This window comes from Prevotella sp. (assembly GCF_036570325.1).
In the GTDB taxonomy this organism is placed as follows: Bacteria; Bacteroidota; Bacteroidia; order Bacteroidales; family Bacteroidaceae; genus Prevotella.
The window spans coordinates 173015-288357 of the sequence record NZ_DATCYK010000056.1 but is presented as its reverse complement, the minus strand read 5'-3'; the positions used below and the strand labels follow the sequence as shown (position 1 = coordinate 288357).

The window sequence follows — 115343 nt, the reverse complement described above, 5'->3', positions numbered from 1 at the left end:
GGACACAACGATCACAAGGCGATAAAACTCTAATTGATATAGCAGACAACAGCAAGGAAAAGGTAATGAAAAAATCGGATATAATAAAAGGTGCAAATCACGTAACTCGTTGATTTACAACCTTGTTTGCGGAGAGAGAGAGAGAGGCTCTTTCTCTTGAACCTTCATACTGCATCATACTCACTCAAACTATTGTATAATAGTAATTTACACAGAATTTTAATAAAATAAGATTTCATAGAAAATCTTTGGTAATATCGAAATTTGGGTGTAATTTTGGGTGCAGAAATCTATACACCCAAAAGCATGAATATCAAACGAAACATTATCTTCACGCTGGAGAGTAGAAAAAAGGATGGTGTTCTCATTGTTGAGAACGTACCTATCCGTATGCGTGTCAATTTCGCTTCCAAACGGATTGAGTTCACGACAGGCTATCGCATCGATGCAGTCAAGTGGGATTCGGATAAGCAGCGCGTAAAGAATGGTTGTAGTAACAAGCTGAAACAACCGGCTTCTGAAATCAATGCTTCACTCTTGAGCTATTACACTGAGGTACAGGAAATCTTTAAGAAGTTTGAAGTGGAAGAGATAATGCCGACACAGGAACAAATAAAAGAGGCATTCAACGCTCTGCATAAACCCATTGAGGAAGAAGTCAAACCAAAGAAATCAACGCCTAATGCGTTCTATAAGGTGTTCGATGAGTTCGTGCGTGATTGCGGACGGCAGAATGACTGGACAGATTCTACTTACGAAAAATTTGCGGCAGTGAAAAACCACCTGATGAACTTCCGTGACGGACTTACGTTTGATATCTTTGACGAGAAGGGGCTGAACGATTATGTTACTTATCTCCGGGACGTAAAGGAAATGCGCAATTCGACCATTGGCAAGCAACTTAGTTTCTTGAAATGGTTCTTACGTTGGGCTTTCAAGAAAGGTGTGCATCAGAACAATGCTTACGATAGTTATAAGCCCAAACTCAAAAGTACCCAGAAGAAAGTTATCTTTCTTACATGGGAAGAGCTAAACAAACTCCGAGAGTTCGAAATACCTACTTCCAAACAAGCCTTAGACCGAGTACGTGATGTTTTTCTTTTTCAATGTTTCACGGGCTTGCGTTATTCAGACGTGTTTAATCTCCGTAGAAGCGATATAAAGGGCGACCATATAGAAGTGACAACGGTCAAGACTTCCGATAGTTTGATTATCGAATTGAACAACCACAGCAAGGCGATTCTTGATAAATACAAGGATGTAGCGTTTGAACATAATAAGGTGCTACCTGTGATTACCAACCAGAAGATGAACGATTATCTTAAAGAATTGGCAGAACTAGCAGGTATTGACGAACCTGTGCGCCAAACTTATTATAGGGGTAATGAGCGCATTGATGAGGTTACACCAAAGTATGCCCTACTTGGCACACATGCTGGTCGTAGAACATTCATCTGTAATGCGCTCGCATTGGGCATTCCGCCTCAAGTTGTGATGAAATGGACAGGGCATAGTGATTACAAGGCTATGAAACCATACATAGACATTGCGGACGACATCAAAGCGAATGCCATGAGTAAATTCAATCAATTATAACACCGAAACCATATGAGTCAAGAAATAAATAAAACAGAGCACCAAGATTTATCTCTCGTTGTACGAGCTATTGGTACTGACCTCGAGCATACACAAGTGCGCGTGATTGCTTCGGCTAATGCAGATATGCTTTTCCACTATTGGAAAGTGGGACATTTTATCCTCTACCTCCAAAAGAAAGATGGTTGGGGAAGCAAAGTCATTGACAATCTTTCTAAGGCGATACGTTCTAAATATCCGAATAAGAAAGGGTATTCCACTCGCAATCTTATCTATATGTGCCAATTCGCAAAGACTTATCCTATGGAGGTTCTAACAGAAATGGGTAAGGTTGAAAAGTTGCTTATTAGTCCTTCGGTTGATAATGTATTACAACTCACAAACGAGCTCAATCAATTTACGCAAGAGCCTCTTGCGCAAATACAAGCAGCAGGTATTCGGGGAGATATAATTACGCAAGAACCTCTTGCACAATTAGGAGATGTTTCTGAAACGCTGTCTGCTATCTATCACAGCGATATCAGTCAGATAGAGGAAATCTTCAAGCACTCAGCCATAGTTCGGACCAACTGGGCAAGCCATGTAATTTTGCTTAATAGCAAGTTGCCTTTGGGTGAACGCTTTTGGTATATTACGCAAGCGGTTGCCAATGGTTGGAGCAGCAATGTTCTGCAAATGCAGATTGAGACTAATCTTTTCGCTCGGCAGATTGCAGCAAAAAAAGTGAGTAACTTCTCGGCACGATTGCCCAAGCCGCAAAGCGACCTCGCCAACTATTTGATGAAAGATCCCTACATTTTCGATATGATGGGGCAGACAGATAAGATGGCAGAAAAGGACATCGAACGGCAGCTGGTTTCGCACATCACGAAGTACCTACTCGAAATGGGCAGTGGCTTTGCCTTTGTGGCACAGCAGAAGCATTTTGAAGTGGGTGATTCTAATTTTTATGCCGACCTTATCCTCTATAATATCCAACTACACGCATACGTAGTTATCGAACTTAAAGCCACACCATTTAAGCCCGAATATATGGGCCAACTTAACTTCTACATCAATGTAGTGGATGATACCCTCCGTGGCGAACACGACAACAAGACCATCGGCTTGCTCCTCTGCAATGGTGGTGACAAAGTGGTAGCGCAATATGCCCTTTCGGGCTACGACCAGCCAATCGGTGTCAGCGATTATCAACTAACAAAGGCTATTCCAGACAATTTGAAGTCTGCCTTACCTACAATTGAAGAAGTCGAGGAAGAACTAACTAAGATTGTAGAGCAAGATAAATAACGGATTAATATGATTGGATATAAATATAGAGCTAATGCTATTGAAGGCAAAGATAGTACTCGCGACATTGAATCGCTCTTAAACGATGAAATATGGGCTTCATCATTTCGTAATTTGAATGATCCATTTGAAGCAACTTATACAGATGAGATCAGTAAAGTTTTGCCTATATTCAACCAAGTTTTCAATGTTAACATTGGTGATATACAAAAGAATTGGAAAGAACTGATGGCATTTAAAGATAAGTTGGGAATATATTCTCTATCAACATCTGACAAAGATTTCCCTGATAATGAATTAATGTGGGCTCACTATGCTAATTCTCATAAGGGCTTTTGTATCGCTTATGATGTTGAGAAATTAGAGGATAGTGAGAAATTTTCATTAGATGTTAATCGTATGACAATAAACTACTCTGAAAAACCTCCACAAATAGAGATAACCGATATAAAAAGCCCAAACTTCATTATTAAATTGTTTGGCACCAAGTCGCCAGTATGGCAATACGAGAAAGAGATAAGACTTCTATACACAAACTACGGAATGAAGAAGTATAATCCATTTGCTCTAAAAGCTATCTATTTCGGTTTGGACATGGATAAACAATATCAAGCACAAATTATAGAAAATTTAGAAAATAGAGATGTAAAATTCTATAAAATGGAGCGAAAGGACAAGTCATATAATCTTGTACCAACATTGATTTATGAAAATCAAAGAAAAATTGAAAATAAGTTATCCTCTGACCAATACGAGATATTAAAAATAGATCACAATCATATAGTTGAGAATTTTCATGTTTTGTATAAAGGAATTAAAAAAGGCAAGGAATCCTTGATAAATTTCTCTTCTAAATTCAGAGAACAGTATGCGACAAAACCTTCAAATATAAATATCTATGACAGTAAGGCTTGTATTGATTTAATTGGAAAGTATCCTCTATATGGTAAAGAAAAAACTTTATTTGCTAATCATTTAATCGCACTATCTATGTTTGACACTCCGGATGACATTTGGTTATACCCAGACAAATACTAGAGATTAAACAATAGAATTTTAGGTAACAGTCTATGACTAATGATTATACAAAATAAAAATCCTGCAACAAACTTATTTACTTTGCAGGATTTTATCTTTTATGACTATTGATGAAGTCGTTTTTTAAGTTGCACTTGCTCACCTTTGATACGCTCTTGCTGTTCTATTAGTTCTGCTTGCCGTTGCAGGGCTTGCTCGTAATCAATAACCTTTTGTTGCATCTGCAGAATCGCGTTGGGATTGCGATTTGTGATAAAGACGCTGTCAAGATGCACGAAGTCAGTGGTGGTTGCTTTGCCTTGCATACGTAGATAGCGGTAGCGGAGGTCGTAATCGGAGGCGGTTTGCAGTTGGTTGGCTCCCATACCGAAGAACCAGCAACTAACCATGACCAGTCCGCAGACTAATAAAAGCAACATGCGCTCGGCTAATTGTACGCTGGCAAAGAGAGAGAGAAGTTCTTATACTCTACGGGCTTTTGTTGCTCGCTGATGAGTTGCTGTAAGGCTTCAAACTTTGGGTCAAGTTTCTTGTTCGACTGCGTGAGCGCTTCCAAAACAAAAAGTTGGTGCTCTTTGATTTTGGCTTGCGTCTCTTTGGAAAGATGGATTTGTACGGTCTCTTGCGTTGTGGTGCGCTCTGCGTTTGTGCAGGTAGGCTGTTTTGCAAGCGTGGTGCGCAGTTCTGTTTGAGCCTTGCTGATGGCATTGCATTCTTGTTTGAGTTCTTCGAGAATATCGAGAACGGGGGCTATTTCGTTGTTCATACGATTGTAATTTTGAAGTGATTAAATTCTACGTTTACGATTAGCTCTGCTGCGGAGCTTCTTTTGAAAGCGAAGTTCATCAACATCTATACCTCCACTTGGTATCGGCATCGTAAATATTTCGTCAAGTGCCTCGGATAAATCGGAAGTATATACGCTTTCATCTGTCGAATGTGCCATTGGCTCTTTTGATAGATGCTGTTGCGCTTGCTGGATGTTTCGCTCTATCTCTGCATTGAGGCGCGAGAAAGAGCAGGAACGGTCTATCTTTGAACCACAGAAACTGCAACCATCCTTTTCAAAGATGATTCCTTGCACTACATCTGTATTGCCTTTCGTCTTGAAACGAGTGGCAACATCCTGTTGTTCTAAACCTGAAACAAAATCTTTCCAGTTCTGCGATTGAGGTAATATAGCTTTGATGGCATCGAATATCTCATAGCGTAATTTATCTTCTCCTCGCAGTCGGTAGCGGTTTACCGCCTTCTTCCCCTCTCCAATGTTCAAACCATAACGCTCGGTTAGTTCTCGGCAAACTTTCGTAGAGCGGTATTTCTCGTTGCGGTCGCTGATGGTCTTGCCATCGTTGCCGATACGATTGATACAAATGTGAAGGTGCGGATGCTGGCGGTCGCTGTGCCTTACGATAAGGCTCTGCGTATTGCCATAGCCCATCTTTCGTAAGTATTCATTGGCAATCTCCACCATCACATCGTCTGTCAGTTGCTCGGCATCGTTAGCTGAGAATGAAAGTATTGTGTGGCATACGGGCTTGTGGACGTTCGGATGCATGGAGGCTTGCAGAGCGAACTCGTGAGCGCATAGGTTTTGGTCGGTAAAACCTATGTTATTACTCGCCAAAACCATAGCTTTTCCTTCCTGTTTGCTGAGCATATAGTTGATGACACCTCCGAAGTCTGCTCCTTTAATAATCTTGGCTATCATGGTTTCAAGCGTTTGATGAGTTCATAAATGAGTACTTTCAGTGCATTCAAGTCTTCATTGAGTACAGAGATGCCAAAGGCATTGAGCCGATGAGCTATCTGATTGAGATTGTTTGCCATGCCCGAAACCGTACGGATGAGTTGCATTTCTTCGGGTTTGATTCGGCTCTTTACTTCTGCTTTTGCAATGAGCCGACGTAAAAATTCAGTACGAGTGATAGAAGCTTCTCGTGCTTTTCCCAGCAGAGTATAGTACTCCATCGTATTAAGCCGAAGAAGCACTTGGTATTTCCGTTTCTCTGATAAAGTCTTGGTGGGTCGCCCTCCTTTATTCTTCTGTTCCATAATCGTTCTTTCTGTTGATGAGACCAGCGGGATTTGTCCTCCCAACGATGGGAGCAAGTAGGTTTTGAGATACTCAAAACACAAACTTGCTTCCCAAATACACACTATCTTCTAATGCCACGCTTCGTGGTCGATAATAACGGCTGGTTTTCTTTGAGTTGGGACTTAGAAACGAGCCATTCGTTGAGGTCTTTGTAATTTCGATAACGAGCAGAACCATCAACGATTTGCGGAAATATTTGCTTCAAAAAGGCAAAAGATTTGCGCCCAGCATCGTCATTATCCAGAAAACTTTCTACTTCTTGATAGCCCGCAATCTCTTCTTTGATGCGTGGCAAAAGTACCAAAGAGTTGAGAACAATAGCATCGCTCTTTGAAGATGGATTAAGCGTTTGCCACGAGAGAAAGTCCATGAAACCCTCAAAGATTTGTAGGCGGTCGAAGCATTTTCTAATCGTTGTAATAGCCTTTGGTGCAATACATCCTTTGAAATACGAGTTGCGGATTTCCCATCCGCCAGCATCGTTTGCAAATCCGATGGCATAGTATGTCCGCTTCATATTGCGGAATAGAACTTCCGAGCAATAGGCTTTGGCTACGGAAAGAGGAATGGCACGCACTGCGAGGTAACGAAGCAGACTGGGACTGGAGAGTGGTTGCGCTGAGAGGATTTCCAATTTGCGTTCGAAGTTTTTTCTTTCACCGCCAAAAGAAAATCCTTGATGCGTTACTTGTTTTGCACCACTAAGTCGGTCGATGGCTTCGCTGATAGAACAGCGATGCAAAGCGCATACAAGGTCAATGATGTCGCTATGCTCGCCATTGCCAAAGTCGTACCACTGGTTGCGCTCGGTATTGACTTTGAAGGATGGGGTGCGCTCGTTGCGGAGTGGAGAGCAATACCAATAGTGAATTCCATGTACTCGTGCAGGCGCATAGCCCTGTTGTTGCAAATAATCTGTAATTGCAATTTGCTTGATATGTTGTATATCCATTGTGATTTTGTTTTGATGTTTGAAATGAATAACAGTCAGCCTTTTTCTTTTGGAGGCTGGTTGTTGTTTGTTTGGTCGGAAGGTCGTACACTATAGGCACTACTTTGCGACCGACCAAACTTATTTCTCTTTGGTCGGGTTGGTTCAGGTATATATAGCCTGTGTCCGACCGACCAATGGTTTTAGGGCTGATAATCTTTGTTGAGCCGATATTTTCCTCGTTCCTCCTTGACCACTATGCCTTTGTTGAGCAGAAATTGCAAGAGTTCTTTGAGTTTGGTTTGCCCATAGGATTGTCCCACTATTTCTGCATAAGCCTTTTTGAGTTCCATGATGAGTTCGCCATAGGGCAAGACTTTGCGCAAAGAAAAGGCTTGTACCAATGCTTTTCGATGTTCCATGTCGCTTAGTTCGTGGTAGGAGTAGCGATGGAACTTGCATTCGTTGTTCGTGTAGGTCGAATCGATTTCGGGAACGCACACCTCATCTTCCATTTCCTTGAGCCGAAAAGCGAATTTGTCAAAGGGGTTGGAGCGAATGATGGCAGGGGCTACAATGCTTCGCTCGGGCAGCGTGTTGTCTTTCGTGATTTGTAAGACTGTCTCTGCCTTGTTGTTGAGTTCCGTTCCTATATGCCCTCGTGCATTGTCGTCACCTTTATTGAGGTGTAAGACGGTTTGAATGTGGATATTCTGTTCGCTCGACCACTGCATCAGTTCACCCACCAATTTAGTCGCCTCCGTTGAGTTATTGATGTCAAGCATCAAATCACGAATGCCGTCAATGACCACCAAGCCCACGTTAGGAGTATTGTAAATGGCGTAACGAATGATTTCTCTACGCTCATTGGGATTGACAATAGCTCTGAGATGGCTAAACTTCAAATGCTCCGGCTCTCTATCAATCGGTAGTCCTGCCAATCGCATGCGCTGCATCACGAGTTGGCAATGGTAAGGACTTTGTTCTGTATCAAAGTAAAGGATATTGCGTTTACATTCGTGAAAGGAAGCCTTATACTCCAACACCTGCCCATTGATAAGGGCTGCAGCAACAATGGCACTCACGTTGAAGGTCTTCTTTGCTTTCGCCTTGCCTGTTGATACACTGAAATTGCCCAGCGTGCCAATGATGGCTTCGCCTGCTTGTAGCACAACGGGTGGAAGCGAGAACTCGTCCGTAACATGGATAAGCGATGCTTGCCAAATATTTTCATAGTCAGTTGTATTCATCCTCGCCCTCCCGTCTTTCGTCCTGCCAATTCCAGCGCAAGTTCAGCATCAACAATAATCTTGCGACCTACTTGCGTAATGGCACGGTTGATTTTACCACTCTGTTTGATACGATTAGCCGTAGGCAGACTGCACCCAAAGAGGCGTGCAATGCCAGCCAATCCATACACATATCACTTTTCTTCTTTGGAGGCTGATGCCTTTGCCGTTTCTCCACTCATAGACATATTGCTATGCTGTGCGAGGAAGAGCAATTCTTCGCCCGTCATCTGCCACACAGGTTTGCCCAATAATTCGTTTATCGTCATAATTCCTTGTGTCTTGAAGTTAATAACTCACCCTTGCGCATAGGGTATTTGTCAGTTCTGACGATGCAAAAGTAAAGGGCTTTTGATGTTATTCCAAGAGGTAGGGATATAGCAGGAAGAATAGGGAAATGCAAGGAAATCAAAGACTATCAAAAAAAGCTCAATATACATTCAAAAAGTGGACTATTTCGGGCTAACGCACATTGTTTCTCAATCATCATTGATTGGTTAAGAGATTACTTTTGGTGTCCTCTCACTGGAAAAATTATTTCCAGTAGCGTGAAAGTTCCGTTTTTCTTCGTTTTATTCATTATAAGTTCATAACTTTGTAATCAATATCAAGATAAACAGTCATCTAATGGGACAGAAGAAAGAGCATAGCAATCTCATCAAGGAGCATTTGAAGAAGCGAGGCATCACTCAAACATGGCTCGCCAAAGAGTTGGGCATGAGTTTCAGCATTACCAACGCCTACGTTTGCAATCGCAAGCAACCTAATCTTGCTACCATCTTCAAAGTAGCGGACTTGTTTGGTGTGTCACCAAAAGAATTAATAAAATAGAAAAGTTATGTATCTAAGTAAGATCTATATAAAGAACTTTCGGGGAATCAAGGAACTATTGGTGGAACTCGATAAGAATTTGAACGTAATTATCGGAGCTAATGGGCAGTTGAAAACATCTTTGATGGACGCGATTCGCCTTTTCTATTCATGGGGTGAGCCTAATCGGGATATAGAAATAACAAAAGAGGATTTCTATGTTGAGATTACACAAAACACAAATGGTACTAAAACGGTAAATCCTTCGACGAGGATTGACATATGTTATTTATTTGAAGGATTATCATCACAACAAGAAGGTGCATTTTATCAATATTTGGATAGAAAAGATGATGGTACTATGGTTGCCAGAGTCCATTTGAGTTTTGAAATAAAAGAACAAGGTAGAATTTATTCATCCTATATCACAGGAAAAGAAGAGAATGACTTCCGTGCTGATTGGGATACTTTCCATTATTTTCATCCTTATTATTTGGGGGCATTACGTGACAGCACTCGTGACTTGATGAGCACTCGAAATAACTTGCTGGGAAGAGTGATTAAAAGAAAGATAGACAGGGCAGGTTCGGAAGAAGACGTAAAAGGAATAGTAAATACAGCAAATGACCAGCTGTTGCAAAGACAAGAGGTTAAAGCAACTCAAACTGGTATAAACGATAACCTGAGCCAAATAAACAGGTCAAACCTTCAGGATGTTGAGTTGCATATAGAGCAGAATCGAATAGAGTATATCGTTAATATCATAAAACCTTTCTTGCCATTTTCTAAAGATGACAAGAATGGATTTGTGCTGACTCAAAATAGCCTTGGATACAACAACTTGATATATATAGCTTCGGTATTGAGTGACATTAAAGATTGTCATACGGATGATAATGTGAGTGTCTATGCATTACTGATTGAAGAACCAGAAGCTCACCTTCACCCACAATTGCAGGTAAATCTATATAACTTTCTTAAGAATGCAGATACCAGTGAGAATAGCCAAACATTTATCACTACCCATTCGCCGACTTTAACATCAAAGATACCATTGGAGAATCTCATTCTGCTGAAAAATAATGCTGCATATCATGTTGGGAAGTGCTTTGAAGATAGACATTCAGAGAATATTGTTCGCGACGTTACAGCTAATAACAGACTGTTGAAGAATAATGAGGTAAAAAGCTACCGTAATATGATAGCACGGTATTTTGATGTGACTCGCTCACAATTGCTTTTTTCTAATGGATGCCTGTTTATTGAAGGCATATCAGAATGCCAATTGGTTGAAACATTTTCTAAATTGATAGGCAAATCACTCATTGACCATCAGATAGAAATTGTTGATACAGATGGAACGGCATTCTACCAATTCCTGATGCTGTTCAATTCATCTGATGATAAGAAAAGGTTGCCAATTCATGCGGCTTTTGTGACAGACGAAGACCAATTTACAGAATCTAAGGATAAAGAGTTTAATCTTGACGCTCTCATAGCAGACAATTATGCACAACTGAATGTCTTAAGAGATGGTATTAACAACGGGCATAAAACTGGCAGGGTCAACAATATGACAGCAATGGCTAACGGGCAAGCAGGAATAAAGATATGTTCAGGAAAGAAAACTCTGGAATATCAAATATGTAAAGCTAACGTAACAGGAAATAAAGATGCCATCAAAGGTAATTGGCTTTACGAACTTATTAAACGAGAGAATACAGATGGTATTGATAGGGTTGAAGCCTATATTGATAGTATAGGTGAGCGTGATTTGAATGATGTGGAACAGCAGAATGTTGCGTTACTCATGTGGAAATGTTTACCGGGAAAGGCAAGGTTTGCCCAAACATTGAATTCATTCTTGATAGATAAGATTGAGGCAAGTGGTGATGTGAAGTTTACAGTGCCTACATATATTCAAGAAGCAATATCTCATCTGGTTCTGTAAATCATGGAATACGATTTAACACCACAACGACAGGCATATCTTGACGCAAGAGGGCATACAATATTAACGGCTTGCCCTGGAAGCGGAAAGACTACAAGTATTGTAAAGAAACTACGTGCGGTGTCGCAATATTGTGCAGAGCGTTATGGAAAACATACTGGTTTTGCTTGCCTTTCGTTTACTAATAAAGCCTGTGCTGAGTTAAAGCAGAAATATAGGGAAATGCATGATGAAAGGTTGACTTTTCCCAATGAAGTGCTGACTATTGATAGTTTTATCATGCAATATGTAGTACTTCCATTTTGGTATCTTTGCGATGCTTGTAAGAAGAAACCAATAGTCGTGAATGAGGAAGAGATACTTAATCCAATTTATTTCAACAATGTGTTTAGGAATGGGAAATGGACTTCTTATCCAATACAACCTTTGAGTAAATTTGGTAAAAGGCAATATGACAAGGTACTTTATAAGAAAAGCCCCGCCTTGGTTTCTCGAGAAAAGAACGGGTATAGATGGAATCATAATACAATAAACAAAGTAAAAGAAGTTGAATACTGCGAGACCGTATTTACTTATCGATTAAGTAAAGGCTTTATTACAAGTGGCGATGCTTTATGGATGGCCTGTGATATATTAAAAAATCATCAGGAAATAGCAAGAGCTCTTGTCGCTCGTTTCCCATACATTATTGTTGATGAGGCGCAGGATAATTCTGAATTGCATTTTGATTTCTTCAAACTGTTAAAGAGATCTGGCTTACAAAACCTTGAGTTTGTGGGAGATATTTGCCAGTCCATTTATGGGTTCAATAATGCCAAGCCTGAGTTGCTGCAAAGTATGATGGAAGAAAGGGGCTGGAATGTTTTGCCACTATCTGAATGTAGACGTTCTAACCAACGTATAATAGACTTGTATAGCAAACTGAAATCAAATAATGTGCCTGCTATTACTTCACATGGAGTGGAGGATAAAGGAATTCCGATTGTAGTGTATAAGTATGATGATGGTAATATTAAGGATATTATTCGAGCTTTCTACCAAGTTTGTGAGGATAATAATTTGCTGAGTAGAATCATATTGGCACGTGGTGTGGATAAATGTAAAAAACTGTCTGGTGTTAAGGATGTAAATTTCAAATATTGGAAATCCGATTTGCCATATTTTCTGATTGATGCCGTATTTGCATCGGAGGCTGGTGATATGGATTATGCCTTCCGAAAAATACGTTTGGTCTTGTCTGGATTAATGGCAGAAGATAGCCCTGATACAAAACGGCAGTTTATCCATAAAATAGAACATAATATAGACTGGAATGCAAGGATATTTGGATTTCTGAAACAAATTCCTTCTTTCTCCTTAAGCTTTAAGGAGTGGTCTGAACAAACATGTGTGTTATTGCATGATTTCTGGGAACTTGATGAGCAACCTATGTTTGTGCCATATCAGAGACAGGTGGGCTACAAGATGAAAGAAATGAGAAATATGCCAGTCGAGCGGTTTCATCAGTCAAGGGATAAAAGCAGCGACTATCATAAGAACATTGACACAATACATGCTGTTAAGGGTGCTACATTAGATGCAGTACTATTGTTCTTATCTTCAAATAGTCAAGGACAAGGTATTTCGCTAAATGATTTCCCACGAAGAACTGTAAGAAATATGACTGAAAGCCAGCGCATGATATATGTAGCTTGTTCCAGAGCTACGCAATTTCTAGCATTGGCAGTACCGAAGTCTATCTCAGATGAAACTATTAGGAGAACCATGACTGGGGTGGAGATAGATATACGTTATATCAACCTACAAGGCGAATTAGATTTTACAGATTAATGCTTAGAACTTGAGTGAAAACAAGTATTCTTTGTGAATCGCTCGATTAACTTATGCAAAATGCGCGCTTTACACACCTTTTCCGATGAATTTGTCTCAAAGGATTCTTAAACAGCGACATTTTTGGGTGTAATAAAGGGTGTAAATCACGTAACTTATTGATTTACACCCTTATTTGCGGAGAGAGAGGGTGTGCGACCCTTGACACTCAAAAGGTTCTTGAAGTTGCAGTTCAAGCCTTTCCAGCAATACCCGACTTTTCGGCGATACCATAATATATTATATAATATCATAATTCTTTCTTAAAAACGTGGTCAAATTCGTGGTCGTGGTCAATCACGAATCATTCGTGGTCATTGCCCGATTGAATCAAATTTTGTCATTGATATACGTTTTAATTCATCTACAATCGCAATGTAAGGCTTCATTGCTTCAAATCTTGAATGTCCCGTCCAACGCATTATCACTTCTGCGGGAATGCCTAATTGCAAGGCGGTAACAACAAACGTGCGCCGGGCAACGTGTGTTGTCAGAAGTTGCCATTTCGGTAAGACTTCTTCAAACCGTTGGTTGCCTTGAAAGTAAACAATCCGGGTCGGGTCGTCTATTTCACACAATTTACCCAAGTCTTTCAAGTGCGCATTCATCTTTTCATTGCTGATTATCGGCAACGCCAAATCACGCGGAAAACGTGAATAAGCGTATTTGTCAAGAATCGCTTTTGAATGTCGGTTCAATTCGATTTTCAAGCCGTCCACCGTCTTTTTCGTTACGACTTCGATATGGTCGTTTTTGATGTCGGTTCGTTTCAGTTTTGCAACGTCCGAATATCGAAGCCCAGTAAAGCAGCAGAACAAGAACACGTCCCGGACACGTTCAAGGGCGGCTTGCGACCGCGTGAATGTTTGTTCTTGCAACCGTCCGATTTCTTCTTGGGTCAAATAGATAATTTCTTTGTCGCCCGACACGCCTTTTAATTTCGGCTTGAATGTTTCGTGTAAGTGTCCGGAGTAATATTCAGACGTTGAAGCCCAGCGCAAGAACCACCGCAAGAATGAAAGGTGTTTCGCAATGGTCGTGTTGCGCATTTCTTGGCGTGTCAGATAATCGACATATTCTTGCATTTTCGGTTCGTTCAACGTATAAAAGGACAACAACGGGTCGAATGTCTGCAAATGTCGTTTGAGGGCGGCGAATTTCTCAAAGGTCGATTTCGTCCATTGATTCTTCTTGCCCATTGTTTCGGTGAACAAATCGAAGCAAGGGAAAAATTCGATTCCGTCGTGGTCGCCGATGTCGTTTTTTGTTGGTGTTTCACGTCCGATTAAGTCATTGAACAAGTCTTTCACTTCACCCCTTGATGGAATCCGCTTTTCTATCAATTCATATCGGGACATTACTTCACTAATTGTCGCGCGCCACAAATTGATTGTTCGGTTGATTTCGTCCGCTTGCGGTGAATCCTCAAAGGCTTGTTGCTTTTCGGTGTCCCATTCGGCAATGTCGATGATGAACCCCGTTGCGATGTCCACCGGGGCTTCACCTCGCAACGTGAACCGCATTCGGATTGACACGCCTTTTTCAAAGTGGTTGCGTCTTTTGTACGGAAAGAACTTGACCGACCAATTTATTTTCATTTCCCTTTCGTTTTAAGCATTTCCCCACGCCCAAGCAACAACCATTCAGTCGACACCCCGAAATCGGAAGAGAGAGCCGCCAAAGCGTCCAAATCAATCATTTTATAAGTTGATTCATCAAGGGGCTTGTTCAAGGTGTTCTTAATCCTTGAATATTTTGTTCGATTCAAGTTATTATCGTCGCAAAAGACTTTCAAGCCGGACAATTTCTTTTCGGCAATAAGCAATTCCAACGCTTCAAAGAATCGGCGTTGAATATTGATTGCACGGGGATTTATACTTTTCTTCATTGTGGTTTCCTTGTACGTTCAACCTTGATTGTTCGTTTCAGTGTTACGGTTGCCCCCTTTGTTTGGATTCCAAATGTTGCGTGTTCGGTGTCTGCAAATTCAACGTCAATTTCAAGGTAATTGCCGTTTTCCTTGCACAACAACACAGAAGATTCCGGGGCAAAGGAATATTCGCCCTTTGTCGTTGTTCCGTTATTGTCGTGAACAAAGGTGTTGTCCGATGAAAATTCAAAGGATTCTTTGATGTCAGACGGCACGAAATAACCGCCGCTTGTCAAATACGATGTCGATTCCCAACGTCCAAGCACTGGGGCGAATGTGTAACAGTCTTGCGGCTCGTCGTCTGATGATTGTGTGGAGCAAGAAGCGAACAGGACGCAAAGCAACGCCAATAACAAACATTTACAATGTTTCATTTCATCTTGTCTTTATAATCCGTAATCATTTTATCAAACGCCGGCTTATCAACGGCGGTAAATTCTTCACCATTCAACGCGGCAATTTCCAAAGCGTCGAATATCACGCGTGGCATAACCGAATAATAAGACGGATTGCCATAATACTTTTTGACTTCAATTTGAATCGTAGGCATAACCAATTTATCTTTTATCATTTCATATTCTGATGTTGTCAATTCGATGTAAGGCGGAACACGCTTCAACGACCGCTTCAAATCGAATGATTCAACCTTATTATATATTGAATCGGGCAAATCGGGTCGGGAAAACACCGTTGCGCATCTTAATATTCGTATCATTGTGTTGTTAAGCGGTCAATAATGGTCAATAACTTGTCGATTTGTTCTTGCGCCCGGACAAGGCTTTGTTCCTTGCTTTGCAGCAAGTCCAAAAGTTTGTCCGTGTCGGACTTATTCACGGTTACATTGTTGCCATTGATATTGTCGCCGTTAATGTTGCTTTGTTCGCCCCCAGCATATTGTTGGGGCGCAAGTGTCGGCACACAATCGGGGTAAACCTCAAACAACCTTTCCTTGAACTTGTCGGAAAAAGGCACACGCCCGTTTATCATATCCGAAAGATAGGTGGTTTTCACGCCTAATTGTTCCGCAATGTCGGCTTGCTTCAATCGGTGCGAATATTTTATGCTTTCGATAATCCTTTTAAGTTGTTGATTTACAGCCATATACCTAAAACTTCATATTTTTATTTGAAAATAGTTCTTATTTTATTTGCGTGATATGAATTTATTTCATATCTTTGCAAGCGTATTCCAACACAATACAAAGTTAAAGCATTGCAATATGAATACAAATAGCAAATTTAAGTCATTTTCGCGAGAATCCGCACGGAAATCCGAAAAAAGTACTTTTTTTTAATTCATAAATGATATGAGTAAAGAACATTTTTCATTCAACAAGGGATGGTCGCAAGTGAAGAACGGCGACATTCCACGATGTCGCGAGGAACTGATGGCGGCGTTAAACGTAAAGACAAGGGCGGCTTTTCTTAACCGTATGAAAGGCGAGGTCGAACCCAAGATTTCGGAAGCAAAGGCAATCGAAGATGTTTTTGCAAAGTATGGAATTAAAGAAGTTTGGGGGATTAACTGATGAATGAAACGGTAAAACTTACCAAACGTGAATCCGAAATTGCGGAATTGTTCGCGTGGGGCGCAAGCAAAAAGGATATTGCCAACCGCCTTTTCATTTCGGAAAGAACCGTTGAGAATCACGCCCGGAATATCTATGAAAAGACGGATTGCACAAAGGTTAATGAATTGTCCGCGTGGTGGTTTTGCGTTAATTTCCATATTCCTTTCGACTTGTCGCCGTTGAAACGCAAGGTGATTGCAATATGTCTTTTGATTCTGATTGTTCCGCAAATATTCGACACAAGCAACGTGATTGTGGCACGAACCCGGACAGCAAGAACAACAAGAACTTGCCGCACACGTTCACGCTGGAAAACGGACAACGAGTTGTTCGATTGTTAAAATAAAAATTTCGCAACAATGAAAAATTCAAATGGGATTATGAAAGAGTTTTGGAATGCCTTTATCGTCAAGGGTGGAACATGGAAACAACGCATTGCGGTATGGTGGTTTTCTTTATCATTGTGCTTGTTGTGTTGCACGGAAGATGCGCCGTTGTGGTTCTTGGGGCTTGAAGCCTTGAACTTCTTTTTCGCCGCTCGCTATCTGAAAAAACACGATGTACCCGAATACTTCAAGGAATGTGAATAAAGTTCAGATAAAGAATGATAAAGATTGACCCAAATACAAGAATAATCGACCTAACGGTGGGACAACTTATGGAGTTGTTGGAAAGCGTACAAGGCACGACCGAACACGCCCCCGAACAGGAACGCCGCTTGGTTTACGGTATTGCCGGAATCGCGCAAATATTTAATTGCAGTATCGCAACGGCAAACCGAATCAAGAAAAGCGGAAAAATCAACAAGGCGATTTCACAACGTGGTCGGTTAATTGTGGTCGATGCAAACAAGGCTTTGGAACTATTTAATAACAAATAAATTCGCAACAATGAAAAAAGTAACATTAAAATCCTTAACCCTTGTAAACTTCAAAGGAGAAAAGGAAAGAACAACGGTGTTCAATGCCGATGTTACGACCATTTCGGGCGGAAACGGACTTGGCAAGTCAAGACATTTTGACGCTTTCATTTGGTTGTTGTTCGGCAAGGATTCTCAAGACCGTAAAGATTATGAGGTGAAAACCCGTGTCAATGGTGAAGAATTACACAAGGTAGAATGTAGCGTTACCGGGATTCTTGATGTGGACGGACAAGAATTGACCTTGAAACGTGCCTTTGTCGAAGATTGGGTGAAGCCACGCGGACAGGTTGAACAGCGTTACAAAGGCAACCACACCGAATGTTGGTGGAATGAAACCCCGGTGAATGTGTCAGAGTTCGACAAGCGAGTTCACGAAATTGTCGATTCAAACGTGTTCAAGATGATAACCAACCCGGCATTCTTTGTCGGAATGAATTGGAAACTTCAACGTGAACAACTTTTCCAACTTGCCGGAACAATCACCGATGTTGAGATTGCTTCAAGCAACCCCGATTTTGCCCTTTTGCTTGACAAGATAAGTGGCAAATCACTTGCCGACTTCAAAGCCGAAATCGCGGCACGGAAGAAGCGTTTGAAAAACGAACTTAACCAAGTGCAACCGCGTATCGACCAAACCTACAAGATGATACCGGAAACGGAAGATTTCGCCGCCCTTGAATCCAAACTTGCCGACATTGACAAGGAGATTGCAAGCATTGACGAAATGATTGCCGATGCAAACGCCGCAATCCGTAAGTCATACGAAGCCGAACAAGAAAAACAAGGCAAGATGAACGCCCTTAAAGCCGAATGCCAACAAATCATTTTTGACGCGCAAACCGCCGCCAAAGACAAGGCATTTGAAGCCAATGCAAACCGCCGTGAATTGGAAAGCCAAATTAAGGTCAAGAAATCCGAAATCGAAGCGGTCAAACGTGAAATGCAGCTTGGCAAATCCGAAATCGACCGACACAATGCCGAAATCGAAAAGTTGGTTGCAGAACAAAAACGCTTGCGCGATGAATGGTATAACGAAAATGCCAAACGGTATCAAGGTGAAACCATTTGCCCACATTGTGGTCAAGAATTGCCCCAATCAATGATTGACGAAGCACAAAGCATATTCACCAAAGCACAAGCCGAGAAATGCAACGGAATCACCGCAAAAGGCAAGGAAGTCGGCGAAAAGATTGCCACGCAGCACGGATGTATCAATCAAGTTGAAAACGGCTACAATGAAGCCGAAACGCGCTTAAATGCCTTGCAATCGGAGCTTGACGGACTGAAAACCGACTTGGATTCAACGACCGTTGCAGAAGTCGCAACAGTTACACCCGAAACAATCCCGGCGTGGGTTGAAAAGCAAAAGCAGATTTCGGAAATCCAAAGCACCATTTCAACCGACAATTCGGGTATTGATACATCCGAAATGCAGACCAAGAAAAAGGGCTTGAATGAAATACGTTCCGAAATCGTCGCACGTCTTGGCAAGCGTGATACAATCGAGCGCGGCAAAAGGGAAATCGCACGTCTTGAATCCGACGGCAAAAACCTTGCCCAGCAAATCGCCGACATTGAGCGTGAAGAATATACTATTCAAGAGTTTAACAAGACCAAGATTGGCGAATGCGAAAAGCGTATCAATTCATTGTTCAAGGTGGTTTCATTCCGCTTATTTGAATATACGCTTGACGGCAACCCGAATGAAGTATGCGTGCCGTTGGTTGGTGGAGTTCCTTATGGTAGCACAAACACCGCCGGGAAAGTCAATGCAGGGCTTGACATTATCAACGCACTTTGCCGCTTTTACGGCATTTGTGCCCCGATATTTATTGACAACCGCGAAAGCGTCAATGAGATAATCGAAACTGAAAGTCAGATAATAAACCTTGTCGTTACCAACGACAATAAATTAACAATCAAATAAAAGCAACAATGGAACAAAAAGTTGAAAAGAGCGAATTTCTTTCACAAGTGGAAGCATTCGCAAAGAAAGTGTCAGAAATGACAACCGAACAAAGCGGAATCAATCGTGCAATCGTGATTCTTGCAAGTGAGAAAATCGAGGGTTCAGACGAAACAGCGCAAGCCATTTCGGTGGCGGGCAATGGCTTTGAAGCTGTAAAGGCAATCGCCGAATTTGCAACCCGACCCGAAACCCGAAACCTTGTGAAAAAGGGGTTGAAACTTGCCACAATCAAGGAAATTTCCGAAAAGTTCAGGGGGGGGGGATTTTTGAATGTCCTTGTAAAAACTAACATTAAAGATTCAGAAAATGAGTAACGAAAATAAACTTCAAGTGGTTGCAAGTCAGCAAATGCAGCTTCAACCCGCGTCATCGTTCAACTTCTTTGACCCGGTGCAGTTCGACACAATGCAACGTGTGTGCAAGTTGTTTGCAAATTCCGAACTTGTGCCGGATATGTACAAAGTCAGTGAAAAGAACCCGATTGAAAAGGCGATGGCAAATTGTATGATTGCAATCGAGATTTCGCAACGTATCGGTGCAAGCCCATTGATGGTGATGCAAAACATGGTTCCGATTTACGGCAAGCCGTCGTGGTCGTCGAAATTCCTTGTCGCAACCGTAAACACTTGCGGTCGCTTCACCCCCTTGCAATTTCGATTCACCGAAAAAGGAATGCTTGGAATGGTCGATTACACCGACTATGTATGGGACAATGCTTCACGTTCAAAAAGAGCCGTAGCAAAGCAGTTTGACGGCAAAAAGATGATGGACGTTGAATGCGTTGCGTTCACGACCGCGAAAGGGTCGGACAAGGTGTTGGAAAGTTCGCCAATATCAATCCGCCTTGCAATCCAAGAGGGTTGGTTCACAAAAAACGGGTCGAAATGGCAGACAATGACAAAACAAATGCTTATGTATCGCGCCGCGTCTTTTTGGACAAGCGTTTACGCCCCGGAACTTTCAATGGGTATGCGTACCGTCGAGGAAAACCAAGACATTATCGACACCCAATTTGAAGAAGTCGAGGAAGTCGAACAAGAAAAGGCAAACAATGCCAATAAAGTGCAAATCGGCATGGACTTGGCGAGCGGTGAAGACAAGACAGGGAAAGTGGTTGTTTCTACCGAAACGGGCAAAATAGTAAACGAAACGGAAGCCCATGCGGCGAATGAACAAGCAGCGTCGCCCGGCTTCTAAAAAAACAAAATCCGAAAGGCTATGCAACTGAAAATATTGGGTTCAAGTTCAAAGGGGAATTGCTACCTACTTGACAACGGAAAGGAAGCGTTGGCAATCGAATGTGGCGTTGCTTTCAAGGACGTGCAAAAGGCGGTCAATTTCGACATTTCACGCATAAAAGGCGCGATTGTATCACACGAACACGGCGACCACGCACAATACGTTGAAAAATTCATTGAATCACGTGTTCCCGTATATATGTCCACCGGGACATTTCACGAGGTTACAAAGAAGTTCAAAAGCCGCTTTTTGTCGCCGCTATTGATGGAAGTTGGAAACATTGTTAAAATCGGCAATTTCAAGATTCAGCCTTTCGACACCCAACACGATTCGGTCGAACCTTTCGGATTTCTGATTTTTCACCCCGAATGCGGAATGGTATTATTTGCGACTGATACTTATTACTTGCATTACACCTTTGCCGGGCTGAATAACATTCTTATCGAATGCAATTACCGTCAAGACATTTTGCAAGAAAACATTGAAGCCGGGTTGTTGCCGAAAGTGCTTGCACGGCGCACGATGAAAAGCCACATGGAGTTTGAAACGTGCAAACAAACCTTGCTTGTCAATGACTTGTCGGCGGTGAATCACATTGTCTTGATTCACCTTTCGGACGGCAACGCCAATGCAAGCGAGTTTCAACAAGACATTCAGACAGCAACAGGCAAGACCGTTCACATCGCACGAAAGGGAATGACAATCGAAAATTTCAATAAATCACCATTTTAACAATAAAAGTAATGAAAGAATACATTGTAACAAGAACAAAAGACGAAAAAACAGTTATTGGCAAGTTTGCCGATAAGGCGGAAGCGGTGGACGTGATGAATGATTATATCGACGAGTTCAACAACGAAAATGATTTGGATTCAAGCGATGATGATTTCTTGACCCCGTTTGACTTCACGTTGGAAATCGTGGAAACAAAAGAAGTGAACGAACTTATCACCAACTTTGAAGAAGCCCGAAAAATCTTGGGGGGTAAGCCCAATGCAGACTTCACCGTGTCCAAAAAGATTCTTTCCGGCAATACCGTGAATTTGCAAGACGTTACCCGCTTGGTGAATGATACTAACCCCCAGCACGTTAAAGCCCTTATTTCCTTGAATGAGTTGTTTACAATCGCGGAAGCGTGGAACAAGAAAGATGGCTTTGTGCCTGATTACTCAAACAGCAATCAATACAAGTATTTTCCGTGGTTTGTATATGACAAAGACGCTGCGGGCTTCGTGTTTGCGTATACGTATTATACGTCGTCGTCTACTGCGAATGCGCTTGTCGGTTCTCGGCTTTGCTTCAAAACCGCAAATCGCGCCCGCCAATTCGGCAAGCAATTCATTGACTTGTGGAATGATGTTTTGTTGTTCAGGTAATCAAATGTTTCACTATAAAACAAAATGTTATGGAAAAAGAACTTGGCAAAGAGTACAAAAACAAGGTTCAGCGGGTCGCGTTTCTGAAAGATAATTGCGACGGTTGCGAGAACAAGGGCTATATGAAAGCATACAGCCCGGAAGAATTGCAAGGACACAAAGAAAAACTTGCGAATGTGTCAATCGAAATCGCCGAAATCGAAGCCGAAATGAAGCGTATTCAAGCCGAATATAAAGGACGTTTGAAACCGCTTAAAGAAGAAAGAACAATCATGGTCGGCAATATCAAGTCAAAGGCAGAATATGTAACGGAAGTATGTTACAGATTCACCGACCAAGAATGCAAGGAAACCGGATTCTACAACGAGGACGGCGACTTGGTAGAATGCCGCCCGGCAACCGCCGATGAGCTGCAACCCACCATCTTTGCGGTGGTTCGCGACAACAATAAGACAGGAACAAATGATTAACAAAAAAACAAATTAAGTATGGAAGCAGAAAAATTGCAAGTCAATCTTGCACCCGGAATGACAACCGCCGAAGTAATCTTGCGTGAGGGTGCAGCCGTGAAACAGCTTGAACCAAAAGCACCCGTAAAAACCGACCTGCAAGGCGTTATCGGTTGCGTGGTTGAGTACCTAACAAAGCGAATCAATGTTGGTCAGTTCGCCCAAAAGGATTGCCACATTCTTATAGACCGCGACAACGTGGAAATCACCTTGATAACCAACGAAGCGGACGAATACATACGCGGAAAGATTGTCGGCAAATTGAGTTACAACCCGAAGTTCATTGAGTTTGGAATCAACCGCAACAAGGTGTGGACACCGACCGAACTTGGTTTGTTTATCAAGATGAACCGTGCATTCTTTGCAGACCGCCAAACCAATATGGCGTTGGTTTCAACACTGATGAACTTTACCGCCACCGTGAACAACAAGATTGAACGTGCAGTTGCCGAAAATGGCAATCGTACCGACAATTTTGCCCAAGTGGTCAATTCCAACTTGCCGGATTCGTTCACCATTCAAATGCCGATTTTCAAGGGAATGCCCGCCGAAACAATCGAGGTCGAAACCTTTGCACAGGTGAACGGACGTGAAGTTGCATTCGTGCTTCTTTCACCGGGCGCACAAGCAACGCTTGAAGATTTACGCGACAAGGTGATTGATGATGAAATTGCAAAAATCAAAGAGATTGCACCTGAAATCGCAATCATTGAAATTTAGTAACAACCGCCCCGGCTTGACCTTGTGCCGGGTCGGGGCTTAATAATCGCAACAATGAATGAAGTAAAAAACAAGTTGGATTCCCTTGTGGAGCAATACAACACGCCGGGTTTCATCAACAACGACCCGGTGCAATTTCCACGGCAATACATCAAATTGCAAGACATTGAGGTTGCCGCGTTCCTTGCTTCAACAATCGCTTGGGGCAATCGGAAGCAGATTTTAACCGGGTGCAAGCGTATGTTGCACGACATAATGAAAAACCGTCCCTTTGACTTCGTAATGAACGATGATTGGAAAAGCATTGACCCAGCACAAAATATTCACCGCACGTTCTTTGGACGTGATTTGGCGTATATGTGCAAGGGGTTGAAATTCGCGTACATTATAAGTGGCAGTTGGGATTCATTAGAGGGATTTTTTGTTGAATCCGGCGACGTGTGGCAAGGCTTCAATGTTATTCGCGACCTTTTCGCCGATGCAAACGACGGCATTTATTCACGGCACTTTTCAAACCCCAACGGCAATAGGCATAAAGGCGGTTCAGCTTGCAAACGCTTGAATCTTATGTTGCGTTGGTTGTGCCGGCAAGACGACATTGTTGATTTAGGCGTGTGGCACGATTTAAAGCCCAGACAACTAATGATACCACTTGATACGCACGTTGCCCGTATGGGGCGCGAAATGGGCTTGATTGAACGCAAAAGCAACGACCGCATTACGGTTGAGGAATTGACCGACAAATTGCGTGATTTCGATATTAACGACCCTTGCAAGTACGACTTTGCATTGTTCGGGCTTGGTGAATCCCAAAAGTACAAATGAAATGAAAGAGGTTTTCTATTTTCAACACGATTATAACGCCCGTAACGACCCCAAATTACAGGACGTACTAATTGAACACGGCGTTGGCGGAATTGGTGTCTTTTGGTGCATAATTGAACAGATGTACGAACAAGATGGCTTCTTGCCCTTGAAGTCGTGCAAAAGCATTGCATTTGCATTGCATATTGATTGCAATTTGGTGGAAAGTGTGGTTCTTGACTTCGGATTGTTCCAAAACGACGGCACAAACTTTTGGTCAAATTCGGTAAAATCACGCCTTGACAAAAGAAAGGAAGTCAAAGAAGCCCGAAAAAATGCCGCGTTAAAGCGTTGGGAATCAATACGCAAAATGCAAATGCAAAGCAAAGGTGATGCAAATGCAATACAAGATATATCCAAAGAAAAGGAAAGGAAAGGAAAAGAAAGTAAAGTAAATAATACTATATCTAACGATATAGAGATGGAAAAAGCAAAAAGCGCAAAGCGTTTTCGCTCCCCTACTCTGCAAGAAGTTCAAAATTATATTTCCGAAAAAGGATATTCGATTGACGCGGAAGCATTCATTGCCTTTTATGAAAGCAAGGGTTGGATGGTCGGCAAAAACAAGATGAAAGATTGGCGCATGGCAATCGTTACTTGGTCGAAACGAGATAATGAACGCCGCCCGGCAAGAAAAAGTGTAACTAAAAATTGCAATGACGAATGGACATAAAAAAGACAATTACGGGGCAAGACGGCAAGGAAAAGACCGTGAAAGTTCAAATGCCAAGTATTCAACAAATCTTGAATGCTATTGACCAGCGCGGAATGTTTGCCGGAATCACTCGTTATCAATACTTGCATTATGATGTTGCGGAAGCCTTGAAAATCGTTGAAGCAATCGGCAAAAGCAGAAATCCAAAGTTTGTGATTGATGATGAAAACCGCTTCACTTATGAAAATTTCATCAAGTGGTGTCATTGCGACCCGACGATGAAAGCTATTAACCCGGAAACGGGGGCAGTCGTTGATGGTCGGTTGAAACGCGGGATTTACATTGCCGGAAACACCGGGTCAGGCAAATCATGGTGTCTTGAAATTATGCTTGCTTATTGCACCGCATGGGGGTTCCGCATTAAGTTCCGAGACGATACGACACACCGCCCCTTGTTTTGGAGAATCACCCGCGCCGATGCGATTTGTGATTGCTTTACCGAAACCGGGTCAATTCAAGCATACAAGCAACAACCGATGTTGGGGATTCAAGATTTCGGCAACGAGCCGGAAGAATCGCTTTACATGGGCAACCGCGTTGATGTTATCCGGCAGCTTGTCGAATACAGGGGCGACCAAATGGAAGAATTAACCCTTATCACCTCAAATCTTAAAATCAAGGGGAATAATGAAATCTTGTTGTCCCGATACGGCGACCGCGTGAAAAGCCGTCTTATCGAAATGTGCAATTATTTTGAGATTAAGGGCAAAGACCGCCGAAAATTATAATAAATCATACATAACAATGGAATTAAAAAATTTAATATTCACAACGGAACAAGGCAACACCGCGACCGATTCGATGCGCGTTGCTTTGTACACAGGGCGGCAACACAAGAACATTCGTAAATCGGTAATGCGCCTTATCAAGCAAGGCTTCAAATCTTGTTTCTATGAAATCAAGGATGGCACACGCTTGTTGTTCGTGATGAATCGAAAGGGCTTTGAATTGGTAACAAAGACGTTGCCGGGCATTGAAGAATTGCGCGATGCAGCTTTGCGAGCATTCGACAATAACACCTTTGTTCCGGCACACAACGAGAAAGAAACAAAAGTTGCCATTTCTGATACACCCAAGCCGGAAAAGGCTTTGGCGGTTATCAAGCAACCCAACGGGCAATTTATAAATGCACGGACACTTTACGCATTCTTGAATGTCGGACGTGATTTTTCAACGTGGTTTGCCGACAAGGTTAATCGTTACGGCTTTGAAAAGGGCATTGATTTCGATGTGCTAACAGTTATCCCCCAAAAAGGGGAAAAGGTAGGTCGCCCGGCTATCGACTATATTTTGACGCTTGACGTGGCAAAGGAACTTTGCATGGTCGAGGGTAACGAGCGCGGAAGAATCGCCCGGAAATACTTTATCGAGGTTGAAAAGAAGTTTCGGGCAATGGTCGCTTCGACCACCCCGGCGATACCCCAAACTTTCGCGGAAGCCTTGCGCCTTGCAGCTTCACAAGCGGAACAAATCGAGCGGCAACAAAAGCAAATTGAAGCGGAACGACCAAAAGTAAATTTCGCGACCGCCGTTGAAACTTCAAATTGTTCTTGCCTTATCGGCGAACTTGCAAAGATGATGTGCCAAAATGGTATTCCGACCGGGGAAAAACGGCTTTTTCAATGGATGCGCGACAACGGTTATTTGTGCCAATTCGGTGAAAGGTACAATCAACCGACACAAAAGGCAATCGAAATGGGCTTGTTTGAGGTCAAGAAGCAGACGTGGACGAAACCGAGTGGCGAAGTGATGACTTCAACGACCACGAAAGTAACGGGCAAAGGGCAAATCTATTTTATCAACAAATTCTTGTATAAATCACAGAACAACCAACAAATCTATATCAACGAATGAAAGTCTATATTTCCGGCAAGATTTCGGGCTTGCCGATTCAAGAAGCAAAGGAACGGTTCGACAATGCACAAGCGTTGCTTGAATCGTGTGGGCTTGACCCGGTTAATCCGATGTCAAAAGAAATGCCCGAAAATGCAACGTGGGAGCAACACATGGTCAAGGATATTGAATTGTTGCTTCGTTGTGATGCAATCTACCTGATGGATAATTGGGCGGATTCACGCGGCGCGCAAATCGAATATGACATTGCCAACCGTATGAAGTTGGAATTTATTTTTGAATCCGACTATATTTATCGCAATAAGGAAGTTTTTAAGATTCAAAGCGCGATTCACGAAGTTATGGGGATTCGCCTTTGTGAGTACAACACCAAATCACGCAATCGGGACTTCGTGTTTGCACGAATGATTTTTGTGTACCAATGTCGCCGAAAGAAAATGAAATTGACACAAATTGCAAAATACGTTCATCGCGACCATTCTTCAATGCTTCACTTGTTGAACAAATACAATGATGAAGTAAGGTACAACCCCCAATTCCGTAATATGGCGGCAAGGGTTGATAATATATTAAATAAAACAACCAAATAAATATGAAACACAAGTTCGATTATCATTGGACATTGAAAGATGCGAACTTCACAAAGGATAAAGGCACGGTGTTTTCGTGTTTTGCTTGTGGGGGGGCAGTTCAATGGGTTACAAACTTGCCGGGTTTGATGTTATCGGCTGCAACGAGATAGACCACCGTATGATGTATGCTTATTGCCAAAATCACAATCCGCGCTTTCCTTTCCTTGAACCGATACAAACATTTAAGGAAAAACAGGACTTGCCGCCTGAATTGTTCAATCTTGACATTTTGGACGGGTCGCCCCCTTGTTCGACATTCTCAATGGCAGGAAGCCGCGAGAATGCGTGGGGAAAGATGAAACACTTTCGCGAGGGACAAGCCGAACAAGTCCTTGACACGTTGTTTTTCGACTTTATCGACCTTGCAAAGAGATTGCAACCGAAAGTCGTTGTTGCCGAAAACGTGAAAGGCTTGTTGCTTGGTGAAGCGAAAGACTATGTGCGACGGATTGTTGAAGCATTCGAGGAAGCCGGGTATTATTGCCAATTTTGGCTTCTTGATGCGCAAAAAATGGGCGTTCCCCAACGCCGTGAACGTGTGTTCTTTGTGTGCTTGCGGAAAGACCTTGCACAACCGTTCCTTGTCGCAAAAAGTCTTTTTGAAGAAGTGCCAAGAATCAACATGGAGTTTAACGAACCCCCGATTTTATTTGGTGAAGTTGCCGACTTCAAGGGGCGTGAAGCGAAATCAAAGGTTATCCGCTTGTTGTGGGAGAATCGCCAACCGGGCGACATAAACCAAGGCAATGCGAATGAAAGGTTGTACGGCAAAGGAAGCAACTTTAATCAAACGTATGTTTACGCCGACCGAATTTGCCCGACACTTGCGAGCAAAGAAAGCTGTTTGATTCACTTTGAACAACCGCGCTTTTTGAGCGCAAGCGAGGTTTGCAACATTTCAAGTTTTCCGCAAGACTATGACTTTGCTGGGCAACCACCACACTACGTTTGCGGAATGTCAGTGCCACCCGTGATGATGGCGAATGTCGCCGCAAGGATTTGGGAACAATGGTTATCGAAGATAAAAAAATAATATGAACGCAAGACAATTTTTTGACAAGGTTGTGGAAATGCGCCTATTGCAAAAGGAATACTTCAAAAGCAGAAGTGCGCGAGTTCTTGAACAGTCCAAACGAGTTGAAAGAGAAATCGACAACGAGATTAAGAGAGTGCAAGACATTCAGTATCCACAAAAGGATTTATTTAATCAATAAATGTTTCACTATAAAACAAATATCAATGAAGTTATTATTTTTCGACCTTGAAACGACCGGGACGAACCCCGCAAGAAACGGGATTCACCAAATAAGCGGTCAAATCGTGATTGACGGAAAGAAAGTTGAAGATTTCGACTTTCACGTTCAGCCGAACCCGAAAGCACAAATCGAAGAAGCAGCCTTGCAAGTTGCCGGGGTAACACGCGAACAAGTGCTTTCATATCCGGCAATGGGTGAAGTTTACGCCCAGTTTGTCGCAATGCTTGGAAAACACGTTGATAAGTTCAACAAAAAAGACAAGTTCTTTTTGGTCGGTTACAACAACGCGGCTTTCGACAATCAATTTTTGCGCGGATTCTTCTTACAGAACGGCGACAATTACTTTGGAAGTTGGTTTTGGGCAAACACAATCGACGTGATGGTTCTTGCAACCGCATATCTTGCGGAACGCCGCCCGGAAATGGAGAATTTCAAGTTGTCCACAGTCGCAAAGTTCTTGGGCGTTGCCGTGTCTGATGATTCCTTGCATAATGCCTTTTACGACATTGAATTGACAAAGGCGATTTATGAAATTGTGAAATGATGGACGTTGAAACATTGGGGGGCATTCAGCTTGTGAACGGTGATTGCATGGATGTGATGCGAGAATTGCCCGACAATGCCTTTGACCTTGCGATTTGCGACCCGCCTTATGGCATTGGCATTGACGGACAAAAGCAATGTATTTGCAAGAATCCGAAACACAACCGAAAGCAACACGCGCAAAAGGATTGGGATAAATTACCCCCCCCAGAAGCGTATTTCAGAGAATTGGAACGGGTATCGCGAAATCAAATCATTTGGGGTGCGAATTACTTCGTTCCGTGCTTGAATAAAGGGACGAAAGGTTGGATTGTATGGTTCAAAGGACAAACCGGGCTTACAATGTCAGATTGCGAACTTGCATACTCCACCTTTGATTGCCCGACGCGGGTTATTACAATAAACCGTTGCGAATTGGCAAAGCAAAACACGATTCACCCGACCGAAAAGCCGATTAAACTTTATAAGTGGTTGTTGATGAATTATGCGAAACCGGGTCAAAGAATCCTTGACACACACTTGGGTTCGGGGTCAATATGTATTGCCGCGCATGATTTGGGTTTTGAAATGATGGGGATTGAGCTTGACCCCGATTATTACAATGCCGCAAAGCAACGATTGTTGTATGAGCAAGCGCAATTAAAATTATTCTAAATTCAACAAAATGGAAAAATTGAATTACAATAAATTGGCAGTAAAAGCCCACCAAAACGCCGTCAATCACGGCTTTTGGGAAGAAAAGAACAGCACCGAACATTGTTTGATGTTGATAGTAACCGAAATATCGGAAGCGGTCGAGGCACACCGAAATGGAAAAATCCACGACTTTGAAGCATTCGACAAGTACAACGGCGGCATTTCTGATGAAGAATGCTTTGAAAGATTCATCAAAGATTCGGTTGCCGATGAAATGGCGGACGTTGCGATTCGTCTTTTCGACCTTGCCGGGGCTTGGGGAATCGATTTTGACAAGATGCAGCCTTGCCGATATTTCCGGGCTTTTGACAAGTTCAGCTTCACCGAAAACGCCTTTGGGCTTGTCAAGGGACTTTCACGCACTCAAATCGCGATTGAAAAGCGTGTTCAATTCGGCATTGCGTATGTTTTTGAATGGGCAAAGTCGTTACACGTCAATTTGCCTTGGCATATCAATGCCAAAATGAAGTACAACGAGAACCGACCGCCGAAACACGGCAAGTTGTATTGATTCAAATGCAATGCAAATGCACTAAAATTGTAATGCAATGAAACGTGTTAAGATATGCGAGGACGGATTTGTTTGGCACGTCCTTACGGAATCGGAAGCCAAACGCGCAATGCAATATGTCGAGGTTTACAAGTTGTATGACGACGATTCGGAAGCCTTGATTGAAAGCGAAAGTGAGATTGAAACCCATATTCGACGCGGTGGTTACGTCGGCGTTGAAGTGGGATATATTAACGACAAACAAAATTAAAGATTATGTTACAATGTGAAGTTATCGGCAACATTGGAAGTGATGCCGAAATTAAAGAGTTCGGAGGCAAAAAATACGTTTCTTTCAACGTCGCCCATTCTGAACGTCGCAAAGACGCAAACGGGACAACCATTGAATCGACAACGTGGGTGTCCGTGTTGTGGTACGGCGACGGTGGCGGATTAACTCAATACCTCAAAAAAGGGTGTAAAGTGTTCGTCCGGGGTCGCTTGTCAGTTAAGACGTACCAAGATAAGAACGGTTATACACAAGTTGCCGTGAACGTCAATGCCAACGAAGTGAACCTTTGCGGAATCAAGGGCGAAACGCAACAGGGCGCACCGAGCCAAGCAACCGCACTGACCGCACCGCAAGCAAGCCCAAACGAAGATGATTTACCCTTTTGATTATGAAAGCGGATTGTATCATTGGAATTGACCCGGACGTTGAAAAATCGGGTGTAGCATTCCTCAATGTAAAGAATCGGGCATTGGAAGTTTCAACATTGACATTCGCACAGTTGGTCGATTATTTCGACCATGTTGTTGAACGACAACAAAAGACCGGGCAAAGCGTGATTGTGGTTGTTGAAGCGTCTTGGATGATAAAATGTAATTGGCATTTGAAGTTCGGTTCACGCAAGGAATATGCCGCCGCAACGGGTTACAAGGTCGGGCAAAACCACCAAACGGGCAAGTTGATTTGTGAAATGGCACGTTCAAAAGGGCTTGTTGTCTTGGAACACGCACCATTGCGCAAATGTTGGAAAGGCAAAGACGGCAAAATTACCGCCGATGAGCTGCAACAAATAACCGGGTTGATTGGCAGAACAAACCAAGAATCGAGGGACGCGGCTTTACTTGCATGGTGTGTCGCAAACTTGCCAATTCGTGCGAAGTGTTTATAACTAAGGCTTAACTTTTTCGGCCAAAGGGTGTATTATAGTGATACACTATTTAACTTTGCATTGCAACTTCATTGCATACTAAAAAAGTTAAGAAGATGAAACCAATTCAATTTAAGCAGTCCACAAAGGTGCTGCAAAAGCCGTCCATGATGTCGGACGATGAATGCGCGTCGTTGCCCGTTTGGTGCGATGGGGCGCAATGTGTGTCTTGTTGGAAACCAACATTCAAAGAGCGCTTGAATATCTTATTCGGCGGAAAGGTTTGGTTGGGTGTGCTTTCGGGCAAGTCGCAACCGCCCGTTTTTGTTTCGGGGGAATGTGTTTTTCAGAAAACGCCCATAAAAGCCGAAATCAAGGCATTTTTTGTTCAAATGGTAGAATGGTTCACCGAGGGGGCGAAACGCATTGCAGAAGCCGCCACGATGTCTGACAAACGCTTTCATTTCGTTGCTGGCTTCTTGATTTCTTTGTTGCTCGGAATAATCCTTGTCCCGTGGGGTGGTTTGTCGGTCGGAATTGCGGCGGGCGCAATCAAGGAATGGTGGGATTCAAAAGGACACGGCATGGTTGAACTTTTGGATTTCGTGTTTACTTGTTTTGGGGCTTTGTCGGCTTTCCTTGTCGCCCTAATTATTCACCATTTGCCCGGATTCTGATATGGCAAGGATAATTGAAACAACGATTGAAAACCTTGTGCCAGACAACAAGAACTTCAACAAAGGAACGCAATTTGGCGACCATCTTATGGACAAATCATTGCGTGAATTTGGTTTGGGACGTTCAATCCTGATTGACAAGAACGACCGAATTATTGCCGGCAACAAGACGTTTGAAAAGGCGGGTGAAATCGGCTTTGAAAACCTTGTGGTCGTGGAAACGGACGGAAACACACTTGTCGCCGTAAAGCGAAAGGATATTGACCTTGATTCCCCCAAAGGTCGCGAAATGGCATTTGCAGACAACGCAACGAGTGAAGCGAACCTTGCATGGGATAACGATTTGATTTTTGAACAAGCCGAAAAGTTCGACTTCAACCCGGAAGATTGGGGAATTTCCCTTGATTCCGATTCGGAAAAAGAGGAAGAACAAAAGGACGGCAAAAAGGAAATCGACACCCGGTTAATTGTCGAATGTGGCGATGTAACGAAATTATCATTGTTATTCAGTGAGTTACAAGACCGAGGGTTTAAGTGTGAATTGAAAGAATAAGTGATAAATGTAACAAAATCAACGTAAAAAAGGATGTTATAAGATGGCAAAGTTCAGTAAAAAAACGGTGGACAAGATTGTTGGGCTTGTGAAGTCCGACACATACACCATTGCCGAAATTTGCCGCCAAGTGGGAATCACCCCAAAAACATACCATCAATGGGTGAATGATTACCCGGATTTTGCCGATGCAATCGAAATGGCAAGGCAAGAACGGATGCAATTCTTTGTTCAGGAAGCGAAGAAAAGTCTTTTGAAGAAGATACAAGGCTATGAAGTAACCGAAACAAAGGTTGTAACCGTCCCTACAAAGGGCGACCCGTCAAAGCCTACTATCAAGGAGCAAATGACACAGAAGAAACACATTCAGGCAGATACGGCGGCAATCATATTCACATTGACCAATGGCGACCCCGACCATTGGAGAAACCGACAATCTACGGAAGTAACAGGCAAGGACGGCAAAGACTTGTTCAAGACGCTTTCAGATGAAGAGTTGGATAAACAGATTGCCGACCTTGAAAAGAAATTGAAGTAATAACAAATGACGCACGAACACTTTGCAAAATACAAGTATCGACATAGTGAAGTTATCATATTTCATCAAAAGCACCCAAAGATGGACGTTGAAATGATGTTGTTAGGGGTAGATTTTGAAAATGAAGTGTTTAAGCTCGCCCCTTTTGATACGGACTATTACGAGGACAATGCAATTTGGGTAAACTATGAACTTTGCGACAAACCAAGAGCGGTAAAAATGAAAGTAATAAAAGGAAGTAAGAAATGAAAATTATAAGAAACAGCCTAATCCCTTTCAAGGGCTTTGTGGCAATCAATCTGTTTGGGGTTGTATTTGTCAGAAAGGAAGTACAACCACCTTACAATTTCAGTCTGCGAGAATGGGACAAGGTGCTTAATCACGAACTAATACACACAAAGCAGATGCAAGAACTATTGTTCGTGACTTTTTATGTGTGGTATCTTCTTGAATGGCTCGTTCGGCTCGTGATGTATAGAGATAGGCACAAGGCTTATAGAAACATTAGCTTTGAGCGTGAAGCCTATGCAAACCAGTGTAATTGGGACTACAACAAGGAGCGTAAACGATACGCCTTTATTCGATACATCAAGCAGTAATGAATAGAAACGAAAGGGTTAGATATATGCACGCATTAAGGGAACGTTTGGTTCGAGAGAGCCGAACGGACTTGTTGCGTTTTACCCTTTCAACAATGCCGACATTTGAACCGGCAGACTTTCACCGTCGATATTACAACGTATTGACAGACTTTGCGCATGGCAAGATTCGCAAACTTATGGTGTTTATGCCGCCCCAGCACGGCAAAAGCGAGGGTTCGACAAGGCGATTGCCCGCATTCATTCTTGGTGGCGACCCCGACAAAAAAGTGGCGATTGTGTCCTACAACGCACCGAAAGCGCGAAAGTTCAACCGAGAGATACAAAGAATCATTGATTCAGAAGAATACCACGATATTTTTCCGGAAACATCTTTGAATGCAAGCAATGTTACGACCGTTGCTGGGTCTTGGTTGCGCAACGCTGATGAATGCGAGATTGTCGGACACCGTGGCGGCTTCAAGACCGTTGGTGTCGGTGGTGCTTTGACGGGTGAACCCGTGGACGTGCTGATTATGGACGATATTTATAAAGACGCGAAAACGGCATGGTCGCCGATTGTCCGTGAAGCCGTGTCCGATTGGTACGATACAGTTGCCGAAACACGTTTGCACAATGATTCTCAACAACTGATTGTCTTTACACGTTGGCACGAAGACGATTTGGCAGGAACATTATTGCGACAACAAGGCGTTTACAACGCAGAAACCAACCCCGACGGGTGGGTTGTCGTGATTTACAAGGCAATCAAAGAGGGCGCACCGACAGAGTATGACCCACGCCAAGAGGGTGAACCCCTTTGGGCGGAACGCCATAACCTTGACAAGCTGCAATCAATCCGCAATCGCAATCCGCAAGTCTTTGAATCACTCTATCAACAAGACCCGCAACCGTCCGAGGGCTTAATGTATGAATCCGGCTTTTCGGAATATATCACACGCCCGGCAACGATGCAATGCAAGCGCAAAGCGTATGTGGACACCGCCGACACAGGTACGGACTATTTGTGTGCAATCATATACGACGAAACGGAAGTTGCAAACTACGTTGTCGATGTGCTTTACACGGCAAGGTCAATGGAATACACCGAACCGACCCTTGCAAAGATGTTGTCGAAACACAATGTTGTCGAATGTGTCGTTGAATCAAACAATGGCGGTCGAGGCTTCGCCCGGAATGTCGAAAAGCAATGTCGATTGATTGGCAACAACAAAACAAAGTTCACTTGGTTTGCCCAAACTGACAACAAGGATGTCCGAATTTTTAGCAATTCGGCAACTGTGCAAAATCTAACTATAATGCCGCAAGGTTGGAAACGCTTATTTCCCGAATTTGCCAATGCAATTTGCGGTTATCTGAAAGCCGGAAAGAACGCCCACGATGATGCACCGGACGCATTGACCGGGACGATTGAACGGCGACAGAAACGGCGCAAATCAAATGTTGCCGACCTTTTTGGATTTTAAGTGTATCACAATAAAATTAGAACAATATGAAGATTAACGAAGTTATCACGTTGGCGAAAAACAATGCGAGTGATGCGGTTTCCGAATTGAAGTCGCACCGATACATTAAGCAACCCGACACGGAAGCAGCCAACAAGGCATTGAACCCCAAGAACCATGACATTAACAACGAGGTCTTGCGCCCCAACAAACGTGTGAAAGTAACCGACGACACGCAAGGAGAATCGGCACAAAAGGTTATAAGCGCGGATGGTGAACAAACCAATTACCGCACGGAAAAAGTTGCAAGAATCGCCCTTGCCATTCAACGCCTTATCATTAACCGTGCCGTGTCGTTTTGTTTCGGCAACCCCCCGTTGTATAATGCAACACCGACCAACGACCAACAAGCGGTTATCGTGAAAGCCTTGCAACGCATTTTATACGACGTCAAAAGCAATTCTTTGAACCGCAAAATCGGACGTTCAATATTCGGCTTCAAGGAATGTGCCGAATATTGGTACACGGTGGACAAGCCAAATACGAAATACGGCTTCAAGTCGAAACACAAATTGCGTTGCGCAATCTTTTCACCAGAGAACGGCGACACGCTTTATCCCTATTTTGACGAAACGGGCGACATGGTGGCGTTTTCACGTTCTTTCAGCCGCAATGACAACAAGGGCAATGCGGTTGATTACTTTGAAACATTCACCGATACCGAACATTGGCTTTGGGTGAGCGGTGCAAAGGGGTATGAGTGCGTCCCCGATTATCCTAAACCCGTTGCAATCGGCAAAATTCCAATCGTATTTGGACACCAAGAAAAGTTTGAAACCGAGGACGTGGATACGCTGATTGACCGTTTAGAAACCTTGTTGTCTAACTTTGCCGATACAAACGATTATCACGCAAGCCCGAAAATCTTTGTTACCGGGCAAATCAATGGATGGTCGAAAAAAGGTGAATCCGGGTCGGTTATCGAGGGCGAGGACGGCGCAACGATGCAATATGTGTCTTGGCAGTCAGCCCCGGAAGCGGTCAAATTGGAGATTGAAACGCTTTTGAAGATGATTTATACAATCACGCAAACACCGGACATTTCCTTTGATTCGGTCAAAGGACTTGGGGCGATTTCGGGCGTTGCCTTGAAGCTGCTTTTTATGGACGCACATTTGAAAGTCCAAGACAAGCGCGAAATTTTCGACGATTACTTGCAACGCCGTATCAATGTCATTCTTGCCTATATCGGCAAAATGAATGCTTCATTGGAAAGCGAGTGTGAGCAAATCGAGATTGAACCCGAAATTGTGCCGTATATGATAACAAGCGATATTGACGACTTGAATTATTGGCTTACAGCCAACGGCAACAAGCCCGTTATATCGCAAGAAGAATCGGTTGAACGTGCCGGGATTTCAAAGAACGTTGAACGCACGATGCAGAAGTTAAGCGAGCAGTCGCAAGCCGACAATTCGTTTATGATTGGCGAACCCGTAATTGATGCGTGATGGCAAAGAAATTAGAAAACAAACATTCAGGCAATGGGCATTTCTGCAAAGAATGTGCGCACCATTACGATGAACATTCAAAGGCAATGGACGGACATTTGATTTTGTGCCGTTGCCCTTTCAAAATGGAGAATGGAAAGTTCTGTATTTTTATGAATGATAAGGCGTGTGAGCGTTTCAAATTAAAGTGATATGGCAAAGCGACAAAAGGCAACAAGGTTTTCGATTCAGTCGCTCGACAACAAGCATTATCGGACAACGGAACAATACGCGCTTGCGGTTGATGCGTTGTTTGATGCGGCGACAAAGGCAATATCCAAAGCCGCCGCAAAGGGTAAATTTGACCCCGACAAGCCCTTTTCTTTCGATGATTACCCAAGTGTCAAGGCGGTTATGCAAGATGTGTCAAAGCAGCTTGCAAGCCGTCTTACAACCGTTATCGAAACAGGGTCAAGGAAGCAATGGTTGTTCGCTTGCGAAAAGAACGACGGCTTCATTGATTCGATAATAGACACGTCAATGTTAAGCCGGGCGCGGTTGAAGAAGATGCAAGACCGTAACTTGGATGCGTTAAGTGCTTTTCAAGGGCGCAAGGTCGATGGAATGAATCTTTCGCAACGTGTGTGGCGTTATGTCAGGCAATATCGCGAACAAATGGAATCCGCCCTTGATGTCGGCTTGGGAGAGGGACGGGACGCACAACAGTTGGCAAGGGACGTGAAGCAGAATTTGAAAGACCCGAACCGATTGTTCCGCCGTGTTCGTGATAAACGCGGAAACCTTGTATTGTCGAAAGCCGCGAAAGCCTTTCACCCCGGACGCGGTGTTTATCGGTCAAGTGTCAAGAACGCACAACGATTGACACGTTCCGAAATCAACATGGCTTATCGTGAAAGTGATTGGCAGCGGTGGCAATCGCTTGACTTCGTTGTTGGCTTTGAAATTGTCCGTTCAAATCACGAACCTTTGTGCAAATGTGAAGTGTGCGAGAAATTGAAAGGGCGTTATCCTAAGACGTTCAAGTTCAAAGGCTGGCACCCACAATGTATGTGTTACGCAATCCCGATTTTGATGAATGAAGAAACTTTCGACGATAATGAATTGGGCGACCTCAAAGCGGCATTGCGCGGCACGACATACAAGCACAAGGTGGCAAACACCGTCGTTGATGTGCCGGACGGCTTCAAAGAATGGGTGCAAGACCATATCAAGGCGCAAGAACGATGGGCGACAACCCCTTATTTCATTAAAGACAACTTCAAGAATGGCAATCTTGCGGACGGCTTGAAGATTGCATTGCCGACAATCCCGGCAACACCCAAGATTGACCCAGTGCAACAACAACTTAATGCGCTGCAACCTCAAATCGCAAGCATTCGGCAAATGTGTTCCGAATGGGGACTTAACACATACCCCCTTGACACGGCATTGGCGGCACGAAGTCCGAAAGAAGTTGTCTTTGCCATTTCGACACTTAAAGACCGCGTGAACGATGCAATGAATGAATTAAAGTTATTTGTTACAGATGCAGCCAAAACAATCAAGGAAGCAAGGACAAACAAGGTCGATTCAAACGATGTCTTTGCAGACTTGCAAGCAGTCAATGCAGACAAGAGCGATTGGTTAATGGGCAAAGCCACGATGAAGCAACGGTTGGAAGATTTGAAAGCAAAGATAAAGGCTTTGTTAAGTCCGGCGCACCCGGCAATTTTATCAAAATACGATACCGATGCGCAAGTTGATACGACTTTCAAAAAAATAAATTCGGAATTTACGACCGAAAAATGGTTTGAACACGGTGATTTGGCATTGACACCAACAAGAAAAAGCGGTGTAAACGGTTTCACTTATATGGACGGGCGTATTTCCTTGACACCCGACAGATTGGAACGTGTTAAATCCGCCCTTTCAAAAATCGGAAGTGGAAAACCGAAAGACATTACGTTTGAAGAAGCGGACGCGATGGCAACTTTTTGGCACGAAATCACGCACAATCGAAATATTCCGGGCAATATGCGCACAACTTCAACCCAAACCGATGTAATGGAAATGATGAACGAATTTGTTGCCCGAAAGACCTTGCCTGAATTTTACGCAAAATTAGGTTGCAAGGATGTTCCACACCCGGAGTTTATAACCAACCGTGCTTCAACCGGGTACAATCGGCGTGTTTTGGGATATGATTTTGTTATTCAAAAACTTGGGCTTGATGCTAAAAAAGTGCTGGATTCTGCAAAGAAGAATCTTTTTACATTGAAGTATTCAGAACAAGATACAACAGCAACACAAGCCCTTATAGATGGCGGACTTGACACGTTCAAAGGTGCGAATGGCAAGAAAATCGGCAAAGCGCAACTTAACAAGATTGTCGCGATGTGTCGAAAGGGATATTCCACGGTAACCATTGAAAACTACTTGAAAGACCAAGGCATTATTTAAAAAAAAGGGGGCTTTGTTGCCCCCTTTCCTTATTCGTTGTTTTCGGCTTCAAGTTCCTTTTTGTATTGTTGCTTAACAGCATTCAACAAGGCTTTGTCATTGATTCTTTCGGCGTACTCAATCAATGTGTGTGCGTTCAACAATGGGTAAGATTCCAATTCACTCAAATACGCTTCTTTTGAAACAATGATGATGTCGGAAATCAACTTTTCGTCCTTGCATAAATCAAAGATTGTCTTTTTCTTCAAATCCATAATCATACATTTTTAGGTAAAGACCGATTCGTTTTCTTTCGATGAATCGTGCCTTTGTAGATGATACATTTTTTGTTCTTGTAAGGCTTACTTTCGGTGATACCATACGACCAAAGCCGTGATTTCGACACTCCAAGTTCTTTCGGGGTGAAACTGTCAAAGATTGCGGTTATCGACCCGAAATAATAATTCAAGTCGTCGCCAAAACAAACGTGATATATTGTTGCACCGTTATTCATTCTTTATTTCAAAATTAAACCATTCGCGGGGCGAATTGAACGCCGCCTTTTTCACTTGACGATAAAACGCCTTTTTCAGCTTGCGAAGCCTTGCCAATGCTTGTTTTGGATTCCAATGGAAGTTCGGCATAACTTCGTTGTTCGCCATATATATGCCGCCTTGTTTCGGCTCGTAATGCGCAAAGGCAACCAAGTGTCCGTCTTTGACAAAAACAACGTCCGAAACGGCTTTATTTGCCTTGTTGCAAAGCGTGAATCGGCGACACCCTGAATAATATTCTACAATACAGCGTTGTTGTTCCATTGCCACCTTGATTTTTTCTTGCTGATTGCAACGGAAGTCCCACATATTTTTTGCGACCTTTCCGCGCAATTCTGCGATGTTGATTGCTTCTTGCCCGGTTGCCATATCATACGGCAATAAACCGTCGGCAAACATTTTGACCGCGCGGGCAAAGTTTTCTTTGTCCACAACCTTTGCTTCAAGTTCGGTTAAGAACTCAACCGACAAGCCGAATTTGCTTGCAAGTTCTTGAATCTGATTTTTCATTTGCAAAATTAGTTATTTTATTTAATATAACACACACATTAAAACAATGTTCTTTGACGTTGCTTGTCAAGCCACGCTTGCGCATTGTCGTTGCTTATCCACCATTGAAAGCATTGTTCTGGGGAATTAAAGTTGTTGTAATATCCTTGTTCCATAAGTTCGCGGATTGCCCGAATGTAGATGCGTTCAGCCAAAAGGGGGAACAATTCAAGTTCACGGCGTTTTTCTTTCGGTGAAGCCATTGGGCAAAACAAACAGCCGATGCGATGAAAGCCGATGTCGTACAAGTCGCAATAAGGCATATTGTTTCCCTTGATGAAGTCCCAAACGTCCATGTCCGACCAATGGAATATCGGAGAAATAACAACCTTGTCTTTGCCCTTGACACAATAAATTTGCGTTTCTTTTTCAAGGTCGAATAATTGCCCACCCCAAGAGCGTTCAAGGGCTAATTTGTCATTGATGATTTCAAAGCCGACGCCGCGTTGTCCGATAACCTCAATCGGGTTGCGCTTGGCACGTCTTGCACTTTCAGCAGCGCGGACACCGATACAAGTACAACAACCCGCCCCGGCTTGTTCTTTCAAAATGGCGCAACAATAACGCGCTTGACGTGTCGGCAACAATTTCTTTTGAAGAATGAGTTGCCGCATATTCTTTTGGGGCAAATTCAACTTGACTTGCGGATAATTTGCCCGGACAAAGCGCATAAGGTTGGGAGAATCAACCGATGTAACTTGCATTTCCGCATGGAACTTGCACCCAGACAATTCCATTAAGGCAAGCAGCACTTGGGAATCTTTGCCGCCGGAAAAGGCAACGTGAAAGCCCTTGTCAGACATTCGCATTGCCAAAGATTCCGCGTTTCTGATAAATTCGACGGCTTCTTTTTCCTTGTTAAGAAGTGATTGCTTCATTTTTCCTTGTCGATTTTGCGCATTCATTGATGAATGGCGGTGTTTTCGATGTCTTTGCACAAACCCCAAATGTGGTTTTCGATACCCTCGCGATTGATTGCGTCTAAAAGGTTGAATGTTGTTGTTGTCATTGTTGCGAAATTTAATTGTTATTATCAGAATGTTTTATAGTAACACACAGCAAAGATAATTGTTTTATTTAATATAACAAGCATTTTTGAAGAAAATTTTTATCTGAAAGCATAAAATGTTGATAAGTGAAGCATAACTATTGCCGGAACACGACATGTTTTATAGTGATACACAATAACTTTGCTTGTGATTTGTAACACAACAAAAAATATCGAAAAATGAAAGAAAAAATTTTGGCATTACTGATTGCAAAGTTTTCAGGCGTGCGAAAAGATGTCTTAAACCACATGGCACGCGCTTTCGCGTTACAGGTGGCGACGGATGAAGAAGCGAAAAACCTTGTCGAGAAAATCACCGATGCGCAAGTGAATGAGTACGTCAAGGAAGTTCGCGCCGATGTGGACAAGGAAGTGTCCGAAAGCAACAAAACCTTTGAAACAAACTTGAAAAAGAAGTTTGACTTCGTGGCAAAAAGGGACACCGAACCCGGCGGCGACCCCAAGCCCGACCCAAACGACCTTGCGGCGACAATTAAAGCAGCCGTGGCGGAAGCCGTCAAGCCGTTTCAAGACAAGTTGGCGGGTTTTGAATCCGACAACGTGGCAAAGTCAAGGCTTCAAGCATTGAACGAGAAATTGAACAGATGTAAGGACGAAACTTTCAAGAAGCAAACCTTGAAAGACTTTGCCCGTATGACGTTCGACACTGACGATGCGTTTAACGAATACTTGACCGAAAAAGCGGTGGACATTGAAAGTGCAAATCAAAACATGGCGGATGCGGCATTGAGCAACGGCGCGGGAAGCCCCCTTTTCTCGCAGAAAGAGGAAAGCGGTATTTCCAAAGGTGTTGCCGATTTCGTGGAAAGCCAAAAGCCTGAAAAAAATCAATTTACGGGCAAAGATGTGTAATTTCTAAACTCACAAACAATGTCATTAACGATTAAACGAAAGAAAGACAATCGCGTTGTGAAGTGTATTCTTCACCGCGTCGCCGACATTCCCGGTGGCGTTACCGTTTCGGTCGCAAACTTGGGTGGGTCGGCTTTGTTCGAGGGAACACCCCTTGGCGTTGGCACTGATGGTTTGTTTGTCGTGTGCAAAACCGCGCAAGTTGTTACAAAAGCGGATGCAAATGCAGTAACCTATGAAGTGGCGAAAGGACACCATTTCAAGGTTGGTGATAGATTCGCAACTGATGCTTGCGATGGTCAGACCATTACGGCAATCGACAAGACCGACCCGGCAAAAGATGTCATAACCGTTGAAACAACCCTTGGCGCAGTAGTGAAGCCCGGAACTTGTGCGTTTGAATCGAGTGGAGCGAACAAGACATTAAAGAACACCCCGGTTGCCATTGCCGGGTCAAATCACGATGTCGAGAACGGCGACAACTTGTTTACAGACGCATGGGTTATCGGTGTGGTTCGCAAGTCGAATGCGCCGATTCTCAACGACACCGCCGAAAAGGCATTAAAAGGTATCGTTTATGTTTAACCCCCTTAAAAAGAAACCGAAATGCAGAAATCACTAATGGTAGGGTTGAATGAAAAGGATATGGAAGCCGTAATTCACACTTACGACCTCAAAGATTACTATTATCCAACCCTTTTCCCGCTGAAAGAAACTAAATTCTTGACGTGGAAAATGCTTGAAGCGCAATCCGGCTTGAAGATTGCCGCCGACCTTGTTTCAAGGGGCGCGACAATTCCAAGAAAGACCCGTGAAGCGATTTCAAGGATTCAAGGCGATATTCCCAAAATCACCATTTCGCGCGAAAAGAACGAGGACGAATTGACCGAATACGACATAATGGTTGCAATGTCGAGCAACAACCCCGACTTGAAAGCCCTTGTCGAATTTTGGGCAGAAGATACCAAGTTCTGTTGGGATGGTGTTGCAGCGCGTGCCGAATGGATTGCGTTACGTCAAATCTCGCTTGGTAAGGTCAAGTTCACCAATTCAAACAACGCGGCGGTAGTTACCGAATACGATGTTGATTATCTGATTCCGAAAGAACAGAAAATCGGCGTTACGACTTCTTACACCTCCGGAACAACGGCAAAGCCACTCACAAAGGACATTCCCGCCGCCCTTAAACTGGGCAAGAAGTTGTTTGGTGCAACGTACAAGTTCGCATTTATGAATGTGGACACTTTCGAGAAGTTCGCCGCACAGGAAGAAATATTGAAAAAGTGTTCGTCTTACATTCAGAATGTTTCCGGTACACAGGACGCGCCCGACCTTGCAACGGTCAATGGGTATCTTGCCAAAAAGAAAGAATTGTTCCGTGGCTTGCAGATTATCGTAATTGACCAAGACATTACGATTGAACTTGCCGACGGTTCGCGCGTTACTTCAAATCCGTTTGAAGATGATGTGATTCTTTTCTCTGAAAGTAAGGTACTTGGAAACACCTATTGGAAAGCACCTATTGACGCAAAGAAAATGCCCGGAAGCGTTGCTGAAAAGGTAATGCACGGACACACCCTTGTCAAGAAGTATTCCAATGAATCGCCCGTTCAGGAAATAACCGAGGGAATCGCAAACCTTTTCCCAGCTTGGAATCTTGCCGGACGTTCCGTACTGATGCAGACCAATGCGACAACTTGGAACAAGAACTAACATTTGACCAATGGGGCGTGAAATATCGCCCCAGCGGTCGTTTTTGCAAGAATTGACAATGACAAACAAAGAATACATAACCAAGTCGTTAAACGGCTTGAATATTTCGGAAGATGACATTGATATTATCTTGTTGAAAGGTTCGGTCAATGCAGACGCGCCCGCAGATTCACGCGCTTGCGACATGGCGGTTTATCACCGAATGTCAGCAGTCGTTAAAAGCGTGATGCAAAACGTATCGGAAGGCGGTTATTCTATTTCGTGGAATATGGAAGCCGTCAAGTTGTTTTATGCGGCGTTGTGCAATGAATTGGGCGTTGAAAACGTCCTTGTCAATCGTCCTAAAATTCGCAACCGTTCAAACCTTTGGTGATTATGGCAATCGTGATTCAATACCCGCATTACCTTTTCATTGAGGTTGCCACCGATTCGGTGCAAAACGCCGATGGTAGTTGGACGGAGTACGAACCGACGCGCAAATTCATTTCGATATGCCGTGAAGAATCGGACGGACGCGGAACGGAATTTCAAGTTGCCGGTGGTGAATACCACAAGGCAACGTCCGTTATACAATGTCCGAAAGGTTGCCCCAAAGTGGACAAAGGCACAAAGATTTTTGTTGCAAACGACCGTGAATGTGGCGATGTGCGGATTTCGGGAATATGCTTGAATTTTGACCAAGCACAACTTCATTCAAGGCTATGGGTATAAAGGCGAATTTCAGCAAAGACGATTTAAGGGCGCGTTTCGATGCGTTCCTTGATGAAATCGAACGAAAGCAGATTGCCCGGTTACAACGACTTGGCGAAATGTGCTTGATTGAAGCACGAACCAATAAGGGGTATATGATGCAGACGGGCGCATTGCTTTCATCAACGGGTTATCAAGTCTTTGTTGATGGTGTCGCGATTCACACCCAATTCGATGCGGCAAGCGGAGCGGAAAGCAACGCCGCCGAAATTGGAATCAAGGCGGGACAAACCATTGCCGACAAAATTGGCAAGGAAACAAAGGGCGTTTGCCTTGTTGTCGTTGCCGGGATGAATTATGCCACATACGTTGAAGCGAGAGGACGAAACGTGCTATCAAGCGCGGAACACCTTGCAGAAAGAGAATTGCCCAAGATGTTGGAAAAACTGATTAACAATGTAAAACGAGCCGCCGAATGAAAACAGCGTTTGACACTGATTCGATTTTGTTTGCTTTGCTTGACGGTAAAATGTCAAACAAAGGCGGGGTATATGTCGGCGACGACCGCCCCGAAGATTCCACCGATGAAGATGTGGTTGTGAACACGATTGATTTGCCCCAAGATTGCTTGCCGCAAAACGGAACGTCCAACATAAACATTTACACGGCGGACACAACAAAGAAAATCAAAGGAAAGATGCAAGTTTCGGCTAATCGTTCACGCTTGAAAGTCTTGGCAGATGAAGCCTTGACAATTATACGAAACGCGAATATCAAGGGGTTGAAAATGATTCCCGGCAATATGTCGATAATGTACGAGCCGATGACGAAACAACACTTTGTAAACATTCGCATTGATTGGAACATACAAATAAATTGATTAAATCATGGCAACAAGAACTTCTTTAATTACAATCGGACTTGCCGAAATCCAAGTTGGCACGGCTTCAAAAGCCGGAACAATGCCAAATTCCTTGTCCAAAATCGGCAAGACTTACAAGGACACTTGCAAAATTGCACAAGATGCGGCGGACGTTACCGAGCATTACGAAGAGGGTATGGCAGCTCCGGAAGTGCGCAAGAAATCGCGTAAAATTCCCCATCTGACATTCTCAATTATGGATGCGAATGTTCAAGACCTTGTGGATTATGTCGGTGGTGCTAACGTCGGCTCGTCAAGCGAACCCAAGTGGGGATATGACGGCAACGAGGTTGTCGCGAACCGTGCAATTTTCGTCAAGTCCGAACAAGGCTTGGATTTTGAGATTCCAAACGCCGACATTGAAGCGGTTATTAATGCGGATATGTCGGCAAAGGGAATTTTCCTTGTCGATTTCACTGTTACCCCAATGGCGGTGGATGCGGGAAAAGCCTTGCGTGGTGTACCCAAGAAAGGATAAAATCGGGGTACTTGGTTTAACCCGAAGCCCCCGGAAGAATGAATTTCGGGGGCTTCTTTAATATTCGGACAATGGAAATTGAGAAAAGCAAACTTGAAAAGGAACGCGCAGAATTGAACACCCTTATCAACAAGGGCGTGTCGTTTGAGGTGAAAGACGTTGAGTTTGAAACCCACAAACGCTTTTTCGGCTTGTTCCGTAAGCATACCCCCAAAGAGGTAACACGCAAGTTCACCATTGAGGAAATGACACTTGCAACCCTTGACCGCCTTTCGGCTGAATGGATTGAATTTGTCATTGATGAATCGGTGATGAAGTCGGCGGACGGAATGCAACGCGCCCGAACGTTATCGCACGAACACGCCTTGCGATGTGCAAAGGTTGTCGCGATTGCCGTATTAGGTGAAAAACGTTTGATTCCTTGCCCATACAAGGGTGGAACACGTTGGGTTGAGGACACGAAATCCATTGAAGATTTGACGGCGTTATTCGCAAGGAGAATCCGACCGTCAAAGTTATATCAACTTTATGTCCTTATCAACGCAATGTGCAACTTGGGGGATTTTTTGAACTCTATTCGATTGATGCAAACCGAAAGAACCACAATGCCGATTCGGATAGAGGAAAACAACGAGGGTTAAACAGTCCATACGGACGGCGTGGCGCAATTTGCGAGCATTTCGGGTGGACTTATGACTACTTGTTACACGGCATTGCATGGTCGATTGTTCAACGAATGATGATTGATGCACCAAGTTACGACATTTCAGACGGCAACGAGGTTGAAGAAATCGTTTTGACCGAGGACAACAACGAACAAATTATGAACTATGTAAATAGTATGATGTAAATGGCAGAAATTGACGGTGGTGCATTGTCTTTCAAGTCCGTTATGGACAATGCACAATTAGACACGGCGATTGAAGAAACCTTGCGACGTGTGCAAGGCTTTTCCGATGCGGTCGTGGGTTCGGGCGACACGATGGATTCGACAACAAAAGAAATGGTCGAATGTATCGAGATGCAAAAGAAAGTCATTCAAGAGTTGGAAGCGACCGTTTCCGACTTGAACGCCCGTATTGATTCAATCGAACCGGGCGATGCGCAAAATGTATTGATTGAGCAAGCAAACGCGGCACGACAAGAACTTGAAGCCGAAAAGCAAGGCTTGGTTGAATTGGTCGGACAATTAGACGCAATGCAACAATCAAATGCAGCCGCCGCAAGTTCTTTTGAACAAATCCGGGCAACGCTGGGCCAACTCGGCGCGGCTTGTGAAACACACGAACAAGCCATTGCGAGCCTTGAAGCCAAATACGACCGATTGGGCAAGGAAATGGGCAAGGCTTATTCAGAGGGGCGCGATAAAGAATATATCGCCTTAAAGCAACAGCAACAAGCCTTGATGGGTGAAATCCGTGTTCGCAAAAACGTGCTTAAAGAGTTGCGCGAACAATCCAATGCCCTTGAAGAAGAAGCAAGCAAAATAGAGCAAGCGAACAAAGAAACACAAAAAGCCGCGTCCGCCCACGCAACCTTGCGCCAACAAATAAAGGCAGTCAAGGAAGAAATGGCGAATTTGCAAGCAAACGGCATTGATGAAAATTCGGCAGCTTACAAACGGTTGGTGAATGAGTTGGGACGACTGCAAGACATTCAAGGCGATATTGCCGCACAAGGCAAGATAATGTCTAATGATGAAAACCAATTCGCGGGTATGTTGTCCGGCTTGCAAGGCGTTGTCGGCGGATTCACGGCGGCACAAGGTGCAGTTGCCTTGTTCGGTGCGGAAAATGAGAACTTACAACGTATTATGTTGAAAGTTCAAGCCTTGATGTCAATTACAATGGGATTGCAACAAGTCGCACAAACCTTGAACAAAGATTCGGCGTTTTCGCTTGTTACATTGAACGGCTTGCGTGAATGGTGGAACAACCTTTTGGATGTCGGACGTGGCAAGCAGGAAGCCGAAATTATCGCCATTAAAGCAAACACGGCGGCAGAAATCGAAAATGCGGTTGCGGTGGAAGCAAACGCCGGGGTAAAGGCGACGCAAGAAGCCGTAACGAGTGCCGGGGCAAAAGCACAAGTCGCAAGCACGGCTTCAACAAAAGCCAACACCGCAAGTCAAATCGGCAATACCATTGCAACAGGCGGTCAAGCAGCGGCGGCAAAAGCCGGAACGGTGGCAAATATCGGACTTGCCGGAGCTTTCCGAATGGTCGGGGCGGCGATAAAGTCAATCCCGGTTATCGGTTGGGTTCTTGCTGGAATTTCGGCTTTGGTCGGGATTCTTTCACACTTTATCGGCAAGGCGAATGAATCAAAGGAAGCAGCAAAAGAGTTCGGAAATAATGTCATTGAAGCGTGTTACAAGCCGATTGGCACAGTTGAAATGTTGTCGGCGCAATGGAAATCACTTGGTGACAATTTGGAAGCCAAAAAGAAATTTATTGACAATAACAAAAAAGCATTTGATGAATTGGGCGTGTCCGTGTCGGGTGTTACTGATGCGGAAAACCTACTTGTTGCCAACAAAGATGCGTTTATTGAAGCGCAGATTGCGAAAGCGAAAGCAACCGTTCTTATCAACCAAGCAATGGACTTGATGAAAAAGAAAATGGAAACGCAAAACCGCATTGACACGGGCGATTATTGGGACACTTTCGCATATTCTTGGAAACGCGGCTTACATAATGAATTGTACGATTTGCAAGACGATATAAGAAGTTATGATGCACAAATGCAGAATCTTTTTACACAGGCTTACAACACACAAGTTCAAGGGTGGACTTTGCTTCAAAAAACGGGTGTTCAAGCAACGCAGACATACGCGGAAGGCACTTTGGGCGCAATCGAACAAGCGATTCGCCTTAAACAAGAAGCATTAAAGAATTTGACGAATAATGATGATTACAAAAAGGGCTTGAAAGAAATTGAGGCTTTGCAAAAGCAAGCCAACAAAATAACCGGGACAACGAGAAAAAAAAGTGGCGGTGGTAGTGCCAAAAGTGGCGCGAAAAAAGACCAGTTCTTGGAGAAATTGAGCAAACGCAAAACCGAATATGCCCGATTTATGAAATGGATAAATTCGGGTGATGCGATATTGGTAAAATCCGCAAATAAAGAGTTCGCTGGGCTTCTTAAAGAGGGTGCGACATACATTGATTACCTGAAAAACCAACGCGAAATCATTTTGCAAGTTGGTGTCGCCAACCGCACGAAAGCGCAAAACAAACAGTTGCGCCAACTCAATGATGCAATCGCGGAAGAAACAAAGAAAACCGTTCTTGAAGCATTCAACGCCGAATTGTCCGAGCAACTCACAAATGCCCAAACGGTGCTTGAAATGCTTAGTATCATTGAAAAGAAACGCAAGGAGTTAAGCAACGACGGAACGGAACTTGACAATGCAAAGTCGCAAGCCCTTGACGATGCACAAAGGCAAGCGGAAGAACAAGCCAAGAGCGAAACCGAAACTTTGCTTGAAAATTACGCTTCTTATGCAGAAAGGAAACGCCGGATTGAAGAACAATTCAATGCCGATATTGCCTTGTTGCAGCGCAAACGCGCGCAAGCAACAAGCGATTCGGAACGTGCCGAAATTGATGCGACGATAAGAAACCGACAAAGGCAGTATGAAACCGATTCGCAAACGTCCGGCAATGCCGATTATGATGCGATGTTGGCAGATTACGGCACGTTTGAGCAGCGCAAACAAGCAATCATTGACGAATACGAAAAGAAGCGCAGAACCGCGCAAGAGATGGGCAACACTGAAATGGTCGAGCAAATCGACAAGGCACAAGCGCAAGCCCTTTCAAAATTCGCCCTTGATGAATTACAGGCACACCCGGATTGGGCGTTGATGTTTGGCGACCTTGACGAAATCACGACTGCGAAACTTGAAGAACTGATTGCCAAAATCAACAATCTTGACGGCGCGTTTCTTGGTGTTGAGTTCGACCCGAAAGACCTTGAAACCTTGAAGAAGAAAATTCAAGAAATGAAAGATGAAATCCAAGAACGCAACCCATTCAAGGCTTTAATTTCAGGAATCAAGGATTATTCAAAGGCAGCCGACAGCGAAAGCAAGAAGAAAGCCTTGAAAAATATGTTTGAAAGCGCAAGCGGTTCAATCGACCTTGCGAAAGGTTCGCTTGATGCGGTCGTTTCCGGTATGGACAAGATGGGTGTTGCGATGGACGATAACACGCAAGCGATTCTTGGTGATATTGGCGGAATCCTTGACGGTGCAAGTCAGATTGCACAAGGTATCGCGACGGGCAACCCCTTGTCGGTCATTCAAGGTTCAATCGGTTTTCTTTCATCGGCATTCGATTTGTTCAATTCGCGCGACCGCAAGGCGGAAAAGCAAATCAAGAAGCACCAAAGCGCATTGAAAGACCTTGAAAACGCTTACAACCAACTATCTTGGGCAATCGACAAGGCGTTGGGCGCAAAAGTTTATGATGGACAAATGCAAGCGATTCACAACATGGAGCAGCAACGCGAACACCTCAAAGGAATTTGGGAAGCGGAGCAAAGCAAGAAAAAAACCGACAAAGACAAGGTGCGTGATTGGCAAGAACAATATGCGGAACTTGGGCGGCAAATACAAGATATGTACGAGTCAATCGCCAAAGACATATTGCAGACCGATGCGAAAGACTTTGCCGGGACGTTGGGCGATGCGCTTGTTGAAGCATTCAAAAAGGGTGAAGATGCGTCAAAGGCTTTTGAACAAACAGTGAATGAAGTTCTACAAAATGCCATTGTAAACCAACTGAAAAAACGATTCCTTGAACAACAGCTTCAAGGCGCGTTGGACAATCTGATGGGGTCAATGGGTTATTGGAACGGCGACGACTTCATTTTTGACGGCTTGACCGACACGGAGATTGAACAATTCAAAGCAAAGGTTCAAGCCGCGTCAAACAATTTCAATCAAGCCTTGTCGATTTATAAGGACTTGTTCAAGGATATAACCGAGGACAACACCGATGAATCATTGACGGGTGCGGTCAAGGGCGTAACAGAAGAAACGGCAAGCATTGTCGCCGGGCAAATCAACGCGGTTCGCATTAACCAACTTGAAGCCACAGCGATATTACGGCAACAGCTTCAAGCCTTGAACACGATTGCGGCGAACACCGCGTTCAACCGCTACTTGGTCAAATTAGACCGCATTGTGGCGTTGTTGGAAAAGTCCGACAATTCCTTGCGTTCACAAGGTTTGTCCTAATATGTATCACTATAATACAAATTAACATGGATATTACAAAGTATCTTGCAAGACAAGCCAAGAAAAACGGCATTTGCAAAGCATGGCACAAGGAATTATTGACCTTGACCGATAAAGATGCGTTGTGCGAAATGTACTTGCGCGGAATTGACTTTTGTTTGTCGAATGATTACCCGGACAACGACTTCATACGAAGTCATTTCAAGGGCGTAATGGAGAAACACGGTGTTTTCCTTGACGACAAAGTTTCCGTTGAAAATACCCCCAAATGCGTGTGTTTGGGGGCGTGTTCCGGACAAATCACCATTGACGGCTTCAATGTGTGTGAAGTGTTCGTGAAACACGATTCGGCATTAACCATTTCCGCAAGGGGTAACGCCTTTGTGATGGTAGATGTGTTCGACAATTCGACAATCATTGTTCAGGCATACGACCGGGCGAAAGTGTGCGTGAACCGATACGGTGGAACAATCCACGATTGCGCTATTGATGATGCGACAATAAAAATCCGGGAGAAAAACAAAAAAACATATTGATATTGATATGGATGCAAACAATATAATTATTCAAATGCCTTTCGATGAAAGTGATGGTGCGTTGATTGCATACGATTACGGCCAAAACCGCGCCGATGGTTCGGTTGTCGGTGCGCATTTCGTCACCGGAAAGAACGGCAACGCAATTTCATTTAGTGGTGATGATTATTGCGAGGTGTCGAAAAGCATTTTGCCGAATATGAACACCGAATTTTCAATTCTTGCTTGGGTTCAAGGTCGGGAAACCGAATGCGGTTCACCCCAAAAGATGATTTGGGTGTTGAGTTTTTCGGGGCTTAACAACTTTGTAGAAGTTCCGATTCAAGCAAAGCCCGGTTCGTGGTTTTCGCTTGCCGTTACAAGGCGCGGAAGCACGTTCAATTTCTATGTCAATTCACAGTTGATTAAGACCGTGAACAATTCCGGTGCATTGCAAGGCATTTCGCTTAACCAAGATTATTACGGCGGTGAATACGGTTTTGGTTTGCTTGACGATGTGAAGATTTACAAGGTTGCCTTGCTTCAAGCCGACCTTATCAATGAGTTGTCAAACGTGAAACAACAAGCATACTTGTTGGATGGTGTGGACTTCAAGGATTACGGCGTTTATGTATCCGGGTCGGACGGTATCTTGAACCGCCCTAAACTCAAAGCCCCGGCAAGTCTTTCTTGGGACAATTACCACGGTGAAAGCGTTGATTTGATGCACAAGTTCTTTGAATCACGCGAAATCACCTTGTCTTGCTTTGTCAAGGCAGAATCTAAGATGGACTTTATCAAGCGCGTTTCCGATTTTGAAGCCTTATTCGACACGCAGGGAACAAACCGCCTTGTCATTGACGTTCACCCGATAAAACCTTTGATTTACGAGGTCTATTGCAAAGATGCAATCGAAATCCAAAAGACGTGGGACGATGATTTAATGGTTGGCACGTTCAAGTTGAAATTGATTGAACCCGAACCCGTGAAGCGTGTGTTGAAACATATTTGCATTTCGGAAGCGACCAAGACTTGCACAATCACTTTGACCACCTCAAAACTTGTGAATATCTATTGGGGCGATGGACAGGTTGATTATGATGTGTACGGCGACAAAAAGACCATTACGCACGTTTACACAGACAACGGCGACTTTTTCCCCGTAATAACGGGGTGTATTGATGAAATAACCGACTTTCAAACAAACGCGATTGTTGTATGGGAGAAAATTTGATAATTCAGAAGAAGAACGGAAATCGTGTGCCATTGGAGAATCGGCGCACGGCAACCCGTATAACGTCCGGCAAGCAGACTTGGGCGTTGAATGCCGACGACAAGTTGGACTTTACCGTTGAATCACCGTTTCCGCAAACGTATGAAATCGGCGACCGAATAACCGTGTTCGGGCGTTTATATACGTTAAACCGCTTGCCGAAAGTGAAGCGAACAGGAATGCACGAATTTTCCTATGACTTGGAATTTGAGGGCGTACAATACGACTTGTTGCGTGTTACCTATGACTTGACCATTGACACGACCAACAACAAATTGCAAGACGTTCAAGGCGATTCCCTGACGGGTGATTTGCACCACTTTATGTCTGTGTTGATTGCCAATGCAAACCGTGTCTTTCCGGGCAAATGGAAGATGGGGACTTGCCCCGAAACAATCGGCGACAAGACCTTGACTTTCGGTGAATCCGATAATTGCTTGGCGGTGCTGCAAAACCTTTGCAGCGAAAGCAACTTCAATGTCGAATTTGAGATTGTAAGCGTCGGCGACGTTCACACAATCAACCTTAAAGCGAGTGTTGGACAAACCTTGCCTTATACGTTCCAATATGGCAAGGGGCGTGGCTTGTATGCCTTGAACCGTGAAAACGTGTCAAGTGCAAATATCATTACCCGATTGAAAGTGTATGGCAGTACGGAAAACATAACACAAAAGTACCGTGCCGACCGCCTTTGTATGCCGGGCAAGAGCAAGGCGCAATCTTACATTGAAAAGCCGGAAGCGGTCGCCAAATACGGTGTTTTTGAGGGTCGCAAGAACTTCAATGATGTCAAGCCGACATTTACGGGAAAGGTCGGGGCTATCGTGCAAGGAAACGTGTTGCAGTTCCAAGATAACACCTTTCCTTTCGACTTGAACGCAAAAGAGCCTGACGGCGTAACAACGAAGTATCTTATTAACGGGGTTGAAGCGAAAATTCACTTCAACACGGGCAACCTTGCCGGATATGACTTCACCGTGTGCAAATACGACCACGCAACACATACATTTACCCTTAACAAATTGACCGACGACCGGGGCGATGTGTTCCCGTCTGAAACGTCCCCAGCATTTCAATTCGCGGTCGGCAATGAATACAAGATTTTGGACATTGCTTATTCAAGGGATATTGAGGAAGCCGCCGAAATGGAATTGGCAGAAAAAGGTAATGTGTATTACGACCAAAATTGCCAACCCAAAGTGCAATATGGATTGACCGTAACAAAAGAGTGGTTGCAAAAACTCGTCAATGCCGATGCAAGCAAGATAGTTAATGTATTCGCCCCCGGTGATTACTTGCGTGTTGTGGACAATGAAATTGATGTGAACAAGGCAATCCGCATTAAATCATTCGTCCGCAATGTGCTTGACCCTTACGATTACACCTTGACGATTTCGGACATGACGAGCGACACCAACATAACAACGCGCGTGATTTCCGAACTTATCAACATTGACAAGGCATTGACCATTAACAACCTTAAAGACCCGGCACGGGCAAGGGCAAATTGGCGGTCAAGCCGTGAAGTTTTGGACATGGTGTTTGACCCGGAGGGCGACTATTATACCGACAAAATCAAACCCAATTCGATTGATACGCTTGCATTATCGGTCGGCGCAAAGTCAATGCAATTCGGCTTGACAAATACCGTATTCCAACCGAACTTCAACGGCGACAAGAACGTATTGAAGTGGCAAGGCGGTGTCTTGACACATTACACAATCAACGAGGAACACGCCGTTTCTTGGATTCTTGCCGACGGTCAAGCAACCCTTTCGGCTGATTCTGATGCGTTCTACATTTACGCGAAATGCTCAAAGGCGGACGATTCCGGCACAATCGTTTTGGAAAAGATACAACACAAGGTCGATTCCGATGCGAACTACTATTATTTTTGGATTGGCGTTCTTAATTCGGTTGATAAGGAGTTGAAAGCACGTTCAATCGCCTTGACGTATGGTTTTACGATGGTGAACGGTCGTTTCATCAAGACCGGTCGCATTGAATCCGCCGACGGAACGACATATTTTGACCTTGACAATTCCGAAATCGGCGGTCGCATTGTGTTCACCTCAAACGGACAAGAAAAGACCCTTGAAGAATTGGGCAAAGAAGCCCTTGAAAGCAAAGATTTCATCAACAACACCTTGCCGGGCTTGTTAAGTGAAATTCAACAGCAGCTTGACGGACAAATTGAACAATTCTTTTATACATACGACCCGACAACGAGCAACGCGCCCGCAAAAGATTGGACAACAAATGCCCTAAAAGAACAACACTTGGGCGACTTGTTTTATAACACGGACAACGGCAAAGTGTTCCGATGGGTGAAGAACGGCAATACATATTCTTGGCAACAATTACAAGATTCAGAGGTTGCCCAAGCCCTTGCGATTGCCAATGATGCGCTTGCCCTTGCGAAGAACAAAAGGCGCATTTTCACTTCAACGCCTTACACGCCCTATGATGTCGGCGATTTGTGGGTTCAAGGCTCGTCCGGCGACATTATGCGATGCAAGACCGCTCGCGCGTCCGGGGCTTACTCTACAAGTGATTGGGAAAAGGCTTCAAAGTACACAGACAACACCGCGTTAAACAATTTCATCAATGGAAATTTCACAAACACGGTGAACACACTTACAAAGCAGATTGACGGCAAGATTGAAACGTGGTTTCAGACAAGCGACCCGGCAACAGCATGGACAACAAACGACCTTAAAGAGGCACACGTTGGCGATATGTGGTATCACACGACAAACAAGGTATTGAAGTATTACACAAAGGATAACGGTTATATCAATATCAATACAGGTGTTGTAACTTACTTTTACGCATGGAAATTGGTTGAAGATGAAAAGGCGATTGCTGCTTATGAAGCGGCAAGCCACGCCCAAGACACCGCCGACGGCAAACGTCGGGTGTTCGTTGCGATACCAAAAACGCCTTATGATATTGGCGACCTTTGGGTGGATGGAAAGGACTTGCGCCGTTGTATCACTGCGAAAGCGTCCGGGCAAGCATACAATGTAAATGATTGGGTTGTTGCCGTTTATTACGACAACACCAAGACAACCATTGACGGCGGAATTGTAACGTCCGGCACAATTCAGGTTGCCGGAAGCAATGCTTCAATCCTTGCAGGTATCACCGGGCAAGGTACGGCGGCAAATTCGATTCGCTTTTGGGCTGGTGCTTCATTTGAGAATCGTGCAACCGCCCCTTATCGTGTAATGCAAGACGGTTCGGTTGTTATGACAAAAGCGACCGTCGAGGGCATTATAAACGCGATTTCGGGTTATATCGGCGGTTTCAAGATAAATCAAGGACAAATCGGCAGTGGCACGCAAAACGAGCAAGACACGGCAAATGGCTTGTGTTTGACGAATGGTTTTATCCGTTTCCGAAATGCAAACCAACGTATTCTTTTGGGTTGTTTAAGTTCTTTGGGTTATCCGTTCAACGGCTTGTTGGAATTGACGGGCGATTTCGGCACAACGCTTGAAATTTACCGAAAATTGGGGCGTACCGATGCGGACGGTTCTTGGGAAAAATGGTACAAGCCACACGCCTTTTTTGTAAGCGGAAACCAATGGTCGGTCGGCAAGGTTGCACACTTTGAAAATGGTTATGTCGGTGAAGCATATACGGACATAATCGAAAGTATGTTCACGCTAACACACAAGTATCATTTTACAACGTGCGACAGTAGGTATCGAAGTGTGAACTTGCCCACAAAAACGAATATCGACAAAGCGACGGACAATGTCCCCGTTATCTTTGACATTGAAATTGTGTGTGATAGGAATATGCCCAATCGCTTGTGTTTGAAATCACAAACGGGCGCACAATTATACAATAGTAATGGCAATGCAATGGACAAATGGGACATGGAGCGTGGCGATTCTTGCACGTTGCGATATTATAATGGTGGATATATGTTTGTAAATTCAGAGAGAGAGATTAGTATATGATTTTAGCAAAACACATAGATGGAAAACCGCTTGACGTGCGGTTTGTCAGCGAAATACAAGGTTCGTATGTTACGGAGTTAAGGGAATCCGGGTTTCTTGACTTCGTGGCAAGCGAACAACCGCAATGCGACACCGGGTTTGTTGCGGTTGATTCCTATGTTGTGAAAGACGGCAAATTGGTTCAGTATTGGGAAATCAAGACCGACCCGGAAACCGTCAAAACTCAAATCGCCGATTTGAAAGAAAGACTTTCATCAACCGATTACATGGTTATAAAATGCTATGAATGTCAGTTGGTCGGCGATGCGTTACCGTATGACATTGAAGCGTTGCACCGGGAAAAGCAAGCGATTCGGGACGAAATCAACCGTCTTGAAGCCGAAATTTGACAAAGTTATGCTTGACTTATGCAACTTTATGTTTTATAGTAATACAATTCGGTAACTTTGTAAACGATTAAATTCATTATAACAATGGACAAAACAAGGTCGGGTGAATTTGTTTCACCTCAAATTGGAAAGATGGGAAAGGCAGTGAAGCAAACTTCATTGTCGGGTACTAACTTAAAATGGGGCTATTGATATGGGTATGATTATCGGCGTTGGTAACACAAAACCAACATTCCCTTATGATTATTATTACGGCATTGAGTGGGACAAGACCGTTTCAAATCCCAAGCCGTCGAGAATCGGCAAAGCAGAACTTCACAAATCCTTGCCGCTTCAATCAATGATGCGCCGTTGCATTCTTAAAGACAGCGGCGAAGTGAACTATTACTTGAATGCGAACGATTCGACAAAGCGCGACAATGGCGCGGTGGCGGATTTGACGGGCGGGCACGGGCAATATATGGTCGAAGTGCCGGATATGTATGTTCGTTTTGAAACGGACGGCAACAAATGTCGGCACTTGCAATCCACACAACCGTTGCCCGGTTTCGTTAAGTGGCGCAAAGACTATGTTTCGGCGGTAGAAGCGACCGTTGAACGTGCAACGCAAAAGTTAAGCGCGGTTGTAAACACAACGCCCGAATATCGCGGCGGCGGCAACCAAGCCAGTTGGGACGAATTGAGCAAATCACAGCTTGGAAAGCCCGCAACCTCAATTTCACTAACGAATTTCCGCGCGTATGCAAGAAAACGCGGAACGACCGAATGGAATTGCAACTTGTATCAAACACACAAGAAGTTGTGGTGGCTTTTCGCAGTTGAATATGCAAACTTCAATTCGCAAGACACTTTCAATGCGGCGTTGGACGAAAATGGATGTAGACAAGGCGGACTTGGTGCGGGCGTTACGACCTTGAACGGAACAAAATGGTCGAACTTCAACGGCTATAATCCCGTAATTCCTTGTGGTATCACAAACAGTCTTGGCAACAAGACGGGCGTTGTCGATTACACAATGCCGACCGAATATGACGAAGCCAAGTTTATTGTTTCCGTTCCGTCTTATCGAGGTGTTGAAAATCCTTTCGGACACCTTTGGAAATGGACGGACGGTTGCAAATGCTTGATTCAATCGGAAGCCAACGGTGGATTGTCTGAATTTTACGTTTGCGACGACCCGGCGGCATTCCAAAGTTCGGGCGTTGCGGGCTATGAATTGCGCGGTAATTTGCCCCGAAAAGATGGATATGTGAAAGCAATGGTTCTTGGTGAATACGGCGAAATAATGCCGTTGGAAGTAGGAGGCGGAAGCACCACATATTTCTGCGATTACTTTTACACCAACATTCCATCAAGTGGAGTTGCAGAACGTGGCGTTTTGTTCGGCGGTTCTGCGGTTGGTGGTGCGTCTGCGGGCTTCGTGTATGCGTATACGAATTCTACGTCGTCGTTTGCGTATGCGTATTTCGGTTCTCGGCTTTGCTTTTTCCCGCAAATCGAATAAATCGAGCGCAACGCGCATGTGATGTTTTGAAAGAAATTAAAAGGTTGTCCGATGTCGTGGCGTTTTGTTCAGCGGTTCTGCGAATAATGGTGCGAATGCGGGCTTCGTGTATGCGAATACGAATAATACGTCGTCGAATGCGAATGCGAATATCGGTTCTCAGCTATGCTTGTAAAAATATAGTTGCATATCGGAAACCTTGCCACAAAAACAACCCAATCCGGGGTTGAATGAGTTGGAAAACCAACGGCAAAAAATAGATTAAGTAAAACGGTTTTGGTAGGGGGCAGCCCCGAAGAATCCTAATATACAAGCAAACTTGAAACAATGAAAAGAGTTGGCAACATATTCGACAAGGTGATTTCCCTTGATAACTTGCGCTTGGCTGATGATAAGGCACGAAAGGGCAAGACGCATTCTTATGGGGTGCAGATTCACGACAAGAAGCGTGAAGCCAACTTGATTGCATTACACGAAAGTTTGAAGAACGGCACGTTCAAAACTTCAAAATATCACATTTTCACCATATTTGAGCCAAAAGAACGTCAAATTTACAGATTACCGTATTATCCCGACCGAATATTGCACCACGCAATAATGAATATCATTGAACCGATTTGGGTTTCGGTGTTCACAAAGGACACATATTCTTGCATAAAGAACCGGGGAATCCATGCTTGTGCAAAGTCGGTCAAACACGCCTTGAAGAATGACAAGGACGGAACACGGTATTGTCTTAAAATAGACATTCGCAAATTTTATCCGTCAATCAACCACGAAATTTTGAAAAGGGTTGTCCGGCGGAAAATCAAAGATAAACGCCTTTTGGCATTGCTTGACGAAATCATTGAATCGCCTTGCCGAAACGATATGCCGATTAGCAAATGTGCTTCAAACCCCTTGACCGGACAAATCGAGCATGTCGCCTTGAATGGTGTGCCAATCGGCAATTATCTTTCACAATACTTTGCAAACCTTTTCTTGGCATATTTCGACCATTGGTTGAAAGAACAAAAGCGGGTCAAGTATTATTGTCGTTATGCCGACGATATTGTGATTCTTGCGCCCGACAAGGAAACCTTACACGCCCTTTTGCACGACATTCGGGCGTATTTGCACGACAATCTGAATTTGGTTGTCAAGCGCAATTATCAAGTTTTCCCAGTTGATGCGCGCGGAATAGACTTCTTGGGTTATGTGTTCTATCATACTCACACGCTTTTGCGAAAGTCAATCAAGCAGAAACTTTGCCGCCGGGTCGCCAAATTGAACAAACGCAAGAATGTGCCGACAAAGGAGCAATACAAGCAACAAATTTGTTCTTGGTGGGGATGGTGCAAGTATTGTAATTCAATCAACTTGGTTAATAAACTTTCAAAAACATTTCCGTATGAAATTAAATTCAATCGAAGCAAACGCGCATTATGACATGGTGCACGGCAAACCCACCGTTTTGGAACACGACAACGATGGGTCAAGCCTTTACCGATTCAACATTGAAGCCGAATTTGGCAACGATGAAGAACCGACCGTTCAAACAGGTTGGAAGTGTCGCGAGGTTCGCACATTCGACAAGCTGACAAAAGCCAACTTGAAGAAAGCAATTATCCGTTCAATCCTTGACGAAACAACAGAATTTGACCTTGTGAATAGTTACAATAAACACATTCTTGGCATTGTCAAGAATGATGCGGCGGTGTCTGAATACAAGGACTATTTGCAGTTTACCGAGGATTTGGACACAATGTTAAAAAACGATTTGTCTAACTAAACACGCACGGCAATGGCAAGATTTTGTGAACTTGGAGTTGAAGCCGACGTTGTAATTGGCAAAGGCATTGACATGGAAGAATTGTTCAATCGCCGCATATTGATTGAAAAGACAATCATTCAGCCAACAAAATATCCGGGTAAAAATTCGTCCGGCTTACGAATGCAAATGCAAGTAGTTCTTGCAACCTTTAACCCAACGCCGGATGCGGCGGGAGACTATTTCCAAAAGGACGCGAGCGGCAACGCCGTGGGTGAAAGACGTTCTTGTTTCACAGGGTCGGACATTCTTATTTCGGCGATTCAGAAAGCCGAAAGCAGATTGCCCGAAATGAACAAGGAACGCCGGGACAGCAACCAACCCTTGTTAAGCATTTACCCAATCGACACAACGATTGTCAAAGTCGGCAAATGCTTTCAATTCACTTAAAACAGATTAAAAATGAATGATTTGAAAATGACTATTGCGGCGAAATTCGCTCAATTACTTATAAGCATTATCACGGGGCTTTTGGTTTGCATTGAAACGGCAATCAACTTCTTTGTTCCGTGCCTTTGTGCCATTATCCTTGATGTGATAACGGCTTATTTACTTGGTCGCCGGATGCACAAGAAATGTCCGGAAAAGGCGGATGGCTTATTCAAAAGTGAATACAAATATCGAATTATCTTCACGCTGATAATTGTGTTTATCGCAATAATACTTGGTGCGTATGTTGATATGCTGATTGTTAAGAATGGAGATATTGCCGTTCGGTTTGTAATGGCGGTATTCTTATTTTACGAATTATGGTCTTGCCTTGAAAATTGGTCGTCCGAAAATGACGCGCCGATTGCAAGGGCGTTGCAACGTATTATGGTGAACAAGGCGGAACGACACCTTAACGTACCATTGAAAGATATTTTGACACCGGGCGACAATGGCGGTTCGGAGAAAGGGGATGACAATGGCGAATGTTAAAATCTTATTACCGTTCATCCTTAAATGGGAGGGCGGATTTGTGAACGACCCAGCAGATTCGGGTGGCGCGACAAATAAGGGTGTAACAATCGCAACGTGGAAACGATGCGGTTATGACAAGGACGGCGACGGCGATATTGACGTTCAGGACTTGAAGTTGTTAAGCAACGTGGATGTCCGCGACCGTGTGTTGAAGCCGCATTTTTGGAATCGTTGGCAAGCCGACTTGATACAGTCCCAAAAAGTCGCAAACATTCTTGTCGATTGGGTTTGGGGTTCGGGCAAGCACGGCATTGTCATTCCTCAAAGGTTGTTGGGCGTTCAGCCGGACGGCATTGTTGGCAAGCGAACCTTGATGGCGGTAAACTTTGCCGACCCCGACCAACTTTTTGAAGCGATTTACAAAGCCCGTGTGAAGTTCTTAAACGACATTACGGCGCAAAGTGTCGCCGCGTATGAAAAGAAAATCGGACGAAAGGCGACAAACGCAGAGTTAATGAAGCACACGAAGAAAAGATTTATTAACGGGTGGTTGAAACGCCTTGCGGACTTAAAGAGTTTATGAAAATGAAAAAGTTTATCACATTGGTTGTCGCATTTGGCTTGTTTGTGTCTTGTGGTACAACTCGCAAGCTGCAACAATCAACCCAAAAATCACGCATTGACAGCATGGCGATGCACGAGGTTGGAAAAGCGGAAAGGGAAAGTGTTGTTGATACGACCCGGACGGAACAAGGTAAAATCACGATTACCGAAATCGAGTTTTTCAACCCAGTTCCGAACGACACGACGGCAAAGGTGGTGTTGTCAAATATCGGTAGGCTCACCGGGGTAAAATCAATCAAACAAACCGTGATTGAATCCCAAGTTGAACAAAAGGGCGAAAGCCGGGAAACCGAAAAGCAAGAGCAATGCAAAAGCAATGCAAATGTACTTCGTGAAGAATCCAACATTCAGAAAAAGGAAGCCCCCACGCTCGACCCGTACCGATGGCGATATGCCTTTTACATTTCATTGCTTTTCGTTGCGGTGTTGTTATACTTAAAACATACACCGATATTGAATTGGATAAAAAAGATTCTTGCCGGAATAAGGCGGATTCTATAAAAATTGCAGTATCTTTGTATCTACATTGTTGCGAAAGCCACCTTTTGGGGTGGAACAATGGGTTGCCCGGTCAAAAGCCGGGCAATTATTGTTTTTATGGGGCTTCAAAGTGTTAAAATCGGGTGTTTTCGTGGTCAAATCCGTGGTCATATCGAAAAGGAAGAGAAAAGAAAAAGCACCTAACTTGTTGATTAGGTGCTTTTTAACGTGCTTTTGCAACACTTGATATTGCGGAGAGAGAGGGATTCGAACCCCCGGCACCTCTCAGTGCGACGGTTTTCAAGACCGTTGTAATCGACCACTCTACCATCTCTCCATGGTTTTTAGGCCACTTGCTTTATCTTTAAAGTGAGTGCAAAGGTAAATAATATTTTTCTAATTGCAAAGTTTTTGTAGAGTTTTTTACAAAATATTTTACACTCACGAATACGCTATTAAGGAATGAACCATGCGGAAAGAGATTATTAAAGAGACACTCCAACTATCTTATACGCACAAACAAACTAACCAACAACATGCTGCACAAATAATTACCACAGCGTTATCTGCTTTTATTCTACTAAAATAAGCTAAACAATAATATCTTTTTGATTGATAATGCGCTTTTTGTTTGTCTTGTATCCAGCTAAGTTCACTTAACTAGTAATATCATAATCCCAACCCAGCAGCTTATATAAAATAACTCCCTCCTATTCTTTCCATAGCTTCTAAGGCTAAATAAGAACAAGAGGGAGTTGACTTTTAAAAGTTATTCTCTCTACCGCCAGCCTAAACATAAGTATATAAAATACGTATATATACTTATTAAATAAAAGCTGATTGCAGAATATTTGTTATCTACTAACCTACAGCATTGTAACCGTTAGTACTGTTATGCTTCAGCAAATCCTTGAGATCCTGCTCATGACCGCCATGCTGCATAAAATGTTCTTCCATTTCCTTTTCTCCCTCCGCTTCAGCTTCAGAATGTTCAAAGTGTATAGCTTTGTTCTTCAACTCCGCTATTCCCCACCCCACAAGGGCCACTACTATAAAAAGGATAAAACCAATTAATGCTGTACTCATATTTCTATTAATATTTTATTAAATACTTATTTAATCTGTGACAAACAGATATGTTCGCACGTCTGCAAAAGTACGAATTTTCAATGAATAAATATCGGTGGAAGCAAAAAATATAAGTATTTTTTTTGAAACATCAAAAATAGTCTTATCTTTGTAAAAAGACGAAGTTATTACACAGCTTCACAACGGTATCATTATTTATATCTAAGGTTTTCAACAACATTAAATGAAAATTCCCATGAAGAAAGACTGTCACAAAATAACAGATGAAAATTTCGATGACTTATACGAAGATTCCATCGAAATTCAAGAAATAGACAAGTTTGTTTGTAACGAAATAAGCCGCCAAATCCATCGATACATCAAAGGAATGTCGGGCTCCAAGGCTATCATGCTCAAATTTGAAGAGCAATTATCCAAGCTCTCGCTTCCCGAAAAGGAAAACGCATTGGCCCGATACATCGACCTTAACCGCAAGGCCCTTAGCGGAATGGATTGGAAACTTATCATGACGAGGGCTTCAGCCAGCTATTGCGACACATACGCATACTGGCTCAAGCTCATCAATAATCCTCGCAAGATTATCAAATACCTTCACCGCATGAAGAGCAAATACATTCGTTTTCACACTGTTTTTGAAGAAAACGGAAAATTCGGAATCAAAGATTACGAAGGCAATATCCTCGTTCATGCCCTCTATGACTTCCTCCGGACACCCTATGTCTATGTCGACGACCTATGCACAATGCCCATCATGGCCGAAAAGAACGGCAAGATGGGGCTCATACTTCCCGACGGTAAAGACACCATTATCGCAGACTTTATCTACGACGACATACAACTGCGGGCCGAACCACCCTACTTCGAGGCTTTCCTTAATGGCAAATCGGTACTCATCGACCGTTACGGAGGAAAGAAGTAGTTATTCTTCAGATTGCAAGATAAACTTTTCAACAACGTGGGCTACACCATCCTCTTCATTTGAATAGGTGATGTAGTCCGCTTTGTCTTGTATCTCCCGAGGGGCATTTGCCATTGCCACACCCAATCCGGCATACTCTATCATGCTCTGATCGTTATAACCGTCACCACAAGCGATAATCTCTTTCCTATCTATTCCCAACAAACCGAGCAACCTATCCAGCGACAATGCCTTGTCAATACCCAGCGGAACACACTCCAAGAAGAAGCCCGCTGACCGATAGAGGCTCAACTGCCCGGCAAGTTTCTTCCCAAGACTTACCTCCAACTCGTGCAACGGAGCGGGGTCACCCACTATCAAACATTTATTGATAGGGTGCTGCACCTGCTCCGTAAAATGGTCATATTCCACGACAGACATCTTATTGATAAAGGCCTCATGCAGCACATACTTGTTATTTTTCTTCGTAGCGGCAATGCCTTCTCCTTGGTATGTCAATATCTCCATCCCCGCGTCACGGGCCGCACGATAAAGTATCGGAACATACTCGGGAGCCAATGTCTGCTCAAACACGACATGCCCATCCCGACAATCGATGATACGACCACCATTAAACGCCAAAATATAACCGCCATAAGCCGCTAAGTTCAACTCTTCGGCCAGCGCGGTTATTCCGTAAGTTGGGCGCCCTGAAGCCAAAACCACCCTCACTCCCCTATCCTGCGCGGCCATAAGCGCCTCACGAGTTTTGGGAGTTATCTCTTTCTTATCATTGGTAAGTGTGCCATCCAAGTCGAGCACAATCATCTTATACTTCATTTATTCCGAATCATTTTAAATGCACAAATAGCGAGAAAGCCCATCTTTTCCATCCTTCTCACCCTTTTCTCACTTACCCACAGCCGCTCCGCCGCAGATATTTTGTAAAGTTACGCCTTTTGAATTTATCCAAAAGAAGAGCTTAACAAGTATTATTTTTTTTATGTTTTTCTTATACTTCAAATACCGCTACAATCTTTTTTCACGAATTATTTTGACAAAATACGCTTCCAAATCCTACGTTTTTACCACTAACTACTTTGATATATCGCTCGTTTCCACTATATTTGCAACATTGTTAAACGCAAAACTTAAAGAACATGTTAGGTACACAAGAAATTATCATCATCGCTCTCATTATCCTCCTGCTCTTTGGTGGCAAGAAAATTCCCGAACTGATGAAGGGCTTAGGCAAAGGAGTAAAGAGTTTTAAGGACGGGATGAACGGCATAGAAAATAACCTTTCATCCGACAAAACAAGTGCTGACAACAAAGAACAATCCCCCAATCAGGAGAACGAAAAATAAATGTCCGAAACCGAGGAAATCTCTTTTTGGGATCATCTTGATGTACTTCGAGGAATCATCTTCAGGATTCTTATCGTGGGAGGATTGTGCGCTTTAGCGGCGTTTTGCCTTAAAGACATCTTGTTTAAAATCATCCTTGCCCCCAAGGATGATAGCTTTATTACCTATCAACTGCTCCAAACAAAACCTTTCCATATCCACCTTGTCAACACCGGACTTACCGAGCAATTCATGGTCCACATGAAAACAGCCCTATGTTTCGGTCTTTTTGGAGCTTCACCTTATATAATATACCAGCTTTATAAGTTCATCGCCCCGGCCTTATACGAGCATGAACGCACTAATTCTGTCAAGATAGTAGGCAGTGCTTACGCCATGTTTATCGTTGGCACACTTACAAATTACTTCCTCATATTCCCGCTGACCGTCCGCTTTTTAGCCACTTACTCCGTGAGCCCTGACGTTCAGAACATGCTCACCATCCAATCCTATATCGATACTTTACTGATGATGTCGCTCGTATTCGGCATTATCTTCGAGATACCGGTCATCAGTTGGCTACTCGCCCGTTTCGGTTTGCTCAAGCATGAGTGGATGGTAAGCTACCGACGCCACGCCTTTGTCGCCATCATAGCTATTTCTGCCATCATCACCCCCACCTCCGACGCATTCACACTCTTTATCGTAGCCCTGCCCATTTGGCTGCTCTACGAATTGAGTATTCTCATTGTCAAGCTCACCTACCACGCCCGTTAAATCGACAGACCGGAGCTGCCGACATTTACAGCCGCTCCAATCCCGTAACCGTCAGGACACCTTCGTCCACACAGAACTTAACATCCATCCCCTCAAAAGGCATTCCGTAAACTTTTTGAGGGTCATTTTGATAATGCGGACGTGGGTCAAGTTCCAATATTTTCACCAATATCTCGCACTGTTTCTCGCCCAACTGTCGCCGAAACTCGGCCGGAATATCCACCCGCAGGCGCTTGATGGCCGTAGAATCGACGAAACCGCTTCGGGCACCGGGCTTACAATCGGCGTAAACCACATAAGGTTTAATGTCGAATATCGGCGTCCCGTCCATCAAGTCGGCTCCCTTCACCACGACGACGGGGCCTTTCGGACTATCCCAATCCACCCTATCCAGCTTAACACACGACAGTCCTATCCCATTAGGACGAAACGGGCTGCGGGTCGCGAACACCCCCATTTTCTCGTTCCCACCCAACAGCGGCGGCCTCACCACCGGACTGTTGGCCTTATGCTTATTGGCCGAGAAAGCCCAAATAAGCCACAGATAATCAAAATCCTCTATGCCCCGAAGCGCATCGGCATTACGATACGCAGGTTCAAAGACTATCTTTCCTTCCAAATCCTCAACCAGTCCGCTCTGCTTAGGCACACCGAACTTCGACTTGAAAGGCGATTGAAAATAGGCGATTGGCTCAATATTCATACCCGAAAAAATATAGACGTAATGAAAATACCGGCGAAAATAGCCAGCCCCACCCACACCGGCAGATAAGGATACTTCAAGTCCTCAGCATGACAAGGCCCATTGACACGCAGCAATACATGATAAGCTATGGTCGAACCACAAAGCGCGAACAGCATACCGGCAAAGAGATCGCCGAAATAATGCACCCCAAGATACATGCGCGAATAGCAAACTATCAAGGCCCAAGCCACCATGAACACGGAAAGCCAATTGCGACGAAACAAGTAACAGATAAAGAAAGCGAAGCCAAAGCTGTTGCCCGCATGGGCCGAAGGAAAGCCATAACGCCCTCCTCTCACCCCATCGACAATATGGACCATGCCACAGATGGGGTTCTCAAGATTGCTTGGACGCAGCCGAGCCACCATAGGTCGGACGATTTGTGACGTAAACGCATCGGTAAAAAGGATGATAAGCCCTATCGTAACCAAAACCGTCAAGACCACCTTATAGCTGAAATTTTTCAGCAAAACAGCCAAGAACATGGCATACATCGGCACCCAAATATACTTATCGCTCACCAAATACATGACACTGTCCCAATAAGGAGCATGCAGTCCGTTGACCGCCAACAGCAATTGGCAGTCTAACCTCATCATTTCTTGAATCAGTTGGTCTATCATTTCGTTATTTACAAGTCGTTAATATAATCATACATGGATTGCAGCCAAGCCTGTCCCATACGCAACGGACGCACACTGTCGCCCTTCTTGTTCACCTCTTTGCGTAGCTTATTGTCATAAATAACGGCACCATTCTCCGTCACCATTCCCAACAAATCGGGCACGGCAAACCATGCGAAGGACGGAGTAGCCGGGGCGAGCAGGTCCTTGCTGAACTTGAACGCACCGTGGTCAATGCCTAATTGGCCCAACAGCGTGGCGGCGATGTCGTTCTGACTGCCAATCTTGTCTACTCGGCAAGGTCCTGCCAAAGCGCCACCCACCCATATCAACGGTATCTCGTAACGGGCAAAATCCGTATTCTCCATATCTTCCGGATAGCAACCCTGATGGTCGGGCACCAAGATGACCAAGGAGTTTTTCCAACGGTCGGTCTGCTTCAATCGGCCTATGAACTTACCCACGCAGTCATCCGTGTAGGCAAAAGCATTCAACCTATTATTCGCCAACCGGTGATAGGGCACGTCAAACGGCTCATGCGAGCTCGAAGTCTGCAACACCCTCAACATGGGTTCCTGCCGTTTGTCGCTTCGCAAGTCTCTCAGCAACCGCTCAAAGACAAGATGATCGGGCACACCCCACTTGCTCAGGCGCTCCTTTACCGGGAAATCCACGTCGGAAACGATATGCTCAAAGCCTGAATTAACCAAGTAAGAACGCATATTCGTGAAGTCGGCGTCGCCTCCGTAGTAGTAATCGGCACCATAGCCGGCCGCTTTCATGGCCCCGGCAATGGACGGCAGATGGGTTGTCTTGCGTGGAAATTTCATGAGGCTCATGGTGGGTTGCGCCGGGAAGCCGCTAAGAACGGACACCAATCCGCGGTCGGTTCGGAAACTGTTGGCGTAAAAACGGGTGAACAATACACCCTCGCCACCCAATCTATCCAAATTAACGGCCACATCAGGCTCACCGCCCAACGTCTTCATCAGCTTATTGGAGAAACTTTCCAAAACGATGATATAAACATCAGGACGCTGACAATCGGCCCTCAAAAGCGAACGGCGGGCCGGCGACGACTTGGTTTGGACCATTTCCTTCATCACCTCGGAGGCCTCCTCGGCTGTCATAAAACGATATTGATTGCCAAAATCCTCGTCATTACCGAAGCTCTCCATCAAGCTGAACAGCGGGTTGACAGCCGCATGATTCAACTCCTGACGCTCACTGAAATACACTTTTCCCGTGTTGGTGGTTGAAACCGTGACGCCTCCCCGAATAGGGATAATCAGCAATCCCGCGAGCACCAACAGCACCAAACTGGCCTTTACCGACTCGACCAACATGGGGAGTCGGTTCTCCTTGGGCGATGCCAACAAGCGCTTGGCACCCCAAAAGATGAGCGCGGCCACAAGAACAATCGCCAGTAAGCCCACAAGTATAAATCCTACACTCACGCTGGCGAAGGCGTCTTTGGGCGAACTGAGGAAATAGAACAGCGGCGTAGTGTCTAAAGGAAACTTCCAAAAGTCATACAACCCGATATTAATGACAAAGGTCATGGCCACCAACACGGCCGCCACAGCATAGTAGCCCAGCTCTACCCGACGGCGCCAGCCACCTCGCACCCACTGCCCCACAAGGGCCGTGAGCATGGGCCCGGCCGTAAGATAGGCCGCCAGCGACACGTCGAGCGTCAGCCCGTGGTAAATAACGGCCAGCCAATCGGTCAACGAATTATGACCGAACAGCCGATGATTCCACAACATGAAAAGGGGCTTTTGGGCCATCATTACCATCAACCAAAAGCCAAAGTTCTTGCAAAGAGTTAATAACGCTTTTTTCATGGGTTATCTGTTTTTATAGCTGATAGAGCGCCTTTATCGCCGGCAGCTTGGCCAATGCGGCCTCCCTGCCCTGCTGATACACAGCCTCCATTTCGTTTGGATCGTGTGAAATATGACTGATGGGCAACGTGGCGGCCGGCCGTATGACGACCGTATGGCCCTTTTGCTCCTCGCGCTTCACGTAAGCCAACTGCTCATTATACACCAAGTGGCGCCGAGCGGCGGTCTCTATAAAGCGTGGATAGCGCCTAAGCAGCAACTTCATCAGGGGCAACAACTTGTTAGGCTGCTTCACATAGCCCTCGGGTTGGGTCAGGACCACGACATTACGGTCGTAGCCTTTGGCCTGAAAAAATGCCAAGGGAATGGAATCGGAGATACCTCCGTCGAGCAATTCACGGCCTGCTATACGCACCACTTTCGAGGCCAAGGGCATTGAGGCCGAAGCTCTTATCCACTCATAGCACTCATGCCCATGCTCCATGAGCAATTTATACTCGGCCTTACCGCTCACAACATCGGTGCAAACGGCGTAAAACTCCATTGCGCTATGGTCGAAAGTGTCACCGTCGAACACATCTAAGCGCTCCGGCATGACGTGGTAGCAGAACTCGCCACCAAACAAATCGCCCGTCAAGAGCAGCGAGCGCAGACTGCAATAGCGCCAATCGTGTGCGAATCTTTTATTATAACGAATGGCCCGGCCGGGCTGTCCCGACTTGTAATTGCAGCCAAACGCCGCGCCGGCCGACACGCCTACAAGTCCGTCAACCTCGATATGATGTTCCATCATCACATCCATCACGCCGGCGGAGAACAGCCCCCGCAGGGCTCCACCCTCCAAGACTAATCCTTTCTTCATATCTTGCAAAAATACAAAAAATAATAACCTTAACAGCCACATGGCTCAAAAAATAACGCCATTTTCCTATTCTTATCACTTATTTGTAAAGTATTTTACCCGTTTTTTAACACTTCCAAAGCTGTGTAAATAGACAAACCGCAGGCTCATTTCACCCTCACCAAGACAACAACTGCGCCCCGCTGCCACCTCATACCTACCCTTTCACCCCGCCAAAGCAGGCTTCTTACTGCCTAAAAAGCCTGCTTCGCCCACCCCATTTGCCCAAAATCATGCGGCCAAAGCATAGCTATTACCTCGCCACAAAGCTGCTTTCATTTCCCTAAAAAATCACAAGTCATTGATTTACAACGGAATATAAAAACACGAAAAGTCGCGTTATTTTCAACCAAGAATATTCTGTTTGAAAATAACGCGACCATGAATGACCTTTTGTAAAAGTATTTCGCACTTGGCAAAGGCTTAACAATTTGGGCGAAAAGTAGCTGACATGCCATGTTATTTCATCACATGACACATTGATCTAATCACCCGATAAGACAGCAAAGTCTCCACCTCATCATGCCTTCTCATCGAGCTTTCAGAAACTGTTTCTCGCTTTTTAGACAGAAAGCTCTCGTTTCACGGGCAACGTTCCGCCCCATAACATCAAAGAGTTAACGCAGTTTGAACGCGCCTTTGGTTATTTCTTCCACGGTCAACGATTGATAAACAATGTCGTAACCGTCCTTATAACCATTGCGCTCGTAAAGGAATCCTATCTTACGATTATCCATCAGAACCATCGTGGAGTAGCAAGACGAACCGTCGGTAAGGCGCAATCCTTTCTCCCAACCTTGTTTCCAAAACTGCGTATCCGACATATTGGCGCCCTCGGGGATGACCCGATAGAAGAAACCTACGCTGTCGCGCTTGCTGCTCAAGGGCACAGACTGCAAGGCCAAATGCACTTTTGATTTAGAAGAAACACCACGGGCAGGCACAATGAGAATCTCTCCGTTGCAGGCATTCACCTCACGTGCCGTCATGTTATCGGGCATAACCTCGCGTCCCCATTGGCCTTCGCCCTTGGCGGCGTCGGTATAAGTGAAGACATTAAACTTGCGTCCGCCATACATTTCACGGCAACTCAAGAGCACATCGCCATTGGGCAACTCCTCCACTTTCGACTCGTCTTGCGCCGTGGATGGAGCTTCCGGCCCCGCACCGCCCAACACTTGCCAGCTTCTTCCGAAATCATCGGAGTAGATAACGTAAGTACCGCAACGCTCAAGGCCTCGTTGGCGCACGGGATGGGCTATGTAAAGGCGATAGTATTTGCCCACACGCACGTAGCGGCTCTGCATGATGCGTCCCGAGGTAAGGAAGATTCCATCGGCATGACCGCTACCGGGGAGCTTGCCATCGTAAAGCCCATGGATCATCTCCGTCAGGTCGGTACCGTCATCCCAAGTCTTTCCGCCATTCTTACTGTGGAAGAACACGGCGTGCTGCGGATTGTCACGGGTAGCTCGTTGGTAGCCCATATTGCCGGCAACGCAGTGGAGAAGCACCTCGTTCGACGTGCGATCGGCTACCAAACTGGGGTCGCCATAGGCTATTCGCCGTACTTCGGTGGCATGCTCATCGCCCCGTGCCACGCAAACAGAGTCAGACCAACTGCGTCCATGGTCCTCGCTCGACTTCATTACCACGTTCACCTGATAAAGACCATTGCGATGGTTCCAACCCACATCGGCCCTATTGATCCTGAAATCGCAGGCAGCCAGCAGTTTGCCTCGCCGTGTTTGGGTGATGGCGGGAATGCGATAAGGTATGTCGCTCGTACCATTATTGAAAACAACAACCTCATTTTCGGCCGGGCGAGACTGGGCAAACGCCGAGCGTGAACACAGAGTGGAGAACCCTGCGGCCAATAAGATAGAAATCAAAAATCTGCTTTTCATCTTGTCAAAATATAATTTAGGAATTTAAAATCATGATTACCTGCGCCGTGACTTGAAGCATACAAACTGCCACCTATTTATATATAGCTGTCAACACAACCGCTCCGTTTGCCAAGCATGGGCCCAAGAACGTCAGAACCGGAATCTGAAGGCCTCTATGTTGCCGGTGGTCATCGTTCCTTTTTCGTCTTCGAGCATATCAATCTTTTGCAAAGATAGCCAAAATTATTACAGAATAGGTTGTCTGTTTCAAGAATATTACTTAACTTTGCAATTAAGGTGACTCGTATAGGGACTATCGAGAACGAGTTTCTCTCCGTGATTCCGCGTTGTCACTTTTGGTTGTTCTACAATCAATATAAAAAAATCAAGTCATTAAAGTGAGACATCATTCAACGCATACTGCGGCCGCGAAAGATGTAATCATCGCCACAAGGCACTACAATTTGTCGGGAATGAACCAAAAGGGGCATTATCGATTTACCCCGAAATTATCCAAAAAGTAAAAGGTAGTGACATTTTCTTCTACAGAAACACATTGGTTTCTAATCTCTCCCAATTATCGCCGGGAACTCAAAATCAAACAATATTTTGAACAAAAGGGGCTTGAATGTTTCATCCCCATGCACCGCACATACCGCATCATCGCGGGAGAGAAACGATTGGTAGAAGTTCCCGTCATCGCCAACTACTTATTTGTAAAATCTACTTACGACAACCTGAAATCAGAAAAACAAGCCCTTGAACTGCTGGGCATGCCCTTCAAATTCAGAATGGATACCATGCAGCGCCGGCAGCCCCTTGTTATTGACGCCCAACTGATGGAAAACTTCATTGCCGTTTGTCAGAACCAATTTAGTAAATTTGTGGATTGCGACAAACAAGCAGACATCAAGAAGGGCGATCTCGTAGAAATTTTATCCGGTCCTTTCGCAGGCATACAAGGCTACTACGCCCGTCCTTTTAAGGACAAATGTGTCGTGGTCTTAATCGAAAACATTGCCGCCGTCTGCACGACTTACATCCCACAAAAGGCACTCAGAGTGCTGAAGAGGCATGGAGATGAGGACACGACTGCCTAACGGGCCTATGACTGACTTCACATGAACACAAAGACATTTTAATATTTTCGCTCGAAAGCGGTAACGCCATTACTTTTAAACGATGACAAACCGCCCACAGCATTTTTTTTAAGAGTTATAAAGAAATTTAAAGAGTTAAATGAACATGATCCGAAAAATCTGTAATTGGTACTTCTCTAAGGGCGCACTCCCCTATTGGTGTATTCTTTTTCTTGATTGCGCAGCCGTATTTATTTCGGGACTTGCGGTCTATTACTTCCGCCATGGGGGCATGGATTTGGTACAACATTTCGCGCAAGTAGCCCTTGGACTTATCGTCAGCCTCACCATATACATCCTTTTCTTCTTCGCGTTCCATACGTTCCGTGGTGTCATGAGATACGCCTCGTTCGTTGATTTGCATAACGTAGTCTATTCCAATGCCGCAGCAGGCGTAGGCGTGTGTGCGCTCCACCAAGCAGAGGTGCACTTGGGATTGTCGAAATATCTGTTCATCCCCGGTGTTGAAAACGCCATCCTGATATTTATCACCTCAACCATGATTATGTGGTGGGTCCGGGTTCTTGCCCGCTCTCTTCATGACATATACCGTGGAGCCGACAATATTCATAAGATATTTGTCTATGGCTGTATGCAGGGAGGTATAGCCCTCGCGAAGAGTATCCGTGATGATTCGTCCAATTATAGGTTGGGTGGTTTCGTTTCTGACGACAAGTCGTTGAACGGTTCGTGGCTGTTAGGCGTGCAGGTTTACTATGACGATGATAACCTTGTGGACCTCATGCTGGAAAAACGAGTAAAGGCCATGCTCATATCACCGCTTATGGCCGACCATTTTACCAAACGCACAACGCTCATTGACGCCCTCATCAAGGCCAAAATTAAAATCCTCATGATGCCAAGCGCCGAGGAATGGGATGGTAAATCGGATTTATCCCATCATCAATTGCGCGAGGTCGAAATTGAAGACCTCCTTCCTCGCGAGAAAATTGAGGTCGACATGGTTGCCATTGGTGCCATGCTAAGGGGCAAACGTATTCTTATTACCGGTGCGGCGGGTAGTATCGGCTCTGAAATGGCACGTCAAGTAGCGAAGTTCAGTCCGAAAGAACTGATTTTGATTGACCAAGCAGAGACGCCGATGCACGACATCCGCCGCTACATGGACCGCAATCATGCCAATCTGAAAGAATGGACCATCGTTGGGTCTATCACCAATCAGCAGCACATGGAGGAGATATTCCAAGAGCACAAGCCCGAGTATGTATTCCATGCGGCGGCCTACAAGCATGTGCCTATGATGGAGGACAACCCTGCGATAGCCGTACAAAACAATATTTATGGTACCCGTGTCATTGCGGATTTGGCCGTTAAATATGGAACAAAGAAGTTCGTGATGATCTCTACCGACAAAGCTGTCAACCCAACTAACGTCATGGGCTGCTCAAAACGTATCTGCGAGATATATTGCCAAGCGCTCAATAACCACTTATGGGAAGAAACTCAAAATACCGGAAAGCCCTCTACCCAATTCATTACAACCCGTTTTGGCAACGTATTAGGTTCTAACGGTTCGGTTATTCCTATCTTCAAAGAGCAGATTAAAAAGGGAGGCCCCGTAATGGTGACCCACCCCGACATTATCCGTTTCTTCATGTTGATTCCCGAGGCCTGCCGTTTGGTATTAGAAGCCGGCACCATGGGCAAGGGTGGTGAAATCTTTATATTCGATATGGGCGAGCCTGTCAAGATCGTAGATTTGGCGCAACGCATGATCAACCTCTCGGGAGCAAAGAACATAGAGATTAAGTTCTCCGGCCTCCGCGACGGCGAGAAGCTCTACGAAGAAGTCCTCAATGACGAGGAACTCTCGAAACCTACCACCAATCCCAAGATAAAGATTGCCGCCGTCCGCGAATATCCTTACGACCTCGCCTGCCAAAACGAGAAAGAACTCTACGAACTCTCCTTCTCCTTCAACGAGATGGAAATCGTTAAAAAAATGAAGGAGATCGTGCCGGAGTATAAGAGTGAACATAGCAAGTATGAGGAGTTAGACAAATAATACTGTTTAACCACACAGTCATCATACTGCTTATTCAGCGATATTTTAAATGAATAAAGAGACTAAGTCCCATACAGTATAACACAACGGATTTGTAGGCTCAACAATTTGGAATAAGCTCTAAGCCCGTAACTACAATAATGTAATAAAACGTTCTCACAAGGATCATACCCTTTTTGCTCTTTTGTGATGTTCAACACTCTACTTATAGGGTTTAAATCCTTAACGAGCGACTTTAAAAAGCCAAACAAGAAAAGATATAGAGATTATGGATAAGGATTCAAAAATTTATATTGCCGGACACAATGGATTAGTTGGGTCAGCCATTTGGAACAATCTCAAGGCCCGTGGTTACAATAACCTTGTAGGTCGTTCTCATAAGGAACTGGACCTCACCGATCAGTATGCTGTCAAGCAATTCTTCGAGGAAGAACGTCCCGATGCGGTAGTACTTGCTGCAGCTTTCGTAGGCGGTATTATGGCTAATAGTCTCTATCGAGCCGACTTCATGATGATGAACATGAAGATTCAGTGCAATGTAATCAGCGAGGCATTCTCTCATGGAGTTGAGAAGTTACTCTTTTTAGGCTCTACTTGTATCTACCCCAAGAATGCGCCACAACCGATGAAAGAGGACTACCTCCTTACCTCAGAATTAGAATATACCAACGAAGAGTATGCCATTGCCAAGATTGCAGGATTGAAAATGTGCGAAAGCTACAATCTCCAATATGGTACTAACTATATTGCAGTTATGCCAACGAACCTATATGGTCCAAACGACAACTTCCACTTGGAGAACTCTCACGTTATGCCTGCCATGATGCGCAAGATTTTCTTAGCAAAGCTCCTTCACGACAGAGACTGGGATATGATTCGCAAGGACCTCTCCATTCGTCCCGTTGGAGCTAATCTGACCGAGAACAAAAAAATAGTACATTACACCATAGACGGTAGTAGCGAACAGACTCTCATTGAAAAAATCCTTGCATTCTACGGCATCGAAAATAACAAAGTTACTCTTTGGGGGACAGGCAAGCCACTCCGCGAATTTCTTTGGAGCGAAGATATGGCAGATGCTTCGGTTCATGCCCTTTTGAACGTAAATTTCTCCGACATCATTGGTATCAAAAAGTATTCATCTGTCCACTATGGTGTTGCAGCCGACGGAGTTGTTGATCGTAACCACAATACAAGTCGAGGTGGAGCTATCCCCAGCCTTGGTGAAATACGAAACTGCCATATCAATGTTGGTACAGGTAAGGAAGTCACTATCCGTGAGCTCTCAGAGTTAGTTGTTAAGGCTGTTGGTTTCGAAGGAATTGTAGAATTCGACACCACCAAGCCAGACGGCACAATGCGCAAACTCATTGATGTCAGCAAACTTCACTCTCTCGGCTGGAGTCATAAGGTAGAGATAGAAGACGGGGTCCAGAAATTATTTGAATGGTACAAGCAGTCGTTAGCATAATTATATATAAACAAAATATAACCTATTAGAGATCTTATGAAAAAAAATATTGCACTTATCACAGGCGTTACCGGACAAGATGGTAGCTACCTCTCCGAATTTCTGCTTGCTAAAAACTATGAAGTTCATGGCATTATCCGCCGCTCATCAGTAGATTATCGGGAACGTATCGCCCACTTAGAGGGGCAACCTAATTTTCACTTGCATTATGCAGACCTTACAGACTCAATGTCATTAGTGAAACTCGTGGGAAAGGTTCAACCTACAGAAATCTACAACCTTGCTGCTCAATCCCATGTACAGGTTTCATTTGATGCTCCTGAATTCACTGCAGACGTGGATGCTGTAGGCGTACTCCGTGTATTAGAAGCAGTGCGTACAAACCACTTGGAAGCCACTTGCAAGATCTATCAGGCCTCTACATCAGAGCTGTATGGCAAGGTTGAGGAAGTTCCTCAGAATGAGAAGACACCTTTCCACCCATATTCACCATACGCAGTAGCAAAGCTCTATGGCTATTGGATCATCAAGGAGTATCGGGAGGCATACAACATGTTCTGCTGCTCAGGAATCCTCTTCAACCACGAGTCAGAACGCCGTGGCGAAACTTTCGTAACTCGCAAAATCACCCTTGCTGCAGCCCGCATTGCTCAGGCCAAGCAGGATTGCCTTTACCTTGGCAACCTCGATTCTCTTCGTGATTGGGGTTATGCCAAGGACTATGTTGAATGTATGTGGCTCATCCTACAGCACGACCGACCAGAAGACTTCGTCATTGCAACAGGTGTGCAGCACACAGTACGCGAGTTCGCAACTCTCGCATTCCATCATGCAGGCATTGAACTTGAGTGGAAAGGAGAAGGTGTTGATGAAAAGGGTTATGATAAAACAACTGGTAAGTGTGTAGTTGCCGTCAGCGAGGACTTCTATCGTCCAACTGATGTAGTCAACCTTTGGGGTGACCCAACGAAGGCGAAGAACGAACTCGGTTGGAACCCACAAACTACTTCATTCGAACAACTCGTAGAAATCATGGTACGTCACGACATGCAGAAGGTTGCAGCCGACCATGTAGCTGGTGTAATGCGAACCAACCTTGCAGAATACCTTGAGAAAGGGCTCGTAAAGTAAAAGTTAAAGCTATCAAGAAGGCACATAGAGTGAAGGCAAACGACTCTAATTCCTAAGTAATGTATGTAGAAATTATTGGGAATATATTCCATTGAAGCACTAATCTATATAAAGTAAACAGAAGGTGTGCAGAACTTGTTCTAATAAAAATCCTCGCATAGGCAAGTGTTCGATTAAATCGACAGAGTGTCAGGCTTCAGCCTTATAAAAGTTACATTCTTCGTAAAGTACGTCCTTCTTCTTTTCTTGATAAAAAAGAAAATACTATGAGAAAGTTTGAAGATTTACAGATTGCCGTTGCTGGCACAGGCTATGTTGGCTTGTCTATTGCAACTTTGTTGGCGCAACACCACAAGGTTACAGCAGTAGATGTTATTCCTGAAAAGGTTGAAAAGATTAATAATCGTATCAGCCCCATTCAGGACGAGTATATTGAAAAGTTCTTTGCAGAAAAAGAGTTGAATCTTACAGCTACTCTTGATGGAGCTTCTGCATACAAGGATGCAGATTACGTAGTCATTGCTGCTCCTACCAACTATGATCCTGTAAAGAACTTCTTCGACACACACCATATTGAAGATGTCATTACTCTTGTTCTCGAGGTAAATCCTGAGGCAACAATGATTATAAAGTCAACCATCCCTGTAGGCTACTGCCGTTCTCTTTATGTAAAGTACGCAGAGAAGTTTAAATCAATGCCAGCACTTGCTGATGGTAAGCGTCGCGAGTTCCGTCTTCTTTTCTCCCCAGAGTTCCTTCGTGAATCAAAGGCTCTCTATGATAATTTGCACCCTTCTCGTATCATCGTAGGTTATCCTAAGATAATGAATGCAGAATGGAAAGAAGAAAATGAGGCAATCCGCCTGATCCAAGGTAATCACATGAAGGAATCTGCAGAAATCTTCTCGAAACTTCTTGTTGAAGGTGCAGAGGGACCATCAGCAGATAACCCTATCATGGAACAGTATGCTTCTACCAAGAACATTCCTGTTCTTTTTATGGGCTTAAAGGAAGCAGAGGCAGTAAAGCTCTTTGCTAACACATACCTTGCTCTCCGCGTTTCATACTTTAATGAGCTGGATACTTACAGTGAAATGAAAGGTCTTGATACAGCTTCTATCATCAATGGTATAGGCCTTGATCCACGTATCGGTACACACTACAACAACCCTTCTTTCGGCTACGGAGGCTACTGTCTGCCTAAGGACACTAAGCAACTACTTGCAAATTACGAGTCAGTACCACAAAATATGATGTCAGCTATCGTCGAGTCAAATCGAACTCGTAAGGATTATATCGCTGATGCTGTTCTCCGCAAGGCAGGGTGGTACGACTATTCAACTAACAACCAGTATGTTGGTAACAAGAAACAAGTTACTATAGGTGTCTTCCGTCTAACTATGAAATCCAACTCAGATAACTTCCGTCAATCTGCAATTCAGGGCATTATTAAGCGTGTTAAGGCAAAAGGCGCTAATGTTATCATCTACGAGCCAACACTTCAGGATGGAGAAACTTTCTTCGGTTCGCTCGTAATCAACAATCTTACGAATTTTAAGGCTCTTTCGAATGCTATTATCGCAAATCGTTTCGATGAATGTCTTGCTGATATAGAAGAAAAGGTTTATACACGCGATATTTTTAGACGCGATTAAAAATATAATTATAGAAGGAAAAGAATTGATAAATTCATTGCCAGAGAAATAAAATCTCAGAAAGTCTCAAAAGTCGGTAGTACAGAATCTTTTTATAATAAGATATACGCAGTTTCTGCTATCTACCACAAAGCTATTGTAGCAAAGGATCAAGAACAGAACAACAGCATTAAGGCATATTGCTTTAATATAGCCAACATTTTAGATGGAATGGGATGTCAAGATGGCTTAAATATTTATGATACTATCTTTAGTGATTACGATGAAGATTATGTTAGCTCTCATTATAAACCACTCACCAAGGAGCAACAAGACTTCTTATCTTCTTTAGGTCTTTGATTCAAATTGATCATGAATTTTGGAGAGTATTCTACAGTAGAACAAATCGATAATGGTGCTTCCGGTATAGTGTATAAAGCTGATAAAACGGCGTATTATATCCCCCTAAATCTTGTACACGATATAACGAAGAATCACGCAGGCGCTTTGTTCACAAGTTTAGATTTGCAAACACCCTTAATCATCCAAATATAGTCAAGGTGTTTGAATGTGACATAAATCATACAACTCCATATTTTCCCATGGAATTCTGTGACAGCTCTATCGATAAAATACTGCCTAATCTTTCATTTAAGGGATAGGTGCAACCATCCATGACGTATGCAAAGGTGTCAAAGTCCTTCACGATTCGAATATTTTACATCAGAGTATAAAGCCATACAATATACTTATCAAGAATGGCACTATTAAAGTGTCTGAATTCTGTTTTGTTGTTACAGCTCATGATAGCACTTCTCTTATATCGTCGAATTGAGTTATAGGGACTCAAGAATAATAGCTTCAGAGTTTTTTTGTAATGGAGCTCATTATTCAACAGTATGTGGTGGAATGCGAATTGTTATTTTTTCGAGCAGCGTGACCGCTGCTTAATGTGCAGAAATTGAGGATGTTCAAAGCGAATGAAGGGAAATGATGTGAGTAACGAAGTCACAAAATAGATACAGAATTTGTAGGATGTTACGCTCTATGAACTATCTGGCGACAGGCATGAAGAGTGTGCAGAGTTCAGAAACGTGATTTTTAACATCCATGAGCCATGAAAATGATATTTTGAGGTAGCAAAAAACAACGTATCTCGAATGAAACGTGTGTTTTTTTGCTACCTCGCGTTTAATAAGTATGCCTTTCTTTGATTTTGTGCTTATGTGCCGACGTATTTTGTTACAGAGCATTATAAATTAACGATTTGCATTTAAGATAGTAAAATATTACGGTATTAGTAATGTATTAAGGCTAGTATTTTATTATCCATTAGAATGAGAATTGTTACTTTTACGAGCCGCGTGAACGCTGCTTAGTGACTTGAAAATGAGGATGTTCGGAGTAAGTGAAGGGAAACAGTGCGAGTAACGAAGTCATAAAATAGATACAGAATTTGCAGAATGTTATGCTTTATGACCTATATGTAGGCTGACATGAAGGGTGCGAAGAACTCATGAACGTGTTTTTTTCACTTCCCTGAGCCATGAAAAAGAGATTTTGAGGAGCAGAAAACAGTGGATTTCGATGAAAAAGTACATTTTCTGCTTTTCTAAATTCTCTACAGGTGTACTTCTGATGTATTTGCGCTTACGTGCCGACATATTTTGTTACGGAGCATTATAAATAATCCATTTGACGCAAATGGTAGTAAATTATTACGATCTATACAATAATGGAATAGTAGTATTTTATTACGATGTGTAAAATTAAAGATAAATCAATTGATATGCCAGTTTGGGTTTTCAATTACGCTTTTCTATGGTAGTCAACATTAGTTGGTAAGGTTATTCGACCGCAAGGGCACTCATCAAGCTAAAGCAGTCGAATCCTTGCTAAGCGACTAAATCTAAATAAAACTGACCCTAAAGTAATTTTGATATGGTAAACTTCAATGTAAATTTGGAAGGAAAGACAGTGCTTATTACGGGTGCTGCTGGATTCATTGGTTCAAACCTCGTGAAGCGTTTGTTTCATGATGTGAAAAATATAAAGGTCATAGGACTCGACTCAATCACCGACTATTATGATGTCAACATCAAATACGAGCGTCTTCAGGAGATTGAGGCTCTCAATAGAGACTGGGTATTTGTCAAGGAAAATCTAGCCAACAAAGAGGCAATCGATAAGCTGTTTGAAGAGTATAAGCCAGCTGTTGTAGTCAATCTTGCTGCTCAGGCAGGTGTTCGTTATTCGATTACCAATCCAGGCTCATATATCGAGAGCAATCTAATTGGTTTCTATAACATCCTTGAGGCGTGCCGCAATCACGAGGTTGAGCATCTCGTCTATGCCTCGTCAAGTTCAGTATATGGCTCCAACATGAAAGTGCCATACAGCACAGATGACAAGGTTGATAATCCTATCTCTCTTTATGCGGCAACCAAGAAAAGCAACGAGTTGATGGCACACGCCTACTCAAAGCTCTATAATATCCCTTCTACTGGTTTGAGATTCTTCACAGTCTATGGTCCTGCCGGTCGTCCAGATATGGCATACTTCGGATTCACGAACAAGCTCCGTGAAGGTAAGACCATCCAGATCTTCAACTATGGAAACTGTAAGCGAGACTTCACCTTTGTCGATGACATTGTAGAGGGTGTAGTTCGTGTAATGCAGCACGCACCAGAGAAGCAGACGGGTGAAGATGGACTTCCTGTACCACCGTACAAGGTATATAACATCGGCAACTCTGCACCAGAGAACCTGCTCGACTTCGTGACCATCCTTCAGGAAGAACTCATCGCCGCCAAGGTACTTCCACAAGATTACGACTTTGAATCACACAAAGAGCTTGTACCAATGCAGGCCGGAGACGTGCCAGTAACCTTTGCTGACACTACTCCACTTGAGGAAGACTTCGGCTTCCGACCATCGACTCCATTGAGAGATGGCTTGCGTGCTTTCGCCCTGTGGTATGCTAAGTATTACGGAACTTGTAACGAATAAAGAACTCTAAACAATCCCGATGAAGAATATCGTAATAGCAGCAGGCTATGCTACCCGTCTAGGTGAGCTGACCTCCAACTTTCCTAAACCTCTCCTCAAGATAGGCAATAAGTCTATCCTTAAGCGAATGCTTAACGACATAGATCAGATTCCAGAGATTACGGAACATGTTATTATCAGCATTCGCTCACCATTTTCAAGAGTGGTCAAAAGAGATGCACTATCAGAAGCCTATTACCATCATTAATGATATGACAGAGACTAATGACACCCATCTTGGTGCTGTCTGTGATCTTCTCTTTGCCATAGATTGTTTGGAGAAGAGGGAAATTGTAAATGGTAAATCGTCAAATGGTAAATGGTCTGATGATATGTTGGTGGTCGCAGCAGATAACCTCCTGTTCTTCTCATTCTCGGAGTTCGTGAAATTTGCAAAGGCAAAGAACAGTTCATGTATCATGCGCCACTATCAACCATCCGTTGAGAAGCTCCAGCGTACAGGTGTAGTTGTGCTCGATGAGAGTGATAAGGTTCTCAATATGGAAGAGAAGCCACAGGAGCCAAAGAGCAACTGGGCAGTACCACCATTCTACATTTATCTCAAGAAAGACCTTGACCTTGTTCGTCATTCGGTAAAGAACGGGTGTGGTAAGGATGCCCCAGGCAACCTCGCTCACTATATGGTCGATAACACCACCATGTATGCCTGGGAGATGAAGCGCACCGATGGTGATCCGAACGAGCCAATCTGATTCGACATCGGCAGTCTTGACACTTACAAAGAAGCATGTGAACGTTATGGAAAATAATTATCAGTATCATATCTTTTCGCCCTATCGAGTTTGTCCATTAGGTGCTCACGTAGATCATCAACACGGTCTCGTTACCGGCTTTGCCATCAACAAAGGCGTTGACCTGTGGTTCAACGTTCGTGAAGATTCAGCAGTCAATCTCAGCAGTCTCAGCTTTGAGGGTGAAGTCCACTTCGATCTTGCAAAACGCTCAGAGGTAAAAGAGAAGCACTGGGGTGACTATGCTCGTGGAGCCAAGTACGCCCTCAAGAAACGCTTTGAACTAAGTCATGGTATCGATGGCGTACTCCAGGGTTCATTCCCAGTAGGCGGCTTGTCTTCATCTGCTGCCGTTCTCATTGCTTACGTTATGGCATTTGCCAAAGCCAATGGTATCATGCTTCAGCCCTTCGAGGTTGTTCAGATTGCATCTGAAGCTGAGCGTGAATACATTGGTCTCAACAATGGTCTTCTTGATCAGGCTTGTATTGCGCTTGGCAAGAAGGACGGTCTGCTTTTCCTCGATTGTGATAGCAACGAGTGGCGTATCATCAAGCGCAATCCATCGATGCCAGAGTTTGAGATCGGTATCTTCTTCAGTGGCTTGACCCGCTCGCTTGTCAACTCTGATTATAACCTCCGTGTGTATGAGTGCAAGACGGCTGCATGGTGTATGCTCGCCTATCAGAATGCACCCCTCAAGACCTTTGATAAGACCTTCCTTCGCGACATCCCCAAGGAAACCTTCGATAGCACACGCGACATGATGCCACTTCGCTTTGCCAAACGAGCAGAACACTTCTATAGTGAGTACAGACGTGTGCGTCAAGGTGTGACTGCATGGGAAACTGGTAACCTACAGCTCTTCGGAAAACTCTCGTTCGACTCTTGCGAATCCAGCATACACAACTATGAGTGCGGTTCGCCCGAACTCATTAGTATCTACAACATCATGCGTCCTCTGCAAGGCGTTTACGGAGGCCGCTTTTCGGGTGCAGGTTTCAAAGGTGCAGTAATTGCACTTGTTGATCCAGCATACAAGCAAGAGATTGAGGACACCTTGACACGCGAATACTTGGCTCAGTATCCAGAATACGAGCAAACCTTCAAGGTCTTCTGGGTAAAGCCTGATGATGGTGCAAGATTTGTTGATTGAAAATAAATTGCAAAAAGAAATATGAGAAAATTTGATAATTTAAAAGTCGCTGTAGCCGGAACGGGTTACGTCGGTTTAAGTATCGCTACACTTCTTGCTCAGAAGCATGAAGTAGTTGCTGTTGATGTGATTTCAGAAAAGGTGGAGAATATAAACAATCGTATTTCACCTATCCAGGATGATTATATCGAAAAGTATCTAGCTGATCCCAATATTATCCCATGCGTTGGCAATGAATCATCGCCCTTTAAGGGAGATAAGAGAGGGTCTCTTAAGGCAACTCTTGATGGCGCAAGCGCTTACAAAGATGCAGACTTTGTTGTCATCGCAGCTCCTACAAACTATGACCCTGTAAAGAATTTCTTTGATACTCATCATATTGAGGATGTGATTGACCTTGTGCTGAGTGTGAACCCAGATGCCGTAATGGTCATCAAGTCCACCATTCCTGTAGGTTACACCCGTTCTCTCTATGTGAAGTATGCATTGAAATTCTTGACTGATCCAGCTTTGAAGAGAAAGCATTTCAACCTCCTTTTCTCACCAGAGTTCCTTCGCGAGTCAAAGGCATTGGAAGACAACCTCTGGCCTTCGCGTATCATCGTGGGCTACCCAAAGATTCTGCCTACAGGAGAAGAAAAGAAATGGGAAGAGGAGAATGCAGCTGTCAATGCCATCGGCAATCCTCAGGCAGAAGAATTTGCAAAGACTTTTGCAGGTCTTCTTCAGGAAGGTGCTATCAAAGAGAATATTGATACCCTTTTCATGGGCATGAAGGAGGCAGAGGCTGTGAAGCTCTTTGCCAACACATATCTTGCCCTTCGCGTCTCATACTTCAACGAACTCGACACCTATGCAGAAGTCAAGGGTCTCGATCCACAAGCCATTATCAATGGTATTGGTTTGGATCCTCGTATCGGTACCCACTACAACAACCCATCCTTTGGCTATGGCGGCTACTGTTTGCCTAAGGACACAAAGCAGTTGCTCGCCAACTATCAGGACGTACCACAGAATATGATGACGGCTATTGTTGAAAGCAACAAGACTCGCAAGGACTTCATTGCTGACCAAGTGCTGAAGATGGCAGGCTACTATTCAGAGAACGGTCAGTACGAATCCGGCAAGGAAAAGGAAGTTGTTGTGGGCGTTTATCGCCTCACAATGAAGGCAAATTCAGACAACTTCCGTCAGTCTGCAATCCAAGGTATCATGAAGCGAATTAAGGCTAAGGGGGCACAGGTGATTATCTATGAGCCAACCCTCCCTGATGGCGACACCTTCTTTGGCAGTAAGGTGGTAAACGACCTTGCCGCATTCAAGGTTCAGAGTCAAGCCATCATCGCTAACCGTTATGACAGCTGTCTGGATGATGTAGGGAATAAAGTATATACAAGAGATTTGTTTAGAAGAGACTAAAAGAAATGCAGTCAGATGCACTTGCAGAGCTGGTGACTTCAGCAAGTGATTGTGATAAATGATTACTCTCACAAATTACACGCAACTCACAATCAACGCATCTGGTTGCGTCTGCAACCCTTGGAGGTGCAGTGTCTAGTGCTCCGCACACACTAGTATGTAGATGGGGTCGACTCCCTCGGTTGCACAAACAAAAGTCAACAACAATGAAAGTACTAAAGAAATTAAGTCAATGGTATTTCACAAGGAACGCACTCCCTTATGGGTGCATCCTATTGCTCGATAGCATTTGCGTCTATCTGGCGGGAGTCTTGTGTTATTACCTTGAAAATGGCGGCGATTTGACATCCAGCAACTTTTGGCAGATAACTTTAGGCATGTTAATAGCTTTAGTTATCTATATTGCTTCCTTCCGATTCTTTCACACATATCGTGAGGTCTTGCGCTTTTCATCATTTGCTGATCTCCAACGCACAATCATCGCTATGATCGTTGCTAGCGTTTTTGTTTTCGGTTTGCACCTGTTAGAGATTCGTTTCGCTTTATCAAACTTCTTTATGGCGCCAGACTTTCGGGCGGTTTGTTTTACCTTAGTGGTAGCAACAATGCTCATGTGGTTGGTTCGTATCCTTGTGAAGAACTGTTACGATTTCTATCGTACATCCGATAACACACATCGAGTTTTCATTTATGGAGCGATGTCTGGAGGCATAGCATTAGCAAAGAGTGTGCTCAACACCCCTGACTCTCCTTATACCCTTGCTGGTATTGTCAGTACTGATGCTCATGTAGCCAAATCTTGGATGCTTGGTATCAAAGTTTCCCTTGATAGTGAGGAACTGCCTAAGCAGATGAAGGCAAAAGGAGCGGACGTTTTGTTAGTATCACCAATACAGACTGAGCATTTCCGCGCACGCACATCATTGATAGATGCCCTTATCAAAGAAGGCATAAAGATTATGATGATGCCTGCAGCAGAAGAGTGGGATGGCTACTCGAACCTCTCGCACAGCCAACTTAAAGAAGTGGAGATAGAAGATTTACTTCCTCGCGAAAAGATTGAGGTCGATCTCGTTGCCATCGGTCAGATGCTCCGTGGCAGGCGCATCCTCATCACGGGTGCAGCCGGCTCTATCGGTTCCGAGATGGCTCGTCAGGTTGCAAAGTTCCAGCCTGCGGAATTGGTGCTGGTGGATCAGGCAGAAACCCCAATGCATGATGTGCGCCTCTATATGGCCAACAACCATAAGGGACTCAAGTGTCTCACCATTGTCAGCTCCATCACCGACCAAGAGCACATGGAGAAGATCTTTAGTGAGTACAAGCCCGAGTATGTCTTCCATGCTGCCGCCTACAAGCACGTACCTATGATGGAGGATAATCCAGGTCAGGCAGTTCGCAACAATATCTATGGTACGCGCGTGATAGCTGACCTTGCCGTGAAGTATGACACCCAAAAGTTCGTCATGATTTCCACAGATAAGGCTGTCAACCCGACCAACGTCATGGGCTGCTCAAAGCGTATCTGTGAAATATACTGTCAAGCTCTGAACTATCATCAACAGACAACCCAGTTCGTCACTACTCGTTTCGGCAACGTTCTTGGCTCAAACGGCTCTGTGATTCCTATTTTCAAGGAGCAAATCAAGAAAGGTGGTCCTGTCAAGGTCACTCATCCCGACATCATTCGCTACTTCATGCTCATCCCCGAGGCTTGCCGCCTTGTGCTCGAAGCTGGCACTATGGGCAAGGGTGGAGAGATCTTCGTCTTCGACATGGGCGAACCCGTCAAGATTGTCGACCTTGCCAAGCGCATGATAGCCCTTTCTGAAGCCAAGGATGTAAAGATAGAATTCTCTGGCCTCCGCGATGGCGAGAAACTCTTCGAGGAACTCCTTGCCGCAAAGGAGAACACCAAGCCAACCCATAACCCAAAGATCATGGTCGCCCAGGTGCGCGAATATCCATACGACCTCGCTCTCCAAAACGAGATACAGCTCTACGAACTCTCCAAGGGCTTCGATGATATGGCTATCGTCAAAAAGATGAAGGAGATTGTGCCAGAATTCAAGAGTCAGAATAGTAAATATGCTGAGTTAGATAGTTAATAATATGAACCCTAAGAATTGTTTTAAGAATGGAATACTCCAGTCTACTTTGCTAATTATTTTATTCTTATTCCCTATATCAGCTATTGCAACATCCTCTGTTGGATTTGATGAATACATTGTATTGACTAAAAATAAACCTTTTGCGAGTCAGTTATTACATAAAAATGCAGTTTACGAAATTCGTGATAAGTTCGACTTAAGAGGTGCAAAAATTACAATACCATCTGATTGCATGCTCATCTTTAGAGGAGGCTCTTTTTCGAATGGTATTGTAGAATTCAACAATTGCATCATTGAAGCACCCTTGTATGCAATATTTCACAATAAAATGACTTGTATTGGGAAACCTAATGTTCCCACAATATATCCTGAATGGTTTGGCGCAATCGGTGATGGACACAAAGATGATACGAAAGCCATACAGAAATGTATAGATATGGGTATATCGGTAAGCCTAAGTTCAAAAACATATAAAATAACACAACCACTAACTCTGAAATCCGGTTGCACTTTGCAAGGTAATGGATGGAGCACTACAATTAAGGCGGTAAAATGTAATGCAATTGAATCCCAGAATACGTGCAATGGTGTACTCATTCGCGATATGAAAATTGAAGGCGACCAATCTCCAAGTCATTCTGGCATTTACATAACAGCACCTATGCCCAAGATGATAATTCAGAATCTACACATCTCCAATTTCGGTTACTATGGTATGTGCCTTTTGAAATCATGGGACTATGCAATAGAGAACGTCAACTTGACAACAAATAAAAATGGTTTGTATGCGGAACAATTTAACAGCTCAAATCTCCAGAAAGTAGTCGCTTTTCAGAATAGCGGGATCGGACTAAAGATAGTATCATCGTCAAATGCCAGAATATCAGGCACGATTCAAGAGAACGGCCTCCAAGGCTTGCTGCTACTCGGGTGCCATGCTTGCTCTGTTAATATCTATGGCGAGCAAAATGGCTATTTAGGAAAAACAAATGAAGAAAGCTGTGAGATTTTGATTTCTAGTGGAGGAAAGGCTAATGACTGCTCGAATAATAACATAATCCAATTCTATCTTAACGGAGGTAAGGGAACTAAAATGCAAAGCAAATACGGTCTCTACCTTAATTGGGCAAGTGAGAATTTCCTAAATGGATACAGTTTGCGTCACACAGTAAACGATATTTACGAAACCACTAATAGCGACCGTAATGTTATTACAGACACAGCTCCAAAAACAGTAAATCATTTGACAAAGAAAAATATAAAAATTCAAGAATAATATGAAGAAAGTACTTTTATTAGACACTTCTATCGCAACGTTTAATATAGGCGATGAGATTATTAACAACTCTATTCAGAACAATTGGCCTGAATTGTTTAGAGATAATTATATCTGTAAATATCCAGTTCATACTCCTCCTTATGCATGGTGGCAGCAGTTACTAGTTTCTAATAAATTTAGAAACCTATCTAGTGTGGATTATAAATTTCTGTGCGGAACTAACGCACTATACACAAATATGGTAAGACCTCTTCCCGTGTGGAACCTATACCTTTGGAATGCTTCCTTCTGTAAAGGAACAATACTCCTAGGTGTTGGCGCTGGAATAAATAGTAAAAGCGTTAATTATTATACACGTAAACTTTACAATAATGTTTTGAGCCACGATTTTGTTCATAGTACTAGAGATGATTACACAAGAGATATGCTTATTAGATTGGGATTTAATGCGGTTAATACAGGATGTCCTACTCTTTGGGGACTTACACCTGAGCACTGTAACTTAATACCAAGAAAGAAATCTAATAGCGTTGTTTTTACCCTTACTAGTAAACAGCCAGATCTCGAAAACGATAAATTGATGATCAAGATTTTGGAGGAAAGCTATGACCACGTGTATTTTTGGCCTCAAACAATATCTGACCTAGACTATCTTTTGTCTTTAGGAGATTATAAATATATGTTAGTCTCACCGAATTTAGCATCTTATGACAAGATACTCGATAAAGATATTGATTATGTTGGTAACAGACTCCATGGTGGTATACGTGCTTTACAGCATCATAAGAAGTCAATTATTATATCTATTGACTATAGAGCTGAAAATATGGCAAAATCATACTCTCTTCCTGTGATTAAAAGAGAAAAAATAGGTCAATTACTTAAGGATAAAATTGAGGATACAAGCGAAACTCTTATCACAGGTCTAGACTGGAATCAAATTAACGATTGGAAAAATCAATTCAAGTTTTAATGATTGAATAATGGTTCATTTTATTTTACTAACCTTTTGTGTTCTTTCTATTCTATATTGGCTAAACCCTGCTTGCATGAAAATAGAAAAAAACACAGATAAAAAGCGTTTCCTTTTTGCTTTCACAATTCTGGGGTTGCTTTCAGCATTAAAAGCTTCTACAATTGGGAACGATACACCTGAATATGTTCGAATATATGAAATATGTCCAGGTATGGACTTGTATTTCTCTAGATACGAACCTGGGTATATATTCTTCAATCAACTGCTGAACAGATTTTCTGATAGCCCTCAGTTACTTTTTTTGGCAACAAGTGTTATTGTGTTTTATAGTTTCGGTAGGTTTATTTGGAAGTATAGCAATATGCCTTGGTTATCCATTGTATTGTTTTTCCTTTGTGGACAATTTGCCTTTGTAATGTCTGCATTAAGACAAAGTTTTGCAATGGCTATACTTTTTTTTGCATTTGAATTCTTGCTAAAGAAAAAGTACATTGTCTTCTCTGCGTTGGTTCTTTTGGCGAGTACGTTCCATAATTCAGCTTTATTGTTTTTTATATGCTTACCCTTATCTTTTATAAAACTTAATAAGAAAACCATCATAATATTTATTGCAGTATCGATAATTTCACTTTTTCTTTTTACAGACCTGTTAAATACATTTTTCTTTTACTACGCAGCATATGAAAGATATACAGATAGTGACTATTTTCAAGGTGGGGTTCGATTTGCTAGTGTAATGCAGCTCTTATTGTCAATCTTGTTCTTTAAGTTGGGGTACGACTATGTAAAAGATTCAATCAACCATACAAATGAAGAAAAGTACAGAGCCAATAGAGTTATGGTAGTTATACATTTAGTTGCAGTCTATTTGTACATATTATGCTTAAGGGTTAATCTTATAGATAGGTTCGCTATATATTATTCTGTATTTATGGTTGTATTTGTGCCAAATGCGTTGAATGTTAAACAATTAAATCTTAAGAAAAAGATTATCAATGCTTTTATCTGCTACTATGTAGTTTTCACTCTGACAGCATTGATGTACAGACCGAATTGGAATACTATATACCCATATAAATTCTATTGGCAGGAATCGGTCCGAGTAGACGAAATTGAATCAAGACATTAAAAAGTTTGATATGAAGAAATTAGTGTTATTTTCAATTTTATTATTAGCGTGGTGTCTTCTTTGGCCACTTTATCTAGTAGTATTGATGTCCGACAATCGGAGAAGAATATTGCAAGACGCAAATCGCAATATATCTTACAGAAGTGCTTCTTTTAAGAATTATAACGCTGTATTGTATTTATTTGTTGTAGACCAATTCTTTCGCACTATGGTCTATTCTCGTATTGGAAACACCTCATACATTTTTTGTTGGCTATGGCACGCTAATAATACTTTTTTCCCTATTTGTAAAAACATTGAGGGTGGTATATATCTTGCACACCCATTTTCAACAATATTGAATGCCAAGAGTATAGGAGCAAATTTCACTTGTAGACAATGTACAACAATAGGAAACAAATCTGAGGATGCTATCTCTGAAAAACCAATTATAGGTAACAATGTAACAGTAGGAGCAAATGTGGTTATTATTGGAAATATTATTATAGGAAACAATTCTATTATAGGGGCAGGTAGTGTTGTGATTAAAAATGTACCACCAAATTCAGTGGTAGCAGGAAATCCTGCAAAAGTTATTAGAACCCTTTAATTGTCGTTGTCGTGATTATAACAAAACCGAGTTCATTGAAACATAAAGATGAAAAATAGATATAAAGAGTTACTATCAGATACACTGGTAATTGGCCTAGGCAACTTCACTACAAAGTTGATTTATTTCTTCCTAATGCCTATATACACGATGGCAATGACAGCAAGTGAGTTTGGCGAGGCAGACTTGTTGAACAACCTCGCTGCCTTATTGCTACCAGTGTTTACATTGAGTATCGCAGAAGGAGTATTCCGTTTCGTACTTGACAAGAAAGAGAATCCAAATGAATTACTGACAGCTGGTATAGGCGTAATTGGCAGCTGTTCACTGGTTTCGCTTGCTATTATTGCAGTCGTATTCCTTGTGACCAAAGAACAAAACTGGGTCTATTTTTATTTCTATTTCATAACCGAGGCATTTAGAGCCTTGTTCGCTCAATTTGCTCGTGGAGTAGGTAATGTCCGCAACTTTTCCATTAGTGGCATCATTGCGGCAGGGGTGTTGTTCGGAGCTACATATATTCTCGTCAAGACCATGAGCCTTGGTGTTGTTGGCTACTTGTTAGCCTTTATCATCGCCAATCTATGCTCTATTTGCTACTTGATTGTAACTGTAAAAACAATAAGGAAATTTGTATGGCTATATTCTGCCAGTAAGGTAAAAAAGATATTGATATATTCATTACCTTTAATTCCTAATACACTTTCTTGGTGGGCAACTAATGTTTCCTCTCGTTATATATTAGCTTACAATTGTGGAATTGCACTAGCTGGTTTGTTTGCAGCAACAAGTAAATTACCGGCGCTCATTAATATTGTTACATCTGTATTCCAACAATCATGGCAGATTTCTTCTGTGAAGCAATCTGAAGCGGATGATTATATTACCTTTTATAGTAGAGTATTTACATTATATAGTTCTATGGTATTTATTACTGGTGCTACTATAATAGTATTGGTACCCTTCATTTCAAAATTTGTTCTTCAAGGAGAATTTTATGAAGCTTGGGTGTATACACCACTATTGTTGTTCTCTGCTATTTTGGGATGCTTTTCTGTATATTTTGGAAACTTTTATACGGTTAAAAAAAACTCCAAAGCAATAATGCGTACAACAATCTATGGTGCGATATCCAATGTTGTATTATGTTTCGCATTAATTCCATTCTTTGGAATTTATGGCGCGTTAGCAGCAAATGTGCTCAGTTTTGTGATTATAACAGGCGCCAGATTTATAGATACACAGAAGTTTATGCCAATTAAATTCAGCAAGTGGAAAATTTACACTTCTATTTGTTTATTGTTTGTAGAGTCATTGGGAATGACTTCTAATAACAAATATGGCTATTTTTTTTCTGTTATTTGTATAGTTATTATTTTAGCTATAAGCCTTATTGCGGCTAAAGATGTCAAAAAAACAAATTAATTGTTATAATATGATACATGTTTTATATTTATTAGATTCGTTGAAACAACGATTTGGAGTTACTGCCGTTGCAATGAATTATTTCAGGAATATAGATCCTACAAAGGTTCAAATTGATGTAGTATGTTTTTCGGATAGCGAAGAGACTATTGTAAATGAAATAATAGCAAAAGGCAGTAAAGTGTTTTTTATGCCTAAATTAGGAATGAGGAGCATTTTTGACTTTAAGGATTTCTATGTAAAATTGTTTACAGAGAATAAATATGACGTTGTACATTCACACTTTAATCAGATTGATGCGATTGTATTTCCTATTGCAAAAAAGTATGGTGTAAAACATTGCATTTCTCATAGTCATAACACGAAGTTTTCCGATTACAAGCTACGTGCAATACGCAACTGGGCTATGTGTTTGCCTTTGAAGCGATTGGCAGATACTTGGGCTGCCTGTTCTGTTTTGGCCGGCGAGTTCCTTTATGGCAAAAATTTTTCCAGATCGCCAAAATCACTTGTCATTAATAATGCAATAGATTGTGATAAATTCGCATATAACAAAGATGTTCGCGAACAACTAAGGGCAGAACTCGGGGTAAAAGATGAGATTTTGTTGGGTAATGTTGGCAGCTTAAAAATTCAAAAGAACCATATATTCCTGCTTGATATATTTCATCATTTAATAAATAAGGACAGAAAACATATATATAAATTGTTAATTGTCGGCGATGGACCTCTAAATGAAGAATTAAAATCTAAATGTATACAACTCGGCATAGATCGTCATGTCATCTGGACTGGTGCGAGGAAAGATGTTCACAGATTGTTGCAAGCCATGGATATTTTTCTGCTGCCTTCGTTATATGAAGGTCTGCCTGTCATTGGTATCGAAGCGCAGGCTTCGGGTGTTCCATGCCTATTTAGCGATACCATCACGAAAGAGGTTGACGTTTGTAATGTTACATTCTTGCCGATTAATGGTAATTTAGACTTATGGTCTAATAGCATATCTAATCTTGTCTCTTTTAAAAGAATTGATGTGTCTGCTATTGTTTCTAAAAAGAAATACGATATCAGGAAGGAGGGAGAAAGAATGATAGAATTTTACAAGAGATGTATCAATTATTAATTCAGAATGAGGTTTGAAAGATATTGCTGACAAAACAATTATAATATACATATGAATTTAGAACAAAAAATCAACTATCAACTCAACAAATATCCATTCATCAAGAAAGGGGTGAAAAGAGTGTACCAGCTTGTATGGTATAGCATCAGCAAGAAGGTGAAATGTGAGGGCGATGTGATGAAGATGTCGCCTGATGACAAGGAGAATGATTACTTCTTTGGCTACTATGACAAGTGCCCTTGGGATGCAACCGGTCGATATATGCTCTGTATGAAAGCCAAGGATACTTGGAGCGAGCCTGATCCTCTCGGGACAGCGGAGATTCTTCTGTTAGAAATAGAAGAGTATTCGAAAGGTTTGAATGGGTCGAAAGGTTGCAAAGTGATTGCTACCACCCATTGCTGGAATGTTCAGCAGGGTTGTATGGCTCAGTGGTTAGGACCGGATTTCATGAGCAAGATTCTGTATAATGACCTGCGTGATGGAAAGTACGTGAGTGTGATTCTGGATGTGAATACATTCGAGGAACGCGTACTGCCTATGCCTTGCTATACTGTTTCGGCTGACGGAAAGACAGCATTGAGTCTAGATTTTAGCCGTCTGCATAGTTTGCGATTGGGGTACGGTTATGCAGAGTTGCCTGAGGTGACCAAGGGAATGGCTTTACCTGATACTACTGCCGTATGGATGATGGACATTGAGACTGGTGAGGTGACGGAATTGCTGAAATATACAGACTTTGCCAATTTCCAACCAAGACCGGAAATACAAGAGCCTGGTAGTGTACACAAGGTGAACCACCTGATGCTGTCGCCTAACGGTAAGCGCTTTATGGTGCTGTATCGCTGGTTCTGCGGTCAGAGAAAGTACACGCGACTGGTGACCTGCAATGTGGATGGTACGGACATGTATGTGCTGAGTGATGACGATATGGTGAGCCATTGCTATTGGAAGAATGACGAGGAGATCATAGCCTTTGAGCGCAAGAAGGAGGAAGGCACAGGCTACTACCTGATGAAAGATAAGACGCAGGAATGGAAACACCTATGGAAACAATTGAGTAACGATGGTCATCCGAGCTATTGTCCAACGGACGAGAATCTGGTGCTGTTTGACACCTATCCGGACAGGGCGCGTGTGCAGGAGGTGAAGATAGCACGCGATGACAGCGATGAAGTGACGACCATTGCCAAGGTGTTTGCGCCATTCAAATATGATAATGATACGCGTTGCGACTGTCATCCTCGATGGAGCCGTGACGGAAAGAAGGTTGCCTTCGACAGTACGTTTGAAGGCAGGAAAGGTTTATATGTAGTTAATGTCAAGAAATAATGAACAAGACAGTAACAGTAATGTTGCCGGTGTACAAGAAAGATAATCCGGCATTTTTCGAAGAGTCACTTGCAAGTGTATTGGGTCAGACCTATCAGGACATAAAGGTACTGGTGGGTGTGGACGGCCCTGTGGAAGGCAAGTTGGCAGAGACCCTGAAAGGGGTTGAGAAGAACGAACGTGTAGAAGTGATATACTTCAAAGAGAATAGAGGCCTAGCATGTGTTCTGAACGATCTTGTGGCTCGTTCGCGTGAATTGGATGTGGAATATCTGGCACGTATGGATGCTGACGACAAGTGCGTGAGTGATCGCTTTGAGCGTCAGATGGCATACCTTCTGGAGCATCCTGAGGTGGATGTCGTGGGTGGTAAAATAGAAGAAATTGATCAGAACGGAGAGAAGAATGGCAAAGGCGTGCAGTACCCATTGACACATGAGGACTGCCGTAAATTCTTCCGTTATCGTGATCCATTGGCACACCCTGCTACATTCTTCCGAATGCGCTATTTTGACAAAGCAAAGGGATATCGCCCAGAGTATAGAAAGAATCAGGACACGATGCTCTGGTATGATGGATTCTTGAATGGTTGCGTTTTCGCTAATCTGCCTGATACGGTACTGAACTTCCGTGTAGCTCCGGACTTCTATAGCCGTAGAAACGGATGGAAACGCGCGAAGCAGATGCTGTCAGACCGCATTAAGATGAATAAAGCACTAGGCTATGACCTGAGTGCAAATATGTTTGCTTTTGCTATGTTTGGTATGACTATCTCTCCGACATGGCTGAAGAAATTTTTGTATAGAATAAGATAATTTATGAACGATAACATTAAAGAAACAATTCCTATTCTTTGTGAGTGTAGATAACCTTTTTTTTGAACTAATAAGAGTGGCTATCGGCAATACTGATCGTCTCTCGCATATTCCATCCAATAAGGAATGGAATGCGCTATACGACATGGCAAAGAAACAAAGCCTTGTCGGAGTATGTTTTGCTGCTTTGCAAGGGCTTGGAGCAGATGCAGATGATGGCTTCGGCCGAATTGGCATGAGCGAGATACTGTACCTCAATTGGATGGGTATGGCCGCGAAAATAACACAACGGAATGAAGTTGTTAATCATCAGTGTGCTGAGTTGCAGGAGAAACTCTCTGCTTATGGGTTCAAGAGTTGTATCTTGAAAGGTCAGGGTGTTGCGCCCCTTTATGGTGAGCAACTCCATAACTTGAGGCAGTCGGGAGACATCGATGCTCTGCTTTGGAGAGAGGGGCTATGCCATAAAGATAATCGTAAGGCCGTGATGCTACTGGCTTCTAGTATTGATAAGCATGCAATGGGATCGGAGCACCATGTGCATGCACACTTTTTTAAAGATACGGATGTAGAACTTCACTATGAGCCTTCGTATTTCTGCAATCCTTGGGCAAATAGAAGATTCCGAAGATGGTGCGATATACATCGAAAGGACATGGTTTGGTGCGGCTCTTTAGGTTTTATGTCTCCTAACGTTGAATATAATGTGGTGTTCCTCTTATCACACGTATTTAGGCACTATTTGAGTGAAGGTGTGGGATTGAGGCAGTTGATGGATTATTATTTCGTTTTAATAAACCGAAATAATAATACGCTTTGCTCTGATAACTACAACATGCTTCGTACATTGAAGTCGCTGAATATGCTCAGGTTTGCATCGGCTGTGATGTGGGTAATGAAGGAAGTGTTCGGAATGGCTGAACAGTACATGATTTGTGAACCCAATGAGAGGCTTGGACAGAAGTTGCTGGTGCATGTGATGCAGGGAGGTAATTTTGGACATCATAACACGGAGGCAGTGGCGAGTAAGAATAGCCATATTGGGAGATTCATAAACCAAGTGGTGCAAGATATTTCGTTGTCGGTTGACTATCCTGCAGAAGCTCTATGGGCCCCAATATCAATGATTAGAGAATTTTTAAGAATAAGAATAAAAGTATAACAAATAACAATTAAAATCATTAAACTTTATGAGTACCGATTTAAAAAGAAGAAACATTCCGTTTTCACCTCCTGATATGACAGAGGCAGAGGCAAACGAAGTTCGTGACGCAATTCTTAGTGGTTGGATCACTACCGGTCCTCGCACAAAGAAGTTAGAGAAGTTAATCGCTCAATTTGTGGGCGTAAATGCTTCGACTGACGTGCAGACTCCAAATTGTGTATGCCTGAACTCTCAGACTGCTTGTGCGGAGATGGCTCTTCGCCTGTTAGGTATAGGTAAGGGAGATGAGGTGATTGTGCCGGCCTATACTTATACGGCCAGTGCTTCGATCGTGGAGCATGTGGGCTCTAAGGTGGTGTTCGTGGATGTGCAGAAGGATTGCCTGGAGATGGATTATGACCAGGTGGAGGCTGCCATCACGCAAAACACCAAGGCTATTATCCCTGTCGATCTGGGTGGTGTGCCGTGCGATTATGACCGCCTGTTTGAGATTGTGAACAGAAAGAAGAACCTATTCTGGCCAAAGACTGACTTGCAGCATAAGTTGGGTCGTGTGGCGATCTGTTCGGACTGTGCACACTCATTCGGTGGTTATCGCATCAAGGACGGAAAGAAGGTAATGTGTGGCGCAATGGCTGACTTCTCGTCTTTCTCATTCCATGCTGTTAAGAACTTCACTACCGCTGAAGGTGGTGCATTGACTTGGAATCTGCCTTTCGGTGACGAACCTGCTGTGATTGATCTGGACCGAAATCCAGAGAACACGTTCAGTTCGGTGCAGGTGATTGAGGGTAACACCTGGAACCAGCGACTTTATCGCATTACTCAGTTGCTCTCCCTCCATGGTCAGAATAAGGATGCTTTGGCTAAGACGAAATTGGGAGCTTGGGAGTATGACATCGTTGGCCCTTGGTATAAGTGTAACATGACGGACATCATGGCAGCTCTGGGCTTGGTGCAGTTTGAGCGCTACCCTGAGATGCTGGCAAAGCGCAAGGAGATGATTGCACGCTATGACAAGGCTTTGGCTCCTCTGGGAGTGTGGGGCTTACGTCACTATACCGATGAGTATGCTTCGAGCGGTCACCTCTACATCTGTCGTCTGGAGGGTATGCACCGTGAGCAGGTGAATGAGGTGATTGAGAAGATGGCTGAGCGTGGTGTGGCTACGAACGTACACTACAAGCCATTGCCTATGATGACGGCCTACAAGAAGATGGGCTTCGACATCAAGAACTTCCCAAATGCCTTTGCTGCCTTCGACAATGAGATCACCTTGCCATTGAACACTAAGATGACGATGGAGGATCTGGAGTATGTGATTGATTGCATGAAGGAGGTACTGAAAGAGATGCGCTAAGCTACCCGTTTAGGGTTATTTTGAAATTATGAAAAGACTTTTTGATATTATCGCATCGGGCTGTGGACTCATCGTCCTCAGCCCCTTGTTTGTGATACTTGCCGTCTGGGTGAAGTTGGACTCTGAGGGCCCGGTTTTCTATCGTCAGGTGCGTGTGGGTTATAAGAATAAGGATTTCTGCATCTTTAAGTTCCGCTCGATGCGTATTGGCTCGGATAAGGGCTGTCTTGTTACCATCGGTGGCCGCGACCCACGTGTAACACGCTCTGGTTACTTCATCCGTAAGTTTAAGTTTGATGAGCTTCCACAGCTGATCAACGTCTTTCTTGGCGACATGAGCCTTGTCGGTCCTCGTCCTGAGGTGCGCCACTACGTGAACTACTGGACGCCCGAACAGATGCACGTCCTTGACGTTCGCCCTGGCATTACAGATCCTGCGTCAATAAAGTTCCGCAACGAGAATGAGTTGATGGAGAAGGCTGAGGATCCGGAGGACTACTACATCAACGTGATCATGCAGGAGAAAATCAAGCTGTATCTGGAGTATGTGGAGAATGCTTCGTTCTGGTATGATATCAAGCTGATATTTGAAACGTTTTGGGTGATTGTGAAAGAGAGGTAAAGAAGCTTCCCCAGATAGTAGATAAAAATTGTGATATGAAATTTAGTTCTTTAGAACAGAAAGTTATAAAAGATTTGTGTGAATGGGGGAAGAAAGCTAACGATTTTTCCCCCATACGAAACTTCTTTAGAGAAAATGTCCTGATAAGAGGAACAGGTGTGTTCTTGTTTTCAAAAGAGGTAGATGAACGACCACCAATAATTCTATGTATTCACATTAATCAACACAATGTGTCTGAATATGAGAATATTTGTAATCATATACTATTCCATCTTCATTTTTTGAGAAAACTTGAGCGTTTAGGACTAGTAACAATATCAGAAGGTCGTTATTCTGTGGAGAAAGAATATGCATTCGCTTTATTTAAAGATCTTTCTATTATTGGGTTACATAAAACAGCAGAAGAACCATGGGGATACTCCTGCCGTGTTTTAATACCCCAAAACGATCCTCTTGATGTAGAGTTGATTGCATCAGGATTAACCCTTAGAAGACAAGATAATAGTTCTGCACTTCCATATCATAACATGGAAATCTTTTCTCGTTTTGACGCTTTTGATCTGGTTAGTTCTAATATAGCACTTGAACAAGAGTTGTTTAATTTGGTTGAAAATGGGTTTAAGGCTACAGAGGAACTTATGCTTGAGAATGCTTCTATACAGTTGGCTACAGCCAAATATATCCTTGAAGAGGCTAAAGTGCAAACTGAAAAAGCAATAGAAAGTATAAGCTAGTCTAGGGTTCAATTTGAGACTGCCCAAACAATGGCAAAAGAACAATTTGAGGAATCGCAACAAAACGCAAAAAAAACAATTTGAAATTGCCCAGAATAGTTCTACAGAACAGTTTTCTTTAGCGCAGGCATCAGCTAAAGAGCAGTTTGAAACAGCTCAGAATAATGCAAGAGATCAATTCAATATAGAACAAACAAACGCCAGAATACAATTCAATGAAGCTCAAGGTGAATCAAAACGCCAGTTCGAATCAGCGAATTGCAAAAGCATATTGGCTTTGATTTTAGCTGTAATATCTATTATCGCTTCTCCTTTAGTCGCTAAATATGTTACAACAACAATTGATAAAGAACAATATAATAAGATTGATAGTTTACAGACTGAAATTTATAATAAGCTAGAGGAGATTAACCAGAAGGTTGTTGAGACTGAAACTGATACAACTCTTTATATCGTTCCTGATCAACTTGGTGAGATATCTACTACTCTTAAGAAGGTTAACAATAAGTTGGTCAAGCCTGTACAAAAGTAGATGAGGTGAAGTGGCATAATATGTATAAGTATGAAAGAATTTGCTAAAGGTTTATGGCTGTTGGTATGTTACCTTTTCTGGCCTAAAAAGACAGATAAAACAAGATATGATTCAAATAGATAGACAACTCATACAGCAGCTGTTTGATCAGGCAGTCGTCAATCCTCGACTCAGACAAATTTATGACTTGAGGAATAACGAGGAAGATGGCAGCCAGAGGTTGCTCTATGCCTTGATGCCTGGAACGAAGATCGATATTCATCGCCACCCACATAGCAACGAGACTTTCGTCTGCCTATGTGGTAAGGTGGTATCTGTGATTTATGAGGAGGATTCTCCCGTTGTCGGTTTCCCTATGGGTATGGATGCACAGGATATTCCTTCTGGGAAACGGATGAAGGAATCAGACAGATACATGCTTGACCCATCCGTTGGTAACTTCGGTTGTGTAGTGCCCAAAGGTACATGGCATACTATCGAGGTACTAGAACCTTCAGTGATACTCGAGACCAAAGAAGGTAAGTATGGAGGAGGATGGTATAGAAATATGGTGACATTAAAAATCATAGAAGCATTATTTGAAAAATGGAACTTTCAATCAGCAAGAAACAACAGCCGTTGTGTTTCCGATTCGAGAACACTAAGCATAAGTTGGGTGTCAGGATATGGGGAGACAGAAGGTCTTTCCATGAACTGCATGAGTTGCTCGGTGAGTGCTGGGATTGCGAGAATGCTGATATGTCGCGTGCAGAGGGGTGTTCGTATATCGGTGTGATCTCTTACTTCAGCTATGAGGTGCGTCATGCATTCATGGGCGATCGACTCTTGACGTTGGACGATAAGCCGGTGAAGGATTGGTCGGATGAGATGTTCCAGCTCTTCGAGAAGGAGATGGAGCGTTTTGAGGTGGGCATTGAACTGACATGGCCTCACATGCTCTTCATCATGGCTTCGTGGTGGGAATGCCTGAGACATCAGGATTGCCCTATGCGTGTGTTGGGCATCATCCGTGAGTTCACGGTGAACATCGAGCAACTGTTGCAGCAGAGGAGCAAGACGCAATACCCGAAGATTGAGCCTTACCTCCATGGTGCTATCTATGCTGCCAATCCCTATCTGATGCACTTCATGGAGCACATCAACTATGAGTATCTTCGTTGGTCAACCTTCAGCAGAGTCACGCTGAGCACCCTTGCCGAGGAGATGGCTTGTGCGGCATTCGGTACGTATCAGTACGAGGACTTCATGGCCACGCTCAAGAAGCAAGCAAAGAAGCTGGATTGCCCGATAGAGAAACTCCGTGCAAAGGTGGATGAGTGGGTGTATGAGATTGAATTATAGCTCCATCGATAAGTGACAGCCATTTGTACATTATGGCAACCAAGAATGACACCAAGTGGCATCAGAACTATGATGCCCTCAAAGCCTACATCCATGAGCGCGGTCACCTACCTGATAAACATGTGGTAGAGAACCGCGCTTTGCTTTCGTGGGCAAAATATCAAAGGAAGAAAATCAAGGAAGGTACGCTGGACAAAGAGAAGCGAGAACTGTTTGAATCATTGCTCGCCTCTCGTTCAACTGAGCATACTGGGGGGAAGAAGGAAGAAAATTTGACATAATATATGCTTAATAGAGTATCTTGAACCGCCCTTTTTAATTTATAAACATCAATCAAGTAAAAAACGCTTTCATCTTTATATCATAAATTCTTTCTGATAATGAAATATAGATTTATTACTATCGTTCACAATTTGGTTCTTCCCCAAAAGGAGATGATCGTTAACCTTACTCAAGGTTTCTTGTCAAACTGTAGTTCTATTTTACAGGAGACTTTTGACAACGAACTATCGACATATACATTAGGCAGTCATAGTGTTGACGAATTTGTTGGTCAGACATACTTTTAAATTGACGGAGATTTTGCGGATGGCTGTACTCAAAGTGTAGTAGATGAGTTCGGAACAAAATTAACATTTGCATTTCTGCGTGTGATTCAGGACTATGTAGAAAGACTGTGGTTCCTTGAGGATAATTCCATATATATTAGAGATGGCTTTCTTTATACTTATGAAGAGTGCTTACGTGATGGTTACACATTTAAGGCATCTTTGTCTGCAGTCTTTTCGAAGGCTAACGGACGAATAGAACCATCAGTGTTTTCTTTGGAGTCATTGACATCCCTATCGTCAGATATGTTTGTAATTAATTCTGAGGACATATCACCAGAAATAGAAAATTATAAAGATGCAACTCAGGATCATTTCTGGAAGAAGAACAAGGTTGAAAGAAAATTGCGCGCATGGGGTTACATCTTATTGGCAAGAAGTCAGTCTCAACCACCTCTGAAAATGATGCTGTACACAATGGCGTTAGAAAGCCTTTTGGGAACATCCACCACAGAATTGAGTCACCGTCTTGCAGGGCGTTCTGCAATTATGTTAGGGGCAACAACGGAAGAAAGAATTGAAATATATGCTACAATCAAGAGATCATACGACAATCGTTCAACTATAGCGCATGGTGATTTGCTGAAAGATGATTCAAATTTTGAAGATCGTATTATGAAAGTTGATGATTATTTACGAAAACTCATGTCTTTTGAAGAACCATATAATATGGAGAATGCAGAGATTGACAAATTCTTTATAGAGAAATTAATGAGTTGAAGGAGGTAGGTTGATAGAGTTATTATGATGATACGTGGAGGTGCATCATCATTTTCCTGTACGCCATACAACCTTGAACAACTGGATTCGCTATGTGCGGAAGAAGATCAAGGCTGGGACGCTGCCTGAGGAACAAAAGCAGTTGTTTGAAGAGCTGGCGGCAAGCAGATGGATGGAGGAGCATACGGGGGGAAGGAAGATGGTAAAATCTGATGCTTCTGCCTTTACGAAGATCTAAACCTCTGTTAGAACTATAAACAAAACAGACGCAAATAATATGCAATATGAAACATATTATTATAGATACAAATGTAATCCATTTAGATTACCAGTTTAATAAATCTCGTATAACAGCACTGTGTTCAACATGTGCCGCACTAGATCATACTATATACATTCCCGATGTTGTTGTTGATGAACTTGTAAGACAATATAAAGAAGACGTTGTCGCATGTGTGGAGCAGTATAATCAAGCATTGCATAAAATGCAGAGACGGGCAGTCCCTATAACTTCGGCACCGATAGACGCAGATTTACTAACTGCAAACTACGAAGCAACTATCCGTGCAAGAATGGCAACATTAGGTATTCGTATAATTCCATACCCCAAAACAGATCATAAGGAAATGGTAGCAAGGGAACTCTGTCATAGGAAACCATTCCTAGATAGTACTAAGGGATATCGTGATTCACTAATTTGGGAAAGTATTAAAGAGCATTGCAAAACAACACCGAAGACAATTGAGATAGTATTCCTTTCTGAAAATTCGGATGACTTCGCTGAGAAATCAAAAAAGACATTTCATCAAGATCTTCTTGTGGATTGTGATAAAGAAGGTCTTGACAAAGATCGACTAACATTGGTTACAGATGTTCATGAGTATATAAACAAGGAAATCATTGGAAAGTCAAAGACATTACAGGAATTACTGTCCGAACTGCAAAAGTCAAATGGTATTGGCGATATAGATGTTATGCAAGAGGTCAAGGACTATATTGATGATACCACTATTTCCAACTATATAACTGATGACCCATATGACGAATGTATTTCGTATATCCCTGGATTCTATGAAAATCCAGAGGTTACAAATATAGAAACAACATCCATCAACTTTGAGTCCATACATGAAATTTCTGATGATGAAATTGTCATTAGATGTACTGTCGATATTGAGGCAGAGATAGATGTGTATATATATCATGGAGATATGGCGTTGATAGATGATAATTCTCAGCCATATATTTTCGACTATGATTGGAACGAGCATTATGCTGCAGCAAGCGACTCTGCCACTTTCAAGTTGCAACTTAATATTGTTTGTGATAAAGAACTAACAAAGGTTTTATCAATAGATGATGAATTACTACTGGTTGATTTTGAAACCGGTTACCACTATGAGGCATAATTTTTATCCGAACATAAAAACTCCACGAATAGAAAAGAATATTACTAGCTTGTCATGATGAGGACAAGCCAATACAACAGAACGTTTGTTAGATATTTTTGTTATTGAAAAAATCAAGTGAGAATAATAAATTATATAATTATTTATGGAAATTCAATATTCCCAACTCCCGAATAAAAACATAGCAGACTTTTTAGTTGTTACAGCAACCGACATAGAAACCCATGCTGTCCTTAAACGGTTTCAACCAATTTGTGTAGAGGGACTTCTACAAATATATAAGGATAATAGAAAGTATACAGCAGGCGTTTTGGGAGGATATAACTGTAATAGTCAAGACTTGTTCTGACAGTTTTTTGTAAGATAATAAACAAACTGTCAGAACAAGTCTTGACTATTACACTTAATGAGTTCAGAACCTCTTGTTCCTTGCCCTTATATGACATAACAAAGAAGAGGACACTTGCACGTTCGTCCCATCTTGCACGTATTTCTGTAACCGACAGACAAGGAACATCCGCCAGTTGTTCATATGCAAGGTTCTTGCAGGCTTTTCCTGTACCATAATATGATACGATGGCAAATTTTGAGAAAAATGCTGAGAATTCACAATTGACAACCAGCTTATTTGTGGTCACAATATATTCATTTCTATTGTCTGTAGTCATCATTATTCAATCGTTACGTATTTCTTAATCTGCTCTATGGCTTCATAAATATAGTTACCTTCTTCATCGATAACTCCGGCAATCTCATGCAAAGCATCATTCTTCTCAAGTTGCTCGTCATTTATATCCTTCTTACGACGGAGTATGTTTACGGTAATCAAAGAGCAACCTAAACGTTCCACTTTAACTTTACGTTTTTTTGCGGTAGAAAGATCTCCCAGTTGGTCCTCATGAATGGAGTCTGCTCTCATGTTCTTTACATCAAAGGCAATTCTGTTTTTTCCTTCTTTGTCACAGATAACGAAATCTGCCAACTCGTAATCTTTGCCTTCAAGATGCTTGAAGTTGTCGTCTGTCAAAGACGGGTTGCAGTCAAGGACAATAGCTTTGAAAGCTTCCTCTCCAATCTCTCCAGCATAGTCACAGGCAAGAATCTGCGGATGCAGGATAAGAGCGCCATGCTTCCATTCTGTTGCATATCCGTTTCTCTCAAAGTGGCTTCGGATGACATTGTTTTTCATGAGAATGTCAAGACGAACATCTGATGGCTTTATTGTCCAAGTCTTTTCTCCCAGAGTAGTGTATTGCCTTTTATCTTTGTCATATTTGAATGCAAGTGAATTGTTTTCATCACGTTGCCATGCTCCATAACATGTGCCAATAAAGGTAAGGCATTTGTCATCATCATCCAGATCATCCAGGCTATTGATGACTGGCTTTTTGATGATGGTCTGCTTGTAGCTCTGATTCATGATCTGATGGCTTCGCACCTGATGTGAGACTTCATCGCTTTCTTCATATTCATCTATGTGACTGTTATATGCATCGTCAGGATGCGGAGTGTACTTTAAAGCTATACGACGAAGACGGTTGAGAAGGCGTTGCGCTTTGTTGGCATCGTTGCACAGTTTCTGCTCTTCGGCTGAAACGTCTTCTGTATTTCGTTCACTATGATCCAGAATATATTTTGCCAATGTCTTGAACTCCTTTGTCAATGACTTCTGCAGATTTTCTTTATAGAAGAACTTACTCATGGACTCATCGTACATGATATACGTAGTCTGAGGTTTGTTTCTTGTTCGGCATAGACGACCGACAGCTTGCTCTATAATGGTTTGGGCCCAAGCAGCCTTGTCCTTTGCTATTCCAGGATTGTTCTTCTCTCCAAAGAAAAGATTGCCAGAAAGAGCGCGACAAAGGCAACTGTTTACCTCTGCAGGAGAAAGCCAACCTCGCTCATTAAGCATCATCAAGGTTAGCATGGCATTATAGAGACCCTTTTCAAAGGTTGTTTCCATACCATCCTCGTTCATTGTAAGATAGTTGGTTGGCGACTGTAGGAAAATGGCATCCCAGTCCTTTTCTGTTCCTTTCCGTTATCCCAATAGTCACCAGATATGCAGTTTTCCAAGTCTTTGGGAATTACATATTGTAGATTCGCACCAGCCTTAAAACTTCCATATGCGGATACGAGCATGATCTTGGCATTCTTGTCCTCCTGCAATTTCTTTAGTATGCCTTCCTCTACTTCTTCCATATCTTTGGAGAAGTGTAAATGTTCATTTCGCCAATCTGTGGGTAGCTCATCTTCAAATGGTTCTTCGTATGATCCATCGATAAGACATGCGAGAATATTATATTGCTGACTATCTTTGTCACCCGTCCTATTCTGGAAGAACAACATGCTGTGAATATCCTCGTGCTTAATAAAGTTATGGTATGTCTCAATGAACTGTAATAGGCGGTACATTTGGAACGACAAATCCTTCATGTCCTTGACAGAATTCTCCAGAGATTTTCTGGTGAACTTGAACCATCTTTCCACCAGACCATCCTGCATTGCCTTTTCTGAAAACATTTCTTTATAGACATCAGGTAGGGTAAGCTGTGTGACACTTGAAGCTTCAAGCTGCTGATATTTGATTGGAAGGATTTCTACTTTATGATTTTCCGGATAGGTTGCATCCGACAAATTATCAAATATGTTCATCTGCTCCTCCGAGAGTGTATAAACCTTATTGCCAAGTACCTGTTTGATATATCTTATATCGCGATTGCTGACAATAGAGCCGCTAGAAGCTGTTGCTGAACATAGCACCACAGAAGAAGAACCTGAATTGACAAGGTCAATGAAGATTTTTTCTGGGGTATTCTGTATCTCACGGCATGAAAGACGAACACGATGCTGATTGTCTCGTTCATCTATTTCTTCTTGAAACAGCTGCACACCCTGTGAATAGACAGAGAAGTCGGGAAGTTTGATGTCTTCACCGTTATGCCTGACAGAAATATTCTTTCGATTTGTAATAAATTCATTAATCTGCTGCTCAAACTGATATTCAGACGTGGTCTCAAAACGAGAAAACAAAGTGTGGATCTCTCGTTCTAGGGTAGGCCAGCCAAGATAGATGTTCTTGACTTCCTTGTTTTCTCTAATATCGTTCTCAGCCTGCTCAAATCGGTCACGGCTCTTCTGCAAGGCATCAGTGATAACCTTGCGAAGGTGCGACTTTATGGTTGTGGTATTGGTTACTACCAAAGAAAGGAACTTACTCATCGAAACAACGACGTCGTATTGATTCTACAAAACGTCTTCGTTATCGCTGTGGACAAGGCGTAGATGTCGGTCGCCTTTCTTGTGACAGATAAAAGACTCGCTCTTGTCTTTTGATTGGGATGAAATATTCAGTTTGAAGGTCGGACCGGAAAAGAACACTCCTCTACGATAGGTTTCCAAGTCTTCTATGTTTTCAAGGAATATGTTTTTATATGGCTCTATCTTTCCAATCTCATTTTCCCATCTGGTTTGTGTCTTGTTCTTTGCAGAGCGGAGACTATCTTCCAATTCGTTGCCATAATAGTTTGTTGATACGTGCTCGGGATTTTCTATCAGAGAACGATACTGCAAATACCCATTATATCCTTTGGCGAATCGTCTGGCTCCGCCAGAACTTTCAATTGCTTGGTCTATGATTGTACTACGAATTGCTGTAGCGGCTTGATCTGACTCGTCAAATAGTATGAGAGTCCTCTTCTTTTTATCAGAAAAATCTGCAAGACGTATCTTCTCGGAGAGAATAGGGGCAATCCCGTACATGGCTTTGTGTACGGTCATAAGGAGCACCTTCTTGTCATTATATTCGACCTGAGGATATACTTTCGATAATGCAGGAACTGGTGGAGTATATCTTTTACCTTAATCTGTTTCTTTTGCTTGGTTCGTTCTAGATGCCTTTTATAAGTATCAAAGAATGATCGGACACTATTACGCAATGCAGCTTCGCCTTTCTCAATTTCACTATTGAGATAGTCGCTTTTGGTATTTGCGCTGTCTTGCGTCTTGATTAGTCCTGCCAGACCATCATATATCTTCTTTGTCCGACCATAGCCGTACTGAAGCTCCTTGACATTATAGCCTTGACTTTTCTGTTCGCCTATAACATAATAGACTTTATCAAGAAACTCGGTAAAATGGTTATTGCGTACAGCATTTGCTATGACATCCGAATTATTTCTCAATGACCATCTTCTCATCTGGTCTAATTAAGGAATCTTCTTTATACAGGAACTTTTCTATTTCACTGTTCATTCCTTGGACCAGTTTGGTCTGGACACACAGTATGATTATCCTGTCAAAATATTTCGGGTAATATTGACATGTGAGTTTACCTATGGTATATGATTTGCCGCCACCTGTTGCAATGTCACAGATGTGTAGTCCTGGCGTAGTGTAGGACTTGAATATGCTTTCAACGTGTTCACCGAGTTGCTCTTTATAACTTCTGTCCATGGTCTGTCGTTCTTTCATTGGTTGTTGGTTTGGCATCACATTGCATCATATATTCGCATCGATGATGGCTTTTCGTTTCTAGGCTCCTTGAAATTGATCTGAACGTCTGCATCAAGATAATAGGCTATCTTATTGAGAGTATCAACGCCTACTGCATGTTTGCCTTGTTCTATCTTCGAGAAGTTGGACGGATCTATGCGTGTCATGAATGCAAGTTCACGTGCAGACATTCCTTTAGCTTCCCTAAGTTCACGAAGTCTTTTGCCGATTCGTCTGCGTTGGGCTTCTATTGGAGTGACGACGAAATCAAATATCATACCCATTAACAATCGATCAACGGCACATACAGAAACAAAGTTCATTGCTTCTGTACAGGTGTCTGTTGACTCAAAGGCATTGCGTACGACATCAATGACTTTTGACTTATCTTCGTCGGTTTTAGCAGGAACCACTCGAAGGTAACCAATAAGTTCTTCGCCTCTCTTGGTAACAACCTTTAGCTGTTCGTCGTTTATGAATTCTACAATTGTGCTCATAAGAATTGAATTTTGACTGTGCAAAGGTAATAATAAAATTTGGAATATGGTATAATATACCCATGTTATTTATACCTTTTGATTAAAATCTAGCTGATGTGCTATACAAACCGAACAAAATGCCTGGTACACATATTATAATCTCGTGCGCACGCGCGCGTGTGCCATTTTACCCTCGGTGAAGGAAGTGTTCATAGACCATTTTCAAGCAAAATTTAGGCTATCAAAAGTACGATTTTTAATGCCCCGGGTAACAAACGATACACGGTTTTGCGAAAAAGTGGCAATTTCGGGTATTTATCGATGCCAAGTAACAACCAATAGCATTACACAATGTACACACGAATTTCTGTACAATCTTTACCCATTGACCAGCTCTATCTTCTATCTGAATTAGCATGGAAATCCATCCTGAAATCAACTCCGTCCATAGCCGATCTGTAGCTATTCCTAACGTTACTTTCGCCATAATCCGTATAGGCGCAAATTGACTCTTGTTTTTATCAGAAAATGCCGTTGTATTTTATTACGCAGACTGTTTTCGTTCGCTCTTGTAAGCCGTCATAAATGATATTGGTTTTATCGAAATATTTATTACCCCAAACCAGTCTCCGTAATATTTTGTTCTTTTTGCTGTCACGGAACAAACAGTACTTAATGCGTTTATAACAGTCTGAATATGAATATAATACACATTCGTTGACTACACTTTTTATGAATACAAATGCTTAAAATTCAGCCCTTTTGAAAAATTACTTTTGAAATTGCCACCATTGTAAAAATCATGAGCCAGTTTTTGAAAGGTAATATTTTGACCGCTTCTGGTGATGCTCCAGGATGCATCTTTTTTGAGATGATTATCAGAGGTACCTGAAATAGCTCGAAAAATGGCAAAAGAAACAAAATAGGAACGGTTATGGGGAAACCAACGGAAACTAGATGATAAACGACACCCTTTTCACAATGTTTATGCACCCTCAATATTAGCCTAAATCCCTCGTTTGTTTTCCTTTTGCTCTATTTTGTTTTCCTCTCTCGGGAGGGGTTTATAAAGTAACGTAGAGGCTCTCCGAGTATATATGCTCGATAGAAAGATAGAAGCCCGCCCGGTATGGAAACCTATGCACAAACAACCGGTTTACCAAAACGCTCCTGCTTATGTAAATGGCGTTTCGGAAGCTATCTTCAAAGTAGGCATGTGCCTGCCCGCAGGTCCGTATGTCAGTGATGATGACATACATTATATTGTAGATACGATTAAAGAGGCTATCCTTTAACCACGCAAAAGCTGCTCTTTGAGCTGCCTAAAGCTATGCTTTCAGAAGCCAATAGCTATGCTTTTGCGGCTTCAAACGATTCATCCGGTATTCAAGAGTCACGCTACTCTGAATACCGGATGAATCGTTTTTACTAATAGCTCACCAACTTTCACTCATAACATTTGCCAAAATCAAAGGGGCTATCGAAGTCTTTGAGGCAAACGTGGTGACGATCTTTCTCCGATAAAATAATCTTATCAGAAGGGATTTGCCAATTTATGGCCAAATCAGGGTCGTCAAAGGCAATGGCACCTTCGGCTTCAGGATGATAAAAATTGTCACATTTATACTGGAAAACAGCCGTTTCGCTCAAGACAGAAAAGCCATGGGCAAAGCCACGAGGGATGAAAAACTGACGATGATTGTCCTCGGTCATCTCACAACTCACCCACTTTCCATAGGTTGGTGAACCCCTACGAATGTCTACCGCCACGTCGAGCACGGCGCCACGGATGACCCGCACCAACTTACTTTGGGCATAAGGTGGCCGCTGAAAATGAAGCCCACGCAGCACACCATACGAGGATCGGCTCTCATTGTCCTGACAAAAATGGATGGTCCGCACCTCTTTATCGAAATCACGTTGGGAATAGGACTCAAAAAAATACCCCCTATCATCGGTGAACAAACGCGGTTCAATGATGACAACTCCCTCTATATCGGTCTTAATTATTTTCATCTTTTTAACGATTTGCACGACAAAGATAACATATATCCCAAACACATGCAACAAAGACTATGGAAAATACGTATTTAGCTCACGTGAAATGATAAGTGTATGGAAAATAATCTGTACTTTTGCAATAGTTTATGAACTATTTGAAGGGAATCCTATGGAAGCGTTACGCTATGATCTATTCTTAAAAGATGTCCAACTTTTCGTGGACAAAAAACAAATCTACACCGACGAACTACGAACCTTTGGCTGGGGAACCGACGCCAGTTTTTATCGACTCATCCCCAAGATTGTCATACGACCGAATGGTGAGAACCAAGTCGCAAAGATTATACAGACTTGTGCCAAACACAAATTACCTTATACTTTCCGGGCTGCCGGCACTTCCCTATCGGGTCAAAGTTTGAGCGATTCCGTGCTTATTGTCGCCGGAAAGAATTGGGAAGAGTACGAGATATTGGAAAATGGAAAGAAAATAAGGCTGCAATCGGGCATTGTCGGTGGCAAAGTCAACAACATTCTTAAACCTCTTGGTAAAGTTTTTCCGCCCGATCCGGCTTCTGTTGGGAGCGCCATGGTGGGTGGAATCGTCAATAATAACGCATCGGGCATGAACTGTGGCGTGCACGCCAATAGCGACCGAATGCTTATAAGCGCACGCCTCATCCTTACCGACGGCACTATTTTAGATACGGGGAGCGAGGAAAGCAAAGCAGCTTTCAGACTTTCGCATCCCGATTTTATCAAAAAAATAGAACAACTGCGTGACAAGGTCAGGGGCAACCAAGCCTTGTCTGACCGCATCCGCTACAAATATAGTATTAAAAACGTAACGGGCTTGAACCTCCGTCCTTTGGTTGCTTACGATGATCCGTTTGACATCATAGCCCACTCCATCGTTGGTTCTGAAGGCACATTGGCTTTTCTTTCGGAAGTAACGATGCAAACGCTCACCGATTATCCTTACAAAGCCTCTGCCATGGTTTACTTTAAATCGATGCACGAAAGCTGTGAGGCCGTCGTAAAACTAAAGAAACTCATTTCGGACAGCCATGATTTGGAAGTCAGCGCGGAGAATCTCATGGTGAAAAGTGCCGAAATGCTTGACTACAAATCATTGAGCGCAGTAGATGATCCAGTATTTCTTCAATATAAAAAAGACGTGGACGAAGGCCGTATCGCCGGCATACAGCCGGGTAACTACCGCGGTCTGACAGCCGTACTGACCGAAACCAAGGCCACGACTCATGAGGCATTGGGGGCCAACATTCAAGCCATATACAATGTTTTGAATGGCTTTGAACTCTATCACCCCGCAGTGTTCACAGAAGATCCTAATATCTATGGCCAATACTGGGCTATCCGCTCGGGAATCTTCCCCTCGGTTGGTGGCACCCGACCTATAGGCACTTCCTGCCTCATAGAAGACATCGCGTTCCATATCGAAGACCTACCCCAAGCCACGGTGAAGCTCCAAAAACTCATAGCAGAGTATGGTTACGAGGACGCTTGCATTTATGGTCACGCCTTTGAGGGCAACTATCATTTCATCATTAATCAAAGTTTTGAAAATGAAGAAGAGATAAAACGCTATGAAAACATGATGCAAGCCGTGACCAAATTGGTTGTTGAGGAATTTAACGGTTCACTCAAAGCCGAACACGGTACGGGTAGGAACATGGCTCCTTTCGTGGAATACGAATGGGGCGAAGAAGCTTTTGCCATCATGAAAGAGTTGAAAAACATTTTCGACCCTGAGGGATTACTCAACCAAGGTGTTATTTTCAACGATGATCCGGCATGTTTTACCAAGAATCTCAAACCACTTCCTGAACTGAACTTCCCCTATGATAGCATTCCTGATGGCGGACATCACCTGAAGTTAGAGCGGAATGTATCATCCACGCAAGCCATGATAGAAGGTGTGAAAAAGGCCAACAAATGTATAGAGTGCGGATTTTGCGAAGTCAACTGTGTCTCTTGTGGCCATACTTTGTCATCCCGCATGCGCATAGCCGTACAAAGGGAAATAGCCAGACTTGAACTTTCGGGAGAGAATCCTGAGCGTCTGAACAAATTACGGGAGCAATACAAATACCAAGGTGATCAGACTTGTGCCTCGGATGGACTGTGTGCGACAAGCTGCCCGATGAAAATCAACACCGGCGACCTTACTCATCTTATCCGCCAAATCAACATGCTCAATAACCGCTTGGGCTATCAAGCAGGTGAATTGGGGGCCAACCACATGGCCGGAATCAAGAGCGGATTACGCGGAGTGCTCGGTTTGGCTCATTTGGGACATAACATTTTGGGCAATACGGCCATGACCGCACTCACCGAACAACTCCATAAGGCCGGTATGCCGCTATGGACCGTTGCCATGCCCTGCCCCACCCGCCAGCCTATACATCCCAAGAACCAAACCGAGCGCTTAGGTAGTGAGCTTAAAGTGGTCTACTTCCCGAGTTGTATCAATCAGACCATGGGCTTAGCCAAGGGAGCTCCGGTTAAACATACGGTGGTCGATGAAATGGTCAGCCTGATGAACAAAGCCGGTTATGAGGTAATTTTCCCACACGGGATGCAGCACATGT

At 43.3% G+C, this 115343-nt stretch carries 120 protein-coding genes, 1 tRNA gene and 3 pseudogenes (1 of these 124 cut by a window edge); 95 read left to right on the top strand and 29 right to left on the bottom strand.

Translation table 11 applies throughout. From position 1 onward, the window contains the following. The first annotated feature begins 306 nt into the window (after positions 1-306). From VIR50_RS05335 to VIR50_RS05325, 3 genes are read left to right on the top strand one after another with little or no spacing between them, the layout of a single operon-like run. Positions 307-1596 carry a site-specific integrase gene (locus VIR50_RS05335; RefSeq protein ID WP_331934102.1) on the top strand — a complete coding sequence of 430 codons (1290 nt, stop codon included), beginning with the start codon at positions 307-309 and terminating at the stop codon, positions 1594-1596. A gap of 12 nt (positions 1597-1608) precedes the next feature. Beyond that, a complete protein-coding gene (locus VIR50_RS05330) occupies positions 1609-2886 on the top strand; it encodes a PDDEXK nuclease domain-containing protein (RefSeq protein WP_331934101.1) in 1278 nt (425 codons plus the stop codon). Between the two features lie 9 nt (positions 2887-2895). Next, positions 2896-3924, top strand: coding sequence for a DUF2971 domain-containing protein (locus tag VIR50_RS05325; RefSeq protein WP_331934100.1), 1029 nt, complete (start codon positions 2896-2898; stop codon positions 3922-3924). A 104-nt stretch (positions 3925-4028) separates the two neighbouring features. Here the strand turns inward: VIR50_RS05325 and VIR50_RS05320 are convergent. The 6 genes and pseudogenes from VIR50_RS05320 to VIR50_RS05295 all read right to left on the bottom strand — a co-directional run bounded on the left by VIR50_RS05320 (position 4029) and on the right by VIR50_RS05295 (position 8511). After that, positions 4029-4690, bottom strand: a pseudogene (locus VIR50_RS05320) (hypothetical protein). 21 nt (positions 4691-4711) lie between these two features. Then, positions 4712-5635 (bottom strand): relaxase/mobilization nuclease domain-containing protein, encoded by a 924-nt coding sequence (locus VIR50_RS05315; protein ID WP_331934099.1) that lies wholly within the window; start codon positions 5633-5635, stop codon positions 4712-4714. Continuing rightward, a complete protein-coding gene (locus VIR50_RS05310) occupies positions 5632-5979 on the bottom strand; it encodes a plasmid mobilization protein (protein WP_331934098.1) in 348 nt (115 codons plus the stop codon). The genes VIR50_RS05315 and VIR50_RS05310 overlap by 4 nt, the downstream gene beginning before the upstream one ends. Before the next feature lie 104 nt (positions 5980-6083). Further along, entirely contained in the window at positions 6084-6974 is an 891-nt protein-coding gene (locus VIR50_RS05305) for a CHC2 zinc finger domain-containing protein (RefSeq protein WP_331934097.1), read from the bottom strand. A 182-nt stretch (positions 6975-7156) separates the two neighbouring features. Beyond that, a complete protein-coding gene (locus VIR50_RS05300) occupies positions 7157-8203 on the bottom strand; it encodes an AAA family ATPase (RefSeq protein ID WP_331934096.1) in 1047 nt (348 codons plus the stop codon). Continuing rightward, positions 8200-8511 (bottom strand): annotated as a pseudogene (locus VIR50_RS05295) (DUF3853 family protein). The gene VIR50_RS05300 and the pseudogene VIR50_RS05295 overlap by 4 nt, the downstream one beginning before the upstream one ends. A 358-nt stretch (positions 8512-8869) precedes the next feature. Between VIR50_RS05295 and VIR50_RS05290 the strand changes: the two are divergent. From VIR50_RS05290 to VIR50_RS05280, 3 genes are read left to right on the top strand one after another with little or no spacing between them, the layout of a single operon-like run. Continuing rightward, positions 8870-9073, top strand: coding sequence for a helix-turn-helix domain-containing protein (locus tag VIR50_RS05290; RefSeq protein WP_331934095.1), 204 nt, complete (start codon positions 8870-8872; stop codon positions 9071-9073). Between the two features lie 7 nt (positions 9074-9080). Then, the gene (locus VIR50_RS05285; RefSeq protein WP_331934094.1) at positions 9081-11003 is read left to right on the top strand and encodes an ATP-dependent nuclease; all 1923 of its coding nucleotides are present in this window, start codon (positions 9081-9083) and stop codon (positions 11001-11003) included. Between the two features lie 3 nt (positions 11004-11006). Then, positions 11007-12833, top strand: a complete 1827-nt coding sequence (locus tag VIR50_RS05280; RefSeq protein WP_331934093.1) for a UvrD-helicase domain-containing protein — start codon at positions 11007-11009, stop codon at positions 12831-12833. Positions 12834-13186: 353 nt separating this feature from the next. On the opposite strand, the gene VIR50_RS05275 is transcribed toward VIR50_RS05280, so the two are convergent. From VIR50_RS05275 to VIR50_RS05255, 5 genes are read right to left on the bottom strand one after another with little or no spacing between them, the layout of a single operon-like run. Continuing rightward, the gene (locus VIR50_RS05275) at positions 13187-14470 is read right to left on the bottom strand and encodes a site-specific integrase (RefSeq protein ID WP_331934092.1); all 1284 of its coding nucleotides are present in this window, start codon (positions 14468-14470) and stop codon (positions 13187-13189) included. Then, positions 14467-14760 (bottom strand): hypothetical protein, encoded by a 294-nt coding sequence (locus VIR50_RS05270; protein ID WP_331934091.1) that lies wholly within the window; start codon positions 14758-14760, stop codon positions 14467-14469. The genes VIR50_RS05275 and VIR50_RS05270 overlap by 4 nt, the downstream gene beginning before the upstream one ends. Then, positions 14757-15176, bottom strand: a complete 420-nt coding sequence (locus VIR50_RS05265; protein ID WP_331934090.1) for a hypothetical protein — start codon at positions 15174-15176, stop codon at positions 14757-14759. Before VIR50_RS05265 ends, VIR50_RS05270 begins: the two co-directional genes overlap by 4 nt. Further along, complete coding sequence (locus VIR50_RS05260; RefSeq protein ID WP_331934089.1) at positions 15173-15517, bottom strand: hypothetical protein; 345 nt, start codon at positions 15515-15517, stop codon at positions 15173-15175. Before VIR50_RS05260 ends, VIR50_RS05265 begins: the two co-directional genes overlap by 4 nt. Continuing rightward, on the bottom strand, positions 15514-15903 hold the full coding sequence (locus VIR50_RS05255; protein ID WP_331934088.1) for a helix-turn-helix domain-containing protein: 390 nt from the start codon (positions 15901-15903) through the stop codon (positions 15514-15516). The genes VIR50_RS05260 and VIR50_RS05255 overlap by 4 nt, the downstream gene beginning before the upstream one ends. A gap of 205 nt (positions 15904-16108) precedes the next feature. Between VIR50_RS05255 and VIR50_RS05250 the strand changes: the two genes are divergently transcribed. The 32 genes from VIR50_RS05250 to VIR50_RS05095 all read left to right on the top strand — a co-directional run bounded on the left by VIR50_RS05250 (position 16109) and on the right by VIR50_RS05095 (position 39076). Further along, positions 16109-16330 (top strand): hypothetical protein, encoded by a 222-nt coding sequence (locus VIR50_RS05250; RefSeq protein WP_331934087.1) that lies wholly within the window; start codon positions 16109-16111, stop codon positions 16328-16330. Continuing rightward, positions 16330-16713, top strand: a complete 384-nt coding sequence (locus VIR50_RS05245) for a response regulator transcription factor (RefSeq protein WP_331934086.1) — start codon at positions 16330-16332, stop codon at positions 16711-16713. The genes VIR50_RS05250 and VIR50_RS05245 overlap by 1 nt, the downstream gene beginning before the upstream one ends. Before the next feature lie 18 nt (positions 16714-16731). Further along, positions 16732-16962, top strand: a complete 231-nt coding sequence (locus VIR50_RS05240) for a hypothetical protein (protein ID WP_331934085.1) — start codon at positions 16732-16734, stop codon at positions 16960-16962. A 68-nt stretch (positions 16963-17030) separates the two neighbouring features. After that, entirely contained in the window at positions 17031-17252 is a 222-nt protein-coding gene (locus VIR50_RS05235) for a DUF3853 family protein (RefSeq protein ID WP_331934520.1), read from the top strand. Positions 17253-17262: 10 nt separating this feature from the next. After that, positions 17263-19221 carry an AAA family ATPase gene (locus tag VIR50_RS05230; RefSeq protein ID WP_331934084.1) on the top strand — a complete coding sequence of 653 codons (1959 nt, stop codon included), beginning with the start codon at positions 17263-17265 and terminating at the stop codon, positions 19219-19221. Between the two features lie 8 nt (positions 19222-19229). Continuing rightward, complete coding sequence (locus tag VIR50_RS05225; RefSeq protein WP_331934083.1) at positions 19230-19577, top strand: hypothetical protein; 348 nt, start codon at positions 19230-19232, stop codon at positions 19575-19577. Next, the gene (locus VIR50_RS05220) at positions 19570-20460 is read left to right on the top strand and encodes a hypothetical protein (protein WP_331934082.1); all 891 of its coding nucleotides are present in this window, start codon (positions 19570-19572) and stop codon (positions 20458-20460) included. The genes VIR50_RS05225 and VIR50_RS05220 overlap by 8 nt, the downstream gene beginning before the upstream one ends. A 21-nt stretch (positions 20461-20481) precedes the next feature. After that, positions 20482-21234 (top strand): MBL fold metallo-hydrolase, encoded by a 753-nt coding sequence (locus VIR50_RS05215; RefSeq protein ID WP_331934081.1) that lies wholly within the window; start codon positions 20482-20484, stop codon positions 21232-21234. 11 nt (positions 21235-21245) lie between these two features. Beyond that, positions 21246-21878, top strand: coding sequence for a hypothetical protein (locus tag VIR50_RS05210; protein ID WP_331934080.1), 633 nt, complete (start codon positions 21246-21248; stop codon positions 21876-21878). Positions 21879-21907: 29 nt separating this feature from the next. Next, a complete protein-coding gene (locus VIR50_RS05205) occupies positions 21908-22348 on the top strand; it encodes a DUF244 domain-containing protein (RefSeq protein ID WP_331934079.1) in 441 nt (146 codons plus the stop codon). 18 nt (positions 22349-22366) lie between these two features. Beyond that, the gene (locus VIR50_RS05200) at positions 22367-23107 is read left to right on the top strand and encodes a hypothetical protein (RefSeq protein ID WP_331934078.1); all 741 of its coding nucleotides are present in this window, start codon (positions 22367-22369) and stop codon (positions 23105-23107) included. 54 nt (positions 23108-23161) lie between these two features. Continuing rightward, entirely contained in the window at positions 23162-23932 is a 771-nt protein-coding gene (locus tag VIR50_RS05195; RefSeq protein ID WP_331934077.1) for a TIGR02757 family protein, read from the top strand. A 1-nt stretch (position 23933) separates the two neighbouring features. Beyond that, positions 23934-24644 carry a Lin1244/Lin1753 domain-containing protein gene (locus VIR50_RS05190; RefSeq protein WP_331934076.1) on the top strand — a complete coding sequence of 237 codons (711 nt, stop codon included), beginning with the start codon at positions 23934-23936 and terminating at the stop codon, positions 24642-24644. Next, positions 24635-25414 (top strand): hypothetical protein, encoded by a 780-nt coding sequence (locus VIR50_RS05185; protein ID WP_331934075.1) that lies wholly within the window; start codon positions 24635-24637, stop codon positions 25412-25414. Before VIR50_RS05190 ends, VIR50_RS05185 begins: the two co-directional genes overlap by 10 nt. Positions 25415-25430: 16 nt before the next feature. Continuing rightward, positions 25431-26540, top strand: a complete 1110-nt coding sequence (locus VIR50_RS05180) for a phage antirepressor KilAC domain-containing protein (RefSeq protein WP_331934074.1) — start codon at positions 25431-25433, stop codon at positions 26538-26540. Then, a complete protein-coding gene (locus VIR50_RS05175) occupies positions 26537-27130 on the top strand; it encodes a DUF4406 domain-containing protein (protein WP_331934073.1) in 594 nt (197 codons plus the stop codon). The genes VIR50_RS05180 and VIR50_RS05175 overlap by 4 nt, the downstream gene beginning before the upstream one ends. Before the next feature lie 103 nt (positions 27131-27233). Then, positions 27234-28205: a DNA cytosine methyltransferase gene (locus VIR50_RS05170; protein ID WP_331934072.1), complete on the top strand. Its 972-nt coding sequence runs from the start codon at positions 27234-27236 to the stop codon at positions 28203-28205. A gap of 1 nt (position 28206) precedes the next feature. Further along, a complete protein-coding gene (locus tag VIR50_RS05165; protein WP_331934071.1) occupies positions 28207-28386 on the top strand; it encodes a hypothetical protein in 180 nt (59 codons plus the stop codon). Between the two features lie 25 nt (positions 28387-28411). Beyond that, entirely contained in the window at positions 28412-28972 is a 561-nt protein-coding gene (locus VIR50_RS05160; RefSeq protein ID WP_331934070.1) for a 3'-5' exonuclease, read from the top strand. After that, a complete protein-coding gene (locus VIR50_RS05155; protein WP_331934069.1) occupies positions 28969-29625 on the top strand; it encodes a DNA-methyltransferase in 657 nt (218 codons plus the stop codon). Before VIR50_RS05160 ends, VIR50_RS05155 begins: the two co-directional genes overlap by 4 nt. A gap of 10 nt (positions 29626-29635) precedes the next feature. After that, a complete protein-coding gene (locus VIR50_RS05150; RefSeq protein ID WP_331934068.1) occupies positions 29636-30178 on the top strand; it encodes a hypothetical protein in 543 nt (180 codons plus the stop codon). A gap of 37 nt (positions 30179-30215) precedes the next feature. After that, complete coding sequence (locus VIR50_RS05145) at positions 30216-30428, top strand: hypothetical protein (protein ID WP_331934067.1); 213 nt, start codon at positions 30216-30218, stop codon at positions 30426-30428. A 5-nt stretch (positions 30429-30433) separates the two neighbouring features. Next, positions 30434-30835 (top strand): single-stranded DNA-binding protein, encoded by a 402-nt coding sequence (locus VIR50_RS05140; RefSeq protein ID WP_331934066.1) that lies wholly within the window; start codon positions 30434-30436, stop codon positions 30833-30835. 2 nt (positions 30836-30837) lie between these two features. Further along, positions 30838-31335, top strand: a complete 498-nt coding sequence (locus tag VIR50_RS05135) for a hypothetical protein (RefSeq protein ID WP_331934065.1) — start codon at positions 30838-30840, stop codon at positions 31333-31335. A 146-nt stretch (positions 31336-31481) separates the two neighbouring features. Further along, on the top strand, positions 31482-31991 hold the full coding sequence (locus VIR50_RS05130) for a hypothetical protein (RefSeq protein WP_331934064.1): 510 nt from the start codon (positions 31482-31484) through the stop codon (positions 31989-31991). 1 nt (position 31992) lies between these two features. Next, positions 31993-32544, top strand: a complete 552-nt coding sequence (locus VIR50_RS05125) for a hypothetical protein (RefSeq protein WP_331934063.1) — start codon at positions 31993-31995, stop codon at positions 32542-32544. Positions 32545-32587: 43 nt separating this feature from the next. Beyond that, on the top strand, positions 32588-33082 hold the full coding sequence (locus tag VIR50_RS05120) for a transposase (protein WP_331934062.1): 495 nt from the start codon (positions 32588-32590) through the stop codon (positions 33080-33082). Positions 33083-33088: 6 nt separating this feature from the next. Beyond that, complete coding sequence (locus VIR50_RS05115; protein WP_331934061.1) at positions 33089-33331, top strand: hypothetical protein; 243 nt, start codon at positions 33089-33091, stop codon at positions 33329-33331. Beyond that, entirely contained in the window at positions 33328-33681 is a 354-nt protein-coding gene (locus tag VIR50_RS05110) for a hypothetical protein (RefSeq protein WP_331934060.1), read from the top strand. The genes VIR50_RS05115 and VIR50_RS05110 overlap by 4 nt, the downstream gene beginning before the upstream one ends. A 26-nt stretch (positions 33682-33707) precedes the next feature. Further along, positions 33708-35147 carry a phage terminase large subunit gene (gene terL / locus VIR50_RS05105; RefSeq protein WP_331934059.1) on the top strand — a complete coding sequence of 480 codons (1440 nt, stop codon included), beginning with the start codon at positions 33708-33710 and terminating at the stop codon, positions 35145-35147. Positions 35148-35173: 26 nt separating this feature from the next. Further along, on the top strand, positions 35174-36637 hold the full coding sequence (locus VIR50_RS05100; protein ID WP_331934058.1) for a phage portal protein: 1464 nt from the start codon (positions 35174-35176) through the stop codon (positions 36635-36637). Positions 36638-36829: 192 nt separating this feature from the next. After that, complete coding sequence (locus VIR50_RS05095) at positions 36830-39076, top strand: hypothetical protein (RefSeq protein ID WP_331934057.1); 2247 nt, start codon at positions 36830-36832, stop codon at positions 39074-39076. A gap of 29 nt (positions 39077-39105) precedes the next feature. On the opposite strand, the gene VIR50_RS05090 is transcribed toward VIR50_RS05095, so the two are convergent. The 3 genes from VIR50_RS05090 to VIR50_RS05080 form a co-directional block, all read right to left on the bottom strand. Then, the gene (locus VIR50_RS05090; RefSeq protein ID WP_331934056.1) at positions 39106-39330 is read right to left on the bottom strand and encodes a hypothetical protein; all 225 of its coding nucleotides are present in this window, start codon (positions 39328-39330) and stop codon (positions 39106-39108) included. Positions 39331-39561: 231 nt separating this feature from the next. After that, entirely contained in the window at positions 39562-40119 is a 558-nt protein-coding gene (locus VIR50_RS05085; protein WP_331934055.1) for a hypothetical protein, read from the bottom strand. Between the two features lie 38 nt (positions 40120-40157). Beyond that, a complete protein-coding gene (locus tag VIR50_RS05080) occupies positions 40158-41063 on the bottom strand; it encodes a phosphoadenosine phosphosulfate reductase domain-containing protein (protein ID WP_331934054.1) in 906 nt (301 codons plus the stop codon). A gap of 323 nt (positions 41064-41386) precedes the next feature. Between VIR50_RS05080 and VIR50_RS05075 the strand changes: the two genes are divergently transcribed. The 21 genes from VIR50_RS05075 (at position 41387) to VIR50_RS04975 (ending at position 62617) form a co-directional block, all read left to right on the top strand. Then, the gene (locus VIR50_RS05075) at positions 41387-42079 is read left to right on the top strand and encodes a hypothetical protein (protein WP_331934053.1); all 693 of its coding nucleotides are present in this window, start codon (positions 41387-41389) and stop codon (positions 42077-42079) included. Positions 42080-42097: 18 nt separating this feature from the next. After that, the gene (locus tag VIR50_RS05070) at positions 42098-42664 is read left to right on the top strand and encodes a hypothetical protein (RefSeq protein WP_331934052.1); all 567 of its coding nucleotides are present in this window, start codon (positions 42098-42100) and stop codon (positions 42662-42664) included. A 21-nt stretch (positions 42665-42685) separates the two neighbouring features. Further along, complete coding sequence (locus VIR50_RS05065; protein WP_331934051.1) at positions 42686-43792, top strand: major capsid protein; 1107 nt, start codon at positions 42686-42688, stop codon at positions 43790-43792. 58 nt (positions 43793-43850) lie between these two features. Beyond that, complete coding sequence (locus VIR50_RS05060; protein ID WP_331934050.1) at positions 43851-44165, top strand: DUF6706 family protein; 315 nt, start codon at positions 43851-43853, stop codon at positions 44163-44165. A 2-nt stretch (positions 44166-44167) separates the two neighbouring features. Further along, positions 44168-44503: a hypothetical protein gene (locus VIR50_RS05055; RefSeq protein ID WP_331934049.1), complete on the top strand. Its 336-nt coding sequence runs from the start codon at positions 44168-44170 to the stop codon at positions 44501-44503. After that, entirely contained in the window at positions 44494-44961 is a 468-nt protein-coding gene (locus tag VIR50_RS05050) for a hypothetical protein (protein ID WP_331934048.1), read from the top strand. The genes VIR50_RS05055 and VIR50_RS05050 overlap by 10 nt, the downstream gene beginning before the upstream one ends. Further along, positions 44958-45362, top strand: coding sequence for a hypothetical protein (locus VIR50_RS05045; RefSeq protein WP_331934047.1), 405 nt, complete (start codon positions 44958-44960; stop codon positions 45360-45362). Before VIR50_RS05050 ends, VIR50_RS05045 begins: the two co-directional genes overlap by 4 nt. Before the next feature lie 7 nt (positions 45363-45369). After that, on the top strand, positions 45370-45882 hold the full coding sequence (locus VIR50_RS05040) for a hypothetical protein (RefSeq protein ID WP_331934046.1): 513 nt from the start codon (positions 45370-45372) through the stop codon (positions 45880-45882). A gap of 71 nt (positions 45883-45953) precedes the next feature. Continuing rightward, positions 45954-46523, top strand: coding sequence for a hypothetical protein (locus VIR50_RS05035; RefSeq protein ID WP_331934045.1), 570 nt, complete (start codon positions 45954-45956; stop codon positions 46521-46523). A 209-nt stretch (positions 46524-46732) separates the two neighbouring features. Beyond that, the gene (locus VIR50_RS05030) at positions 46733-51127 is read left to right on the top strand and encodes a hypothetical protein (RefSeq protein WP_331934044.1); all 4395 of its coding nucleotides are present in this window, start codon (positions 46733-46735) and stop codon (positions 51125-51127) included. Between the two features lie 26 nt (positions 51128-51153). Then, positions 51154-51663, top strand: coding sequence for a hypothetical protein (locus VIR50_RS05025; RefSeq protein ID WP_331934043.1), 510 nt, complete (start codon positions 51154-51156; stop codon positions 51661-51663). Positions 51664-51670: 7 nt separating this feature from the next. Beyond that, positions 51671-52876 carry a LamG domain-containing protein gene (locus VIR50_RS05020; protein ID WP_331934042.1) on the top strand — a complete coding sequence of 402 codons (1206 nt, stop codon included), beginning with the start codon at positions 51671-51673 and terminating at the stop codon, positions 52874-52876. Further along, positions 52861-56886, top strand: coding sequence for a hypothetical protein (locus tag VIR50_RS05015; RefSeq protein WP_331934041.1), 4026 nt, complete (start codon positions 52861-52863; stop codon positions 56884-56886). The genes VIR50_RS05020 and VIR50_RS05015 overlap by 16 nt, the downstream gene beginning before the upstream one ends. Continuing rightward, the gene (locus VIR50_RS05010; protein WP_331934040.1) at positions 56883-57275 is read left to right on the top strand and encodes a hypothetical protein; all 393 of its coding nucleotides are present in this window, start codon (positions 56883-56885) and stop codon (positions 57273-57275) included. Before VIR50_RS05015 ends, VIR50_RS05010 begins: the two co-directional genes overlap by 4 nt. A gap of 193 nt (positions 57276-57468) precedes the next feature. Beyond that, positions 57469-58779, top strand: a complete 1311-nt coding sequence (locus VIR50_RS05005) for a hypothetical protein (RefSeq protein WP_331934039.1) — start codon at positions 57469-57471, stop codon at positions 58777-58779. A gap of 327 nt (positions 58780-59106) precedes the next feature. Beyond that, the gene (locus VIR50_RS05000) at positions 59107-60207 is read left to right on the top strand and encodes an RNA-directed DNA polymerase (protein ID WP_331934038.1); all 1101 of its coding nucleotides are present in this window, start codon (positions 59107-59109) and stop codon (positions 60205-60207) included. Continuing rightward, positions 60170-60550: a hypothetical protein gene (locus VIR50_RS04995; protein WP_331934037.1), complete on the top strand. Its 381-nt coding sequence runs from the start codon at positions 60170-60172 to the stop codon at positions 60548-60550. Before VIR50_RS05000 ends, VIR50_RS04995 begins: the two co-directional genes overlap by 38 nt. Positions 60551-60562: 12 nt before the next feature. After that, positions 60563-60979: a hypothetical protein gene (locus VIR50_RS04990; RefSeq protein WP_331934036.1), complete on the top strand. Its 417-nt coding sequence runs from the start codon at positions 60563-60565 to the stop codon at positions 60977-60979. 12 nt (positions 60980-60991) lie between these two features. Continuing rightward, on the top strand, positions 60992-61510 hold the full coding sequence (locus VIR50_RS04985; RefSeq protein ID WP_331934035.1) for a phage holin family protein: 519 nt from the start codon (positions 60992-60994) through the stop codon (positions 61508-61510). Further along, complete coding sequence (locus VIR50_RS04980) at positions 61497-62075, top strand: glycoside hydrolase family 108 protein (RefSeq protein WP_331934034.1); 579 nt, start codon at positions 61497-61499, stop codon at positions 62073-62075. The genes VIR50_RS04985 and VIR50_RS04980 overlap by 14 nt, the downstream gene beginning before the upstream one ends. Before the next feature lie 2 nt (positions 62076-62077). Further along, positions 62078-62617, top strand: coding sequence for a hypothetical protein (locus VIR50_RS04975; protein WP_331934033.1), 540 nt, complete (start codon positions 62078-62080; stop codon positions 62615-62617). A gap of 231 nt (positions 62618-62848) precedes the next feature. Here the strand turns inward: VIR50_RS04975 and VIR50_RS04970 are convergent. Continuing rightward, positions 62849-62933, bottom strand: a tRNA-Ser gene (locus VIR50_RS04970). A 524-nt stretch (positions 62934-63457) separates the two neighbouring features. Continuing rightward, positions 63458-63682 (bottom strand): hypothetical protein, encoded by a 225-nt coding sequence (locus VIR50_RS04965; RefSeq protein WP_331934032.1) that lies wholly within the window; start codon positions 63680-63682, stop codon positions 63458-63460. A 226-nt stretch (positions 63683-63908) separates the two neighbouring features. Between VIR50_RS04965 and VIR50_RS04960 the strand changes: the two genes are divergently transcribed. Further along, entirely contained in the window at positions 63909-64604 is a 696-nt protein-coding gene (locus VIR50_RS04960; protein WP_331934031.1) for a hypothetical protein, read from the top strand. Here the strand turns inward: VIR50_RS04960 and VIR50_RS04955 are convergent, their stop codons facing one another. Further along, positions 64605-65423, bottom strand: a complete 819-nt coding sequence (locus VIR50_RS04955) for a Cof-type HAD-IIB family hydrolase (protein WP_331934030.1) — start codon at positions 65421-65423, stop codon at positions 64605-64607. 320 nt (positions 65424-65743) lie between these two features. Between VIR50_RS04955 and VIR50_RS04950 the strand changes: the two genes are divergently transcribed. Together VIR50_RS04950 and tatC are read left to right on the top strand one after the other, a co-directional pair. Further along, positions 65744-65950: a Sec-independent protein translocase subunit TatA/TatB gene (locus tag VIR50_RS04950; RefSeq protein WP_331934029.1), complete on the top strand. Its 207-nt coding sequence runs from the start codon at positions 65744-65746 to the stop codon at positions 65948-65950. Then, positions 65951-66706: a twin-arginine translocase subunit TatC gene (gene tatC, locus VIR50_RS04945; RefSeq protein ID WP_331934028.1), complete on the top strand. Its 756-nt coding sequence runs from the start codon at positions 65951-65953 to the stop codon at positions 66704-66706. It abuts the gene before it with no gap. A 25-nt stretch (positions 66707-66731) separates the two neighbouring features. On the opposite strand, the gene tsaA is transcribed toward tatC, so the two are convergent. The 5 genes from tsaA to VIR50_RS04920 all read right to left on the bottom strand — a co-directional run bounded on the left by tsaA (position 66732) and on the right by VIR50_RS04920 (position 72729). Next, complete coding sequence (gene tsaA, locus VIR50_RS04940; protein WP_331934027.1) at positions 66732-67409, bottom strand: tRNA (N6-threonylcarbamoyladenosine(37)-N6)-methyltransferase TrmO; 678 nt, start codon at positions 67407-67409, stop codon at positions 66732-66734. After that, the gene (locus tag VIR50_RS04935) at positions 67406-68074 is read right to left on the bottom strand and encodes a phosphatase PAP2 family protein (RefSeq protein ID WP_331934026.1); all 669 of its coding nucleotides are present in this window, start codon (positions 68072-68074) and stop codon (positions 67406-67408) included. The genes tsaA and VIR50_RS04935 overlap by 4 nt, the downstream gene beginning before the upstream one ends. An 8-nt stretch (positions 68075-68082) precedes the next feature. Further along, positions 68083-69921: an LTA synthase family protein gene (locus VIR50_RS04930; RefSeq protein WP_331934025.1), complete on the bottom strand. Its 1839-nt coding sequence runs from the start codon at positions 69919-69921 to the stop codon at positions 68083-68085. Between the two features lie 13 nt (positions 69922-69934). Then, positions 69935-70783, bottom strand: coding sequence for a patatin-like phospholipase family protein (locus VIR50_RS04925; protein ID WP_331934024.1), 849 nt, complete (start codon positions 70781-70783; stop codon positions 69935-69937). A gap of 656 nt (positions 70784-71439) precedes the next feature. After that, entirely contained in the window at positions 71440-72729 is a 1290-nt protein-coding gene (locus VIR50_RS04920; RefSeq protein ID WP_331934023.1) for a sialidase family protein, read from the bottom strand. A gap of 512 nt (positions 72730-73241) precedes the next feature. Here VIR50_RS04920 and VIR50_RS04915 point away from each other — a divergent pair. The 31 genes from VIR50_RS04915 (at position 73242) to VIR50_RS04770 (ending at position 105757) form a co-directional block, all read left to right on the top strand. Next, positions 73242-73811 carry a UpxY family transcription antiterminator gene (locus VIR50_RS04915; RefSeq protein WP_331934022.1) on the top strand — a complete coding sequence of 190 codons (570 nt, stop codon included), beginning with the start codon at positions 73242-73244 and terminating at the stop codon, positions 73809-73811. Positions 73812-73950: 139 nt separating this feature from the next. After that, positions 73951-75876, top strand: a complete 1926-nt coding sequence (locus VIR50_RS04910; protein WP_331934021.1) for a polysaccharide biosynthesis protein — start codon at positions 73951-73953, stop codon at positions 75874-75876. A 268-nt stretch (positions 75877-76144) separates the two neighbouring features. Beyond that, complete coding sequence (locus VIR50_RS04905) at positions 76145-77347, top strand: GDP-L-fucose synthase family protein (RefSeq protein ID WP_331934020.1); 1203 nt, start codon at positions 76145-76147, stop codon at positions 77345-77347. A gap of 36 nt (positions 77348-77383) precedes the next feature. Then, positions 77384-78478, top strand: coding sequence for a GDP-mannose 4,6-dehydratase (gene gmd, locus VIR50_RS04900; protein ID WP_331934019.1), 1095 nt, complete (start codon positions 77384-77386; stop codon positions 78476-78478). Between the two features lie 266 nt (positions 78479-78744). Continuing rightward, positions 78745-80133, top strand: a complete 1389-nt coding sequence (locus VIR50_RS04895) for a UDP binding domain-containing protein (RefSeq protein ID WP_331934018.1) — start codon at positions 78745-78747, stop codon at positions 80131-80133. 637 nt (positions 80134-80770) lie between these two features. Next, positions 80771-80947 carry a protein kinase domain-containing protein gene (locus tag VIR50_RS12395; protein ID WP_414703535.1) on the top strand — a complete coding sequence of 59 codons (177 nt, stop codon included), beginning with the start codon at positions 80771-80773 and terminating at the stop codon, positions 80945-80947. Between the two features lie 1106 nt (positions 80948-82053). After that, positions 82054-83121 carry an NAD-dependent epimerase/dehydratase family protein gene (locus tag VIR50_RS04890; RefSeq protein ID WP_331934017.1) on the top strand — a complete coding sequence of 356 codons (1068 nt, stop codon included), beginning with the start codon at positions 82054-82056 and terminating at the stop codon, positions 83119-83121. 19 nt (positions 83122-83140) lie between these two features. Continuing rightward, positions 83141-83368: a sugar phosphate nucleotidyltransferase gene (locus tag VIR50_RS04885; protein WP_331934016.1), complete on the top strand. Its 228-nt coding sequence runs from the start codon at positions 83141-83143 to the stop codon at positions 83366-83368. A 4-nt stretch (positions 83369-83372) separates the two neighbouring features. Next, positions 83373-83873, top strand: a complete 501-nt coding sequence (locus VIR50_RS04880) for a sugar phosphate nucleotidyltransferase (protein WP_331934015.1) — start codon at positions 83373-83375, stop codon at positions 83871-83873. Between the two features lie 46 nt (positions 83874-83919). Further along, complete coding sequence (locus tag VIR50_RS04875; protein WP_331934014.1) at positions 83920-85068, top strand: GHMP family kinase ATP-binding protein; 1149 nt, start codon at positions 83920-83922, stop codon at positions 85066-85068. A gap of 21 nt (positions 85069-85089) precedes the next feature. Further along, positions 85090-86487, top strand: coding sequence for a UDP binding domain-containing protein (locus tag VIR50_RS04870; RefSeq protein ID WP_331934013.1), 1398 nt, complete (start codon positions 85090-85092; stop codon positions 86485-86487). Between the two features lie 206 nt (positions 86488-86693). After that, on the top strand, positions 86694-88595 hold the full coding sequence (locus VIR50_RS04865) for a polysaccharide biosynthesis protein (protein WP_331934012.1): 1902 nt from the start codon (positions 86694-86696) through the stop codon (positions 88593-88595). 4 nt (positions 88596-88599) lie between these two features. Then, positions 88600-89874 (top strand): glycosyl hydrolase family 28-related protein, encoded by a 1275-nt coding sequence (locus tag VIR50_RS04860; protein ID WP_331934011.1) that lies wholly within the window; start codon positions 88600-88602, stop codon positions 89872-89874. A 1-nt stretch (position 89875) separates the two neighbouring features. Further along, positions 89876-90850, top strand: coding sequence for a polysaccharide pyruvyl transferase family protein (locus VIR50_RS04855; protein ID WP_331934010.1), 975 nt, complete (start codon positions 89876-89878; stop codon positions 90848-90850). 76 nt (positions 90851-90926) lie between these two features. After that, positions 90927-91982 (top strand): EpsG family protein, encoded by a 1056-nt coding sequence (locus VIR50_RS04850; protein ID WP_331934009.1) that lies wholly within the window; start codon positions 90927-90929, stop codon positions 91980-91982. A gap of 10 nt (positions 91983-91992) precedes the next feature. Next, entirely contained in the window at positions 91993-92571 is a 579-nt protein-coding gene (locus VIR50_RS04845; RefSeq protein WP_331934008.1) for a serine acetyltransferase, read from the top strand. Positions 92572-92721: 150 nt separating this feature from the next. Next, positions 92722-93996, top strand: coding sequence for a polysaccharide biosynthesis C-terminal domain-containing protein (locus VIR50_RS04840; protein WP_331934007.1), 1275 nt, complete (start codon positions 92722-92724; stop codon positions 93994-93996). A 10-nt stretch (positions 93997-94006) separates the two neighbouring features. After that, complete coding sequence (locus tag VIR50_RS04835) at positions 94007-95119, top strand: glycosyltransferase family 1 protein (RefSeq protein ID WP_331934006.1); 1113 nt, start codon at positions 94007-94009, stop codon at positions 95117-95119. Between the two features lie 51 nt (positions 95120-95170). Beyond that, positions 95171-96451: a TolB family protein gene (locus VIR50_RS04830; RefSeq protein WP_331934005.1), complete on the top strand. Its 1281-nt coding sequence runs from the start codon at positions 95171-95173 to the stop codon at positions 96449-96451. After that, on the top strand, positions 96451-97266 hold the full coding sequence (locus VIR50_RS04825; protein WP_331934004.1) for a glycosyltransferase: 816 nt from the start codon (positions 96451-96453) through the stop codon (positions 97264-97266). The genes VIR50_RS04830 and VIR50_RS04825 overlap by 1 nt, the downstream gene beginning before the upstream one ends. A 40-nt stretch (positions 97267-97306) precedes the next feature. Further along, positions 97307-98428, top strand: coding sequence for a nucleotidyltransferase family protein (locus VIR50_RS04820; protein ID WP_331934003.1), 1122 nt, complete (start codon positions 97307-97309; stop codon positions 98426-98428). 28 nt (positions 98429-98456) lie between these two features. After that, positions 98457-99791, top strand: coding sequence for a DegT/DnrJ/EryC1/StrS family aminotransferase (locus tag VIR50_RS04815; protein ID WP_331934002.1), 1335 nt, complete (start codon positions 98457-98459; stop codon positions 99789-99791). 28 nt (positions 99792-99819) lie between these two features. Then, entirely contained in the window at positions 99820-100413 is a 594-nt protein-coding gene (locus VIR50_RS04810) for a sugar transferase (RefSeq protein WP_331934001.1), read from the top strand. A 35-nt stretch (positions 100414-100448) separates the two neighbouring features. Further along, the gene (locus VIR50_RS04805) at positions 100449-101147 is read left to right on the top strand and encodes a hypothetical protein (RefSeq protein ID WP_331934000.1); all 699 of its coding nucleotides are present in this window, start codon (positions 100449-100451) and stop codon (positions 101145-101147) included. 13 nt (positions 101148-101160) lie between these two features. Further along, a complete protein-coding gene (locus tag VIR50_RS04800) occupies positions 101161-101679 on the top strand; it encodes a hypothetical protein (RefSeq protein ID WP_331933999.1) in 519 nt (172 codons plus the stop codon). Positions 101680-101785: 106 nt separating this feature from the next. After that, positions 101786-102454 carry a WbuC family cupin fold metalloprotein gene (locus VIR50_RS04795; protein WP_331933998.1) on the top strand — a complete coding sequence of 223 codons (669 nt, stop codon included), beginning with the start codon at positions 101786-101788 and terminating at the stop codon, positions 102452-102454. Then, positions 102343-103020 carry a DUF6904 family protein gene (locus tag VIR50_RS04790; RefSeq protein ID WP_414703534.1) on the top strand — a complete coding sequence of 226 codons (678 nt, stop codon included), beginning with the start codon at positions 102343-102345 and terminating at the stop codon, positions 103018-103020. Before VIR50_RS04795 ends, VIR50_RS04790 begins: the two co-directional genes overlap by 112 nt. Positions 103021-103052: 32 nt before the next feature. After that, positions 103053-103301 carry a helicase associated domain-containing protein gene (locus VIR50_RS04785; protein WP_331933996.1) on the top strand — a complete coding sequence of 83 codons (249 nt, stop codon included), beginning with the start codon at positions 103053-103055 and terminating at the stop codon, positions 103299-103301. A gap of 573 nt (positions 103302-103874) precedes the next feature. Then, positions 103875-104348 (top strand): hypothetical protein, encoded by a 474-nt coding sequence (locus VIR50_RS04780; protein ID WP_331933995.1) that lies wholly within the window; start codon positions 103875-103877, stop codon positions 104346-104348. A gap of 73 nt (positions 104349-104421) precedes the next feature. Then, positions 104422-104586 (top strand): hypothetical protein, encoded by a 165-nt coding sequence (locus VIR50_RS04775; RefSeq protein WP_331933994.1) that lies wholly within the window; start codon positions 104422-104424, stop codon positions 104584-104586. 46 nt (positions 104587-104632) lie between these two features. Continuing rightward, entirely contained in the window at positions 104633-105757 is a 1125-nt protein-coding gene (locus VIR50_RS04770) for a PIN domain-containing protein (RefSeq protein ID WP_331933993.1), read from the top strand. Between the two features lie 233 nt (positions 105758-105990). On the opposite strand, the gene VIR50_RS04765 is transcribed toward VIR50_RS04770, so the two are convergent. The 6 genes from VIR50_RS04765 to VIR50_RS04740 form a co-directional block, all read right to left on the bottom strand. Further along, positions 105991-106428, bottom strand: coding sequence for a hypothetical protein (locus VIR50_RS04765; protein WP_331933992.1), 438 nt, complete (start codon positions 106426-106428; stop codon positions 105991-105993). Continuing rightward, entirely contained in the window at positions 106428-107723 is a 1296-nt protein-coding gene (locus tag VIR50_RS04760; RefSeq protein WP_331933991.1) for a hypothetical protein, read from the bottom strand. The genes VIR50_RS04765 and VIR50_RS04760 overlap by 1 nt, the downstream gene beginning before the upstream one ends. Before the next feature lie 11 nt (positions 107724-107734). After that, positions 107735-108982, bottom strand: coding sequence for a hypothetical protein (locus VIR50_RS04755; protein ID WP_331933990.1), 1248 nt, complete (start codon positions 108980-108982; stop codon positions 107735-107737). A 24-nt stretch (positions 108983-109006) separates the two neighbouring features. Further along, positions 109007-109540 (bottom strand): hypothetical protein, encoded by a 534-nt coding sequence (locus VIR50_RS04750; RefSeq protein ID WP_331933989.1) that lies wholly within the window; start codon positions 109538-109540, stop codon positions 109007-109009. A gap of 393 nt (positions 109541-109933) precedes the next feature. Continuing rightward, a complete protein-coding gene (locus VIR50_RS04745; protein WP_331933988.1) occupies positions 109934-110233 on the bottom strand; it encodes a DEAD/DEAH box helicase family protein in 300 nt (99 codons plus the stop codon). Between the two features lie 17 nt (positions 110234-110250). Next, complete coding sequence (locus tag VIR50_RS04740) at positions 110251-110751, bottom strand: helix-turn-helix domain-containing protein (protein WP_331933987.1); 501 nt, start codon at positions 110749-110751, stop codon at positions 110251-110253. A gap of 1055 nt (positions 110752-111806) precedes the next feature. On the opposite strand from VIR50_RS04740, the pseudogene VIR50_RS04735 reads away from it, so the two are divergent. After that, positions 111807-112028: pseudogene (locus VIR50_RS04735) on the top strand (DegT/DnrJ/EryC1/StrS family aminotransferase); the annotation flags it as partial. Between the two features lie 151 nt (positions 112029-112179). Here the strand turns inward: VIR50_RS04735 and rfbC are convergent. After that, positions 112180-112749 (bottom strand): dTDP-4-dehydrorhamnose 3,5-epimerase, encoded by a 570-nt coding sequence (gene rfbC, locus VIR50_RS04730; protein ID WP_331933986.1) that lies wholly within the window; start codon positions 112747-112749, stop codon positions 112180-112182. A 154-nt stretch (positions 112750-112903) separates the two neighbouring features. On the opposite strand from rfbC, the gene VIR50_RS04725 reads away from it, so the two are divergent. Further along, positions 112904-115343: the 5' portion of an FAD-binding and (Fe-S)-binding domain-containing protein gene (locus tag VIR50_RS04725; protein WP_331933985.1), read on the top strand. The gene runs 554 nt beyond the window's last position; the window shows 2440 of its 2994 coding nt (coding positions 1-2440); the start codon lies at positions 112904-112906; its stop codon lies off the right edge, out of view.

What these genes read in the sequence shown, in the direction of transcription:
- VIR50_RS05335 (WP_331934102.1), top strand. Translation starts at nt 307, where the DNA reads ATGAATATCAAACGAAACATTATCTTCACGCTGGAGAGTAGAAAAAAG.
- VIR50_RS05330 (WP_331934101.1), top strand. Translation starts at nt 1,609, where the DNA reads ATGAGTCAAGAAATAAATAAAACAGAGCACCAAGATTTATCTCTCGTT.
- VIR50_RS05325 (WP_331934100.1), top strand. Translation starts at nt 2,896, where the DNA reads ATGATTGGATATAAATATAGAGCTAATGCTATTGAAGGCAAAGATAGT.
- VIR50_RS05315 (WP_331934099.1), bottom strand. Translation starts at nt 5,635, where the DNA reads ATGATAGCCAAGATTATTAAAGGAGCAGACTTCGGAGGTGTCATCAAC.
- VIR50_RS05310 (WP_331934098.1), bottom strand. Translation starts at nt 5,979, where the DNA reads ATGGAACAGAAGAATAAAGGAGGGCGACCCACCAAGACTTTATCAGAG.
- VIR50_RS05305 (WP_331934097.1), bottom strand. Translation starts at nt 6,974, where the DNA reads ATGGATATACAACATATCAAGCAAATTGCAATTACAGATTATTTGCAA.
- VIR50_RS05300 (WP_331934096.1), bottom strand. Translation starts at nt 8,203, where the DNA reads ATGAATACAACTGACTATGAAAATATTTGGCAAGCATCGCTTATCCAT.
- VIR50_RS05290 (WP_331934095.1), top strand. Translation starts at nt 8,870, where the DNA reads ATGGGACAGAAGAAAGAGCATAGCAATCTCATCAAGGAGCATTTGAAG.
- VIR50_RS05285 (WP_331934094.1), top strand. Translation starts at nt 9,081, where the DNA reads ATGTATCTAAGTAAGATCTATATAAAGAACTTTCGGGGAATCAAGGAA.
- VIR50_RS05280 (WP_331934093.1), top strand. Translation starts at nt 11,007, where the DNA reads ATGGAATACGATTTAACACCACAACGACAGGCATATCTTGACGCAAGA.
- VIR50_RS05275 (WP_331934092.1), bottom strand. Translation starts at nt 14,470, where the DNA reads ATGAAAATAAATTGGTCGGTCAAGTTCTTTCCGTACAAAAGACGCAAC.
- VIR50_RS05270 (WP_331934091.1), bottom strand. Translation starts at nt 14,760, where the DNA reads ATGAAGAAAAGTATAAATCCCCGTGCAATCAATATTCAACGCCGATTC.
- VIR50_RS05265 (WP_331934090.1), bottom strand. Translation starts at nt 15,176, where the DNA reads ATGAAACATTGTAAATGTTTGTTATTGGCGTTGCTTTGCGTCCTGTTC.
- VIR50_RS05260 (WP_331934089.1), bottom strand. Translation starts at nt 15,517, where the DNA reads ATGATACGAATATTAAGATGCGCAACGGTGTTTTCCCGACCCGATTTG.
- VIR50_RS05255 (WP_331934088.1), bottom strand. Translation starts at nt 15,903, where the DNA reads ATGGCTGTAAATCAACAACTTAAAAGGATTATCGAAAGCATAAAATAT.
- VIR50_RS05250 (WP_331934087.1), top strand. Translation starts at nt 16,109, where the DNA reads ATGAGTAAAGAACATTTTTCATTCAACAAGGGATGGTCGCAAGTGAAG.
- VIR50_RS05245 (WP_331934086.1), top strand. Translation starts at nt 16,330, where the DNA reads ATGAATGAAACGGTAAAACTTACCAAACGTGAATCCGAAATTGCGGAA.
- VIR50_RS05240 (WP_331934085.1), top strand. Translation starts at nt 16,732, where the DNA reads ATGAAAAATTCAAATGGGATTATGAAAGAGTTTTGGAATGCCTTTATC.
- VIR50_RS05235 (WP_331934520.1), top strand. Translation starts at nt 17,031, where the DNA reads ATGGAGTTGTTGGAAAGCGTACAAGGCACGACCGAACACGCCCCCGAA.
- VIR50_RS05230 (WP_331934084.1), top strand. Translation starts at nt 17,263, where the DNA reads ATGAAAAAAGTAACATTAAAATCCTTAACCCTTGTAAACTTCAAAGGA.
- VIR50_RS05225 (WP_331934083.1), top strand. Translation starts at nt 19,230, where the DNA reads ATGGAACAAAAAGTTGAAAAGAGCGAATTTCTTTCACAAGTGGAAGCA.
- VIR50_RS05220 (WP_331934082.1), top strand. Translation starts at nt 19,570, where the DNA reads ATGAGTAACGAAAATAAACTTCAAGTGGTTGCAAGTCAGCAAATGCAG.
- VIR50_RS05215 (WP_331934081.1), top strand. Translation starts at nt 20,482, where the DNA reads ATGCAACTGAAAATATTGGGTTCAAGTTCAAAGGGGAATTGCTACCTA.
- VIR50_RS05210 (WP_331934080.1), top strand. Translation starts at nt 21,246, where the DNA reads ATGAAAGAATACATTGTAACAAGAACAAAAGACGAAAAAACAGTTATT.
- VIR50_RS05205 (WP_331934079.1), top strand. Translation starts at nt 21,908, where the DNA reads ATGGAAAAAGAACTTGGCAAAGAGTACAAAAACAAGGTTCAGCGGGTC.
- VIR50_RS05200 (WP_331934078.1), top strand. Translation starts at nt 22,367, where the DNA reads ATGGAAGCAGAAAAATTGCAAGTCAATCTTGCACCCGGAATGACAACC.
- VIR50_RS05195 (WP_331934077.1), top strand. Translation starts at nt 23,162, where the DNA reads ATGAATGAAGTAAAAAACAAGTTGGATTCCCTTGTGGAGCAATACAAC.
- VIR50_RS05190 (WP_331934076.1), top strand. Translation starts at nt 23,934, where the DNA reads ATGAAAGAGGTTTTCTATTTTCAACACGATTATAACGCCCGTAACGAC.
- VIR50_RS05185 (WP_331934075.1), top strand. Translation starts at nt 24,635, where the DNA reads ATGGACATAAAAAAGACAATTACGGGGCAAGACGGCAAGGAAAAGACC.
- VIR50_RS05180 (WP_331934074.1), top strand. Translation starts at nt 25,431, where the DNA reads ATGGAATTAAAAAATTTAATATTCACAACGGAACAAGGCAACACCGCG.
- VIR50_RS05175 (WP_331934073.1), top strand. Translation starts at nt 26,537, where the DNA reads ATGAAAGTCTATATTTCCGGCAAGATTTCGGGCTTGCCGATTCAAGAA.
- VIR50_RS05170 (WP_331934072.1), top strand. Translation starts at nt 27,234, where the DNA reads ATGGGTTACAAACTTGCCGGGTTTGATGTTATCGGCTGCAACGAGATA.
- VIR50_RS05165 (WP_331934071.1), top strand. Translation starts at nt 28,207, where the DNA reads ATGAACGCAAGACAATTTTTTGACAAGGTTGTGGAAATGCGCCTATTG.
- VIR50_RS05160 (WP_331934070.1), top strand. Translation starts at nt 28,412, where the DNA reads ATGAAGTTATTATTTTTCGACCTTGAAACGACCGGGACGAACCCCGCA.
- VIR50_RS05155 (WP_331934069.1), top strand. Translation starts at nt 28,969, where the DNA reads ATGATGGACGTTGAAACATTGGGGGGCATTCAGCTTGTGAACGGTGAT.
- VIR50_RS05150 (WP_331934068.1), top strand. Translation starts at nt 29,636, where the DNA reads ATGGAAAAATTGAATTACAATAAATTGGCAGTAAAAGCCCACCAAAAC.
- VIR50_RS05145 (WP_331934067.1), top strand. Translation starts at nt 30,216, where the DNA reads ATGAAACGTGTTAAGATATGCGAGGACGGATTTGTTTGGCACGTCCTT.
- VIR50_RS05140 (WP_331934066.1), top strand. Translation starts at nt 30,434, where the DNA reads ATGTTACAATGTGAAGTTATCGGCAACATTGGAAGTGATGCCGAAATT.
- VIR50_RS05135 (WP_331934065.1), top strand. Translation starts at nt 30,838, where the DNA reads ATGAAAGCGGATTGTATCATTGGAATTGACCCGGACGTTGAAAAATCG.
- VIR50_RS05130 (WP_331934064.1), top strand. Translation starts at nt 31,482, where the DNA reads ATGATGTCGGACGATGAATGCGCGTCGTTGCCCGTTTGGTGCGATGGG.
- VIR50_RS05125 (WP_331934063.1), top strand. Translation starts at nt 31,993, where the DNA reads ATGGCAAGGATAATTGAAACAACGATTGAAAACCTTGTGCCAGACAAC.
- VIR50_RS05120 (WP_331934062.1), top strand. Translation starts at nt 32,588, where the DNA reads ATGGCAAAGTTCAGTAAAAAAACGGTGGACAAGATTGTTGGGCTTGTG.
- VIR50_RS05115 (WP_331934061.1), top strand. Translation starts at nt 33,089, where the DNA reads ATGACGCACGAACACTTTGCAAAATACAAGTATCGACATAGTGAAGTT.
- VIR50_RS05110 (WP_331934060.1), top strand. Translation starts at nt 33,328, where the DNA reads ATGAAAATTATAAGAAACAGCCTAATCCCTTTCAAGGGCTTTGTGGCA.
- terL (WP_331934059.1), top strand. Translation starts at nt 33,708, where the DNA reads ATGCACGCATTAAGGGAACGTTTGGTTCGAGAGAGCCGAACGGACTTG.
- VIR50_RS05100 (WP_331934058.1), top strand. Translation starts at nt 35,174, where the DNA reads ATGAAGATTAACGAAGTTATCACGTTGGCGAAAAACAATGCGAGTGAT.
- VIR50_RS05095 (WP_331934057.1), top strand. Translation starts at nt 36,830, where the DNA reads ATGGCAAAGCGACAAAAGGCAACAAGGTTTTCGATTCAGTCGCTCGAC.
- VIR50_RS05090 (WP_331934056.1), bottom strand. Translation starts at nt 39,330, where the DNA reads ATGGATTTGAAGAAAAAGACAATCTTTGATTTATGCAAGGACGAAAAG.
- VIR50_RS05085 (WP_331934055.1), bottom strand. Translation starts at nt 40,119, where the DNA reads ATGAAAAATCAGATTCAAGAACTTGCAAGCAAATTCGGCTTGTCGGTT.
- VIR50_RS05080 (WP_331934054.1), bottom strand. Translation starts at nt 41,063, where the DNA reads ATGAATGCGCAAAATCGACAAGGAAAAATGAAGCAATCACTTCTTAAC.
- VIR50_RS05075 (WP_331934053.1), top strand. Translation starts at nt 41,387, where the DNA reads ATGAAAGAAAAAATTTTGGCATTACTGATTGCAAAGTTTTCAGGCGTG.
- VIR50_RS05070 (WP_331934052.1), top strand. Translation starts at nt 42,098, where the DNA reads ATGTCATTAACGATTAAACGAAAGAAAGACAATCGCGTTGTGAAGTGT.
- VIR50_RS05065 (WP_331934051.1), top strand. Translation starts at nt 42,686, where the DNA reads ATGCAGAAATCACTAATGGTAGGGTTGAATGAAAAGGATATGGAAGCC.
- VIR50_RS05060 (WP_331934050.1), top strand. Translation starts at nt 43,851, where the DNA reads ATGACAAACAAAGAATACATAACCAAGTCGTTAAACGGCTTGAATATT.
- VIR50_RS05055 (WP_331934049.1), top strand. Translation starts at nt 44,168, where the DNA reads ATGGCAATCGTGATTCAATACCCGCATTACCTTTTCATTGAGGTTGCC.
- VIR50_RS05050 (WP_331934048.1), top strand. Translation starts at nt 44,494, where the DNA reads ATGGGTATAAAGGCGAATTTCAGCAAAGACGATTTAAGGGCGCGTTTC.
- VIR50_RS05045 (WP_331934047.1), top strand. Translation starts at nt 44,958, where the DNA reads ATGAAAACAGCGTTTGACACTGATTCGATTTTGTTTGCTTTGCTTGAC.
- VIR50_RS05040 (WP_331934046.1), top strand. Translation starts at nt 45,370, where the DNA reads ATGGCAACAAGAACTTCTTTAATTACAATCGGACTTGCCGAAATCCAA.
- VIR50_RS05035 (WP_331934045.1), top strand. Translation starts at nt 45,954, where the DNA reads ATGGAAATTGAGAAAAGCAAACTTGAAAAGGAACGCGCAGAATTGAAC.
- VIR50_RS05030 (WP_331934044.1), top strand. Translation starts at nt 46,733, where the DNA reads ATGGCAGAAATTGACGGTGGTGCATTGTCTTTCAAGTCCGTTATGGAC.
- VIR50_RS05025 (WP_331934043.1), top strand. Translation starts at nt 51,154, where the DNA reads ATGGATATTACAAAGTATCTTGCAAGACAAGCCAAGAAAAACGGCATT.
- VIR50_RS05020 (WP_331934042.1), top strand. Translation starts at nt 51,671, where the DNA reads ATGGATGCAAACAATATAATTATTCAAATGCCTTTCGATGAAAGTGAT.
- VIR50_RS05015 (WP_331934041.1), top strand. Translation starts at nt 52,861, where the DNA reads ATGGGAGAAAATTTGATAATTCAGAAGAAGAACGGAAATCGTGTGCCA.
- VIR50_RS05010 (WP_331934040.1), top strand. Translation starts at nt 56,883, where the DNA reads ATGATTTTAGCAAAACACATAGATGGAAAACCGCTTGACGTGCGGTTT.
- VIR50_RS05005 (WP_331934039.1), top strand. Translation starts at nt 57,469, where the DNA reads ATGGGTATGATTATCGGCGTTGGTAACACAAAACCAACATTCCCTTAT.
- VIR50_RS05000 (WP_331934038.1), top strand. Translation starts at nt 59,107, where the DNA reads ATGAAAAGAGTTGGCAACATATTCGACAAGGTGATTTCCCTTGATAAC.
- VIR50_RS04995 (WP_331934037.1), top strand. Translation starts at nt 60,170, where the DNA reads ATGAAATTAAATTCAATCGAAGCAAACGCGCATTATGACATGGTGCAC.
- VIR50_RS04990 (WP_331934036.1), top strand. Translation starts at nt 60,563, where the DNA reads ATGGCAAGATTTTGTGAACTTGGAGTTGAAGCCGACGTTGTAATTGGC.
- VIR50_RS04985 (WP_331934035.1), top strand. Translation starts at nt 60,992, where the DNA reads ATGAATGATTTGAAAATGACTATTGCGGCGAAATTCGCTCAATTACTT.
- VIR50_RS04980 (WP_331934034.1), top strand. Translation starts at nt 61,497, where the DNA reads ATGGCGAATGTTAAAATCTTATTACCGTTCATCCTTAAATGGGAGGGC.
- VIR50_RS04975 (WP_331934033.1), top strand. Translation starts at nt 62,078, where the DNA reads ATGAAAAAGTTTATCACATTGGTTGTCGCATTTGGCTTGTTTGTGTCT.
- VIR50_RS04965 (WP_331934032.1), bottom strand. Translation starts at nt 63,682, where the DNA reads ATGAGTACAGCATTAATTGGTTTTATCCTTTTTATAGTAGTGGCCCTT.
- VIR50_RS04960 (WP_331934031.1), top strand. Translation starts at nt 63,909, where the DNA reads ATGAAAATTCCCATGAAGAAAGACTGTCACAAAATAACAGATGAAAAT.
- VIR50_RS04955 (WP_331934030.1), bottom strand. Translation starts at nt 65,423, where the DNA reads ATGAAGTATAAGATGATTGTGCTCGACTTGGATGGCACACTTACCAAT.
- VIR50_RS04950 (WP_331934029.1), top strand. Translation starts at nt 65,744, where the DNA reads ATGTTAGGTACACAAGAAATTATCATCATCGCTCTCATTATCCTCCTG.
- tatC (WP_331934028.1), top strand. Translation starts at nt 65,951, where the DNA reads ATGTCCGAAACCGAGGAAATCTCTTTTTGGGATCATCTTGATGTACTT.
- tsaA (WP_331934027.1), bottom strand. Translation starts at nt 67,409, where the DNA reads ATGAATATTGAGCCAATCGCCTATTTTCAATCGCCTTTCAAGTCGAAG.
- VIR50_RS04935 (WP_331934026.1), bottom strand. Translation starts at nt 68,074, where the DNA reads ATGATAGACCAACTGATTCAAGAAATGATGAGGTTAGACTGCCAATTG.
- VIR50_RS04930 (WP_331934025.1), bottom strand. Translation starts at nt 69,921, where the DNA reads ATGAAAAAAGCGTTATTAACTCTTTGCAAGAACTTTGGCTTTTGGTTG.
- VIR50_RS04925 (WP_331934024.1), bottom strand. Translation starts at nt 70,783, where the DNA reads ATGAAGAAAGGATTAGTCTTGGAGGGTGGAGCCCTGCGGGGGCTGTTC.
- VIR50_RS04920 (WP_331934023.1), bottom strand. Translation starts at nt 72,729, where the DNA reads ATGAAAAGCAGATTTTTGATTTCTATCTTATTGGCCGCAGGGTTCTCC.
- VIR50_RS04910 (WP_331934021.1), top strand. Translation starts at nt 73,951, where the DNA reads ATGAACATGATCCGAAAAATCTGTAATTGGTACTTCTCTAAGGGCGCA.
- VIR50_RS04905 (WP_331934020.1), top strand. Translation starts at nt 76,145, where the DNA reads ATGGATAAGGATTCAAAAATTTATATTGCCGGACACAATGGATTAGTT.
- gmd (WP_331934019.1), top strand. Translation starts at nt 77,384, where the DNA reads ATGAAAAAAAATATTGCACTTATCACAGGCGTTACCGGACAAGATGGT.
- VIR50_RS04895 (WP_331934018.1), top strand. Translation starts at nt 78,745, where the DNA reads ATGAGAAAGTTTGAAGATTTACAGATTGCCGTTGCTGGCACAGGCTAT.
- VIR50_RS04890 (WP_331934017.1), top strand. Translation starts at nt 82,054, where the DNA reads ATGGTAAACTTCAATGTAAATTTGGAAGGAAAGACAGTGCTTATTACG.
- VIR50_RS04885 (WP_331934016.1), top strand. Translation starts at nt 83,141, where the DNA reads ATGAAGAATATCGTAATAGCAGCAGGCTATGCTACCCGTCTAGGTGAG.
- VIR50_RS04880 (WP_331934015.1), top strand. Translation starts at nt 83,373, where the DNA reads ATGACAGAGACTAATGACACCCATCTTGGTGCTGTCTGTGATCTTCTC.
- VIR50_RS04875 (WP_331934014.1), top strand. Translation starts at nt 83,920, where the DNA reads ATGGAAAATAATTATCAGTATCATATCTTTTCGCCCTATCGAGTTTGT.
- VIR50_RS04870 (WP_331934013.1), top strand. Translation starts at nt 85,090, where the DNA reads ATGAGAAAATTTGATAATTTAAAAGTCGCTGTAGCCGGAACGGGTTAC.
- VIR50_RS04865 (WP_331934012.1), top strand. Translation starts at nt 86,694, where the DNA reads ATGAAAGTACTAAAGAAATTAAGTCAATGGTATTTCACAAGGAACGCA.
- VIR50_RS04860 (WP_331934011.1), top strand. Translation starts at nt 88,600, where the DNA reads ATGAACCCTAAGAATTGTTTTAAGAATGGAATACTCCAGTCTACTTTG.
- VIR50_RS04855 (WP_331934010.1), top strand. Translation starts at nt 89,876, where the DNA reads ATGAAGAAAGTACTTTTATTAGACACTTCTATCGCAACGTTTAATATA.
- VIR50_RS04850 (WP_331934009.1), top strand. Translation starts at nt 90,927, where the DNA reads ATGAAAATAGAAAAAAACACAGATAAAAAGCGTTTCCTTTTTGCTTTC.
- VIR50_RS04845 (WP_331934008.1), top strand. Translation starts at nt 91,993, where the DNA reads ATGAAGAAATTAGTGTTATTTTCAATTTTATTATTAGCGTGGTGTCTT.
- VIR50_RS04840 (WP_331934007.1), top strand. Translation starts at nt 92,722, where the DNA reads ATGGCAATGACAGCAAGTGAGTTTGGCGAGGCAGACTTGTTGAACAAC.
- VIR50_RS04835 (WP_331934006.1), top strand. Translation starts at nt 94,007, where the DNA reads ATGATACATGTTTTATATTTATTAGATTCGTTGAAACAACGATTTGGA.
- VIR50_RS04830 (WP_331934005.1), top strand. Translation starts at nt 95,171, where the DNA reads ATGAATTTAGAACAAAAAATCAACTATCAACTCAACAAATATCCATTC.
- VIR50_RS04825 (WP_331934004.1), top strand. Translation starts at nt 96,451, where the DNA reads ATGAACAAGACAGTAACAGTAATGTTGCCGGTGTACAAGAAAGATAAT.
- VIR50_RS04815 (WP_331934002.1), top strand. Translation starts at nt 98,457, where the DNA reads ATGAGTACCGATTTAAAAAGAAGAAACATTCCGTTTTCACCTCCTGAT.
- VIR50_RS04810 (WP_331934001.1), top strand. Translation starts at nt 99,820, where the DNA reads ATGAAAAGACTTTTTGATATTATCGCATCGGGCTGTGGACTCATCGTC.
- VIR50_RS04805 (WP_331934000.1), top strand. Translation starts at nt 100,449, where the DNA reads ATGAAATTTAGTTCTTTAGAACAGAAAGTTATAAAAGATTTGTGTGAA.
- VIR50_RS04795 (WP_331933998.1), top strand. Translation starts at nt 101,786, where the DNA reads ATGATTCAAATAGATAGACAACTCATACAGCAGCTGTTTGATCAGGCA.
- VIR50_RS04785 (WP_331933996.1), top strand. Translation starts at nt 103,053, where the DNA reads ATGGCAACCAAGAATGACACCAAGTGGCATCAGAACTATGATGCCCTC.
- VIR50_RS04780 (WP_331933995.1), top strand. Translation starts at nt 103,875, where the DNA reads ATGTTTGTAATTAATTCTGAGGACATATCACCAGAAATAGAAAATTAT.
- VIR50_RS04770 (WP_331933993.1), top strand. Translation starts at nt 104,633, where the DNA reads ATGAAACATATTATTATAGATACAAATGTAATCCATTTAGATTACCAG.
- VIR50_RS04765 (WP_331933992.1), bottom strand. Translation starts at nt 106,428, where the DNA reads ATGATGACTACAGACAATAGAAATGAATATATTGTGACCACAAATAAG.
- VIR50_RS04760 (WP_331933991.1), bottom strand. Translation starts at nt 107,723, where the DNA reads ATGGAAACAACCTTTGAAAAGGGTCTCTATAATGCCATGCTAACCTTG.
- VIR50_RS04755 (WP_331933990.1), bottom strand. Translation starts at nt 108,982, where the DNA reads ATGAGTAAGTTCCTTTCTTTGGTAGTAACCAATACCACAACCATAAAG.
- VIR50_RS04750 (WP_331933989.1), bottom strand. Translation starts at nt 109,540, where the DNA reads ATGACCGTACACAAAGCCATGTACGGGATTGCCCCTATTCTCTCCGAG.
- VIR50_RS04745 (WP_331933988.1), bottom strand. Translation starts at nt 110,233, where the DNA reads ATGAAAGAACGACAGACCATGGACAGAAGTTATAAAGAGCAACTCGGT.
- VIR50_RS04740 (WP_331933987.1), bottom strand. Translation starts at nt 110,751, where the DNA reads ATGAGCACAATTGTAGAATTCATAAACGACGAACAGCTAAAGGTTGTT.
- rfbC (WP_331933986.1), bottom strand. Translation starts at nt 112,749, where the DNA reads ATGAAAATAATTAAGACCGATATAGAGGGAGTTGTCATCATTGAACCG.